The 110,550-nt window shown below is 53.8% G+C and carries 120 protein-coding genes, 1 tRNA gene and 6 pseudogenes (2 of these 127 running past the window's edge); 83 read left to right on the forward strand and 44 right to left on the reverse strand.

The window, feature by feature from the left end; genetic code table 11:
* The 9 genes from thrS to ACM1ZW_RS19485 all read left to right on the forward strand — a co-directional run.
* Positions 1 to 962 carry the 3' portion of a threonine--tRNA ligase gene (gene thrS, locus ACM1ZW_RS19445; protein WP_008023971.1) on the forward strand. 961 nt of this gene lie to the left of the window's left edge, so 962 of the gene's 1,923 nt are visible here — the last part of the coding sequence; its start codon lies beyond the left edge, outside the window; it ends in the stop codon at positions 960 to 962.
* Positions 962 to 1,513 carry a translation initiation factor IF-3 gene (gene infC, locus ACM1ZW_RS19450; protein WP_172435341.1) on the forward strand — a complete coding sequence of 184 codons (552 nt, stop codon included), beginning with the start codon at positions 962 to 964 and terminating at the stop codon, positions 1,511 to 1,513. Before thrS ends, infC begins: the two co-directional genes overlap by 1 nt.
* A 60-nt stretch (positions 1,514 to 1,573) precedes the next feature.
* Positions 1,574 to 1,768 carry a 50S ribosomal protein L35 gene (gene rpmI, locus ACM1ZW_RS19455; protein WP_002553160.1) on the forward strand — a complete coding sequence of 65 codons (195 nt, stop codon included), beginning with the start codon at positions 1,574 to 1,576 and terminating at the stop codon, positions 1,766 to 1,768.
* Positions 1,769 to 1,796: 28 nt separating this feature from the next.
* Positions 1,797 to 2,153: a 50S ribosomal protein L20 gene (rplT, locus tag ACM1ZW_RS19460; RefSeq protein WP_007905879.1), complete on the forward strand. Its 357-nt coding sequence runs from the start codon at positions 1,797 to 1,799 to the stop codon at positions 2,151 to 2,153.
* A gap of 109 nt (positions 2,154 to 2,262) precedes the next feature.
* The gene (gene pheS, locus ACM1ZW_RS19465; RefSeq protein WP_017337673.1) at positions 2,263 to 3,279 is read left to right on the forward strand and encodes a phenylalanine--tRNA ligase subunit alpha; all 1,017 of its coding nucleotides are present in this window, start codon (positions 2,263 to 2,265) and stop codon (positions 3,277 to 3,279) included.
* 26 nt (positions 3,280 to 3,305) lie between these two features.
* A complete protein-coding gene (pheT, locus tag ACM1ZW_RS19470) occupies positions 3,306 to 5,687 on the forward strand; it encodes a phenylalanine--tRNA ligase subunit beta (protein WP_414884592.1) in 2,382 nt (793 codons plus the stop codon).
* A gap of 3 nt (positions 5,688 to 5,690) precedes the next feature.
* Positions 5,691 to 5,993: an integration host factor subunit alpha gene (gene ihfA / locus ACM1ZW_RS19475; RefSeq protein WP_002553164.1), complete on the forward strand. Its 303-nt coding sequence runs from the start codon at positions 5,691 to 5,693 to the stop codon at positions 5,991 to 5,993.
* A complete protein-coding gene (locus tag ACM1ZW_RS19480) occupies positions 5,974 to 6,330 on the forward strand; it encodes a MerR family transcriptional regulator (protein WP_003179985.1) in 357 nt (118 codons plus the stop codon). Before ihfA ends, ACM1ZW_RS19480 begins: the two co-directional genes overlap by 20 nt.
* An 89-nt stretch (positions 6,331 to 6,419) precedes the next feature.
* Positions 6,420 to 6,496: transfer RNA gene (locus ACM1ZW_RS19485), tRNA-Pro, on the forward strand.
* 89 nt (positions 6,497 to 6,585) lie between these two features.
* On the opposite strand, the gene ACM1ZW_RS19490 is transcribed toward ACM1ZW_RS19485, so the two are convergent.
* From ACM1ZW_RS19490 to ACM1ZW_RS19500, 3 genes are read right to left on the reverse strand one after another with little or no spacing between them, the layout of a single operon-like run.
* A complete protein-coding gene (locus tag ACM1ZW_RS19490; RefSeq protein WP_416739055.1) occupies positions 6,586 to 7,698 on the reverse strand; it encodes a phage integrase Arm DNA-binding domain-containing protein in 1,113 nt (370 codons plus the stop codon).
* Positions 7,698 to 7,910: a hypothetical protein gene (locus ACM1ZW_RS19495; RefSeq protein WP_223538687.1), complete on the reverse strand. Its 213-nt coding sequence runs from the start codon at positions 7,908 to 7,910 to the stop codon at positions 7,698 to 7,700. The genes ACM1ZW_RS19490 and ACM1ZW_RS19495 overlap by 1 nt, the downstream gene beginning before the upstream one ends.
* The gene (locus tag ACM1ZW_RS19500; protein ID WP_416739056.1) at positions 7,907 to 8,296 is read right to left on the reverse strand and encodes a hypothetical protein; all 390 of its coding nucleotides are present in this window, start codon (positions 8,294 to 8,296) and stop codon (positions 7,907 to 7,909) included. Before ACM1ZW_RS19500 ends, ACM1ZW_RS19495 begins: the two co-directional genes overlap by 4 nt.
* Before the next feature lie 591 nt (positions 8,297 to 8,887).
* Between ACM1ZW_RS19500 and ACM1ZW_RS19505 the strand changes: the two genes are divergently transcribed.
* The 5 genes from ACM1ZW_RS19505 (at position 8,888) to ACM1ZW_RS19525 (ending at position 11,324) form a co-directional block, all read left to right on the forward strand.
* The gene (locus ACM1ZW_RS19505) at positions 8,888 to 9,088 is read left to right on the forward strand and encodes a hypothetical protein (protein WP_416739057.1); all 201 of its coding nucleotides are present in this window, start codon (positions 8,888 to 8,890) and stop codon (positions 9,086 to 9,088) included.
* Positions 9,089 to 9,362: 274 nt separating this feature from the next.
* Complete coding sequence (locus ACM1ZW_RS19510) at positions 9,363 to 9,617, forward strand: hypothetical protein (RefSeq protein ID WP_416739058.1); 255 nt, start codon at positions 9,363 to 9,365, stop codon at positions 9,615 to 9,617.
* A 67-nt stretch (positions 9,618 to 9,684) separates the two neighbouring features.
* On the forward strand, positions 9,685 to 10,194 hold the full coding sequence (locus tag ACM1ZW_RS19515) for a hypothetical protein (protein WP_017337682.1): 510 nt from the start codon (positions 9,685 to 9,687) through the stop codon (positions 10,192 to 10,194).
* On the forward strand, positions 10,191 to 10,952 hold the full coding sequence (locus ACM1ZW_RS19520) for a DUF1828 domain-containing protein (RefSeq protein WP_017337683.1): 762 nt from the start codon (positions 10,191 to 10,193) through the stop codon (positions 10,950 to 10,952). The genes ACM1ZW_RS19515 and ACM1ZW_RS19520 overlap by 4 nt, the downstream gene beginning before the upstream one ends.
* A gap of 129 nt (positions 10,953 to 11,081) precedes the next feature.
* A complete protein-coding gene (locus ACM1ZW_RS19525; RefSeq protein ID WP_416739059.1) occupies positions 11,082 to 11,324 on the forward strand; it encodes a hypothetical protein in 243 nt (80 codons plus the stop codon).
* Between the two features lie 34 nt (positions 11,325 to 11,358).
* Here the strand turns inward: ACM1ZW_RS19525 and ACM1ZW_RS19530 are convergent, their stop codons facing one another.
* On the reverse strand, positions 11,359 to 11,580 hold the full coding sequence (locus ACM1ZW_RS19530; protein WP_416739060.1) for a hypothetical protein: 222 nt from the start codon (positions 11,578 to 11,580) through the stop codon (positions 11,359 to 11,361).
* Between the two features lie 167 nt (positions 11,581 to 11,747).
* Between ACM1ZW_RS19530 and ACM1ZW_RS19535 the strand changes: the two genes are divergently transcribed.
* Positions 11,748 to 12,569 (forward strand): hypothetical protein, encoded by an 822-nt coding sequence (locus tag ACM1ZW_RS19535; RefSeq protein ID WP_416739061.1) that lies wholly within the window; start codon positions 11,748 to 11,750, stop codon positions 12,567 to 12,569.
* Between the two features lie 59 nt (positions 12,570 to 12,628).
* On the opposite strand, the gene ACM1ZW_RS19540 is transcribed toward ACM1ZW_RS19535, so the two are convergent.
* Complete coding sequence (locus tag ACM1ZW_RS19540) at positions 12,629 to 13,885, reverse strand: hypothetical protein (protein ID WP_416739062.1); 1,257 nt, start codon at positions 13,883 to 13,885, stop codon at positions 12,629 to 12,631.
* Between the two features lie 141 nt (positions 13,886 to 14,026).
* Complete coding sequence (locus tag ACM1ZW_RS19545; protein ID WP_416739063.1) at positions 14,027 to 14,419, reverse strand: HdeA/HdeB family chaperone; 393 nt, start codon at positions 14,417 to 14,419, stop codon at positions 14,027 to 14,029.
* A 136-nt stretch (positions 14,420 to 14,555) separates the two neighbouring features.
* Between ACM1ZW_RS19545 and ACM1ZW_RS19550 the strand changes: the two genes are divergently transcribed.
* Complete coding sequence (locus tag ACM1ZW_RS19550; protein ID WP_280163474.1) at positions 14,556 to 15,200, forward strand: hypothetical protein; 645 nt, start codon at positions 14,556 to 14,558, stop codon at positions 15,198 to 15,200.
* A 318-nt stretch (positions 15,201 to 15,518) separates the two neighbouring features.
* On the opposite strand, the gene ACM1ZW_RS19555 is transcribed toward ACM1ZW_RS19550, so the two are convergent.
* The gene (locus ACM1ZW_RS19555) at positions 15,519 to 15,971 is read right to left on the reverse strand and encodes a helix-turn-helix transcriptional regulator (RefSeq protein WP_017337689.1); all 453 of its coding nucleotides are present in this window, start codon (positions 15,969 to 15,971) and stop codon (positions 15,519 to 15,521) included.
* A 141-nt stretch (positions 15,972 to 16,112) separates the two neighbouring features.
* On the opposite strand from ACM1ZW_RS19555, the gene ACM1ZW_RS19560 reads away from it, so the two are divergent.
* The 3 genes from ACM1ZW_RS19560 to ACM1ZW_RS19570 are packed head-to-tail and all read left to right on the forward strand — an operon-like array spanning position 16,113 to position 17,453.
* Positions 16,113 to 16,277, forward strand: a complete 165-nt coding sequence (locus ACM1ZW_RS19560) for an Arc family DNA-binding protein (RefSeq protein WP_017337690.1) — start codon at positions 16,113 to 16,115, stop codon at positions 16,275 to 16,277.
* Positions 16,258 to 16,653 (forward strand): DUF3077 domain-containing protein, encoded by a 396-nt coding sequence (locus ACM1ZW_RS19565; RefSeq protein ID WP_017337691.1) that lies wholly within the window; start codon positions 16,258 to 16,260, stop codon positions 16,651 to 16,653. The genes ACM1ZW_RS19560 and ACM1ZW_RS19565 overlap by 20 nt, the downstream gene beginning before the upstream one ends.
* Positions 16,650 to 17,453: a phage antirepressor KilAC domain-containing protein gene (locus tag ACM1ZW_RS19570; RefSeq protein WP_017337692.1), complete on the forward strand. Its 804-nt coding sequence runs from the start codon at positions 16,650 to 16,652 to the stop codon at positions 17,451 to 17,453. Before ACM1ZW_RS19565 ends, ACM1ZW_RS19570 begins: the two co-directional genes overlap by 4 nt.
* Before the next feature lie 41 nt (positions 17,454 to 17,494).
* Here ACM1ZW_RS19570 and ACM1ZW_RS19575 read toward each other — a convergent pair whose 3' ends face one another.
* The gene (locus tag ACM1ZW_RS19575) at positions 17,495 to 17,920 is read right to left on the reverse strand and encodes a hypothetical protein (protein ID WP_416739064.1); all 426 of its coding nucleotides are present in this window, start codon (positions 17,918 to 17,920) and stop codon (positions 17,495 to 17,497) included.
* Between the two features lie 98 nt (positions 17,921 to 18,018).
* On the opposite strand from ACM1ZW_RS19575, the gene ACM1ZW_RS19580 reads away from it, so the two are divergent.
* The 41 genes from ACM1ZW_RS19580 to ACM1ZW_RS19780 all read left to right on the forward strand — a co-directional run bounded on the left by ACM1ZW_RS19580 (position 18,019) and on the right by ACM1ZW_RS19780 (position 46,647).
* The gene (locus ACM1ZW_RS19580) at positions 18,019 to 18,264 is read left to right on the forward strand and encodes a transcriptional regulator (protein ID WP_017337694.1); all 246 of its coding nucleotides are present in this window, start codon (positions 18,019 to 18,021) and stop codon (positions 18,262 to 18,264) included.
* A 67-nt stretch (positions 18,265 to 18,331) separates the two neighbouring features.
* Positions 18,332 to 18,754: a phage regulatory CII family protein gene (locus tag ACM1ZW_RS19585; protein WP_416739065.1), complete on the forward strand. Its 423-nt coding sequence runs from the start codon at positions 18,332 to 18,334 to the stop codon at positions 18,752 to 18,754.
* Positions 18,751 to 19,281, forward strand: coding sequence for a hypothetical protein (locus ACM1ZW_RS19590; protein WP_416739066.1), 531 nt, complete (start codon positions 18,751 to 18,753; stop codon positions 19,279 to 19,281). The genes ACM1ZW_RS19585 and ACM1ZW_RS19590 overlap by 4 nt, the downstream gene beginning before the upstream one ends.
* A complete protein-coding gene (locus tag ACM1ZW_RS19595) occupies positions 19,281 to 19,610 on the forward strand; it encodes a hypothetical protein (RefSeq protein WP_416739067.1) in 330 nt (109 codons plus the stop codon). The genes ACM1ZW_RS19590 and ACM1ZW_RS19595 overlap by 1 nt, the downstream gene beginning before the upstream one ends.
* Positions 19,607 to 19,828, forward strand: coding sequence for a hypothetical protein (locus tag ACM1ZW_RS19600; protein ID WP_017337698.1), 222 nt, complete (start codon positions 19,607 to 19,609; stop codon positions 19,826 to 19,828). Before ACM1ZW_RS19595 ends, ACM1ZW_RS19600 begins: the two co-directional genes overlap by 4 nt.
* Before the next feature lie 3 nt (positions 19,829 to 19,831).
* Entirely contained in the window at positions 19,832 to 20,638 is an 807-nt protein-coding gene (locus ACM1ZW_RS19605; protein ID WP_416739068.1) for a helix-turn-helix domain-containing protein, read from the forward strand.
* Positions 20,622 to 21,425 (forward strand): ATP-binding protein, encoded by an 804-nt coding sequence (locus ACM1ZW_RS19610; protein WP_416739069.1) that lies wholly within the window; start codon positions 20,622 to 20,624, stop codon positions 21,423 to 21,425. The genes ACM1ZW_RS19605 and ACM1ZW_RS19610 overlap by 17 nt, the downstream gene beginning before the upstream one ends.
* Positions 21,422 to 22,792 carry a replicative DNA helicase gene (locus tag ACM1ZW_RS19615; protein ID WP_416739070.1) on the forward strand — a complete coding sequence of 457 codons (1,371 nt, stop codon included), beginning with the start codon at positions 21,422 to 21,424 and terminating at the stop codon, positions 22,790 to 22,792. The genes ACM1ZW_RS19610 and ACM1ZW_RS19615 overlap by 4 nt, the downstream gene beginning before the upstream one ends.
* Positions 22,793 to 22,809: 17 nt before the next feature.
* The gene (locus ACM1ZW_RS19620; RefSeq protein ID WP_416739071.1) at positions 22,810 to 23,079 is read left to right on the forward strand and encodes a hypothetical protein; all 270 of its coding nucleotides are present in this window, start codon (positions 22,810 to 22,812) and stop codon (positions 23,077 to 23,079) included.
* Positions 23,076 to 23,465 (forward strand): antiterminator Q family protein, encoded by a 390-nt coding sequence (locus ACM1ZW_RS19625; RefSeq protein ID WP_416739072.1) that lies wholly within the window; start codon positions 23,076 to 23,078, stop codon positions 23,463 to 23,465. The genes ACM1ZW_RS19620 and ACM1ZW_RS19625 overlap by 4 nt, the downstream gene beginning before the upstream one ends.
* Before the next feature lie 147 nt (positions 23,466 to 23,612).
* The gene (locus tag ACM1ZW_RS19630; protein ID WP_416739073.1) at positions 23,613 to 23,888 is read left to right on the forward strand and encodes a hypothetical protein; all 276 of its coding nucleotides are present in this window, start codon (positions 23,613 to 23,615) and stop codon (positions 23,886 to 23,888) included.
* Between the two features lie 103 nt (positions 23,889 to 23,991).
* Positions 23,992 to 24,459 carry a gas vesicle accessory protein GvpU gene (gvpU, locus tag ACM1ZW_RS19635; protein ID WP_416739074.1) on the forward strand — a complete coding sequence of 156 codons (468 nt, stop codon included), beginning with the start codon at positions 23,992 to 23,994 and terminating at the stop codon, positions 24,457 to 24,459.
* Between the two features lie 122 nt (positions 24,460 to 24,581).
* Entirely contained in the window at positions 24,582 to 25,160 is a 579-nt protein-coding gene (locus tag ACM1ZW_RS19640) for a hypothetical protein (protein ID WP_416739075.1), read from the forward strand.
* 139 nt (positions 25,161 to 25,299) lie between these two features.
* The gene (locus tag ACM1ZW_RS19645; protein ID WP_416739076.1) at positions 25,300 to 25,632 is read left to right on the forward strand and encodes a phage holin, lambda family; all 333 of its coding nucleotides are present in this window, start codon (positions 25,300 to 25,302) and stop codon (positions 25,630 to 25,632) included.
* Between the two features lie 2 nt (positions 25,633 to 25,634).
* Complete coding sequence (locus ACM1ZW_RS19650; RefSeq protein WP_416739077.1) at positions 25,635 to 26,018, forward strand: HNH endonuclease; 384 nt, start codon at positions 25,635 to 25,637, stop codon at positions 26,016 to 26,018.
* A gap of 149 nt (positions 26,019 to 26,167) precedes the next feature.
* Positions 26,168 to 26,653, forward strand: a complete 486-nt coding sequence (locus tag ACM1ZW_RS19655) for a phage terminase small subunit P27 family (RefSeq protein ID WP_416739078.1) — start codon at positions 26,168 to 26,170, stop codon at positions 26,651 to 26,653.
* Complete coding sequence (locus tag ACM1ZW_RS19660) at positions 26,653 to 28,380, forward strand: terminase large subunit (RefSeq protein ID WP_416739079.1); 1,728 nt, start codon at positions 26,653 to 26,655, stop codon at positions 28,378 to 28,380. Before ACM1ZW_RS19655 ends, ACM1ZW_RS19660 begins: the two co-directional genes overlap by 1 nt.
* Positions 28,381 to 28,387: 7 nt before the next feature.
* A complete protein-coding gene (locus ACM1ZW_RS19665) occupies positions 28,388 to 28,552 on the forward strand; it encodes a hypothetical protein (RefSeq protein ID WP_416739080.1) in 165 nt (54 codons plus the stop codon).
* Positions 28,545 to 29,882, forward strand: a complete 1,338-nt coding sequence (locus ACM1ZW_RS19670; protein WP_416739081.1) for a phage portal protein — start codon at positions 28,545 to 28,547, stop codon at positions 29,880 to 29,882. Before ACM1ZW_RS19665 ends, ACM1ZW_RS19670 begins: the two co-directional genes overlap by 8 nt.
* Positions 29,879 to 30,580, forward strand: coding sequence for an HK97 family phage prohead protease (locus tag ACM1ZW_RS19675; protein WP_416739082.1), 702 nt, complete (start codon positions 29,879 to 29,881; stop codon positions 30,578 to 30,580). Before ACM1ZW_RS19670 ends, ACM1ZW_RS19675 begins: the two co-directional genes overlap by 4 nt.
* Positions 30,581 to 30,589: 9 nt before the next feature.
* A complete protein-coding gene (locus ACM1ZW_RS19680; protein ID WP_416739083.1) occupies positions 30,590 to 31,849 on the forward strand; it encodes a phage major capsid protein in 1,260 nt (419 codons plus the stop codon).
* A 49-nt stretch (positions 31,850 to 31,898) separates the two neighbouring features.
* Positions 31,899 to 32,150 (forward strand): hypothetical protein, encoded by a 252-nt coding sequence (locus ACM1ZW_RS19685; protein WP_416739084.1) that lies wholly within the window; start codon positions 31,899 to 31,901, stop codon positions 32,148 to 32,150.
* Between the two features lie 2 nt (positions 32,151 to 32,152).
* Complete coding sequence (locus tag ACM1ZW_RS19690) at positions 32,153 to 32,638, forward strand: head-tail connector protein (protein ID WP_416739085.1); 486 nt, start codon at positions 32,153 to 32,155, stop codon at positions 32,636 to 32,638.
* A complete protein-coding gene (locus ACM1ZW_RS19695) occupies positions 32,639 to 33,001 on the forward strand; it encodes a phage head closure protein (RefSeq protein WP_416739086.1) in 363 nt (120 codons plus the stop codon).
* Positions 32,994 to 33,515 (forward strand): hypothetical protein, encoded by a 522-nt coding sequence (locus ACM1ZW_RS19700; RefSeq protein WP_416739087.1) that lies wholly within the window; start codon positions 32,994 to 32,996, stop codon positions 33,513 to 33,515. The genes ACM1ZW_RS19695 and ACM1ZW_RS19700 overlap by 8 nt, the downstream gene beginning before the upstream one ends.
* Positions 33,516 to 33,538: 23 nt before the next feature.
* Positions 33,539 to 34,129: a hypothetical protein gene (locus ACM1ZW_RS19705; protein WP_416739088.1), complete on the forward strand. Its 591-nt coding sequence runs from the start codon at positions 33,539 to 33,541 to the stop codon at positions 34,127 to 34,129.
* Positions 34,126 to 34,338: a DUF2635 domain-containing protein gene (locus tag ACM1ZW_RS19710; protein WP_416739089.1), complete on the forward strand. Its 213-nt coding sequence runs from the start codon at positions 34,126 to 34,128 to the stop codon at positions 34,336 to 34,338. The genes ACM1ZW_RS19705 and ACM1ZW_RS19710 overlap by 4 nt, the downstream gene beginning before the upstream one ends.
* Positions 34,338 to 35,834, forward strand: a complete 1,497-nt coding sequence (locus ACM1ZW_RS19715) for a phage tail sheath subtilisin-like domain-containing protein (protein WP_416739090.1) — start codon at positions 34,338 to 34,340, stop codon at positions 35,832 to 35,834. Before ACM1ZW_RS19710 ends, ACM1ZW_RS19715 begins: the two co-directional genes overlap by 1 nt.
* 60 nt (positions 35,835 to 35,894) lie before the next feature.
* Positions 35,895 to 36,242: a phage tail tube protein gene (locus ACM1ZW_RS19720; protein ID WP_416739091.1), complete on the forward strand. Its 348-nt coding sequence runs from the start codon at positions 35,895 to 35,897 to the stop codon at positions 36,240 to 36,242.
* Entirely contained in the window at positions 36,239 to 36,535 is a 297-nt protein-coding gene (locus ACM1ZW_RS19725) for a phage tail assembly protein (RefSeq protein WP_416739092.1), read from the forward strand. Before ACM1ZW_RS19720 ends, ACM1ZW_RS19725 begins: the two co-directional genes overlap by 4 nt.
* A 130-nt stretch (positions 36,536 to 36,665) precedes the next feature.
* Positions 36,666 to 38,723: a phage tail tape measure protein gene (locus ACM1ZW_RS19730; RefSeq protein ID WP_416739093.1), complete on the forward strand. Its 2,058-nt coding sequence runs from the start codon at positions 36,666 to 36,668 to the stop codon at positions 38,721 to 38,723.
* Positions 38,724 to 39,977: a DNA circularization protein gene (locus tag ACM1ZW_RS19735; RefSeq protein ID WP_416739094.1), complete on the forward strand. Its 1,254-nt coding sequence runs from the start codon at positions 38,724 to 38,726 to the stop codon at positions 39,975 to 39,977.
* A 3-nt stretch (positions 39,978 to 39,980) separates the two neighbouring features.
* The gene (locus ACM1ZW_RS19740) at positions 39,981 to 41,096 is read left to right on the forward strand and encodes a phage baseplate assembly protein (RefSeq protein WP_416739095.1); all 1,116 of its coding nucleotides are present in this window, start codon (positions 39,981 to 39,983) and stop codon (positions 41,094 to 41,096) included.
* Positions 41,093 to 41,602 (forward strand): phage baseplate assembly protein V, encoded by a 510-nt coding sequence (locus ACM1ZW_RS19745; protein ID WP_416739096.1) that lies wholly within the window; start codon positions 41,093 to 41,095, stop codon positions 41,600 to 41,602. Before ACM1ZW_RS19740 ends, ACM1ZW_RS19745 begins: the two co-directional genes overlap by 4 nt.
* Positions 41,599 to 41,997, forward strand: a complete 399-nt coding sequence (locus ACM1ZW_RS19750) for a phage GP46 family protein (protein ID WP_416739097.1) — start codon at positions 41,599 to 41,601, stop codon at positions 41,995 to 41,997. The genes ACM1ZW_RS19745 and ACM1ZW_RS19750 overlap by 4 nt, the downstream gene beginning before the upstream one ends.
* A complete protein-coding gene (locus ACM1ZW_RS19755) occupies positions 41,987 to 43,030 on the forward strand; it encodes a baseplate J/gp47 family protein (protein ID WP_416739098.1) in 1,044 nt (347 codons plus the stop codon). Before ACM1ZW_RS19750 ends, ACM1ZW_RS19755 begins: the two co-directional genes overlap by 11 nt.
* Complete coding sequence (locus ACM1ZW_RS19760; protein WP_416739099.1) at positions 43,021 to 43,620, forward strand: YmfQ family protein; 600 nt, start codon at positions 43,021 to 43,023, stop codon at positions 43,618 to 43,620. The genes ACM1ZW_RS19755 and ACM1ZW_RS19760 overlap by 10 nt, the downstream gene beginning before the upstream one ends.
* An 11-nt stretch (positions 43,621 to 43,631) precedes the next feature.
* Positions 43,632 to 45,215 carry a hypothetical protein gene (locus tag ACM1ZW_RS19765; protein ID WP_416739100.1) on the forward strand — a complete coding sequence of 528 codons (1,584 nt, stop codon included), beginning with the start codon at positions 43,632 to 43,634 and terminating at the stop codon, positions 45,213 to 45,215.
* Positions 45,215 to 45,643, forward strand: a complete 429-nt coding sequence (locus ACM1ZW_RS19770; protein ID WP_416739101.1) for a tail fiber assembly protein — start codon at positions 45,215 to 45,217, stop codon at positions 45,641 to 45,643. Before ACM1ZW_RS19765 ends, ACM1ZW_RS19770 begins: the two co-directional genes overlap by 1 nt.
* A 60-nt stretch (positions 45,644 to 45,703) precedes the next feature.
* Positions 45,704 to 46,129, forward strand: a complete 426-nt coding sequence (locus tag ACM1ZW_RS19775) for a cell wall hydrolase (RefSeq protein ID WP_416739102.1) — start codon at positions 45,704 to 45,706, stop codon at positions 46,127 to 46,129.
* Complete coding sequence (locus tag ACM1ZW_RS19780) at positions 46,129 to 46,647, forward strand: lysis protein (RefSeq protein WP_416739103.1); 519 nt, start codon at positions 46,129 to 46,131, stop codon at positions 46,645 to 46,647. Before ACM1ZW_RS19775 ends, ACM1ZW_RS19780 begins: the two co-directional genes overlap by 1 nt.
* Positions 46,648 to 46,674: 27 nt before the next feature.
* Here ACM1ZW_RS19780 and ACM1ZW_RS19785 read toward each other — a convergent pair whose 3' ends face one another.
* The 8 genes from ACM1ZW_RS19785 to ACM1ZW_RS19820 all read right to left on the reverse strand — a co-directional run bounded on the left by ACM1ZW_RS19785 (position 46,675) and on the right by ACM1ZW_RS19820 (position 58,092).
* Entirely contained in the window at positions 46,675 to 47,226 is a 552-nt protein-coding gene (locus ACM1ZW_RS19785; protein WP_416739104.1) for a hypothetical protein, read from the reverse strand.
* A gap of 259 nt (positions 47,227 to 47,485) precedes the next feature.
* Positions 47,486 to 47,695 (reverse strand): hypothetical protein, encoded by a 210-nt coding sequence (locus ACM1ZW_RS19790; RefSeq protein ID WP_416739105.1) that lies wholly within the window; start codon positions 47,693 to 47,695, stop codon positions 47,486 to 47,488.
* Positions 47,696 to 50,288: 2,593 nt separating this feature from the next.
* Positions 50,289 to 51,014: an AAA family ATPase gene (locus tag ACM1ZW_RS19795; protein ID WP_221106667.1), complete on the reverse strand. Its 726-nt coding sequence runs from the start codon at positions 51,012 to 51,014 to the stop codon at positions 50,289 to 50,291.
* Positions 51,015 to 51,054: 40 nt separating this feature from the next.
* Positions 51,055 to 53,085 (reverse strand): Mu transposase C-terminal domain-containing protein, encoded by a 2,031-nt coding sequence (locus ACM1ZW_RS19800; protein ID WP_416739106.1) that lies wholly within the window; start codon positions 53,083 to 53,085, stop codon positions 51,055 to 51,057.
* 90 nt (positions 53,086 to 53,175) lie between these two features.
* Positions 53,176 to 53,613 carry a hypothetical protein gene (locus tag ACM1ZW_RS19805; protein WP_416739107.1) on the reverse strand — a complete coding sequence of 146 codons (438 nt, stop codon included), beginning with the start codon at positions 53,611 to 53,613 and terminating at the stop codon, positions 53,176 to 53,178.
* A 577-nt stretch (positions 53,614 to 54,190) separates the two neighbouring features.
* Positions 54,191 to 54,430 (reverse strand): hypothetical protein, encoded by a 240-nt coding sequence (locus ACM1ZW_RS19810; RefSeq protein ID WP_416739108.1) that lies wholly within the window; start codon positions 54,428 to 54,430, stop codon positions 54,191 to 54,193.
* A gap of 11 nt (positions 54,431 to 54,441) precedes the next feature.
* Entirely contained in the window at positions 54,442 to 55,572 is a 1,131-nt protein-coding gene (locus ACM1ZW_RS19815; protein ID WP_416739109.1) for a hypothetical protein, read from the reverse strand.
* A 147-nt stretch (positions 55,573 to 55,719) separates the two neighbouring features.
* Positions 55,720 to 58,092 carry a TOTE conflict system archaeo-eukaryotic primase domain-containing protein gene (locus ACM1ZW_RS19820; protein ID WP_416739110.1) on the reverse strand — a complete coding sequence of 791 codons (2,373 nt, stop codon included), beginning with the start codon at positions 58,090 to 58,092 and terminating at the stop codon, positions 55,720 to 55,722.
* Positions 58,093 to 58,465: 373 nt separating this feature from the next.
* Here ACM1ZW_RS19820 and ACM1ZW_RS19825 point away from each other — a divergent pair, with 373 nt between their 5' ends.
* The 3 genes from ACM1ZW_RS19825 (at position 58,466) to ACM1ZW_RS19835 (ending at position 59,911) form a co-directional block, all read left to right on the forward strand.
* Positions 58,466 to 58,891, forward strand: coding sequence for a hypothetical protein (locus ACM1ZW_RS19825; protein ID WP_416739111.1), 426 nt, complete (start codon positions 58,466 to 58,468; stop codon positions 58,889 to 58,891).
* An 86-nt stretch (positions 58,892 to 58,977) separates the two neighbouring features.
* Positions 58,978 to 59,547 carry a hypothetical protein gene (locus tag ACM1ZW_RS19830; protein WP_416739112.1) on the forward strand — a complete coding sequence of 190 codons (570 nt, stop codon included), beginning with the start codon at positions 58,978 to 58,980 and terminating at the stop codon, positions 59,545 to 59,547.
* Between the two features lie 67 nt (positions 59,548 to 59,614).
* The gene (locus ACM1ZW_RS19835; RefSeq protein ID WP_416739113.1) at positions 59,615 to 59,911 is read left to right on the forward strand and encodes a hypothetical protein; all 297 of its coding nucleotides are present in this window, start codon (positions 59,615 to 59,617) and stop codon (positions 59,909 to 59,911) included.
* A 789-nt stretch (positions 59,912 to 60,700) separates the two neighbouring features.
* Here the strand turns inward: ACM1ZW_RS19835 and ACM1ZW_RS19840 are convergent.
* A complete protein-coding gene (locus ACM1ZW_RS19840) occupies positions 60,701 to 61,687 on the reverse strand; it encodes an AAA family ATPase (RefSeq protein ID WP_416739114.1) in 987 nt (328 codons plus the stop codon).
* A gap of 1,222 nt (positions 61,688 to 62,909) precedes the next feature.
* Complete coding sequence (locus tag ACM1ZW_RS19845; RefSeq protein WP_416739115.1) at positions 62,910 to 63,965, reverse strand: hypothetical protein; 1,056 nt, start codon at positions 63,963 to 63,965, stop codon at positions 62,910 to 62,912.
* 917 nt (positions 63,966 to 64,882) lie between these two features.
* Between ACM1ZW_RS19845 and ACM1ZW_RS19850 the strand changes: the two genes are divergently transcribed.
* From ACM1ZW_RS19850 to ACM1ZW_RS19865, 4 genes are all read left to right on the forward strand, one after another.
* Entirely contained in the window at positions 64,883 to 65,254 is a 372-nt protein-coding gene (locus tag ACM1ZW_RS19850) for a hypothetical protein (RefSeq protein WP_416739116.1), read from the forward strand.
* A 23-nt stretch (positions 65,255 to 65,277) separates the two neighbouring features.
* Complete coding sequence (locus ACM1ZW_RS19855; RefSeq protein WP_416739117.1) at positions 65,278 to 66,726, forward strand: relaxase/mobilization nuclease domain-containing protein; 1,449 nt, start codon at positions 65,278 to 65,280, stop codon at positions 66,724 to 66,726.
* Positions 66,727 to 67,254: 528 nt separating this feature from the next.
* Positions 67,255 to 67,647 (forward strand): hypothetical protein, encoded by a 393-nt coding sequence (locus tag ACM1ZW_RS19860; RefSeq protein ID WP_416739118.1) that lies wholly within the window; start codon positions 67,255 to 67,257, stop codon positions 67,645 to 67,647.
* 101 nt (positions 67,648 to 67,748) lie between these two features.
* Positions 67,749 to 68,450: a hypothetical protein gene (locus ACM1ZW_RS19865; RefSeq protein WP_416739119.1), complete on the forward strand. Its 702-nt coding sequence runs from the start codon at positions 67,749 to 67,751 to the stop codon at positions 68,448 to 68,450.
* Between the two features lie 223 nt (positions 68,451 to 68,673).
* Here the strand turns inward: ACM1ZW_RS19865 and ACM1ZW_RS19870 are convergent, their stop codons facing one another.
* The 7 genes from ACM1ZW_RS19870 to ACM1ZW_RS19900 all read right to left on the reverse strand — a co-directional run bounded on the left by ACM1ZW_RS19870 (position 68,674) and on the right by ACM1ZW_RS19900 (position 72,949).
* On the reverse strand, positions 68,674 to 69,036 hold the full coding sequence (locus ACM1ZW_RS19870; protein ID WP_416739120.1) for a hypothetical protein: 363 nt from the start codon (positions 69,034 to 69,036) through the stop codon (positions 68,674 to 68,676).
* A 124-nt stretch (positions 69,037 to 69,160) separates the two neighbouring features.
* Positions 69,161 to 69,679, reverse strand: coding sequence for a hypothetical protein (locus ACM1ZW_RS19875; protein WP_205892822.1), 519 nt, complete (start codon positions 69,677 to 69,679; stop codon positions 69,161 to 69,163).
* Between the two features lie 561 nt (positions 69,680 to 70,240).
* Positions 70,241 to 70,735, reverse strand: a complete 495-nt coding sequence (locus tag ACM1ZW_RS19880; RefSeq protein WP_416739121.1) for a hypothetical protein — start codon at positions 70,733 to 70,735, stop codon at positions 70,241 to 70,243.
* A complete protein-coding gene (gene umuC / locus ACM1ZW_RS19885; RefSeq protein WP_416739122.1) occupies positions 70,732 to 72,003 on the reverse strand; it encodes a translesion error-prone DNA polymerase V subunit UmuC in 1,272 nt (423 codons plus the stop codon). Before umuC ends, ACM1ZW_RS19880 begins: the two co-directional genes overlap by 4 nt.
* A complete protein-coding gene (locus tag ACM1ZW_RS19890; protein ID WP_416739123.1) occupies positions 72,000 to 72,191 on the reverse strand; it encodes a hypothetical protein in 192 nt (63 codons plus the stop codon). The genes umuC and ACM1ZW_RS19890 overlap by 4 nt, the downstream gene beginning before the upstream one ends.
* The gene (locus ACM1ZW_RS19895) at positions 72,188 to 72,628 is read right to left on the reverse strand and encodes a LexA family protein (RefSeq protein ID WP_416739124.1); all 441 of its coding nucleotides are present in this window, start codon (positions 72,626 to 72,628) and stop codon (positions 72,188 to 72,190) included. Before ACM1ZW_RS19895 ends, ACM1ZW_RS19890 begins: the two co-directional genes overlap by 4 nt.
* A 96-nt stretch (positions 72,629 to 72,724) precedes the next feature.
* Positions 72,725 to 72,949: a hypothetical protein gene (locus ACM1ZW_RS19900; protein WP_416739125.1), complete on the reverse strand. Its 225-nt coding sequence runs from the start codon at positions 72,947 to 72,949 to the stop codon at positions 72,725 to 72,727.
* A gap of 711 nt (positions 72,950 to 73,660) precedes the next feature.
* Here ACM1ZW_RS19900 and ACM1ZW_RS19905 point away from each other — a divergent pair.
* Both ACM1ZW_RS19905 and ACM1ZW_RS19910 read left to right on the forward strand, forming a co-directional pair.
* Positions 73,661 to 74,074 (forward strand): hypothetical protein, encoded by a 414-nt coding sequence (locus tag ACM1ZW_RS19905; RefSeq protein ID WP_416739126.1) that lies wholly within the window; start codon positions 73,661 to 73,663, stop codon positions 74,072 to 74,074.
* 730 nt (positions 74,075 to 74,804) lie between these two features.
* Positions 74,805 to 75,416 (forward strand): antitoxin Xre/MbcA/ParS toxin-binding domain-containing protein, encoded by a 612-nt coding sequence (locus tag ACM1ZW_RS19910; protein ID WP_416739127.1) that lies wholly within the window; start codon positions 74,805 to 74,807, stop codon positions 75,414 to 75,416.
* A 382-nt stretch (positions 75,417 to 75,798) separates the two neighbouring features.
* Here ACM1ZW_RS19910 and ACM1ZW_RS19915 read toward each other — a convergent pair.
* A pseudogene (locus ACM1ZW_RS19915) lies at positions 75,799 to 76,013 on the reverse strand (citrate transporter); the annotation flags it as partial.
* Positions 76,014 to 77,310: 1,297 nt separating this feature from the next.
* On the opposite strand from ACM1ZW_RS19915, the gene ACM1ZW_RS19920 reads away from it, so the two are divergent.
* The 3 genes and pseudogenes from ACM1ZW_RS19920 to ACM1ZW_RS19930 all read left to right on the forward strand — a co-directional run.
* On the forward strand, positions 77,311 to 77,940 hold the full coding sequence (locus tag ACM1ZW_RS19920; protein WP_416739128.1) for a ferric reductase-like transmembrane domain-containing protein: 630 nt from the start codon (positions 77,311 to 77,313) through the stop codon (positions 77,938 to 77,940).
* A gap of 93 nt (positions 77,941 to 78,033) precedes the next feature.
* A pseudogene (locus ACM1ZW_RS19925) lies at positions 78,034 to 79,208 on the forward strand (Mu transposase domain-containing protein).
* Between the two features lie 34 nt (positions 79,209 to 79,242).
* Positions 79,243 to 79,901, forward strand: a pseudogene (locus ACM1ZW_RS19930) (ATP-binding protein); the annotation flags it as partial.
* A 15-nt stretch (positions 79,902 to 79,916) separates the two neighbouring features.
* Here the strand turns inward: ACM1ZW_RS19930 and ACM1ZW_RS19935 are convergent.
* A complete protein-coding gene (locus ACM1ZW_RS19935) occupies positions 79,917 to 80,180 on the reverse strand; it encodes a DUF2790 domain-containing protein (RefSeq protein ID WP_416740824.1) in 264 nt (87 codons plus the stop codon).
* Positions 80,181 to 81,062: 882 nt separating this feature from the next.
* Here ACM1ZW_RS19935 and ACM1ZW_RS19940 point away from each other — a divergent pair.
* From ACM1ZW_RS19940 to ACM1ZW_RS19965, 6 genes and pseudogenes are all read left to right on the forward strand, one after another.
* The gene (locus tag ACM1ZW_RS19940; RefSeq protein WP_416739129.1) at positions 81,063 to 82,274 is read left to right on the forward strand and encodes a multidrug effflux MFS transporter; all 1,212 of its coding nucleotides are present in this window, start codon (positions 81,063 to 81,065) and stop codon (positions 82,272 to 82,274) included.
* Positions 82,275 to 82,892: 618 nt separating this feature from the next.
* Positions 82,893 to 83,486: a hypothetical protein gene (locus ACM1ZW_RS19945; protein ID WP_416739130.1), complete on the forward strand. Its 594-nt coding sequence runs from the start codon at positions 82,893 to 82,895 to the stop codon at positions 83,484 to 83,486.
* 500 nt (positions 83,487 to 83,986) lie between these two features.
* Positions 83,987 to 84,765 (forward strand): annotated as a pseudogene (tnpC, locus tag ACM1ZW_RS19950) (IS66 family transposase).
* Positions 84,766 to 84,810: 45 nt separating this feature from the next.
* On the forward strand, positions 84,811 to 84,945 hold the full coding sequence (locus tag ACM1ZW_RS19955; RefSeq protein WP_416739131.1) for a transposase domain-containing protein: 135 nt from the start codon (positions 84,811 to 84,813) through the stop codon (positions 84,943 to 84,945).
* 208 nt (positions 84,946 to 85,153) lie between these two features.
* Positions 85,154 to 85,884, forward strand: a pseudogene (locus ACM1ZW_RS19960) (helix-turn-helix domain-containing protein).
* A gap of 957 nt (positions 85,885 to 86,841) precedes the next feature.
* Positions 86,842 to 87,303 (forward strand): cupin domain-containing protein, encoded by a 462-nt coding sequence (locus ACM1ZW_RS19965; protein ID WP_416739132.1) that lies wholly within the window; start codon positions 86,842 to 86,844, stop codon positions 87,301 to 87,303.
* A 178-nt stretch (positions 87,304 to 87,481) separates the two neighbouring features.
* On the opposite strand, the pseudogene ACM1ZW_RS19970 reads toward ACM1ZW_RS19965, so the two are convergent.
* Positions 87,482 to 88,141: pseudogene (locus tag ACM1ZW_RS19970) on the reverse strand (efflux RND transporter permease subunit); the annotation flags it as partial.
* 541 nt (positions 88,142 to 88,682) lie between these two features.
* On the reverse strand, positions 88,683 to 89,183 hold the full coding sequence (locus ACM1ZW_RS19975; RefSeq protein WP_416739133.1) for a lactoylglutathione lyase family protein: 501 nt from the start codon (positions 89,181 to 89,183) through the stop codon (positions 88,683 to 88,685).
* Between the two features lie 97 nt (positions 89,184 to 89,280).
* On the opposite strand from ACM1ZW_RS19975, the gene ACM1ZW_RS19980 reads away from it, so the two are divergent.
* Entirely contained in the window at positions 89,281 to 90,156 is an 876-nt protein-coding gene (locus ACM1ZW_RS19980) for a LysR family transcriptional regulator (protein ID WP_095194880.1), read from the forward strand.
* A gap of 14 nt (positions 90,157 to 90,170) precedes the next feature.
* On the opposite strand, the gene tnpC (ACM1ZW_RS19985) is transcribed toward ACM1ZW_RS19980, so the two are convergent.
* The 5 genes from tnpC (ACM1ZW_RS19985) to ACM1ZW_RS20005 form a co-directional block, all read right to left on the reverse strand.
* Positions 90,171 to 91,700, reverse strand: coding sequence for an IS66 family transposase (gene tnpC, locus ACM1ZW_RS19985; RefSeq protein WP_095194879.1), 1,530 nt, complete (start codon positions 91,698 to 91,700; stop codon positions 90,171 to 90,173).
* A gap of 61 nt (positions 91,701 to 91,761) precedes the next feature.
* A complete protein-coding gene (tnpB, locus tag ACM1ZW_RS19990; RefSeq protein WP_170948673.1) occupies positions 91,762 to 92,097 on the reverse strand; it encodes an IS66 family insertion sequence element accessory protein TnpB in 336 nt (111 codons plus the stop codon).
* Positions 92,094 to 92,411: an IS66-like element accessory protein TnpA gene (tnpA, locus tag ACM1ZW_RS19995; RefSeq protein ID WP_095194878.1), complete on the reverse strand. Its 318-nt coding sequence runs from the start codon at positions 92,409 to 92,411 to the stop codon at positions 92,094 to 92,096. The genes tnpB and tnpA overlap by 4 nt, the downstream gene beginning before the upstream one ends.
* 763 nt (positions 92,412 to 93,174) lie before the next feature.
* Positions 93,175 to 93,660, reverse strand: coding sequence for a DUF6130 family protein (locus ACM1ZW_RS20000; RefSeq protein ID WP_416739134.1), 486 nt, complete (start codon positions 93,658 to 93,660; stop codon positions 93,175 to 93,177).
* Positions 93,661 to 94,461: 801 nt separating this feature from the next.
* Positions 94,462 to 95,025 (reverse strand): hypothetical protein, encoded by a 564-nt coding sequence (locus tag ACM1ZW_RS20005; RefSeq protein WP_416739135.1) that lies wholly within the window; start codon positions 95,023 to 95,025, stop codon positions 94,462 to 94,464.
* A gap of 951 nt (positions 95,026 to 95,976) precedes the next feature.
* Between ACM1ZW_RS20005 and ACM1ZW_RS20010 the strand changes: the two genes are divergently transcribed.
* From ACM1ZW_RS20010 to ACM1ZW_RS20020, 3 genes are all read left to right on the forward strand, one after another.
* Positions 95,977 to 96,969: a TerC family protein gene (locus ACM1ZW_RS20010; RefSeq protein WP_416739136.1), complete on the forward strand. Its 993-nt coding sequence runs from the start codon at positions 95,977 to 95,979 to the stop codon at positions 96,967 to 96,969.
* 340 nt (positions 96,970 to 97,309) lie between these two features.
* Positions 97,310 to 97,882: a TetR/AcrR family transcriptional regulator gene (locus tag ACM1ZW_RS20015; RefSeq protein ID WP_416739137.1), complete on the forward strand. Its 573-nt coding sequence runs from the start codon at positions 97,310 to 97,312 to the stop codon at positions 97,880 to 97,882.
* Entirely contained in the window at positions 97,879 to 98,835 is a 957-nt protein-coding gene (locus tag ACM1ZW_RS20020) for a DMT family transporter (RefSeq protein ID WP_416739138.1), read from the forward strand. Before ACM1ZW_RS20015 ends, ACM1ZW_RS20020 begins: the two co-directional genes overlap by 4 nt.
* Positions 98,836 to 98,851: 16 nt before the next feature.
* Here the strand turns inward: ACM1ZW_RS20020 and ACM1ZW_RS20025 are convergent, their stop codons facing one another.
* The 10 genes from ACM1ZW_RS20025 to ACM1ZW_RS20070 all read right to left on the reverse strand — a co-directional run bounded on the left by ACM1ZW_RS20025 (position 98,852) and on the right by ACM1ZW_RS20070 (position 110,201).
* Entirely contained in the window at positions 98,852 to 99,808 is a 957-nt protein-coding gene (locus ACM1ZW_RS20025) for a diguanylate cyclase (protein WP_416739139.1), read from the reverse strand.
* Between the two features lie 11 nt (positions 99,809 to 99,819).
* Complete coding sequence (locus ACM1ZW_RS20030) at positions 99,820 to 104,370, reverse strand: CHASE domain-containing protein (protein WP_416739140.1); 4,551 nt, start codon at positions 104,368 to 104,370, stop codon at positions 99,820 to 99,822.
* Positions 104,371 to 104,438: 68 nt separating this feature from the next.
* Entirely contained in the window at positions 104,439 to 106,148 is a 1,710-nt protein-coding gene (locus ACM1ZW_RS20035; RefSeq protein ID WP_416739141.1) for an EAL domain-containing protein, read from the reverse strand.
* Between the two features lie 98 nt (positions 106,149 to 106,246).
* Positions 106,247 to 107,371: an HDOD domain-containing protein gene (locus ACM1ZW_RS20040; protein WP_416739142.1), complete on the reverse strand. Its 1,125-nt coding sequence runs from the start codon at positions 107,369 to 107,371 to the stop codon at positions 106,247 to 106,249.
* A gap of 195 nt (positions 107,372 to 107,566) precedes the next feature.
* A complete protein-coding gene (locus tag ACM1ZW_RS20045) occupies positions 107,567 to 107,707 on the reverse strand; it encodes a DUF2256 domain-containing protein (protein WP_416739143.1) in 141 nt (46 codons plus the stop codon).
* A complete protein-coding gene (locus ACM1ZW_RS20050; protein ID WP_416739144.1) occupies positions 107,704 to 107,943 on the reverse strand; it encodes a hypothetical protein in 240 nt (79 codons plus the stop codon). The genes ACM1ZW_RS20045 and ACM1ZW_RS20050 overlap by 4 nt, the downstream gene beginning before the upstream one ends.
* Positions 107,944 to 107,968: 25 nt before the next feature.
* A complete protein-coding gene (locus ACM1ZW_RS20055; RefSeq protein ID WP_416739145.1) occupies positions 107,969 to 108,274 on the reverse strand; it encodes a DUF6482 family protein in 306 nt (101 codons plus the stop codon).
* Between the two features lie 14 nt (positions 108,275 to 108,288).
* The gene (locus ACM1ZW_RS20060) at positions 108,289 to 108,999 is read right to left on the reverse strand and encodes an SDR family NAD(P)-dependent oxidoreductase (protein WP_416739146.1); all 711 of its coding nucleotides are present in this window, start codon (positions 108,997 to 108,999) and stop codon (positions 108,289 to 108,291) included.
* 35 nt (positions 109,000 to 109,034) lie between these two features.
* Positions 109,035 to 109,592, reverse strand: coding sequence for a GTP cyclohydrolase I FolE (folE, locus tag ACM1ZW_RS20065; protein WP_416739147.1), 558 nt, complete (start codon positions 109,590 to 109,592; stop codon positions 109,035 to 109,037).
* Positions 109,593 to 109,754: 162 nt separating this feature from the next.
* On the reverse strand, positions 109,755 to 110,201 hold the full coding sequence (locus ACM1ZW_RS20070) for a thiol-disulfide oxidoreductase DCC family protein (RefSeq protein WP_416739148.1): 447 nt from the start codon (positions 110,199 to 110,201) through the stop codon (positions 109,755 to 109,757).
* A 296-nt stretch (positions 110,202 to 110,497) separates the two neighbouring features.
* Here ACM1ZW_RS20070 and ACM1ZW_RS20075 point away from each other — a divergent pair, with 296 nt between their 5' ends.
* Positions 110,498 to 110,550, forward strand: partial view of a DUF3429 domain-containing protein gene (locus tag ACM1ZW_RS20075; protein WP_416739149.1) — the 5' end (the start) only. 412 nt of this gene lie beyond the right edge of the window; only the first 53 of its 465 coding nucleotides appear in the window; the start codon lies at positions 110,498 to 110,500; its stop codon lies off the right edge, out of view.

A 110,550-nucleotide genomic window follows, 5' to 3' on the forward strand; every position in this document is an offset into this window, starting at 1 on the left:
CGGAAAACCGCGACTACGCCATCAAGCCGATGAACTGCCCTTGCCACGTGCAAGTGTTCAATCAGGGCCTGAAAAGCTACCGCGAGTTGCCGATGCGCCTAGCCGAATTCGGTGCCTGCCACCGTAACGAGCCATCGGGTGCGCTGCACGGCATCATGCGTGTGCGGGCGTTCACTCAGGATGACGCGCACATCTTCTGCACCGAAGAGCAGATGCAGGCCGAATCCGCCGCGTTCATCAAGCTGACCATGGATGTCTACGCCGACTTCGGCTTCAAAGATGTCGAGATGAAGCTGTCCACTCGTCCGGAAAAACGTGTCGGTTCCGACGAGCTGTGGGATCGCGCCGAAGCTGCACTGGCTGCAGCCCTTGACAGCGCTGGCTTGCCGTACGATTTGCAGCCGGGCGAAGGTGCGTTCTACGGTCCGAAGATCGAGTTCTCGCTGAAAGATTGCCTCGGTCGTGTCTGGCAGTGTGGTACCCTGCAGCTCGATTTTAACCTGCCTGTCCGTCTGGGAGCCGAATACGTCTCCGAAGACAACAGTCGCAAGCACCCGGTCATGTTGCACCGGGCGATCCTCGGATCCTTCGAACGTTTCGTCGGCATCCTGATCGAGCACTACGAGGGTGCATTCCCTGCGTGGCTGGCTCCGACCCAGGCAGTGATCATGAACATCACTGACAAACAGGCCGATTTTGCCGCCGAGGTTGAAAAAACTCTCAACGAAAGCGGATTTCGTGCCAAGTCTGACTTGAGAAATGAAAAGATCGGCTTTAAAATCCGCGAGCATACTTTGCTCAAGGTTCCCTATCTCTTGGTTATCGGAGATCGGGAGGTCGAGATGCAGACTGTCGCTGTGCGTACTCGTGAAGGTGCTGACCTGGGCTCGATGCCCGTCGCCCAGTTCGCTGAGTTTCTCGCGCAAGCGGTTTCCCGGCGTGGTCGCCCAGATTCGGAGTAATTATTATTAAGCGTGAAATGAGACAAGATAAACGAGCTGCACCGAAAGCCCCGATCAACGAGAATATCTCGGCACGCGAGGTTCGGTTAATTGGGGCTGAAGGTGAACAGCTTGGGATTGTGTCAATTGAAGACGCGCTTCTTAAGGCTGAAGAGGCCAAACTGGATTTGGTGGAAATTTCCGCCGATGCAGTACCCCCTGTTTGCAAACTGATGGACTACGGCAAATCGATCTTCGAGAAGAAGAAGCAGATTGCCGCGGCCAAGAAAAACCAGAAGCAGATTCAGGTTAAAGAAATCAAGTTTCGTCCAGGGACGGAGGAAGGGGATTACCAGGTAAAACTGCGCAACCTGGTACGTTTCCTGAGTGATGGGGACAGGGCCAAGGTATCCTTGCGATTCCGCGGCCGTGAGATGGCCCACCAGGAGCTGGGGATGGAACTCCTCAAGCGAGTTGAAGGTGACTTGCTCGAGTACGGTTCGGTCGAACAGCATCCTAAGATGGAAGGACGCCAGCTGATCATGGTCATCGCCCCGAAAAAGAAGAAGTAATCATCAGGGCACGGCAGGCCTTCTGATTATGTTTATCAACTGAATGCGGAGTATCCGAACATGCCAAAAATGAAAACGAAAAGTGGTGCTGCTAAGCGGTTTCTGAAAACTGCTAACGGTATCAAGCACAAGCACGCTTTCAAGAGCCACATCCTGACTAAAATGTCGACCAAGCGTAAGCGTCAACTGCGCGGTAGCAGCTTGCTGCATCCGTCTGACGTGGCAAAAGTCGAGCGCATGCTGCGCCTTCGTTAATTTTAGTCAAGAATAGAGGAAGTAACTCATGGCTCGTGTAAAGCGTGGCGTCATTGCCCGTAAACGTCACAAAAAAATTCTGAAACTTGCTAAAGGCTACTACGGCGCTCGCTCGCGCGTATTCCGTGTTGCCAAGCAAGCGGTAATCAAGGCAGGCCAATACGCCTACCGTGACCGTCGTCAGAAAAAACGTCAGTTCCGCGCTCTGTGGATCGCTCGTATCAACGCTGGTGCACGTATCAACGGTCTGTCCTACAGCCGTTTCATCGCCGGCCTGAAAAAAGCGTCCATCGAGATCGACCGTAAGGTTCTGGCTGATCTGGCAGTGAACGAAAAAGCGGCGTTTGCTGCGATTGTCGAGAAAGCTAAAGCCACCTTGGCTTAAGTACCCCCGACAGTCACCCGGCCTCACCTCTGTGGGGCCAGGTGTTAAACGTCATAAATAGGGGAAGAGCCTTCAAGCTCTTCCCCTATTTTGTATCTGGAGTCTGTACATGGAAAACCTGGATGCGCTCGTCTCTCAAGCACTAGAGGCTGTGCAAAGCGCTGAAGATATCAATGCCCTGGAGCAAATCCGGGTTCACTACCTTGGCAAAAAGGGTGAATTGACTCAGGTGATGAAGACCCTGGGGAATTTGCCGGCAGAAGAGCGTCCGCAAGTCGGCGCGCTGATCAACGTTGCCAAGGAGCGTGTCACAGAGGTTCTCAATGCCCGCAAGGCACTGTTTGAAGAGGCCGACCTGGCCGCCAAACTGTCTGCCGAGTCCATTGACGTGACCCTGCCTGGCCGTGGCCAGACCTCGGGTGGCCTGCATCCGGTTACTCGTACTCTGGAACGTATCGAACAGTTCTTCACCCATATTGGCTACGGCATCGCCGAAGGCCCTGAGGTCGAAGACGATTACCACAACTTCGAAGCGCTCAACATCCCAGGCCATCACCCGGCCCGGTCGATGCATGACACCTTCTATTTCAATGCCAACATGTTGCTGCGCACCCATACCTCGCCGGTACAGGTCCGCACCATGGAATCGAAACGGCCGCCGATCCGCATCGTCTGTCCAGGCCGTGTGTATCGCAGCGACTCCGATATCACTCACTCGCCGATGTTTCACCAGGTCGAAGGCCTGCTGGTCGATCGCGATATCAACTTCGCTGACCTGAAAGGCACCATCGAAGAGTTCCTGCGTGTGTTCTTCGAAAAAGAACTGGCCGTGCGCTTCCGTCCTTCGTACTTCCCGTTCACCGAGCCATCCGCTGAAGTCGACATGGAATGCGTGATGTGCAGCGGCAAAGGCTGCCGTGTCTGCAAGCAGACTGGCTGGCTGGAAGTCATGGGCTGCGGCATGGTTCACCCGAACGTGCTGCGCATGTCCGGGATCGACCCGGAAGAGTTTTCGGGCTTTGCCTTCGGCATGGGCGTTGAACGTCTGGCCATGCTGCGTTACGGCGTGAACGACTTGCGTCTGTTCTTCGACAACGACTTGCGGTTCCTCGCGCAATTTCGCTAGTCGTAACGAATTCTTAGGAGAGCAGGATGAAATTCAGTGAACAATGGCTGCGTGGCTGGGTAAGCCCGCAGGTAAGTCGCGACGAGCTGGTTGCTCGTCTGTCGATGGCCGGTCTTGAGGTCGATAGCGTTACGCCGGCCGCCGGTGAATTCGTTGGCGTAGTGGTGGGTGAGGTGTTGAGCACCGAGCAGCACCCGGACGCTGACAAGTTGCGTGTTTGCCAGGTCAGCAATGGCTCGGAGACTTTCCAGGTGGTGTGCGGTGCGCCAAACGTGCGCCCGGGCCTGAAGATCCCGTTCGCCATGATCGGTGCCGAACTGCCGGGCGACTTCAAAATCAAGAAAGCCAAGCTGCGTGGCGTTGAGTCCAACGGCATGCTGTGCTCGCAAGCCGAGCTGCAAATCGGCGAAGGCAATGATGGCCTGATGGAATTGCCGGCCGATGCGCCGGTGGGCCAGGACATCCGTGAATACCTGAGCCTGGACGACGCCAGCATCGAGGTCGACCTGACCCCGAACCGCGGCGATTGCCTGTCCCTGGCGGGTCTGGCCCGTGAAGTTGGCGCGCTGTACGCCGCTGAAGTCACCCGCCCGGTCATCGCCACCGTTCCAGCCGTGCACGACGAAGTGCGTTCGGTTGAAGTGCTCGCGCCAGCCGCTTGCCCGCGTTACCTGGGGCGTGTGATCCGTAACGTAGACCTGTCCAAACCTACGCCTCTGTGGATGGTCGAGCGTCTGCGTCGTGGCGATGTGCGCAGCATCGACGCTGCCGTCGACATCACCAATTACGTGATGCTGGAGCTGGGTCAACCGCTGCACGCGTTCGACCTCGCCGAAATCAATGGCGGCATCCGTGTGCGCATGGCCGAAGAAGGCGAGAAGCTGGTATTGCTCGACGGTCAGGAAGTCAGCCTGCGTAGCGATACGCTGGTGATCGCCGACCACACCCGTGCATTGGCTATCGCCGGCGTCATGGGTGGCGAGCACAGCGGCGTCAACACCGCGACCACTCGCGACATCTTCCTCGAAAGCGCGTTCTTCGATCAGATCGCTGTCGCTGGCAAGGCCCGTTCCTATGGCCTGCACACCGACGCTTCGCACCGCTACGAGCGTGGCGTGGACTGGCAACTGGCCCGTGAAGCCATGGAGCGCGCCACTGGCCTGCTGCTGGAAATCACCGGTGGCGAAGCCGGTCCGATCATCGAAACCGTCAGCGAACAGCATCTGCCGAAGATCGCACCGGTCACCCTGCGTGCCCAGCGCATCACCCAGATGCTGGGCATGGAAATGGAACCGGCCGAAGTCGAGCGTTTGCTCAACGGCTTGGGCCTCACCGTTTCGGCGGACGGGGCAGGGCAGTGGCGCGTTGAAGTGCCAAGCCATCGCTTCGATATCAGCCTCGAAGTTGACCTGATCGAAGAGCTGGCCCGTCTGTACGGCTACAACCGTCTGCCGGTTCGTTACCCGCAAGCCCGTCTGGCGCCGCAAGCCAAGGCTGAAGCGCGTAGCGACCTGCCTGAGCTGCGTCGTCTGCTGGTAGCCCGTGGTTATCAGGAAGCGATCACCTACAGCTTCATCGATCCGAAACAATTCGAGTTGTTTAATCCGGGTGTCGAGCCGCTGCTGCTGGCCAACCCGATTTCCAACGACATGGCGGCCATGCGCTCGTCCCTGTGGCCAGGTCTGGTCAAGGCGCTTCAGCACAACCTGAATCGTCAACAGGATCGCGTCCGTCTGTTCGAAAGCGGCCTGCGTTTCGTCGGTCAGCTGGAAGGTTTGAAGCAAGAGCCGATGCTGGCTGGCGTGGTGTGCGGCAGCCGTCTGCCGGAAGGCTGGGCGCAAGGTCGCGATGTCGTGGATTTCTTCGACGTCAAGGCTGACGTGGAAGCGGTACTGGGCTTCGCCGGTGCGCTGGACTCGTTCACGTTTGTGCCGGGCAAGCACCCAGCGCTGCACCCGGGTCAAACCGCGCGCATCGAACGCGAAGGTCGGCTGGTAGGTTTCGTGGGTGCGATTCACCCTGAATTGTCGAAAGCCCTCGGTCTCGATCGTCCGGTCTTCGTTTTCGAGCTGGTTCTGGCTGAAGTGGCGTTGGGCAAAATGCCTAAATTCCAGGAGTTATCGCGCTTTCCTGAAGTGCGTCGTGATCTCGCGTTGATTGCCGAAAAAGGCGTCGCGGCTAGCGCTGTACTGGACGTAATCCGTGAAAATGCAGGGGAATGGCTGACGGACCTCAGGCTATTTGACGTATATCAGGGTAAAGGCATTGATCCTGATAGAAAAAGCCTTGCAGTCGGCTTGACCTGGCAGCATCCATCGCGCACTCTTAATGACGATGAGGTGAATACCGCGACGCAAAACATCCTCACCTCGCTCGAACAAAGGTTGAACGCCACGTTAAGGAAGTGACGTATGGGGGCTCTGACGAAAGCTGAAATGGCGGAACGTCTGTATGAAGAGCTGGGCCTGAACAAACGGGAGGCCAAGGAATTGGTCGAACTGTTTTTTGAAGAAATCAGGCACGCTCTTGAAGACAACGAACAAGTCAAATTGTCCGGTTTCGGCAATTTCGACCTTCGGGACAAACGCCAGCGGCCCGGCCGCAATCCGAAAACGGGTGAAGAAATCCCAATCACGGCTCGCCGTGTGGTCACCTTTCGTCCAGGGCAGAAGTTGAAGGCCCGAGTTGAGGCTTATGCTGGAACCAAGTCATAACGACGAGCTACCCGTCATCCCAGGCAAACGCTACTTCACCATTGGTGAAGTCAGCGAGCTGTGTGCGGTAAAACCGCATGTGCTGCGCTATTGGGAGCAGGAGTTTCCTCAACTCAACCCCGTCAAACGACGCGGAAACCGCCGGTATTATCAGCGACAGGACGTGCTGATGATCCGGCAGATCCGCGCGCTTCTTTACGATCAAGGGTTCACCATCGGCGGCGCGCGCTTGCGTTTGTCCGGCGATGAAGCCAAAGACGACACCACTCAATACAAGCAGATGATTCGGCAGATGATTGCCGAACTGGAAGATGTGCTGGTGGTCCTCAAGAAATAAATTCATGCGTTTGAATACTTCCAGTTTTCAAACGCTTGCGATATATTCTTGACCGTCCTTCGAGATGAAGAACGGGTTTCACGCCTAGTCGGGGCGTAGCGCAGTCCGGTAGCGCACTAGCATGGGGTGCTAGGGGTCGAGTGTTCGAATCACTCCGTCCCGACCATATTTACTGAGTGAAATCAGACACTTAAGCCGATCAGTTAGATCGGCTTTTTTGTGCCTGCGCAAAACCCGCGCAAAACTTGCGCAAAACTACCCGGTGATTTCGCTGATATTCAGGTCCGGAATTGCCTCGGACCAGACGATTTCTTCGTGGTCCCGCTGGTAGTTTTTGGTCATGCCTTCGCTCGCATGTCCAGCGATCTTCTGCCCATCCTTTCCGGCTTTCTTGTACAGGTGCAGTGACAGCGCCCGTACTTCGTGGAAGCCCGGCATCTCCTCTTCCTTCCATCCCTTGTAGCATTCCGCCGCCTCCCGGGCGTCCTTGAACGCTCGAGTCAAATACCTTTCCTCAACCTTCGTCCAGTGGTCCTTGGTCTGCGCCTGTTTCTGTTTCAGGCGATCGGGCTTGCGGTGCACCAGGTATGGCGAGACAACATCGTCACGGCACCGACTGATGACTGCCTGGAGTTCCGGCGTCACCTGAAATCGAATCCATGCGGCGTCACTGACTTTGGCTGTTTTCTTCTGCACCACGTACAAGTACCCCTCTCGGACGCCGTCGAACCTCATGTCGAGGATGTCTGTCCGGCGCTGCGCGGTGATCAACGCCAAGTCGATCGCGTTCTGCAGCCAGGCTGGCGACTTCACCCTGATGGCCTTCAGCCCCTCGACGGTGTGACGCTTGCGCAGTTTCTTCTCGATGCGGTTGATCGTGCTCGCCGCCGGGTTGTCTGCGCAAAGTCCTTTGGAAGCGGCGTGGTTGAATATGTCTGTCAGCAGCGCACGGCACTGGTTCGCCGTGCGCGGCGTAAGTGCATCCAGCATTTCGGCGACCATGCGGATCGTAATCTGGTCGACAGCCTTGCCCTCGAATTGTTTACGGAAACGACGGAAGTGCACCGCGTACAAGCTAAGCGTGCCTTTGGCCAGCTCGCGCGGTGGCAGGACGTCTTTTTCATAAGTGTCGAGGAAGCCCGCGAACGACTCCGATGATACGGACATCACGGATCCGACCAAGTCGGCACCGCGCATGAACTCCAGATTCAATTGCTTGGCCGCGTCGATTGCCTTAATGCGATCAGCGCCGAACGGGAACCACTTGCCGTCGGTCGGACGCCGGTAGCGATATGTCGAGCGTCGCGCATCGAAGTACAGATTCTGCGGGAGGTTCTTATTCGCCTTATTCCGCGGCCGAGGGACCATCACGCAGCTCCTTTCAATACCATCGCCACCAAGTCGTTTCCGTCCGATCGGTTGAATGCCGTCCAGTCAACGTACCAGAGTTTTCCGATCTGCTCGCCGGGCACCATACCGTTGCGGATGTGATTGCGTATCGCTTGGGGGCAGGGAGGGGTTCCGTTTTCGCCCCAGCGCCGACGCTGAAACTCGCTGATCTTGATCAGTTCTCGCTTCATTGGATGCCTCGGGTTGATCTCTGATGCTGATTCATTTCGCCGGTGTCGTGTTTCGCTATGGACGGTTGGCTTTGACGAGTAGGGAATGCCTCTCCCTCCCACCTTCCTGGCTTGCCGCGTATTGCTCCGTGGTGTTCGTATCGGTGGGGTTTCTTGCTGGCGAAGAGTTTCTCGCAGGCCTTAAACAGTGCCTGTTCCCCCTCAATAGCTTTCAGGTCTTGGCCTGCCATCGAACCAACCTGAATCCAGCCCGACTTGTCGCGGCCATAGTTTTCAGTCTTGAACAGCCGGTAGCGGTTCCTGTGCCCGGTGTTGGGCGACGAGCTCTCCGTGTTCAAGTAGAAGTGGACGCTTCCTTGATGGATTTGCAGGATCGTTTTAGCCATTACGCACCTCTGCGCCAGGCACTGAACGAAGGTTTAGCAGCTTGATGCCGCAGGCCCTTGCTAGCTCTTGTAGATCCCTCACTGTGGTCTGGTCGCGCTTCATCGCCATGCCTAGGTCTATAAGGCGCTGGCCAAACTCCGCGAATTCGCTAGTTGGGGTCTGTGCTTGAGTACTCACTGTGCATCCTCTCGTGTTAAGGGTTGCCAACCACTCAGTTTCTCCAGGACGAGCAAAGGCCCGCCGCATTGTTGGCATTCGCACCATTTGGTGAAGGCTTTAGGTTTGCCATGAGGCAAAGGAGAATTGATGCGAAAATAGCAAACGCTAAATAAGCAGTCAATACAAATTGCTAAATGATATTTGACTATGCGGTGACAGAGCGGCAGGTGCAACGCGGTACTGCTCGTAGTGGCGATTCAATGGTGATAAATTTCCGGCGTTAGCAAGCTGTACGGACGAGAGGGGGACGCCTTGTTCTGGGTTCGGACGGCGGCAACAGCTTCACCAAGGTTCAATAGCGGCATGTGTCCCGGTGGGCGATGTATTCGCGCTGAAGCTGATGAAGCAATGCCCTGAAGAAGGGTTGATCAATGCCAAAGAAACGTCAGGAAAGCAAAGCAGCGACTGCTGCTGATATTGAGCGCTCCATCCAAGCCCTGAACAAAATGGCTGAACGCCTTTGGGGAGATGGTCGAGAGATCGAGGCGAAAGCTCTCCTTGATGCCTTAGATGCGTTAAACCGGGCGCTTGATCGGATCAGGATTGGCGAAAGTCGCAGGGTTCTTCATTGAAGACCGTTATGGATCTGGAACGAGAGTTGATGGCATGGCGCACTCTCTTCAATACCAGATAACCGAATCCGTTCGAGTCGTTGAGATCGAGGTGGGAAAGCTTCTCGATCTGGCTGCAACGCTTCGAGACGATGGGAATGATGACTTGGCTTCGGCCGTATCAATCCAAGCGCACAGGCTTCTTGAGGCAGCGGTAGCGCTGAGAATCGCAATGGCAGGCTGACTGCTTACGCCGACGAGATCAGCCGGTGCGATAATTAGGAAATTCATATAAATGACAGATCTAATACAAGGACTCGATGGTCCCAGAACAGCCCAGCAGGAGTTGTTCTACGACTTGGAGGACCTGGCCTCGGTAATCCGGTGGTCGATCATTGAGCTGAGCGACCTGGCCAGTCGCACCAAGGCTCCTCTCGACTCGCTCAATCTGTCGAAGTTGTGCGCGCTGCTTACAGCGGAACAGGAAAAGGTTCGCCGCCACGCCGATGAGGTGAAGGCGGGAAGGATTGTTCGGGGAAAGGCTGAGTAGGTGGTTCGTCAGGGTTTTTATATTTTTTCAACGCGCGCTAGACGCAATAACAAATGGACTTGGAAGCATGGCTAAGCCTGGGCAAATACCGTACGCCGACGCGATTCACGCTATTGCCCTCGGCAAAGAGTGGTCCGGCGGCGGCAGCCTGAAATGGATAGTCAAAGGTCCCGAGGGCTTTCCTGACCATCATAAATGTCGTGCAAACATATCCATTAACGGGGTCATACAGGAAGGCTACTTTGTAGACATCTTCCACAAGAAAAGCATGATTGACGGCATACCTGACAAGGTTTCCATTGCGCTGATCGTCAATAGCGCGAGGATTCTTGCCCTAGATGAAAACGGCCCTTCGCAGCATGCCAATACCGTCGGCAAGGGCCACTCTTTTTATCAGCAGATTGCCGACCATCCTCATCTCCATGTCCCTACCGCCGAGTCATCTGCTGGCTACGCTGAGCCACTGAAGCGTACGTCTATCGAAGATTTATGGCAGGTGTTCCTAGACCGTGCCAATATCAACAACGCCCCACCGTTCAATTTTCCACAGAAAGACAGCCAGATGGACCTCCTATGAACTGTGCCCAGATCAGCACTCAGCTTGGCTTTCAATGCAGCTCGATCAGAGAAGGACTTACCTATGTCCAGTCTCCGCTGACGCTTGCGTTTGACGGCCTGTTGATCGGCGCCTTTGTCCAAGACATTGGGCGGGGGCTGGTGCGCATTTCTGATAACGCTGACATTCTGTTTACAGCTATGACTCATGGCATGACGCCAAACGCCAAGCGAGCAAAACGTTTTAGCGCTATCGCTCAAGAAAGCGGAATCTCGCTTTCGGATAACGGCGAGTTGTACACAACGTGTCCCGAGGGTCAGGCAGGATTTTACATCGCACGTTTTATCGAAGCCGCCTCCCGGATAGGGAATGCTTGCGATGACCAGCTAATTATTCCTGTATCTAAATTTGAGAAGACAGTCGGAAGAGCGCTGACCACAGGATTCAGCAAGAGGTTCAAGCGAAGCTTTGCGTTGGTGGGGGCGAGCGGGCACCAACTTGTATTCCCGTTCGTTATTGATCCAGGGACGCCGCAGCAGCGGATAATACAAACGATTTCGTCTGGGAAAAGCGGCAAGCCAAGTTGGGGGTCGGTGTATGGCGCCATAGGAAAAATGGGTGATCTGAAAAACTCCGGGGACAAAACCCGTCGTATTGTTGTGATGCAAGACGGAGACCCCGACACCGTTCAGCAGGCCACCATAGCTCTTGCGCAGACAGCTTCAATCATCATTTATAAGAGCGATGCAAGCCTGATTGAGGCACTAAAAGCCGCTTAATTAAAGCCCGGCTCAGCGCCGGGCTTTTTGTCTACTCAGCCCCGTCCAACCAGTGTCAGGCTGCCACCATTTACATCCCGCTCCCGGCTACTAGGATTAGGTCCTTCTCGTTGGTTTACGGATAAGCGAATGGACACCCTAAGCAAAATGGAAATCGAGGCGGCCCTCGCAAGCCGACTGCCTAACTGCGCGATTTCCTGCACGATTAACCCGGATAGCGGCCTTTCCATCGACATCATCGGTCCACATTCCCACCAATTCACGATCATCAACATCAATCGGCTTCAGTATCACGGAGAAGCGGGAATCAACAGACTCGTTCGGGAGATCCTGGAAGAGATGGTGATCACCCGGAAGTCCTCCAATTTTTGACACAGCATTGCGGTTGCCATTAAGCCACCACGCTCTACACCCCACAGATCGCGTCTTCGACGGCGCGCGCATATGTTGCCGTCGCCACCTCTATCAAGGTCTTGCGTTCTTCTGGGTCAATAATTTCTTTCTCCCGAAAATAGTCAGCAAGCCGAAGTAGTTCTTCGTATTGCTCCTGCGCATTCATCCGATCTTCGGGGTTCGTCAGTAACTCATACCAAGCGTGAAGCGCGTTCGCTTTCGCGTCATCGTACATGGCCCTTCTCCGAGGAGTTTTTCGGTAGAGACCACCATGCCTTAGAGGTTTCGTTGCTGGCGACGGGTGGCATAGGCACGGCGCCGGGCATTTTCGTTCTGGCGTTCACGGGCTGATGGTGGCTGTACGCCATGGTAGAGTTGGAGATCAATCCTGGAGGGAACCATATGCGATTAACTGTTATCGCCTCATTGGCTGCATTAGCGTTGTCTGGCTGTGTGCCGCCTCAGCGTATTGATGCGGCACGTCTTGCGCAGCGACCTGGCCCAGAAACATTTAGCTTGTTGAGCAGCAACCCTTTAAATGGCTCGGCTACAGAAGTCGAAAACGGACTTTCCCTGATCGACAAAATCACAGCAGGGGGTGGTGAAAAAAATGAATATGAGTCGAGCGGCGAATACAACCGCAGGATTTCCGAGCTAATACCTGAGGCCCTTTCTTTTCAGTTAAAACTGGACAGGTCTTTGATTAGTTATGATGCCGATACTGGTCTGCTGGCAGTCAGCGTGGCGCTTGATGATGCGGCAAACAAAGGGTATCAAGGGTCTGGCAGCTCTGCCGGGGCACAAAAAACATATCCCGCGCTTTTGATGGGTGGGAGTGTAAAAATAAACGGCCAGTATCAAGGGCAAAATGCATTCGGGGCTTCGGCAACGGTTAGCCAGGTCAGTGCAAAAAAGGTCTTTGTTGTCTTGGGAGAAGTCTCAGGCTCCATTGGAGTCGTGTCTAACATCAGCGGAAAAGCTGCGATTCCATCGGCAACCATGAAGTCTATCGCGAACGATCTTGCGCTCCGAATAGACGGGCGCTCCGCTGCGCCTTATTTCACAACATCAGCTGATTTTCAAGAAGCTACTATCTACACCAAGCAACAGACCTCTTCCCGGCTGTACTTCCTAAGACTCGACCCCGTTAGAGTTTCGCTAATCAACACCAAGACCGGGGCTGTTTATGCTGGGGATATCAAGATGACTGTTACCAGATACTAGTCAGCCATCAGCGTCTCGAAAGCCCGCCAGACGCGGGGTTTCTATCGCCTGCGCTTAGCTCAAGCTTCGGCGCTGATCTGGGTGGCAAGGGGGAGGGCGGCCGCAATCTCGTCCATCGTCGCCTTGTCTCGGTCGAAGTAGGCGGCGCCTGTACGTGTAATCGCAAGCTGATGATCCCCAATCTCGACAACGTCCACCAAAGCAAAGAGAGAGATCAGGGCTAGACCTTCGGCTCTACCGATCTCTGTCGCTGGCCACTCACTTCCCTCATCCAGCATGGCAGCAAATTCCTTGGCTTCTTCTAGCGTGTTGAATAGCTCCAGAATTTCCGTCGACCAAGTTTTACTGCGGTCGCGATACGCTACCGTCTCTGGTGACCCTGGACTCCCGAGATAATAGGCATGCCGGTTTGCGAGAGCTTGGGTGTCCGGATGGTTGGGCCCGCGCCGAATTATCCAGGCGCCGTTAGGGCCCTTCGCGCTTACATGTGGAATCAGGACGTACTGCTTGATGGTGGGTTCATCATCGAAGGCGTTGTACGGCAAGACTGGGCGCCCCAGATGCAACGCTGTCGCCCCGCAGTCCAACTTTACGCGATAGCTGTCCGACGATTCCCATATCCCGAAGCGCTCGTGTTTTTTCATCAGCCGAATGATCGCGGGTATCAGCACCTGCGATTTCTTCGCCATCATGGGGGCAATCCGAAGGAGCTTTCTATCCCGTTCGCTGATTTCTTCTGGCGGTACCGGCTCGAGGTCCGCCGGGGTGAACTCTACGAACTCCCACTCAAGTAGGCCTTCTTTTTCCTGGGCTGCTAACCACTGCAGACGCTCCGGTTCCATGTACAGCTGGTCCGGTCGTAATGGGATCGAGTCCGTCTCGCGTGCTGCGCGGCCGGCGCTGCTGACAGGCTTAATTGAATCGATCGCCGCTTCCCAATCGCAGCCTGGCTCGGTCCAGATCGGTATTGCGTCAGGGAACACCACGCCCGACGTGCTGTTCTCTGGAGTCCCAAAGTAGTAGCTGACGTACGGAAGGGTGCTAAAGAACGTCTTCGTCATAGTGCGGGGCGCAGGATGACTCCCTTCAATGAGGTTGTACTCAAGGACAAGGTCCAAATCTCCGCAAGTCATCGCACCGCGGGCGTACGATCCCACAACCCACAGCGAAGTTAACTGCACCTGGGACTTCGCTGGTTTATTGAAGAAGTCTTTGTGAGCGATGGTGCGGATCGATGCTTCGTCCAGCCTTTGGCAGATCCGCTCCAGCTTCTTGGTGAAGGACTCGCGGGGATAACGCTTTTCGAGTGCTGCCATGCTCTTGTCTCTCCACGCAAGGTGAGGAGAGCGACCGTATCATTCATGGTAGCTAAATCACCATTAGCAACAGGTACTGAGAGACGGTTTTCATGACGCATAAAAAGCCCGCTCAATTACGGGCATGTGATTCTACGAGTCCTAGTAGCTTTGATCCAAATTCATAGATGCTTGGTAAACGGTTTCCAGTGGGTGATCACGGCAATATTTATCGACGAAGGCCGTCAATGTCTCTCCATCCGGTTGCTTCTTCATGCTCGTTTCACTATCCATAAATCGTTGAGTGTTGGTTCCACTCAAGTAGCCCTGTATCCATGTTACAACCATGGCGTCAGATATCTCCTTATTGACTGAAGGGGGTCTTAGGTACTGGCCGCACGATAGGGCGCCCACACCAGCGATCGCGAATTTTGGCTCAGCCAGGGATGTATTCGAGTAAACGAACGCGAATGTGACTGCTAGTGCGATGGCTGAGTTTTTTGTTTTATGCGCATGCGCCACGGAATTTCTCCTTGTTTTAACAGCTCTATCCATCAGGTTTCAGAAAAACGTACTTAAGCCTAGCGCATCCCTGGCGGCACGCTCCGCTTCGTATGACCACGTCTCATCTATTACATTTTGCTAACTGGCGATAGACTGGATGCTATTTTTTTGCAGTCCAGGATTTCATATGAGTGACTCGTTCGATGAGACTAGAGCCCTATTTATAGAAAAAGCTAAAGAGTTTGGGGCTGAGCCAGATGAGGTAATATTTGGTGGTGATGATTTTGTGAGTATGCAAAATCATATTGTTGGGGTATTGGCGTCGATTTCAGCGGTAGGCCTCTCGAGGAAGGTTAAATCTGTAGAAAGTTTGTTTGATCTAGCTGCGGATTTGGGAGCGGTTGTTTTAGGGCCGTTATTGCAGCTTCAAAATTACTTTGATAACACTTCCAATAAATGTATGGCTGAACAGAAGGCGCTCACAGAACTTTTATTCAATATATCTCACTTGTTTTTCATCCCTAGTGGAAATTTACGAAATCGATATAGGGTCGAAAGCTCAGCGTTCAATTCTTCCTTAGGTTTTGTTAATGAGTTGAAAGAGGCTATTAGAGAACGGGCACAAACGATTGCAGATGAAAAGTGGAAATCAGATGCGAAAAAGAAGGAATACCCCCGAGTATCAGACATGGCTCTCTATGTTAAGGGACGATTAGAAAGTGAGGGCTGGTCAGACGATTTGCCCAAAACCATCGAAACAATCAAAGGCTGGCTAAGGCCAGTGGCTCCAGCTTACGCGAAGCAACCAGGCCGCTCTCCTAAATCATCCTGAGCGCTACGCTCAAGGGGTTTTACGCCCGTGTAAACCCCTGTTAACGGGGCGTTGACGATGTTTTCCTCTGCATTTCTATCGAGTCCAATGAAGGCTCACTCCGATCAGAGGCTTCCCAATTGGAAAGAAACGAAAGCGCATCGCAATGTGAAGCTGAGCACTGGCTGGGAACGAATCACGGCATTAAATCGAAGCTGCTTTGGCGGGGCAGCAGTGGATTGCCAGCAATCCTTTTATTATGTGCTCCCGCAAGCCAAGAAACAGACATTTGGGCCAAACATATTAAAAAGAACGTGCCCTATGGTGTTCGATTAAGATTTAGCGTTGGTGTTTCTGATCCTGATCGCCGTCCTCGTCAAGAGCGTCAATTCGATCCAATAAGCCTGGCGATTCTGCTTCTATCATCTTGCGCATCTCAGGATCTTTTGAGCGCTCCCTCAAACCTACCATTGTCAGCTTACGCACGAGCTCTTCAGTGGTGATTCCGAGACCAGCAGCTGCGGTGTCGAGGTATTGAGCCTCATCAGATGAAAATTCAATTTCGATTTCGTGAGTAGTTTTCCTAAGCTCAGGCATCAAATCGTACGCATCCATTTTTAAGACGCGAGCCAACTTTAGGGCACCACCGAGACGTGGCTTAGATCGGCCAGCTTCATACCGCACGATTTGCGGAAGGCTAATACCGCTCTTTTCCGAGAGATCTTTTTGGGTCAATCCTGCCTCAGATCTGGCCCACAAAAGGCGCTCCGCGAAGGGTCTGAAGTCGGTCATTAGGGATGGCTGCCTTTCGATTGTTGAGTTTCATATCACTATAACAGACAAGAAATGACGTTCGATGATCGGTATTGACAGGTGATCATAAGAGGTATCAAATGATCATAAGTGATCACAAAAAAGGTTCGGAGGTGGAAAATGAAGCAAGAGAAAAGACCGCTGCTCATCCGATTGCCAGCGCAGATAAGGGAGTGGCTGGATGCGAAATCAGAGGAGAACGGGAGGTCAGCGAACGGGGAGGTGGTTTTCCGGTTGAGGAAAATGATGGAGCAGGAGCTAGTGCATGAAAATCAACAGGCATGAAAAAGCCCCAAGCGCGCCAACGCTTGAGGCCTATGAAGCAGTGAACATTTCTGAGGACATTCACATGAAGCAGGATACGGCATCACAAGAAAAACTCAATGCTGGCGGTATCAGGATGCCGGTCACGGTGGAGTTGTCTTTCACGATTTGTAATCCCAACCAAGACCACCTGCTTGCTGTCCGTCCTGGGATCCCAGTAACCGATGCCCTTGAGGAGGCGTCCTGCATTCTTAGTGAGTTGAAATCCTCACTTGAGGCAGCGGCCATGGGGATGGACGGAATCACGCCTAATCAAGCTTGGCTCCTGTTTCGGGCTGCGAATACAGCGAAGGTTATTGTCGACTCTACGCATGCAGGCTTGGAGAGAGCGCAATGAACATTTCCTTTAGTCAGCAGGGGCAGAATGGCATCGCGGCACATTTTCAGATTCAACAAGATATGTCGCGGACCACAATGTCCTCTCGTGAGATTGCCGATTTGGTTGGCTCTCGTCATGACAAGGTCAAGCAATCCATCGAGCGCCTTGTTGAGCGTGGCGTAATCGTCCAACCCCCAATGGGGAGTGAACAGTTTCGCGATTCGATCGGCCGGCCTCGGGATGAATCCGTCTACCAGGTCTGCAAGCGCGATAGCTTCGTCGTCGTCGCCCAACTCAGCCCGGAGTTTACGGCTCGCCTGGTTGATCGCTGGCAGGAACTGGAACAGCAAGTTGCTAAGCCAGCCTTCGACTACGCTGCGGCACTGAGCGATCCCCGCACACTCCTGGCGCTGCTTACCGAAAACGTGACTAAGGTCGTCGCGTTGGAGGCGGATAACACGGAGCTGACCAAAGAGAACCATCTGCTGGAAGTGAAGGTGGAGCAGGACGCGCCGAAGGTGGCGTTCCACGACATGGTCGCGGTTTCGCACAAGACGTACAACGCAGCTCAAGCTGCGAAGATCATCGGCACTGGCCGCACAAGGCTATTGCAGTTCATGCGGCAGAAGGGATGGGTGACCAGGAACAACGAGCCGTACCAAGCGAAGATCGAGGCAGGTTTGCTCGATGTAAAACTGGGCACCTTTGAGCATCCAATCGACGGCACGATCCCGACGTGCTCGACGCTGATCACCGGCAAGGGACTGACCAAGCTGCAGGCTATGTGGCAGGACAGGGAAGAGGACTTGCTGAAGTAGTTGAGAGCCCGGCCTAGCGCCGGGCTTTTGCTATCTGGGGTTTATGGCTTTTCGGAGTTGGCTTTCTCAAGCAGTCCCGCGATGCCTTCCAGCAACACCAGGTCCGACTCTTTCAGCTTCCCCTTAGCCGCGGCTCTGGCCAGCTTATCGATGATGGCAATCGCTCTGGGCGAGGCGGCCCCTAACATCGCTTGGTATGCAGGCGACTGCTCACGTACGACTTCATGACGGGTGAACTCACCCTCAATGACGTTCGAACCGTAGCCGCCCGGGTTTACCAGTACGCCAGGCGCCAAGCCGATTTTCTGCTCAAGGTTGAGCGCAGCTTTCTCGCCGAGGCCTCGATGCCCATTGAGGATCTGGGACAAATAGGAAGCGTCCAGATCGTGCTGGTCGGCGAAATCTTTCTGGCTGAGTGGGCCGATTACGCGCCGCAGCGCTTCGACCCGAAGAGTTTTCATATCCATAGGCGAATAGTGATCCTGCGTTAGCAAACAGTAAATTATAAATTGCTATTGCTATGTAAATTAGCATTATGTAATCTGAGCTTCTTTCGGAGATCAACATGACGCTACTCGACCTCATCCGCTCCTTGGAGCCGGCCCAACTGGATGCTCTAGCGGAGCGAAGCGGAACCAGTGTCGGCAACCTCAAACAGATTGCTTACGGGTATCGCCTGGCTGGTCCTGGGCTCGCCATCAATCTTGATCGCGAGTCGGGGAGGGCGGTGACGTGTGAAGAGCTGCGTCCTGATATCGACTGGGCTTATCTGCGTAATTCATCCACCAGCTCCGAGCAATCTGCCGCCTGATCCGATGAGCAAAGTTTCGCTCATTGCTAAGACGTGCTGCCACGACAACCGCCAAGAGGTTTCCCGAATGGAACAAGTACATCGCGCAATCCATGAGGCAGTGCTTGATGCCGGGCCAAAACAACTGGCTCACCTGATGGGCATGAGCCACACCGCGCTGCTCAACCGCAGCAACCCGAATGACGACTCGCACCGGCTGAACCTGGAGCAATTCCTTCAAATTCTGGTGCACAGCAAGAACCCTGAACCATTGCAGTTATTGGCGAGTGCATTGGGGTACGAGTTGGTGCCACTGGTGAAGCCGGAGGGGAAAAGCCTGGTTCAAGCGCTGGTGCACATGGCTGCTGAAACTGGAGATGTTTCTCGTGCAGTTCATGACGCCATGGCAGATGGCCGCGTAACGCAGATCGAGAAGGCCGGCATCCAGAAAGAAATCAGCCATGTGCGGCAGAGCTTGTTGGTGCTGGAAGAGTCGGTAAAGGCGGCGTGAACACGCTGCCAGGCAAGGACTTGCATTATTTCAAACGGGTGGATGATGAAATTTGCCCGGTGCAGAAAGCAACAAACCCGGCGGGAACCGGGTTTATCAAATCGTCCTGTGCAACCAGGACAACACATCTCGTAGAGGTATTAATCATGGCACACGCAATTGGTGGTGAACAAGCTCGTCGGTTGATGTTGATCAACTATCCGCTGATTCGTACGCGCGACGACCTGAGTTTTACAGCTCGTGACGTTCAGGGGCGCATGGTCAATTGGCCCCGGACCAACCCTGGCGTCGCTGCTGACTGGAAAAAGGGCATGTCTTTCTTCGATCAAGAAGTCAGCGCATTGGCGGCGTTTGACGAAACCGAAGCGTTCCATGCGATTCAGTTCGCAATCATGGATATGGGCGGTCGCTACACGAACCTTGAAATTGGTTTTGCTGAGCGAGTTGCTGCAGCTGCAGTGTTGGGCTTGCGCGCAATGCGAGACGGTGCATCTGAATTTGTTCCTGTCGATCGGGAGGACAACTAATGGGCCGATCAATCGAACCCACAGTGATCGACGAAGCCTACATGGAACGTTTCGCTGACGACGCGCTTGCGTATAACGCTTGGGAAGGTGCCGATTTGGCGCAGGAGATCTTGTTCGACGAGGCATCGGACGCGGATAGCTTGAGCGATGCGAAATTCGAGGTAGCTCAAGCAGTCATGGCTTTGCGAGTCCTCGTCCGGCGGATGACTGGGATGGACGCCGACGAGCTCCGCAAGGCCATCTTCGAGCGGCGCCTGGAGCATGTCATGCGACTCGATGGTGATGCGCCAGTGACCGCGCAACTACCGGATGGGGAGACTCTTCAATGAGAACTCTACAGGTGCCGCATGTGGAGTCTTCCACGGCCTGCAAAATCGCCGGCCCTTGGCCGACCTATGCCAGCTTCCGAAATCTCCCTGAGCGTGAACGCTGGGTGCTTTACGGAAGTGCCAAGGCGTACCGGCAGGCTCTGGAGGATCAGGGATTCGTCATGGCCGAGTCTTACGACGCTTTCATCAAGCGTGTCACGGACGAGATGGAGCTCTGACGTATGAGCATTCAGTCAATGGTTTGGGCTCTAGAGCAGCGATTGGTAGAGGAGTCCACTGCACGCCACGTTCTCCTTTGTCTCGCCAACTATGCCGACAAGAACGGTAAAGGGGCATTCCCCTCTACGAATAGCTTAAGCGATGACACTGGCCTGGCCGTGCGGACGGTCAAGTACAAGCTTGAGGCGCTTGAGGCACTTGGTGCGATTCGCCGCGGCAATCAAGCGATCGCGGCAGCCTATATCGACAGACACGATCGTCGTCCGGTGGTCTACGACATGGCCGTGGAGCGGGGTGCACCAGATGCACCCCGTTACGAACGGGGTGCAAATGAAGACGAAACGGGGTGCAACTCACAACAGAACGACGTGCAAATGGCGACAGAACGGGGTGCACCACATGCACCCAATCCTTCATCTATCCGTCAACTACCCGTTAATAAACCAAAAGAAGGCGCAGGCAAGCCTGCTGGCGCTCATCCGAAGGGAAAGTCGAGCAAGTTCGATCCACTAGCTGCCAAACCGGAGAACGCATCGATCGAGTCCTGGGTTGGGTTCTGCGAAATGCGTAAATCCAAACGCAAGGATTTGACCGAGCGCGCCTGTCAGTTGATCTCGAAGAAGCTGGCTAACCACCCCGATCCTGATGTTGTCCTGGATAACTCCACCACAAATTCGTGGAGCGATATCTACCCGGATTCGGTACTGCCTGGAACTAGCGCAAAAACCGGGAAAACATCAGCCTTTCACGGTCTGCCTAACCATACGCACGAGATGTATCCGGAGGTGAAGAATGGCCCGAACTTCTAATTTTTGCAGACCGCCTCGTGCCCGGTTCTTTGACCTCGAATGCCCGCTGCATGGTTCGGTGAGTAGTTCCGAGATCGAGCAGTTCGGCGGTTCCGTGTTGCCACGTGGTTGCAAACATTGCCACTGGGAAGCATTGAACACCGCGCCGATCGAAAGTGACGCGCACCTCAAGGCGCGAGGCCGGAAGAAGGCTGAAGAGCTCAATAAACTGCTTGTCGGCTCCGGGATTACACCGCGGTTCAGCAACTGCACCTTCAGCAGTTACAGAACCACTGGCGGCGTAGACGGTATGGCAAAGGCGCTGAAAATCTGCTCGGAGTACGTTGCTCAGTTCGGAGAAAATTATGACGCCGGTCGTTCGTTGATTCTCTCGGGAAACGTAGGCAACGGAAAGACGCATCTGGCTTGCGCAATGGTTCAGGAGGTTATTCGGGAGCATGGGGCCCAGGCGGTTATCGTGTCCGCTGCTGAAATCATTCGGGTCTTCAAAGGGGCGATGGATCGGAGTGCTGAATACACCGACAAAGACGTACTCAATGAACTGGCGAGTTTCGACCTTCTGGTGATCGATGAGGTAGGGGCCCAGGCTGGCAGTGCTTACGAACTGGGGATTCTTCATGAGGTGATCGACCGGCGTTATCAGTTCGTTCTGCCTACTGTAGTGGTCTCCAATCTGATGGCTGCGGACTTGGGGCGTTACATCGGCGATCGAGCGTTGGATCGTTTGAGGGAGAGTGGCGGGCAGGCGGTGGGATTTAGCTGGGCCTCAGCTCGAGGTGCTGTATGAGCCGAGAACTTTTTAGCATCGAGGCAGAGCACGGGGTGTTGGGGGCGCTGTTGCAAGACGAATCGCTTTTCGATGAGTTGACCGCCCGCGTCGCTACTAGGGATTTCAGCGATCTTGAAAACGCGGCTATGTACCAGGCAATTCTCGATACTCACGCGAGTGGCCAGCCGATCGACGTTGTTACTGTCGGAGTATGTCGACCCGCTTTACCGAGCGGGTACAGCACCTTCGCCTATGCCGCAGAGATCGCCAAGAACGTACCCAGTGTCGCGAACTGGAAAGCTTACGCCAGAGTCGTGCTGGAGCGTTCGGCACTGCGCAAGGTAGTGGAGGTCGCCGAGATCATCCGTGACAGCGCGAATGAAGACCGACCAGTAGTGGAGATCATAGCGCTGGCTCAGCAAGCCACAGCAGACCTGCGCGAGCTTGGAGATGGTGAGCCAAAGTACCAGCGTCTTGACCACATGATGGGCCGAGCAGCAGAGGTCGTCGACGACAAATTGAACCACCGCCTCCCGACTTGGCCATCAACAAGCCTTTCGGCACTCGACAATTTAATGCAGGGGGTCAGACCGAAAAAGGTCACGGTGATAGCGGGTCTCCCTGGGAGTGGCAAAACAACCCTGGCGCTGCAAATCGCACAGCACAATGCTTGCGTCGCACGTAAGCCGTGGCTTGTGTTTTCAATCGAGATGCCCGGAGAGGAGCTTGGACTCCGAGCTATTGCTTCACTTGGCGGTGTCGACCTACGGCGGCTCGATAACCCAGAAAAAATGGAAGATGACGACTGGGCCAGAATGGTTGGCGCGGTAGCCAAGGCGAGGGGGGCACCGCTGTTCATTTGCGATGATCCCGTACAAACCCCTGCGAGCATTCGATCGACGGCAAGGCAATGTCAGCGAGAGCATGGATTGGCAGGAATCGTTGTCGATTACCTGGGATTGATTCAGTCGGAAAGAAAGGGGCGGAGTCGAACGGAAGAGGTTGGTGCTATCAGCAAATCCCTTCTGCGGCTTGCGAAGGAGCTTGACGTCCCTGTGCTGGAGTTGGCGCAGCTAAACCGTGACTCAACTAAGCGTGTCGGAAAGAAACCTCAGTCCAGTGATTTACGCGATTCGGGCGAGATCGAGGCTGACGCCAGCTGCATCATCATGGTTCATCGCGATATGGACACGGAGGAAGGGCAAAACGGTGTCACCGAGCTTTTGATGACCAAATGTCGTCACGCCAAAGTTGGCAGCTGCATCGTCCAACAGCAGGGTGAGTTTGGCCGGTTTGTGAACTTTGCGGGGAATCCATATCCGTCCAGCGAAGAGGTCGAGATGAAACGTCCCTTCGCTGGTAAGTACAAAGGGGGAGCCAAATGAACAACCGAGTAACTGCAATGCTGCCGCGCAAAAGCATGAGTGATCTTGAGCGTCGTTTCTTGAAGATCGCAGGTGAAGAGTTATCGAAGGTCAAAGTTGGCGGCCCCAGCGCGCTGGCGTGCTTGCTTGACATGGTCGCCTCCTGGCATGGCATGCGGGCCGAAGTCGGATTTCACGATTTCGGTCAACGTTGGCTGATTGAGGGCAACGCCAAGAACAAACCTGCAGATCGGTTGTTGCGCGACCTGTTCGGTTTGAGTGATCCAGACCCGAGGAAAGCCGCATGAAAAAGCGAACGTACATCGGTAAAGCCTTGGGGGATACCGAGTGGCTGTTGGAACAGTGGGGCTATTGGCGGATGGATGGAATGGGCGTGCCGCGGTACGTATCGCCGCTTTATGCGCTGATTCGCGACAACACCCCGTGCGAGGGAGGCGTGAAGGAATACTCGCTGACCGATGATCTCGCACTGGTGTTGGATGGGGCTGTCGCACGCTTGATCAATCGTGATGATCAGATGGGAAATTTCATCTGGCTCTATTTCGGCGCCAAGTGGCCAGCCTTACGAATTGCCAGAGAAAACGGCATTGGCGAAGCGAAGGCGAGGGAGGTAATCAAAGCGGGAGTTGCCTGGGTTGACTGTGCTTTGGAAGGAATTCGCGAGGCGGCTTAAAAAAGTCTTTCCACGCGGATAACGACCTGTTTTCATGGCACGGTGTTCAGCTGTTTCAGCGCGACACCACAGAGAAAGCCCGGCCATTGCGTCGGGCTTTTTGTTTTCTGGCTGTATGATTCTCGCTTTCACTCAAGGAAAGTAGAGATGACTGTCACATACACGCTAACCCTGATTGCAGCGTCAGCTATCAACGATGACGTAAGCCTGCTGGCCGGGCATAAGAATCTGTGGAGAGTGGATTGCCAAGGAAAGCTTGTCGCCTATTGCGTAGACAAGAGCTTTGCAGATCGCATTGCGGAAGAGGACATGTATCGTCCAACGATCGCCGGAACAGGCAATCTGTTTGCTTACCCTTCGACTGATGCTCCGGTCGCCCTGTGCATTGGTACGGTCAACCTGGCGCTGATGCAGTCCGAGTAGTCCACATACTGCTTACCAAGCCCCGCCATTGAGCCGGGCTTTTTGTTTTCTTGGTGTTGGTGTATAGATCGCTTTCTATTATTCCAGTGGCAAGGAGCTATCAGTGACAGACGCTCAAGTAAAAACGCAGCTTGAAAAGCTTCGAGAGCAGTTTGGTGACGATATCTACACCAAAACGAAGTGGGAAGGTCGTCAGAATGACTGGCTCATTCAGTGGTTTGCAAAATTTGTAAATACCACCAGTATTGGAGTTCCTTTGACTTTTACCGTCGGTGGAAATCTGATTTCGGGGCACCTGATTTCCGAAGCTGATTACTTTGAACAGTTAGCAACTGATTTTTCAGGGGCGCTTCATGAGGACAATCGGGCGTCGGCCAAGGAAATGATCAAATCTCTCCAGCCACAGCCAGCTACCGATAAAGACGACGAAATAGCATGCCAGTTTGTTCATTTGTCGAATGCCAAAGTGTTCACTGACGCGTCGAAGCCAATTGTGTCCGGCGGTACTCTATGGAGAGGAAAAATTTCCAGCATAGAGGGCTTTCACCTAGGATCACTCGCAATCTGTTAAGGCCAATTTTTAAATGAGCCCCGCCATCCTGCGGGGCTTTTTCGTTTGTGGTTTGCTTACCTGATCGCTTTTTGAGCGCTGCGTAGTTTGCTAGGCTGCGCGGCCTTGTACTTTGAGATCAAATGGACATGATTGCGCGAATTCTGCTTGTTGCACTGATTCTGATGCCTGTTGTTTCGGCTCAAGCCGCCAAAAAGGCGCCGGCCGATGATGAGGTCGAGTATCTGATCCCTGAGGACTGGGAATCGAAGAAAGACGAGCCAAAGGCACCGCCCAGCCTTGAGTTGACGCCTAAGGCCTTTCAGGTCGGAATGGCAAAGCACATCAAGGAAATCCCTCAGTGCAAAGCTGCAAAGCTTGGCGCTGGAAGCCCGATCAAGGATGGCCAGGTCGTTTACCAGGAGTTGAAACTCGACGGTGCCGAGGTCGACATAATTCTGGACGTTAATCCGGCTGGCAAGATATCGAACGCAAAGTTCACCGGGCCGAACGGCGCGAAGGACAACTCGCAGCTCCAGCTTATGATGTGCTCGACGTACGCGATCATGCGAACCCTTCAGCCTGAATATGAAAAGCCGGAGCAGGCGCAGCGCAACATGTCTCACGTTTGGAAGTCAGCGGCGACAAAGCCATTCAAGATGGCCTTTTACTTCAACAGCATCAAAACGCAATACGTGCCGTTCGAGATGAATGTGTTCTAAACCCCGCAGTTCGCAACCAATTCCAAGCCCTGGCATTTGCCGGGGCTTTTTCGTTTTCGGCTCCACCACACCCATTGCTCCGAGCTGGGAGTGCTGCTGGAGCCGGATCTACTCACTCCCCGAAAGGGAGGATGCCGAGATGCCAAACATGCCTGACAAACCAGACACTTGGCTGCTCGTTCTCGCGTGGCTGAGCCAGCATGCACCTACGATCTACGCCGGTGCACTGTCATTCGTAGTGGCTGCTTTGCGGATCATCTATGGTGGCGGCACACGACGCCAGGCGTTGCTCGAAGCCTCGCTCTGTACATTGATCACCGTTGGCCTGATCCCGCTGCTTGAGTACTTCGGACTGCCTCAGAACTTTGCTACTGCTGCTGGTGTGTTCATTGGCTTTCTCGGTGTGAAGAAGATCGCTGACCTTGCCGATCGCTTCGCCGACTTCAAACTGCCGCGGCGCGGAGCGGAGTAGGTATGCCATTAAGGCCACAGAAGCCTTGCGTTGCTCTCGGCTGCCGGGCGTTGACCCGCAACCCACGCTACTGCGATGACCATGCTGACCTAGCTAAGGCCGTGGCTGCCAAGGTGGTCGAGAAACAGCGAGAGAGCAGCTGCCAGCGTGGATACGGATACAAGTGGCAGAAGGCGAGCAAGGGCTTTCTTGCCAAGAACCCACTGTGCGCTGAGCACGACCGGCGAGGTGATGTCGTGGCGGCCACTGAGGTCGACCACATCATCCCTCACAAGGGCGACATGACGCTGTTTTGGAACCGTGGCAACTGGCAGTCGTTGTGCCACAGCTGCCACAGCAGGAAGACGGCCACCGAGGACGGTGGATGGGGCAATCCGAGGCGATGACCGTGCAAAATGCACGGGATCAGGGTCAAGTGAGAGGGATTCCCGTTCATGGGGAGGGGGAGGGTCGAAAGTTCAGAGGTAATTGCTTCTAGACCGTCCGCCCAGCCTTTTTCTTACGCCCGCGAAATTAAAAATTCAGGAGTTGCGCGATGGGAGGCACCGCCACGGTCGCCGGCCGTGGTCGCAAACCCAAGCCAACGGCCAAGAAAGCACTGGCCGGAAATCCCGGCAAGCGTGCGCTGAACACAGCTGAGCCACAGTTTTCCAAGATCACTCAGATCGACCCGCCCGAATGGTTGAGTCCTCGGGCGGCAACCATGTGGAACATGATTGTCCCCGAGTTGCTGCGAGAGAACGTTGTCGCAATCACAGACCTGCACAACGTTGAGGCGTTCTGTAGCGCCTACGACAACTGGCGCATGGCGCAAGAATCTATCCAGGTACACGGCATTGTCGTTACCGGCGCCACCGGCGGACCGATGAAGAACCCAGCGCTGACCGCGGCCAACGAAACGATGCGCCAGATGGTCACCTTCGGCTCAATGCTCGGCCTCGATCCGGCCAGCCGCACCCGGCTGATAGGCGGCAACAAGGAGAAAGAGACCAACGAATTTGCCAACCTACTGAGATCCTGATGACCAAATCCCCGCACCCCAACGTCGACAAGGCGATGGCGTGGGGAAGGTCCGTCCTTCGTGGGAAGGTTCCGGCTTGCCGGTATGTCCACCAAGCAATCCAGCGTCACTTCGATGACGTGGCGGCGAGCCGCAAGCGCGGCTATCGCTACAAGTTTGATCCGGCCAAAGCCGAGAAGAAACTCAAGCTGATTCAGTTGCTGCCGCACACCAAAGGCGAGTGGGCGTTCAAGCGTCAGCTGATCACCCTGGAGCCGTGGCAACTATTTGGCTTGGCGGCCACGTTCGGCTGGGTCAAGAAGAAAGGCGGTCACCGCCGCTTCCGTGAAAGCTACTGGGAAGTGCCGCGCAAAAACGGCAAGTCGGTTGTGGCGGGCGGCGTGGGCATCAGCATGTTCGTTGCTGATGGCGAATTCGGCGCGGAAGTCTACGCCGGCGCCACCACTGAAAAGCAGGCTTGGGAAGTGTTCCGCCCGGCCAAACTGATGGTCAGCAAGTCGCCGATGTTGGTCCAGGCGGCAGGCATCGAAGTGAACGCTTCGAACATGAACATCCCTTCAGACTTCAGCCGCTTCGAGCCGCTGATTGGTAATCCGGGTGACGGGGCTTCGCCGAGCTGCGCAATCGTCGACGAATATCACGAGCATCCAACCTCGGCCCAGTACGACACCATGCTCACCGGTATGGGCGCCCGCCGTCAGCCGCTGATGTTCATCATCACCACAGCCGGCGCGGATATCGAGGGTCCGTGCTACGACAAGCGCCGCCAAGTGGTAGAGATGTTGGCGGGCACCGTCCCGGACGAAGAACTGTTTGGTTGGATCTGGACGCTCGATGAGGGTGATGACTGGACCGATCCCAAGATGCTGGCGAAGGCCAACCCGAATCATGGCGTGTCTGTATTTCAAGAGTATCTGGAGAGCCAGCAGGCCCGGGCAATACGCTCTGCGCGGTTCGCGAATACCTTCAAGACGAAGCACCTCAACCTTTGGGTCAGTGCGAAATCCGGCTACTACAACATGGAAAGTTGGAAGGCCTGCGAGGACACCACGCTCACGCTCGAACAGTTCGAGGGCCAGGAGTGGATTGCAGGTTTCGACTTGGCTCGCAAGCTCGACATGAACTCAAGGGCTCGCCTGTTCTGGCGGGTCATTGATGGCCGTACGCACTACTACAGCGTGGCGCCGAGGTTCTGGGTGCCGGAAGACACCGCTTTCAATAGCGACAACAAACGCATGTGCGAACGCTTCCAGGCCTGGATCAATGCCAGATACCTAGATGTGACTGAGGGCGCAGAGATCGATTATCGGGAGATCCTCGAGGACACGAAGGAAGCCAATCACCAGGCACCGGTGCGTGAATGTCCAATCGATCCATTTGGTGCTTCAGGACTCACGCATGCGCTGGACGATGAGGGCTTTAATCCGATCACGATCACGCAGAACTACACCAATATGTCGGACCCTATGAAGGAGCTTGAAGCCGCCATCGAGGCTGGTCGATTCCACCATGACGGCAACCCGATTATGACTTGGTGCATTGCCAACGTGATCGGCAAAAACCTGCCCGGTAATGACGACATCGTGCGACCGATCAAGCAGGGCGAAGACAACAAGATCGATGGCGCAGTCGCGTTAATCATGGCGATCGGCAGAGCTCTGATACTGGCCAACGACAACAGCGGCAACATCAGCGACTTCTTTTCAAAACCTATCATTGTTGGATAACTCACCCATGGACATAGGCCTGATCCTCTTCATCGTGGTGGCCACGGCCGCGCTGTGCCTGTTTATCGCCGGAGTTTTTGTCCTGGCTGGCCTCGGATGGTCCCTTATCGCCGGCGCGGTTTCGTTCTTGGCGGCCGCTGGGTTCATTCGCAAGGGGCTGACCAGTGAATAGACCCCTCAAATCTGTATTGCGTCAGGCCCTATTCAAGTCGGCGGAACCTGGTTTGGTTAAGTCCTCATTGGCAGGCTGGGTGGGCCGCCGTATAGGCCTTGGAGATGCGGCGTTTTGGAACGGTTTCTACGGCACCGATTCCGCGTCGGGAAAGACGGTCAGCCAGCAGACAGCGCTTCAGCTTTCGACGGTGTGGGCCTGCGTGCGACTCATTGCCGAGACCTTGGCCACGCTCCCGATCGCGCTTTACGAAGACAAAAATGGCGTTCCGGAGGTGGCAACATCTCACCCGGTTCACCGGGTTATCAGCTTGCAGCCGAACGCAGACCAGACGCCTGTCGAGTTCTGGGAATGTGTTGTAGCCAGCCTACTGTTGAGCGGTAACAGCTTCAATGAGCCTCACCTGGTGGGGCGTGATTTATCGTCGCTGGAGTTCATTCTTCCGCAGTCGGTTTCGCCACCCCGGCGCACGAGCAGCGGCGCGATCGAATACCGGTTCATCGACAGCGAGGGCAAGTCTCATACGCTGCTCGACGAGCAGATGATGCACACGCGGGGGTTCGGAACGGATCCCTTGTTCGGCTTGAGCCCTGTTGCCATGGGTCGCAATGTATTCGGCGCTGCGATGGCTGCCGATGAGTCGGCCAGCAAGATGTTCGCCAATGGGATGAAGCTTGGCGGCGTTCTATCAACCGACCAGATTCTTAACAAAGCACAGCGGGAAGACATCCGCGAGGACATGGCGGCCAAGTTCGCCGGCGCCGTGAACACCGGCAAGACGATGGTCCTGGAAGCAGGGATGAAATATCAGCAGGTGTCGATGAGCCCTGAGGATGCCCAAATGCTGCAAACCCGGGCCTTCAACGTCGAAGAGATCTGTCGGTGGTTTCGTGTTCCGCCTTGGATGGTCGGCCACACGTCGAACAGCACCAGCTGGGGCACGGGCATGGAGCAGCAGATGCTCGGCTTCCTGAGTTTCACGCTGTTGCCCTGGATGAAGCGCATCGAGCAGAGCATCAATCGTCGACTGTTGCGACCCGATGAGCGCCGCCGGTTCTATGCCAAGTTCAACCCGGAAGGATTGCTTCGTGCCGATAGCGCTGCTCGCGCGGCCTTTTACAGCTCGATGACCCAGAACGGTATCTACACCCGCGACGAGTGCCGGATCAAAGAGAATCTCGCGCCCAAAGGCGGCAACGCCGCACAGCTCACAGTTCAGTCAAACATGCTGCCGATCGACAAGCTCGGCGGTGATGCCGGAGATGCGCAACAAGCGCGTTCAGCGCTGATTGATTGGCTCAACGACAAGCCCAAAGGTAATTCTGAATGAACCGAAAAGACCAATCGGTGGCGGTGAAATACCGCTCATTCGACTACGACGTAAAGGCTGTCAGCGATGACGGCCTTTTTTCTGGCTACGGTTCCGTGTTTGGCGTCATAGACAGCTACAACGAAGTCGTCGCTCCGGGGGCTTTTCTGGAGTCCATCGCTGATCTTAAGGCGAAGGCACGGGCGCTGCCGGTTCTGTGGCAGCACCGCACCGCGGAGCCCATTGGCTCATGGTCAATGGACACCCTGAAAGAGGATGCCAAGGGCCTGTTCGGTGATGGAGAGCTCTGGCTGGCTGACGCGCCGTATGCGCGTATCGCCATGCGAGGAATGAAGTCCCGATCCATTACCGGGCTTTCAATCGGCTACTACGTTCGAGAATCCAGCTTCGACGAGAAAACCCGGATCCGGACCCTGACCAAGCTCGACCTGGTCGAGATTTCCATCGTGACAGTGCCGGCCAACGACGAGGCCCGAACCGACACGATCAAGTCGAAGCTGGCCCACGGCGGCCTGCCCTCACTTCCTGAATTTGAGCTGCTCCTGCGCGAGGCAGGCTTCTCGAAAACTCAGTCCGCGGTGATTGCCAATCGCGGATTGCAGCATCTGCTCCGGAGCGAGTCCGCGGGCGACCTGGCAGCAATTGAAGTCGTCGAGGCGCTTAAGTCGCGTCCCGCGCTGTCCCTCCCTTCGTTTTGAGGATCCACCATGCATAACGCCATGAGCAACCAGGCTCGCGCCGAAGACCGTCAGATGCACCGCAAGGAGCATGCAGACGACAAGATTCAGCTGAAAGCAGTCAATGATCTGCTCGATCAGCGCGACCAGGAGATCAAGGCTTTCGCCGAGAAAGCCAACAAGGAAATCAAAGAGCACGGCACCATCCTGACCGAGACCAAAACCATTCTGGATGGTCTGGTGAAGGACGGTCTGGCCCTGCAGGATCGCTTTCAAGATATCGAGCAGAAGCTGGCACGCCGCTTCGCCGCGAACGATCCGAGCGAGCAGAAGTCCGTCGGCGAACAGCTGTCGGATTCGGACGACTACCAAGCACTGACCACGAAAGGTCGCGGTATTGCGCGCCTGAATCTGAAGGCCGTCACCAATATCACCAGCGCCACCACTGGCACTGGCGGCGTCGGCGTGGGCATTCAGCCAACCCGCGTCGCGGGAATCATCACCGATCCTGAGCGTCAGTTCACGATTCGCGACCTGATCATGCCAGGCCGAACCGCCTCCAACGCGGTTGAGTTCGTTCAAGAAACCGGCTTCCAGAACATGGCAGCACCTCAGGCAGGCGAGGGCGCGCTGAAGGCTCAGTCCGACCTGTCGTTTGGCATGGTCACCACCACTGTCAAAACCATCGCTCACTGGTTCAAAGCATCGAAGCAGGTCCTGTCGGACATCCCGTTGCTGCAGAGCTACATCAACGGCCGCGCCATCTACGGCCTGAAGTACAAAGAAGAAGAGCAGATCCTCGCTGGTGACGGCACCGGGCAAAACTTGTTGGGCCTGATCCCGCAAGCCACCACTTTCAACGAAGCGCTGCGCAAGGCCGGCGACACCAAGATCGACACCCTGCGCCGCGCGATCCTGCAAGTACGGGTCGCTGAATACCGCGCCTCGGCCATCGCGCTCAACCCGGTGGATTGGGCCGATATCGAGCTGACCAAGGACAGCACCGGCTCGTACATCTGGGTCAACGTTCAAGAAGGCGGCGTCCAGCGTCTCTGGAAGTTGCCGGTGGTGGACAGCAACGCTGTACCTGAAGGCGAGTTCCTGGTGGGTGCAATGAACATCGCTGCCCAGGTGTTCGACCGCGAAGACGCAGCTGTCGAGGTTTCGACCGAAGACGGCGATAACTTCCGCACCAACATGGTCACCATCCGTGCCGAAGAGCGCCTGGCGCTGGCGGTGTACCGTCCGGAATCCTTCGTACACGGTGAGTTCGAAGACCCAACGCCTTAATTCCTCAATCAGCCAAGGAGCGCGCCCGGGTGACCGGGCGTGTGAGCCAATGCCCGATATCAAAGTGACAACCAAAAAAGGCTTTCTGAACGTGGGTCAGTACGTGAAGAAAGGCCGCGACATTACCGTCGATGAGTTCCGCGCCAAGGAATTGCATCGAAACGGTTTAATCGAGGATTTCGAAGTGAAGCAGGCGTCCGAACCCGAAAACAAACAGGCGAAGCAGCCAGACAATAAAGCGGTGCCGGTATCGGTATCGGCCACGAAGCCAAAGGGCGAAATCAAAAACAAGGCTGAATAACCATGAGCGTCATCGATATTGGTTTGGCGATGAAGCACCTGCGAGCAGAGTCTGAAGACACCGTTGATGTTCAGTCGAAACTCGATTCGGCAGAAGATGCTGCCGAACAGTACATGCAGCGCCGGATTTTTATTGATGACGCGGCTCTTCTCACAGCACGTACAGGCGTCCCGAATCTTCGAACACAGGCCAGGATTCTGCTCGATGCGGCACTGCTGCAGGCAGCTCTGATTGAAAACATCCAGGATCGGGAAATGGCTGAGTGCGATGCACAGACGCATTACCGAGAGGCGCTGGACGAGATTTCACGGGTCGCACGTGGTCTGGTTTTGAATAAATCGATTACGGCGGCATGCTTTCTGACGCTAGGCCACCTCTGGGCGAACCGCGAAGACAGCGTGACGGGGATCAACACATCATCCGTTATCGAGTTGCCACATGGCTCTCGCTCTCTTCTTGCTCCATATCGTGTGGAGATGGGGGTTTAGATGGCATACAGAGAGCTTGGCGCGGGCGAGCTGAACAAGCACGTTACGCTTCGACGGCGGGACGACATGCCGGCTGACGACATGGGCCTGGACTCTTTGTTTTCCGAGCTCAATCCGCGATGGGCGAAGATTGAACCAGTCGGTTCGGCCGTCTACACGGACAGCGCACAGACCGATAACAAAATCACCCACCGCATTTTCCTGCGCTTCCGAACAGGTATCACGACCGCTTACGAAGTCGTCCACAAAGGCACGCTGTATCGCGTGAAGCGCGGTTTCGACATGAACGGTCGCGGGCGGTTCGTCGTGCTGGAAGTCGAGGAGCTGGGCCTGCTTCAGGCGGGTGGGGGCATCTATGTCTAACTCGGCATCGATTGACGGTTACCTGCACGTCGAGGGCTTCGACAACTTTGAGCGCGATGCCTTTGATAAACGAAAGATCCGCGCCGGGATGCGCAAGGTTGGTCTTCTCATAACCCAGCGCGCACAGATGAACCTGGTCCTTGGGAAGGGCCAGGAGGGCTACCCAGTAAACCGCACCGGCACGACGGTCGAGTCGGTCAGCTTCAAGGTATCCCGCTCTGGATTCTTGGTCCGCATCTCTCCGACCAAGACCTCGGCCATGGAAGAGTTCTACCCGGCTTACCTGCACTACGGGGTAAAGAAGGGTCGGAAGCTCGGCAAGCTGGCGCCCGGTACTGGCAAAGGTAAGTCCAACCGTCGCGTTGCCGGTTCCAGAGCGGCAGCACTCGCCGAGCGTGCGTCAGGCGAATGGCGAATCAAGCCCCGCGATAACTACATGGCCGACGCGCTGCAGGACTCGGCTACGCAAGTTCAATCAATCCTCTCTGCTGCGTTCGCCGCTGCCCTGGGTTGACCCACGCAATTACGGACACCTTTATGAAACTGAATCCGCTCGTCGCGCACCTGCGGCAGGCTTGCCCGTCCTTTGCTGGAAGGGTAACTGGCGGCATCGACTGGGATGCTGTAGTCGAGAGTGCACAGTTGCCGCTTCCCGCTGCCTACGTGATTGCAACCGCTGATGCTGCCGCCCCGAGCAGGGCACAGAACATGGTGATCCAGGACATCACAGACCAGTTCAACGTGGTGATCGTGCTCGACACCTCAGACGAGCGAGGGCAGGCGGACAACGATTTGTTGCATGACATGCGTGCCGAGCTGTGGCGCGCCCTGATTGGGTTTATCCCATCGCACGAATACACACCCATCGAATACGGCAAAGGGGCGCTGCTGCACATCAGTCGCGCCCGTGTGGTTTACCAATTCACCTTCTTCAGCGAATTCCAGATTGGCCGCAACAGCGCCGATCAGCCAGCCGAAACGTGGCAAGAGCTGGAGCTCGACGGCCTCACCGGCTTTACAGGCGTCGATTTCAAAATGGATTGCATCGACCCCGCAGATCCGAACCTGCAACGACCCGGCCCGGATGGGCGCATTGAAGTGCATTTCTCAGGAGACGTTACACCATGACCAAGCGCATCACTGTGGTGCCGGCCAAAGGCCGCTCTGTGCCCGATCCGGAGGCCGGCGACTTGTTGCCTGTTGAAGGCCGGGAAGTTCCCGACAACGCCTGGTGGCGCCGCCGCCAAGCTGACGGCGACGTCAAGCTCAAGCTCAAGGATGTCGAAACCTCTACCACCAAGGCCGTAACCACGGCGAAACCTGAGGTGGCCAAATAATGCCTATCGGATTCAGCACCATCCCCGCCGATATCCGCGTCCCGCTGTTTTATGCGGAGATGGACAACTCGGCCGCGAACAGCGCGTCGTCGGCCATGCGTCGGCTGATCGTCGCTCAGGTCAACGACGACGCGACCAGCGAAAGCATTGGCCAGTTGGTTCTGGTGTCGAGCCTGGCACTGGCCAAAGACATCGGTGGCCAGGGTTCGATGCTCGCCGCCATGTACGAAGCCTGGCGCAAGATCGACCCAATCGGTGAAATCTGGTGCCTGCCCCTGATCAACGATACCGGCGAGTCGGCCTCGGCTACCGTCACCATCACCGGTGCTGCCACAGAGTCTGGCTTGCTGAACCTGTACGTCGGCGGCTTCCGTGTGCAGTCTGTCGTTCCTTCGGCGGCCACGCCCACAGTTGCGGCGGCTGCGCTCGCGGTGAAGATCAACGCCACGCCCGATTTGCCGGTTACGGCGATCGCCGCGGCCGGTGTCGTGACGCTGACCTGTAAATGGACCGGCGAAAGCGGCAACGACATCAGCATCGCCATGAATCGACTGGGCAAGTCCAACGGCGAGTTGACGCCGGCCGGATTGACCGTTGTTGCCACTCCGATGACCGCTGGTGTCGGCGCGCCCGACCAGGTTGATGCGATTGCGGCATTGGGTGACGAGCCTTTTGAATTCTTGTGCCAGCCTTGGACAGACACGACTTCGCTGAATGCCTGGAAGGATGCGATGGACGACAACGTCGGTCGCTGGAGCTGGGCCAAGCAGCTGTTCGGTCACGTCTACACCGCCAAGCGCGGCACCGTCGGCACACTGGTAGCAGCTGGCCAGGGCCGAAACGATCAGCACACCACCATTCAGGGCGTTGAGCCAGGCGTGCCGCAACCGGTGTGGGTGCAGGCTGCTGCGCTGGCTGCGCGAACCGCAGTGTTCATCTCTGCTGATGCTAGTCGTCTGACCCAGAGCGGCAGTATGCCTGGACTGGATCCGGCCCCGGCGAGCGAGCGCTTCACGCTGACCGAGCGCCAGTCGCTGTTGAACTACGGCATCGCAACCGCTTACTACGAAGGTGGCTATGTGCGCATCCAGCGCTCGGTTACCACCTACCAAAAGAATGCATTTGGCCAAGCGGACGACTCGTACCTTGATAGCGAGACTATGCACCAGTCGGCATACGTCATCCGGCGGATGCAGAGCATTGTCACCAGCAAGTACGGTCGCCACAAGCTCGCAAACGACGGGACGCGCTTTGGTGCCGGGCAGGCTATCGCAACGCCGAACACCTTTCGGGGCGAATTCATCGCCGAGTACTCCAAGCTCGCGCGTGATGGTCATGTCGAGAACGAGGAACTCTTCGCCGAGCATCTGGTGGTGGAGCGTGACCCGCAGAACCCGAGCCGGATCAATGTGCTGTTCCCACCTGACTACATTAATGGCCTGCGCGTCTTCGCGATGCTCAACCAGTTCCGTCTTCAGTACGACGCCGCGGCGTAACGCTGACCCAGTTCACCCAGCCCGCCGAGTGCGGGCTTTTTCATTCCAGAGGAAAAGACCATGGGTCAAAAAGTAGCGGGTACCGCCTACGTCAAAGTGGACGGTGCACAGTTGACCATAACCGGCGGCGCCGAAGCCCCGCTGATGGACGTGAAGCGGGAGACGGTTTACCCCGGCTTCTACAAGGAAGAAGAACTGCCGCCGTACTTGAAGATGACCGCCATCCTCGAGGAGGGATTCCCTATCAAGGCCATCACCAATGGTCGCGACATGACGGTCACCTGCGAATTCAACAACGGCCGGGTGTATGTGCTTTCCGGCGCCTACCTGGTCGACGAGCCTTCCTTCAAGGGCGATGACGGTACGGTTGAACTGCAATTCGATGGCATCAAAGGGAGCTGGCAATGAGTGATTCCGTGAAGTTGCAAGTTGCGATCGAGGCACACGGCGAGCCGCTGGCTGCGCTGAATCTGCGCCGCCCGACAGTGCAGGAAGTTCGTGCGATCAAGGCGTTGCCGTACAGGATCGACAAGAACGAGGAAGTCAGCCTCGACATGGACGTTGCGGCGAAATACATCGCGGTTTGCGCCGGGATCCCTCCGTCGTCGGTCAACCAACTGGACTTGGCCGACCTCAATGCCCTGAGTTGGCAGGTGGCCAGTTTTTTCATGAGCGCGGCATCGGCACCGTCGAGCAACTGATCGAGGTCGCGTATGACCTGGCTTGGTTCTGGAAGACCGACCCAGAGCTTCTGATGGCCCGGCCGCTGGATGTGCTCCTTGAATCATTGGAGCACGCCCAACGTATCAACCAATCCCAGCAGGTGTAGTGATGGCGGACAAGTTCCAGCTCAAGGCGTTGATCACCGGCGTCGACAAGCTGTCGCCGATGCTCGCCGGTACCCGCAAGAATGTTGCGGGCTTCATCAAGCAGTTGAACAACTCCGGCCTGGGTAAGATAAGTTTTTCGGAGGCTTTGCAGGGTGGTGCACTGGCCGCCCCATTCATTGCCGGCGCCCGTGCGGCGATTGAATTCGAAACGGCGATGGCCGACGTGAAGAAGGTCGTCGATTTCGACACCCTGGCGCAGTTCAAGCAGATGGGGCAGGACGTCCTCGATCTGTCGGAAAAAATGCCGATGGCTGCCAGTGGGATCGCGGCGATCGTTGCGGCGGGTGGGCAGGCCGGTTTCGCCCGAGGCGAGTTGAAGCAGTTCGCCGAAGACGCTGTGAAGATGGGTATTGCCTTCGACCAGACCGCCGAGCAATCGGGCGACATGATGGCCAAGTGGCGAACGTCCTTCAAACTCACGCAGCCTGAAGTGGTGAAGCTGGCTGATCAGATTAACTACCTCAGCAACGTCGGCCCGTCCTCGGCCGCTCAAATCTCCGACATCGTGACTCGCATCGGTCCGCTCGGCGCTATCGCCGGTTTGGCCTCGGGCCAGATCGCGGCCATGGGCGCGACCCTCGCGGGTGTAGGCGTGCCAAGTGAGGTCGCGGCCACCGGTATGAAGAACTTCATGCTGGCGCTGACCAAAGGTAGTTCTGCTACCAAACAGCAAGTGCAGGCGTTTAAGTCACTCCGACTTGATGTGAAGCAAGTCGCCAAGAATATGCAGAAGGATGCCCAAGGCACGATTGAAGACGTGTTGGCGCGCATCGCTAAAGTGGCCCCTGATAAACAGGCAGGCTTGCTGACCGAGTTGTTTGGCACTGAATCAGTGAGCGCCATTGCGCCGCTGCTCACGAACTTGGATTTGCTGAAGAAAAGTTTCAAGGATGTGGCCGATGGTTCTGGATTCGCCGGATCCATGCAGAAGGAATACAGCGCGCGGTCGGCCACCACGGCCAACGCGATGCAGTTGCTGCAGAACAAGGTCACGCGACTGGGCGTCGAAGTCGGCAGCGCCTTGCTGCCGCCGTTCAACGATTTCCTGACCCTCATCGGTCCTTTGGTTACTCAGTTGTCCAAATTGGCGGCTGAGCATCCCGGGCTGATCAAAGGTGTCATCGCCGCCGCACTGGCGTATGGCGTCCTGCGTGTAGCTGTGGTGGCGAGTACGGCGGCAATGACGCTGTTCAATGCTGTGACCAAAAAATCCATAGTCGGGTTGGTTATTCGTGGCATTGCCTTGGCCGCGGGCTTGCTGATCGCCAACTGGGAAAAGGTTGCCCCATTTTTTGAAAAAATGTGGGCGAAAGTGCAAGGCCCCGCCATGGTGTTCTGGGGTTGGATAAAACAGGCTTTCCAGTTCACCCCGATTGGGTTGGTGATTGCCAACTGGGAACCCCTGCTCAAGTTTTTCTCGGCGCTATGGGATGCGCTAGTGGCAGTCTCGGGACCGGTGATGGAATACATGAGCCACATGTTCGACTGGACCCCCCTGGGCATCATTATTCAAAATTGGGAGCCCATCGTGGGCTGGTTCCAGAAGTTGTGGGCCCGGCTGAAGCCTATCATCGAGCCGATCATGAAGTACTTTGGCGGCGGGGAGGGCGGCGAAGGGATCATCGCAACCGCAACCAACAAGGTGAATGCCTTCACCGAAGCTCAGCAGAAGCGCAATGCCGGCGCCGGCGGCGGTACGGGAGACCTGTTATCGGCCGATGCGGCGCAGACAGCACAGGCTCGACTGGCAGCCAATAACCAAACGTTCGGCATCGACAACAGCCGGCTGCTGAGCAAACCCGGGCAATTGCCGCCTTCCGGAAGCCTACTTCAGCAGACCGCCGCCACCAATGCGCAAAAGCTGAACGGCGAACTCAACATTAACCTGAACGGCGCACCGCCCGGTACAACGGTAGAGCGGCCGAAATCCAACCAGCCAGGGCTGAACATAAAGCCCAATGTTGGCACCCGCACCGTGGGCGTCATGAGGACGCAGTAAATGGCAGAAAGAACATGGCGAGACGAGTTGCTGCCGGCGTCCTTCCGGGGGATCAGTTTCTTGATTCCCCAAGCGTCGGTGCCGGTGGGCATGAAGGGTCAGCTGCATGAATTTCCGCAGCGTGATGAGCCGTACTTCGAACAGCTCGGAAAGCAATCCCAGGTACATCGGCTGACAATCTGGATCATCGGCGACGATTGTTTCGAGCGACGGGACAAGTTTCTGGAAGCCATCCAAACCCCAGGTGCCGGTGAACTGGTTCATCCGTGGCTTGGTCGCATGCAGGCCAAGGCCGGCGAAGCGGAAATGACTCACGACTTTCAGCAGGGCGGGATGGTCAGCCTGTTGGTGACGTTTTACCCGGACACCCCGCTGAAGTTTCCAGTCGCCAGGGTCAACAGCCAGCAGCAGGTGGTAAAGGCGTCCGAAAACTTTTGGGATTCAGCGCTGGCCCGGTACAAGTCGGCCATGGCGAAAGTGGATCAAGCCAGGCTCGGTTTGGCCCGCCTGCGCAATAGTTTGTCGGCGGTCTATACGGTGATTCAGCAACAGTTCGCACCGTTCGTGGCGGTCTTCACCAACCTGACAGGGCTGGCGCAATCGATCATGAACGCTCCGGATTCACTGTCGTCGCTGTTCTCCAGTTATTTCAGTGACTTCTCGGTGCAGGACTATCTCGGTGATGAATCGAGCTACCGCAACACGGTGGCCACGGCCAGCCAGCAAACCGAAGCAGTGACCAGCGTCAACACTGTCAGTCCGTTGGGCGGAGTCGATTCAGTAGCGGCCTCACAGGCCACCGCCGATCTGGTGCAAGACGCACTGCTTCTTCAAATCGCATTGATCGTGAGCGAGATGCCGATAGCCTCGCAGCCCGTATCAACGAATACGACGCCATCGGTCGAGCAGCAGGCCAATCAGCCATTCGTGCGCGCCGAAGTCCCGGTAGCTGATGATGTGCTTGAGCTACGCGACAACCTCAACGCGGCGATGCTTGAGGCGTCATTGAAAGCGGACTCGGCTCATTACGTGGTGCTGAACACCTTGCGTCAAACGGCAGTGAAGCACTTGACCGCCGTGGCTGCCTCGGGGGTTCGGCTGGTGGACATCACTCCACCTGAAACCCTGTCGGCTTTGGTCCTGGCGTATCGAAGATTTGGTGATGCCACTCGCGAGTCAGAGGTCGTGCAGCGCAATCGCATCCGTCACCCGGGCTTTATTCCGGCGGTGCCGATCAAGATCGCCCAGAGGTAACCCATGCTTGAAGACGAAAACACCGTCACGCTGACAGCTGACGGTTCGGATTACTCTGGCTGGAAATCGGTGGAGATTACGCCAGGGCTCGAAGACCAGGCGCGGTCGTTCAATCTGAGCATCACTTGGAAGTGGCTAGGCCAGGACATTGGCCGGCCAATCCGTGAAGGTGCGAAATGTCAGATCCGCATCGGGGATGACCTGGTGCTGACCGGCTGGGTGTTCGCCTCTCCCATCGACTACGACGACAAGAAAATCACAATGTCCATCAGCGGTAGGTCGCTGACCGCCGATCTGGTGGACAGTGCAGCGATCAACGAGCCGGGGCAGTGGAACAACCAGAGCGTGCTGTCGATCGTCACCGCATTGGCAGCACCCTACAACATCAAGGTGCGCAGCGAGATCCCGGAAAGCGCCAAGCTCTCGGACCACACCATTGAACCGGGCGAGACGGTATTTGAATCCATTGACCGGCTGCTGACGCTGTTTCGCGTTTTCTCAACCGACGATGCCACCGGCATGGTGGTGCTGGCTCGGCCGGGCAGCGAGGGACGCGCCTTCGATAATTTGGAAGTTGGTAAGAACATCCTCACAGGCAGCGCCGGCCTGGACTTCTCAGCCGTCTTTTCCGAATACCGCGTATTGGGCCAGAAGAGCGGTACCGACGAAGAGTTTGGCGCCGACGCAGCAGAAGTATCGGCCACTGTCACTGACAATCGAGTGACCCGCCGTCGCGTAATGGTCATCCAGCAATCTGGGCAGCTGACTCAGGAACTGGCACAGGCCAGGGCGAATTGGGAAAGCGTTACTCGGATGGGCAAGGCGCTCACCACCACTTACACCGTACAGGGCTGGCGACAGACCAATGGCGCGCTCTGGAAACACAACATGTTGGTTCGAGTCATCGACCCAATCATCGGGTTCGACCGTTGGATGCTCATTGCCCGGGTGACCTACGTCCTCAGCGAGGTTGGCATGATCACCAGGATGGAGGTCGGCCCTCCGGACAGCTTTGAACCTGAACCGAACGACTCGCTGAAGAACCGCAAGCTGAAGAAAGGCGGCAAGGGCGACAACTTCGAATACCTCATCCCCGCAGACTACGAGCCCACCCAATGAGCCTGAAAAGCATGATGGTCCGCGGCACCGTGGTGCTGGCGGCTGCCGGGAAAATGATGCAGACCCTGCAGGTACGGTTGACTGCCGGCGAGCTAAAGGACGGCGCCGAGCACTTCGAGCCTTACGGTTACACCAGTAACCCGTTAGCGGGTGCGGAGGTGCTGACAGCCTTTCTCGGCGGTGACCGGTCCCACGCCGTCGTGCTGGTGGCATCTGATCGTCGGTACCGGATCAAAGAGTTGAAGCCTGGGGAGGTGGCGATCTACACGGATGAGGGTGACAAGGTTCACTTCAAGCGCGGACGGATCATCGACATCGAAACCGAAACGCTGAACATCAAGGCCACCAACTCCGTGAACTTCGACACTCCGACAATTACCCAGACGGGTCAGATCGTCTCCCAAGGTGATCAGGTCGCCGGCGGCGTCAGTCTGATCAATCACCCGCACAGCAATGTGGAAATGGGTGATGACCAAAGCGGTCCGCCTGTTCCGGAGGCCGGATGATTATTTCCAATACAGTCGAAGCCAGCCTGATCCGTGCCGTGATGATCAGCCTGTACACCTGGCGCCGCGCGGCGTCTGACGACCCTGTCGATGACGAAGAGTTGTACGGCTGGTGGGGCGACAGTTACCCCGCGGTTGCCGACGACCGCATCGGCTCTCGCCTGTGGTTGCTTCGCCGCGTGAAGCTGACGCCAGCCACCCAACGAGATGCTGAGTTCTACGCCGAAGAAGCGCTGCGCTGGCTGCTCGATGATGGCCATGTGATCGGTATCGAAATCAGCAGCGAGAAGGCCGACATCAGCAGGCTCAACCTGATTGTGATCCTGACGATCACTGGCGGCGCTCGGCTGGAAATCAAACCCACCACTGCATGGCAGGTGATTTATGCCGTTTGACACACCTTCATTGCCAGTGCTGATCGATCGCACTCAAAGCGACTTGGCCAGCGATGCGCTGCGCCGCTCCGATGCTCAGGTGCTTGCTCGTACCCTGTCCGGCACAGCCTATGGTCTGTACGGCTACATGGACTGGATCGTTGACCAGATCCTGCCCGACCGGGCGGATGAAGAAACTTTGGAGCGTGTGGCCGCTCTGCGGCTGAACCAGCCTCGGATCCCGGCCCAGCCCGCCGAAGGCGGCGTCAGTTTCACGGCGGCTGCTTTCGCAGTTCTTGACACCGATGTCGTCTTGCAAGCCAGTGATGGTCGGGCCTACAGAGTCACCGCAGGAATCACGACCGTTGCAGGGGTTAACACTGCGATGATCGCGGCAGTGGATGCGGGTGTCTTGGGTAATGCCGACGCAGGCTTGACCATGAGGCTTGTTCAGCCAGTCGAGGGTGTCGTGAACGCCTTCACTGTGGTGGCGCCAGGGCTTGTCGGTGGCATCGCTCAAGAAAGCGTGGAGTCACTACGCGCTCGCGTCGTCCGTTCGTACCGCGTGATTCCGCACGGAGGGTCGGCTGACGATTACGAAACCTGGGCACTTGAGGTTCCAGGAGTTACACGCGCCTGGTGTCGGCGCAATTACCTGGGGCCAGGTACCGTCGGCTTGTTCGTGATGCGTGATGGTGATGCTGAGCCGGTACCGAACCCGGCTCAATTGGCCGAGGTTAAGGCCTACATCGAGCAGCCGAATGTGCGTCCGGTCACCGCTGAACTGTATGTGCTGGCGCCCGTTGAGGTGCCGGTTCTTTACAGCATTCATGCGGTGCCAGACACCACCACTGTGCGCGCCGCCATCCAGGCGCAGTTGATCGACTTGCACGATCGTGAAGCAGGCCTGGGTGAAACCTTGCTGTTGACTCACATAGCCGAGGCGATCAGCGGATCTTCTGGTGAAACTGATCATGACCTGATTGCACCGGCGGCGGATGTCGTTCCGGCCGGCAATCAACTGCTGACGTTCGGGGGTATCACATGGATGTGATCCGAACCGCCGAAGAGTACCGCTTACAACTGCAGGGCCTGCTGCCTTCTGGGCCTGCCTGGGACCCTGATCTTGTTCCGGAGGTGTCCAGAGTGTTGGGTGGCGTCGCCGTAGAGTTCGCGCGCCTCGATGCTCGGGCTGTCGACCTTCTGAACGAGATGGACCCGGCTGGAGTGAGCGAGCTGGTACCAGACTGGGAATCAATCATGGGCCTGCCGGACGACTGCCTTGGGTCGAACCCCGCTTTTGAAGATCGCCGTCTGGCGGTTCGCCGGCGGCTGGTAGAGGTAGGCGGTCAGAGTCGGTCCTACTTTATTGAAATCGCCGTCAGCCAGGGCTACCCGAACGCCACAATCACTGAACACCGAGCGCCCCGTATGGGGCGTTCTCGTTTTGGCTTGGCTCGTTTCGGCACCTGGAACGCGCAGTTTATGTGGACGCTCAACACCGGAGGCAGGCAAAGGCAGGGGCGGCGCTTCGGTGTCAGCTACTGGGGCGAACGCTTCGGAGTGAACCCGGGCAATGCTCTCGAGTGCCTGATCCGTCGGCCAGCGCCGGCACACACCGTTGTGCAAATCAATTACGACTGAGGAGTAAGAACGTGGATTTTCCGATAAGTGTGCCCGGCATTGGGCTGGTTGATGGAAAGTTTATCGATGAGGACGCGCTGGCAGGTACGCCTGGCTCGCTGATTCCGTCGGCATGGGGCAATGCAATTACGCTCGAAGTCCTCAACGTGATCAATGCCGCCGGGTTGGCTCCCAGCGAGGCGGATTTGACCCAGCTGCTGCAGGCCATCCGGCTGATCGGTCAGACGGCGGCCGGCAACTTTGCCGCCGATACCGGTGCGGCCAATGCCTACGAGGTGGCGTACAGCCCCGCCGTGGCGGCGCTGATTGACGGCCTGGTACTGCGCTTCAAGGCCAAAGCCGGCAACTCCGGGGCGAGTACCTTTAGCCCGAATGGGTTAACCGCGCGGCCCATCGTCGGCCTGGGTTTGCTGGCCTTGCAGGGCAATGAAATTGCCGTGAATGGTTTGTGCACCGTGGTCTGGTCGGCGACCCTCAATTCGTGGGTCCTGGTGCAAAACAGCGGCGGCCCTGTGCAAGTTTCGCCCGCAACCCGGGCCGCGCACGCCGTCACCGCTGACCAACTTCAGCAGCAAGCAATGACTGCGTTTACGACTTCGGGCGCCGGTCCGGCCTTTACGCTTTCGCCTTTGCCGTTGCTCGCAGCATATGCCGCCAACCAGCGCTTTCGCGTGAAGTTCGGCGCCGCAAGCACGGGGGCGGACACGCTGAATATCTCCGGTCGGGGCGCCAAGAGCCTAAAGCAGTACGACGCAAGCGGTGCGAAAGTCGCCGCAGTGTTCGCGGCCAACCAGCTTTCTGACGTCGAGTACGATGGCGTGGACATGGTTCTGCTCAATCCACTCCCGAGTTCCACCTTGCTCCCGTACAACTATTTTTCTGGTTTTCTGCTTGCGAACAATGCTGTCGCCCCGAACACCACCGTTGACGTGGCAGCTGGCATCGCTCGCGACACTACAGACTCGGTCAGCATCAAGTTATCCAGCACAATACGGGGTGTACTCCAGGCTTCGGGGAGCTGGGCTGCTGGCGACAACCAGAACAAATTGGATACCGGTGCCAAGGCGATCAACACGTGTTATCACGTATTCGCCATCAGAAAGATCAGTGATGGCACGGGCGATATCGTTTTTAGCCTGTCTCCTACTGCGCCAACTATGCCGACAGGCTATTCCGGGTTTCGCAGGATTTCCGCCGTCCTTACGAACGCTAGCGGCAATATCATTCCGTTCACCAACGTTGGACCGTATTTCACATGGAAAGACCCGATAGTTGACGTGAACACCGCGGCTACGCAGCTTACTCCGGCGCTGTTTACCTTGAGTGTTCCAACCGGTGTAAACACCATGGCTCGTTTTGGGGTTGGTGGGTACGCGGGAGGTTCTGATATCGGGTTGACGTATACGCCAGTTAGCTCGAACAACATCCCGAATGGAGGGACTAGCAGCTATCTCGGTGGACTCTCTATTGCAACGACAGCTACGGATAACGGCGCCGGTATGAACACGGAATGTATTGCAGAAGGGGGCCAAATTCGTGGCACGAGTGTTAACAGATTGTTGATTGTCACCTTTGGTTGGATGGAGATCCGCTAATGCCATACGTACAACGAGATGACGATAATCATGTCGTCGGTCTATACGCCAGACTGCAGCCGGGCTTTGCGGAAGAGTGGATGGATGATCCGGTAGAGCTATGGGTGCCACCACCGACCGAGGCTGAAATTTTGGCTGCGCAAAGTCTGAAGCTACAGGGGTTTACCCAGCAGGCATCGGCGCAAAAGAATGCCCTTACTGAGCGAATCAGCCAAATAAATGATGCTATTGATTTTGGCGACCCTAGTCAGACCGAGCTTTCAGAGCTTCCATTGCGCCAGGCTCAACTAGCAGCATGGAGACGTTATTCGACACTGCTGGGTCGAGTAACGGAACAGGATGGGTGGTATGCGACTGTAGTGTGGCCAGAGCAGCCAGCCGAAGGCATGGACCTCGCAGTATTGGCGTCGACACCGCTATCGGCCTGACTCTAAAGATCTCGTTATACGCCCGCATCGTGCGGGTTTTTTTTCGCCTGGAGAAAAGTTATGCCCGTAATTGAGAAGGATCGCGACATCTTCGCGCGCACTCTTTGGGGCGAGGCGCGCGGCGAAAGCCTGACCGGCCAGATCGCAGTGGCCTGGATCATCCGCAACCGTGTTTTCGATGGCAAGGATAAATCCTGGTGGGGCGAAGGGTATGCCGGCGTGTGCCAGAAGCCCTACCAGTTCAGCTGCTGGAACAGGAGCGACCCCAACTTTGCCTACCTGAGTGGCGCGAAGGCGATTCCGTTCCGCGAATTGGCTCAAGCTCGGATCGCCGCTGACCAGGTGATTGACGGAAAGGTGCCAGATCCCACCGGTGGCGCCACGCACTACTACGCGACCACCATGCCTAAAGCCCCGGTCTGGGCGAAGGGCGCCAGGCAGACGTTGAAGCTTGGTCACCACGTCTTCTTCAAGGATGTGCCGTGATGACTGCGGCGCAGAAGCTGATTGCTCTGCTGGTGTTGGTCGCGGTGCTGATGACCGGCGCCGCGGCTGGCACATGGAAGGTTCAAGATTGGCGCTACGGCAGGCAGGTCGCCGAGCAGGCCCGGCTGCATCAAGGTGACATGACCGCCATCAGCAACGCCGCGGCCGCCCAGGTCCGCGCGGATCAGGACAAGCGCCTGGCACTAGAGCAGCGCCTGTCGGTCAGCGACCAAACCCACCACAAGGAACTGAGCGATGCTCAAACTTATCAGGCTCGCCTGCGCGATCGCCTTGCCACTTCTGAGCTCAGGCTGTCAGTCCTCCTCGACGCGGATTCAGCCGGCGCCTGTTCAGTGCCAGCCGGTACCGCAGCCGTCGGCGTGGTTCATGGAGGAGCGCGCGTCCGACTTGACCCAGCGCATGCTCAACGAATTATTGGAATCACCGACGCAGGCGACCAAGGACTGATCGCTTTGGCTGCTTGTCAGGCGTACGTGCGGGAAATATCTCGCCGATGAGGGAAAGGAAATGAATTGTGCCAGCGATTACACTATTCCTGTGACTTTCCACCGGCGATAACGATATGTTCCTCCTTTTGGACCTGAACTTTCACATGTTTTAAAGATTGTTTTTACAAACCATACAGTGTCAGTGTCATAGACATCCACCGCCATCACGCGAGCTGAATTCTCAGCTGCCTGCTTGTCGTCATGCCATTCAGTTTCTAACTCTTCACCGGATGTTGTTTTTTGTGGGCCGCCATAATTTATACTTACCAGCCGAACTTGAGAAATCCTAGATAGTCTTTTCCTTTGACGTTCAACCTTAGCGTCGTGTGCCTCGGTAAGTTCATGGTCTCGCTGTCGTACGGCAAGCGTGCAGGAGCTAGAACAGGTAAGTCCGGCAGACCTCAATGTTGTTTGATCACGAAATATTTTCGGCATTGAAGTTCCGCAAGCACTACATAAAACTTTTTTGCAATTTATGCAGTTATGTGTCCATTTCATGCGCTTGTTACAAAGCGAGCATTCTCGACCGAGCTTGTATCCCGCATATCCGATGACACTTGCCGCACCAGCGATGATGTATGGCAGCATGCCTACCTCCATTTATGACATTTATCGCAGAATTGTAGAGCTTTGAGTGGCCTTCCGCTATTACGAAGTGATCATTCAAGGTTGGGCGCTCATGGCTGCGGTTCATCAGTACCAACTCTATGCGCTCGGCGGTCTGGCTCATTCGCTACACTAAACAGGCTGGCCAGGTTACGAATGCCTTGCGTTCGTCGGTCCAGAATCGAGATCCGGCACTGATACCTCGGTTTGACCCTGTCCGATCAGACTGGGTCAAGCCGGATCAATTCGGTGTCATTAGCACCGCAAGCGTCAACTTAATGAACTCCTCATTACGGTCGATCGCTTCCAAAGCACCGCGCACGTTGTCCGCGACTTCGGCGCCGCCTTGCTGCTCGACCCAGTTGGACAGCTCAAGGATGGCGGCCTCAAGGGCCAATTGGTTTTCGTTGATCTTGAAGAGCAGGGAGGGGAGCAGGTCTAAATTTGGCATTGAATATCCTCAGTGGAAGAGGAAAGCGTAGCAGGCAAAAAAAAGATTGGGATTCGTTCGGCAGGACGCCGGAGAAGGGTACTACTGTAGGAATATACAACGCTAAGTTATTGATTCTTATAGGGTGATGTACAGGTTTTGAGAGTGTCAAAAACCACCATATTTTCCCCTTCACATCAATAGGTTACGACTGGCTCCCGGTCACCTTGACATGGTGGCGTCTTTTAGTCGCGATCCTTACTGCGAGGATCGGATGGGGCACTCTGATCGGACGACGTTTGAGAGTCATCTACAACCCTTCGTGCAGCGATCGCACGCTCGATTGCTCCACGTATAGGCGGTTGGCATTCCGAATATTTCATGCCGCGGCCAGAGGGATGCGTGATATAGGCAACCTCGATTCCTACAGGAAGGTTGGGAAGATGCTTTTTGAGCTCCTGTCCTAGTACCACAACCACCTCGGGCTGTACCTCTTTGAGAACTTGCAGCAGTACGCTGGCACCCGTGTCCCACATCGCTGCTGTCGGTCTCTGGCGAGCTTTGCTTCCAACGATCGCCTGGACGAAGTTACAGAACGCGACTGAATTCCAAAAAGTTCTTTTGCTGCCTCGCGAATAGCTCCCTCTCTTCGTATCAAGAGAGACGAGGCGTTGGACCACACTGAAGAATCTCCGCCTTTCTGTAATTGCATAGCGTCCGACAATGTAATTCGTGAAGTCCAGCCTTGCATCGGCTGGCTTACCGTAGTGTGACTCTCCGAGAATTAAAATCCGACAGTTGTGCGCGCTGCCGGTTCGGTAGTTGGCGCCAATCCATGGTTGAAAAACTCGTTCCATTTTCATCTCTGTATGCGCGGGTTTTAGACAATCGCCCATGTATACCATTGAAATTCGAAGCCTGTGGCCAATTCCAAATAGCAGTGCTGCATCAGTGGCGTATCGCGCGCAAAACCTCCGCTGGAGGCCGCGTGTTTCCGTTTGCATAAGCACAAAAAAACGGATGTTTTGCCACTGCCAGAAAGGGCTATTATCCTTATAGAACAAGTGCTTGGGTGGCTACAGTCCCCAGCATGGGGTGCTAGGGGTCGAGTGTTCGAATCACTCCGTCCCGACCATATAATTCAAAGGGTTGCGAGATTTTATCTCGCGACCCTTTTTTATTTTTTGTCGTTTTTACCCCTACAAAACGACTGGCTCTAGGTGGAATCTTAGGTCGTTCGTAGTGTGAGTTCACGCCGTTTTTGGCCCTTTTTCGCGCTGTCTTTGGCACCAATCCTGTTTGATATTTATCTTCTTTCTCAGCTTTTTCGCATGTCAGATAGCCTTGCCAAAAACCCTGTTTCCGGGCGATTAGGGCGTTTTTCCTCACCGGCTCCGCGGCGCTAAACCCTGGAAGCTCAGTTCCGATTCTTCGTTCTTAAAGGTCACCATCCAACATCCGCGAAACAGGCTGTACGTCACGCGGGCCGTGCCTTTGAAGACAAACGGAAGCACCTTTAGGCCGGACTTCCGATTGTGCGCTAGGGAAACGGAACAGAGCGCGGGGAGGGCGCATCTATTCGAATTGATTGCTGACGGGCTGTGGGCCTTCTGAAGACCCTTTGATCACAAGGCCCAGGGGCCGATTTGGAATCAAACCATCGCGTCCGAGAGCCTGACCTATACCTCCAAATTCGACGTTTTTGGGCCCAAACCGCAGTGCCAAACAGACCGCAAATTCACCCGACTTCTGGCTGTTTTGGTGACAAACCATTTTGCAGGTAGTTGGCACCGATTGAGTGACGCTGAACCCTCGAAAGATCCGTCGGCCGCGGCTTCTAGCGGTCAGCTCGGAATCTCTTGCAAGGTCCTGGTCGGTGCCAAATCCGCTGCTAACTCACATAGAAAGGAATCAGAAATGATTTTTTGCGGTTGAATTGGCACTAGATGGGGGACAGCGACGAAGAAGGCTATAGGGCGTGGGTATCGAGGATTCAGAACAATCGGAACTTACAACTCATGGTTTGAGCGTTTGGAGGGAAGAACGTAAACGACTGTCCCGAGATTCGGATCAAAAAGCTGCCCGCTACGCTGAATTACCGGTGGTAACGGTCCGGTATACATTCCGTATGCTAGGCGATAACGTGCTTGTCTTCCGGGGTGCGCTGGTATCGTTACGTCTAGATACCCTGCCCAATTTAGCCACTTAAGGAAGTTCTTGGCTGTTGAAATGCTGGTGTACGTTGCATGGCTGGCGTGGGCCGCAAGCTCCGTGGCGTTGATGTCTTTGAGCATACGTAACGTTCTCCACATAGCCTCTGTGCCTTGCCCAACCTTGCTCGGGCTCCCATCTATTTTGAGCCGAGGAGCCTCGACTCCAGTATCAAGCATCAATCTGTATATTTTCTGAGTACCAACCCCTTCTCCTCTTTCAAGGTAGCCTCCCTTACGAAGAGATTCGATGTAAGTCTTAACTGTTTCGTCTGAAATGCTGGTTAGGCGACTGATTGTATAAATACTTATGCCCTGCGGTTGGTTCCTCAGTGTCTCCCAGATTCTCTGTCGGTTATCTCGCCCCTCTAAGATGGTCAGATGCGCGGGCTTGCGGCCATTGCTCATTTAGCGGTTTTCCTCAACGGCGGCTCACCGGTAAACCAGCCGCGCTGTCCCCATTCCACAAGACCGACAGAAGACCAACCTTGCGTTTGGGCTTCAGAGAATACGCGATGGAGGTTGACGACCACTCGGCGTAAACAACCTCTTACGGTCAGCCTCAGGCTCTCTAAAAGGTCATCGTCAAAGCGGAGTTCGGGATAGCTCTGTTGCGTTAGAGCCCTAATGTCATCTTTAGAAGCTGGCTGGGCCGGCACCCACTCTAGAACGCGGTTATGAAGCCGCTCCAGCTTCGCTAGGCTTGCTGGGATTCGTTCTTCTCCAATGAGAATAATCGTGGCTCTGCTTGAATTGTAGATATCTGTTAGGACGTTTGCAGCAGCCTTGTCTAAGAGATATTGGGCGTCATCAATGATAAGAGGTCTACCGCTGCGGGATAATTGGTCTGAAATCTGGTCAACCATTTCTGATGTTGTACGGCTTGGCATGACGGCCATCTCCCTCAGAACTGCGGTCAAGAAAGCTTTTTTCGTCCAGGTATCTAGACATTCAATGTAATAGGCGCGATATACGTTTGCTGCGAAGGTGGCTCCCACCGTTTTCCCCAAGCCACTCGCTCCGTACATGACAACCAGCCCTGGCAAGTTTTTCGGCCTGGCTAAAGATTTTTCAATTGCACTTGCGATAAGGCCAACATTTGTCAAAGGCGCTATTTTTGTCACACTCATATTCAGTATCCTATTTGTTTATTGTTTGAGGTGATAGAACCTAGCTTTCGATATGTTCAAACATACGGCGCATAGCAGCAAACTCCATATTTGTTTGATAGCTTGAGTGCCAGAGGGCTTCATCTTTTGTTAGAGGTAAACTATTGCATATATCTGCGTTCAATTTTTGCCACAGTTGATATTTCGCTATTGGGTCGGGTGGCAGGGTAAATGGGGTCGGCTCCGAATCGATAAGTGCTTTAGCGACTCGTTTGGCCTCGGCAAGCCGGGCGGCGTCAAGTATTGGTGCGGAAGAGTGCTCGACTATACTCATGTGATTATTTTTATCACTAAGCATTCTAAGTTTTTCTAATGTTCGCCTTATTTGACCATGTTCCCGTTTTCTGTACGCTTGTTCTACCATCGATTTCGGCATGTACGGACTGGCGTTTCCATCGAGATGTGCCTCACCTATTAATTCACCGCTGAGATTTCTGACCCATACCTTCGAAGCATCACGAAGGTCATAGCTGATACGAACATCCGCACCATGGAAGTCCCGCAAGTTGTCTAGAAAATATTTGTTCCCGGCCCAACTGATTTCGCCACGACGAGTGGGGCGAATTACTTGAGGGCGCATTACATCATTCAAGACATCCGAAGGAGCAATAATTGCCTGCCAGCCCGTTGAGATTGCTCTCGCCCAAGCTTCATTTGGACTTAAGTGCCGGCGTTTTCCTGTAATGGGGTCGCGAACTTTGGTAAGTCCTCGATGAGGGGCGTTGTTATAAGTTTCGATCTCGTACTCAATGCCTGCCATAAACGTTTCGAAACTAGGAATGAGAGTGGTTCCGCCGTTTTCTCGAATCTGCTTGCGGCTGATACGAAATGCTTTGGCGCCAGCCTGTCGATCCATGTCCGCGCCAATGTAGCTAGTAAGCTTCTTCGCGGCGTTAACCCAGATTGTTTTATGGGCGCGTTCAATTAAACCACGTGCCTGGCTATTGTATGGTAAGGCATGGGTAAGAGTTCCTCCCAATCGCTCAACTATCTCTCGGACAGTATCGTTTACAAAACCGGATCCGTTGTCGACATAGAGCAATGCAAACATACCGTGCTGTACCGCATTTCTTAAAGCATCGATGACTGCGATTGAGGATTCTGACTCTCCAATAGATATTCCGACTACCTTTCGGGTTGCCACATCAATCACTGTGGTAGCTTCGGGTCTATATGGTTTTCCCGTGCGAGGATTAATTATCTCAGCGTCGAATTTATGACCGTCAGCCGTGAATACGTCACAAGGCATTAGATCTTTGGTTGTACGGCGTCTAAATGGTTGAAGAGCTTTGAGCTGTTGAGCAGTATGACGTCCTATATTACGAGCCTCTGGACTGAGCTTGTCCAGGAATCGGCGTACCTGATGAATACTCGGTTGGTCAGAGGTGTATTTTTCGCAAAATTCCATATAGCTGGCCTCAACGCTAGGCTTTGTCGGCCGCTGATAGCAACGCAAAAAATCGGTACTCCAGAGCGGCATAGTCAGATTTTTTCTGCGGCGGCCCGGTGCTAATCCAACCTCCCCATGCTCACGGTACGTGCTTATCCAACGCTTGAGCGTTCTTTCTGACAAAGTTGAAGTTGGCGTCGAACGATCATTAGCGACCACTAGGCGATCATGTAGAAAGAGATCCAGCCTGTGCTCCTTGGATAGAGCTACTATTGTTGCGATAGCTTTTTTTTGAGTCATCTCAGCGGTCATTCTTTCTATTTCTAAAACGAATGAAAGACGAGCGCCCATTGTTAAGCGTTGATCATCATTTAGCGTTGTAGCGGCGAAAGGGGGTGACTTTCCTTTTGCTGGAAAACATTGTTTGTTGTCAGAAAAGTCTGAGCGAGATTGAGACTGCGCTGTAATTATCGCTATTTGTGTCTCCGTTGGTAGTGCGTCGAGAGAATACTCAATTGCTTTACTATGTGAGCGGCGTTGGCCCGGCCAGTTTTCGCGAGCGGCTCTTGCTTTTACGCCTCGAACAGTACTGGGCATGCCTGTTTTTCCTGACAGTTCTTTTGCTGTGTACCCGCGCTTCATGGGAGCCTCTGATATTTAATCAGCGAGGAGAAAGTATTGCTTCGGGATGGCGATTATTGTCGGCCACTCTAGAGGGTGATTTTGTTTGGGCTAAGGTTCAGATATAGACTGGTGAGAACCATCTGCGTTACCCAAGAGCCGGATAAACTGTTCGTAATTTTCCTTAAGTAGTATTGTCAGATATAAATTTACTGCAAGCCTTGCATTATAATTCTCGTGGTATGACGGACAGATATCTTGTATTGAGGGGAGTCCATAATTAAGCTCGTCATCAATTTCGGCGGGGCGCAGATTAATGCTATCATTGAATTTGCTCTGGTCATAAAATCGGCCAGCATGGTACCTGCTAATCATGTGACGCATGCTTCCGATTATTGTGGCTTCAATTGAAACTTCGGTATATGGGTTTCCATTTTTGGTGTAGTGGTATGGCCCGGAAAGTTCGTATTCGACTGTCTCCAATTCGCCTACGAATGGCTCAAGCGGGCTGTAATTTGTTAGCGGAGTGGTTTTGGTTTTGATAATCATATTTGAGTCCTCTACGAGATGTATGAGGAATATAGGACTCGAATTTTGATCGTCAATATCAAATGATTAAATATTTTAATGCTGATGTGTGGTGTAAGTTGTTTTGCGGCTGTGCCGCTAGGTCGGATGAGTGGCTCGATATCGAATTGACTGTGGTAGTCAGTCCAGAAAGATGCCTTTCCTTGGCTGACACTTTTTTTCTTTTGGTTTTATGATCGGAGCCGATTCGAAACGTTTGTAATGAGGAGATTCTTATGTCTAGCTCGATTTACAGTGCGATTTCGTAGGTTCACGACTGAAGGTGCACGGCTTCCAAGGCACGATGTTGTTTGCTTGTAACTTCGGAGCTGTCCGCTACCGGCCCAGTTCAGTCGGTGCGGTCTCTCTCAAGCCTCCTAACGAAGCCGGCTTGGCGCCGGAATATATCCAGAGGAGGGCGTAGTTTGGCCGATTGTTGTTGGTCTTCTGAGATGGCCGTTGTAGAGATGGCCGTTGTAGAAAGGTAGGTAAGCGTCTATGGGATCGCGTCCAACGCGGTTTGCCTCCAGATCATTGCGTCATAATCTGCCACACCTGTTTAGCTGAGCGGTCGGAAACGCCTGGGAGGGCCAAATTGCGCCGCGATGGCCTTGCAGCGCGCGTCGATGCGTTCATCCACGGCGGCTTTTTGCTCCTCGTCCAAGGCGGCGTACCGCCGCTTCCACGCTTGCAGCGCCTCGCTTTTCTCAGCCTGATGCTGGGCCTTTAACGCCATCAACTGTCGGAACGTGCGGCCGTTCTCGCTGGCGTGTGGCCGATCTGTTGGCACGTCGGTCATGGGGCTGCTCGCTAAAAAGGGACCTTGATCTCTTCGTCCAGTATATCCACGACCTCGTGGAGCAGTGGATCCAGCCATGCTGCTTTTGCGCGACCCCACTGGATGAACGCCTGCTGATCCACTACCGACCCGCGTGCATCCAACGTTTGCTCCAGCGCATCCAGATATTCACGTATCGCCTGCGCACGTCGCCAATTGTGCGCATCCGTTTCAAGCTGGCCCAGTCGTTGCCTTTCGCTGTCCTGCAAGCGCTTGCGTTCCAAGGCCGCCTCACGCAGCTGTTGGCGTTTGGCATCGATGACGGCCTGACGCTCAGCGTTCACTAGGGACTCGACCGCCGTGGTCGCCATCTGCTCCAACAGTTTGTTGAATTGTACCTCGACGGGTAACCGATCCGAGTCCATCACCTTGCCGGCGTACCCCTCGTTGATCAGGACCTGAAGGCGGCCGGTGGGGACATAGTGCGACTTGGGCCAATAACTCCAAGCGCCCTTGGCTTGGTCCGCCAGTTGTTTCGCGGTGGGCACATAGGCGGCCTTGGTGCAGGCCTCAAAGAGTCGCAGGTGGTAAATCCGGCCGAGCATGCAGATGTTCACGTCGTGCTGGCCTTGCGTAACCGGATAACCTCGGGCCTCGAACGCTTTGAGCAGCACGTCGGCGATTTTTAAGGCGCGGGCTTGCTGCGCCGGCGATACCGAAATGCTCAGCGCTGGACGTCGTGTGCTGGGCATGTCGCGTTGATCAATCACCGGCTTTTTCAGCGATTGCTGCGCCGCGACAACCAACGGATGCCAGTGGCGGATGTGGTCAGGGACGACGATGTGATTGGCCGGGTCGCGCTCGAAGGCCAGTAGCACGGCCAGCCGCTCATCCAGCGGCAGTGGCGTCGGCGGTACAGGCGGTGCGGGAGTGCGAAACAGGTGCATCGGGTGCCCAATGTATTCACGCAGCTTCGGACGCGGTGCAACCGGCTTGCCGGCTTTGAGCCGGGTCCAATAACCTCGGGCCGGCGTGGGAATCTGAAGGCGGCGACAGAGTTTCTGAAGCCCAACGTCGGACAGGTGGTAACGCGGCGCGACCACCGTGACGGCGTCCGTCCACACCTCATCGAGCAGCTTGGCCCGGTCGTACTTTTCCAGCATCGGCGCAGTCCTCCGTCAGCAGGGCGAACCCTTGTCGCAAACCGTATCAGGGGCGCCGGATTTCTCGCCGCGCCGCCTGTTTGAGCCCGTGGCCCAGTGAACGTTGTCCCTTTGGCGCATCGTGCCAGGGGGGCCGCCCCACGATGGCTAGAGCAGTGCCATCGTGGCCGACGTATCGTTCAGCCGGTACCCCATCGCCTTGTAGCCAGCCTTGCGCTTTTCCCACATCCGCAGCAAGGCGACCTGGCCCTCGTCCACGAAGTCGATCACCTGGATGTCGGCCTTGGCGGCGTGCGCTCGATGCAGGCGCCCGGCGTATTGCTGAAGGATGCCGCGCCAGGAAATGGGCATGGCCAGCACCAGGGTGTCCAGCGGTGGGTGGTCAAAACCCTCGCCGATGAGCGTGCCGGTGGCCAGGAGCACCCGAGGGGCGGCTTCGGGCAAAGATTCCAAGGCGCTGATCAGCGACGTCCGCTGTTTCTTGGGCAGGCGGCCATGCAGGGTAAACAGATTCGCGACCTGCTCCCTGAGCGCGACGTCTAGCGTCTCCACATGCTCGGTGCGTTGGGTCAGTACCAGTACCTTTCGGCCTTGCCGGTAAGCCTGCACCACCGCAGAAACGATGGTCGCCGTGCGTTGTGCATCATCAGCCAGCCGCCTGAATACCTCCTGGATGCCCGCGCCCTCGGGGACGAGGAGTGGGCCGGACAGCAGGCGAGGGCTCACGGACAAGTCGTGAGGGGCGCTGGCCGGGCGCGCGGCGGTATGGCGGATCGGTCCGCACTGCATGAAAATGATGGGCTGTTGCCCATCGCGGCGGATCGGGGTCGCCGTCAGCCCGAGCACGTAACGCGCGGGCGAACTGCGCAACAGGGCTTCGAAAGACACCGCCGACAGGTGATGGCATTCGTCGATGATGATCTGCCCGTAATTTTTCACCAGGTCACTGATCTCGCCCTGGCGCGACAGCGATTGCATGACGGCGATATCGATCTGGCCGGTGAGCTTGGGCTTGCCGCCGCCCAAGGTGCCAACGACTTCTTTGCCGACGCCGAGGAACGCCTGCAAGCGTTCTTGCCACTGCCGGAGCAGCTCGGTCCGGTGCACCAACACCAAGGTATTCACACGCCGCCTGGCAATGAGCGCCGCGGCACTCACGGTTTTACCGAAGGCCGTTGGCGCGCAGAGGATGCCGGTGTCATGCGCTTGCATGGCGGTGACGGCCGTTTCCTGATCAGGACGCAGCGTGCCGAGAAAACTGACATCCAACGGATGGCCCGCGAAACGCTCGTCTTCCACCAATGGCGTGATCTGGTACTGCGCCAGCAGCGCCTGCACGGCGTCCCAGCAGCCACGGGGCAAGGCAATATGTTGGGGGAAATTCTGCGCGCAGCCAATGACTCTGGGTTTGTTCCACACCGACAGGCGCAGGGCCTGCGCTTTATAAAACTCGGGATTCTGAAACGCCGCGAGGCGGATCAACTGGTTGGCCAAGGGTTGGGGTAGCTGGGCCTTTTCGAAGTAAATCAAATTCGCCAGGGTGATGCTCAGGGTGGCCGGCATCGGGCCCTGGAGCTTTTGTGATCGAGGCGAGGGGGCTTTCCATGGCTGGGCACCTTCGTCTTCATCGACGTAGGCCACGCCAATGGGGTCGCGGTTACCCATGGCCTGAGTAATGACGGGGTGGATATGCTCCGGGCCCATGCGCTCAAGATTCGCCAGGAATGCCCACTGATCGGCATAGGGCTCCAGCGCATCGTCGACAAACACACTGTGATGCTGGGCCCTGGCGCGTTTTTGCAGCGGCAAGGCGATCAAGTTGCCAAAGCCGCCTTTGGGCAGGGTGTCCTGGTTGGGAAACAATCGGTCGTAGGAACTGAGCGACAATTGCCGTGTGCGCTCACAGGCATGGCTGATGATGGCCGCGCCGAGACGACGGGCATCGCTGGCCAATACCTTGTCCTCGAAGAAGATCCAGGCGTGCGCGCCGTTGCCCGAACGGGAGATTTCCAAGGCGACCGGTACGCCCAGCGTATGGCAGGACTCTGCGAACGCCCGGGCGTCATCGCGCCATTCGGCCTCGTCGAAGTCGGCGGCCAGAAAGTAGCAGGTATCGTCCTTCAGCAGGGGGTAGACACCGACGACGAGCGCGCCGGCCAGGTGACGAAAGATGACGTCGTCGGTCACGGCCAGCAGTTGGCGCTGGTGGCAGTCGGCGCATTTAATCCGGGGTTTCTCGCAGATCCCCGGACGCCACTCGTTCGCGCAGGCGGGCGCATAACCGGACTTGCCGCTGTTGCTTTCCCAGCGCAGCGGGTAGATGTCGGTACGGCCTCTGAACAAGCGACGAAAGAGGGCGACCTTGCTGCGGGTGTCCAGGGCGGACGACAGATCAACGGGCGCCAGGGGGATCCGCGCCGGTTCGACAGGCGGCTGCCAATCGATGCCGTGCGCGTCGAGCAAGGCAATCAACCGCGCGTTCTCCGCCTGGAGTGTCGCCAGCCGCTGGGTGTCGGTCACCGCATCGAGCCTCGGTGTTGGGGAATGACCTGTGGGGTTAGCCACGCCGTTAGGCTATCAGTCGGCGGGGGGCGGGATCAAACCGCAGGGCCGGGTGCGGGCCGGTGGCCGCGCCACGCCGCGAGTCGTCCGGCGGTTTAACCGAAACCGTGTTATGCGCAGCGCGGTTCGACTCCGCCGGCCCCGCCCAGAAGCGCACCGAGACAGCGGTCGAGCCCTCGGATCACACGCTAGGGCCCAAGCCTACCTAGCCGTCATAGGGTAAACACCGCACAGCTATAAACCAAAGTGTTGATAAACAGACGTTGACAGTCTCAATTAGCTCAAGTACCGTGCAGACCATATCAACCGTTTACCCAACAGGACATTCCCCATGGTCGACACCATCCAAGCCGCTTTAAACCAACTCACTACCGAGGGTGACCTGATCCATGGCACCGCCGCCTTGGTCGAGAGCATCAAAGCCCACACCCACCTCTCCTACAAAAAGATCGGCGACGCCGCCGGCGTGACGGAACAAGGCGTGCGCCGCTGGCGTGAAAACAACTCGGGCCAAGCCTCACGCGTTCAAGCCTTGGTAAACTTTGCCCAGACCCTCATCACTGCACCGGTGGGGACTGCCGTACGGCCCGCTGCTGGCAACGCCGCCGATGCCCTGCGCGCCGTCACCCCATTGGCGGTGCAAACCTGCATCAAAGAGGGGCTGGAGAAGCTGCTGGGCATCGGCCTCAGCGCCTGCACTATCGTAAAGCTTGAAGCATTCAATGGTAAAGTCACCATCGAGCTGGCCCTGGAATAAGCCCCGTCGCTTTCAGCCAGGTGACCCGCTCACGCTAAAGCACGGACGAACGTGCGCCCCTCTCAAAAACCTCAATGGAATGCGCCATGGCCCGCACCTTGCTGGATGTCCAACTCGCCCGTCTGCTGTATCCGCTGCTCATTGAGCTGGCCACCGCTCGGCAGATCCTGACCTATGGCCAACTGATCGAACGCGCCCAGGCTCATTACCCGGATGATCAACGGGTGGCCAACCTGATTCCGGTGCGCATGGGGCGCATTCTCTGGGTGATCTACGATTTTGTGGCAGAGCGCGACCTGCCGCGTTTGACCCTGATCATCGTCAGCGCCGGGGATCAGTACCCCGGCAGCGCCATGTGGCAGCACGATTGCCTCGCCGAACAACAACGCTGTTTTGCCTTTGACTGGTCCACGGCCGATCAGGCCTTTGACCTTTACGGCCAGCACAGTGAAAAAGCGGTCACGCCCCTTCGGCGTGTACCGCGTGAGCAAGCGAAACAGCTGATGGCCGCCCACTACCACGACCCGCTGAATGTTTACCCGAGCGGCATTCGCGCTCTGCGCGAAGCCATTATCGAAAACATCATGAACGGCCTGTCGGTGGAGGAGGCGTTTCAAATCGAAGCGCAGCTACTGGCGCCGTCGACGCAGGCGTAACCACCCTTGTTGACCGTTTAATTAGCCAACCCAACGCTTGCTCACCCCCCTCAATAGGAAACACGCGATGAACCCTCTCCAATGGAATGTCGACACCCTCGCTTCGCTGGGTCGTATTTTTTTGCGCAAGGTGATGAAAAACCTGCGATCCGTTGAAGGCGCGACCGTGCAGTTCGGTGAAATGGGGCAGGGGATCCAGCCCAACTACCAGGTGTGTTTCCCCAATGGCAACGTGAATCCCTATCGCGGCGCCAATCACAAACCCTTCATGCCCCGTGGCACCTTTAATCGGGAACACATCTCCCTGCCTTTTTCGTCAGTGGACCTTCAGCGTGCATTCGACGCCGCGGTTACCGCACGATAGAGGCAGGGCCAGCGTCAAACCGTCGCGCAACGGAGGCACCAGGATAATCGAAACCCTGTAGGTGGTTGAGCTTGAGGCGCGTCGCAGATGTGCCGCCGGGGCAGTAGCACTGCTTGCGTTAAAGAGAAGCGTACAAGCTTGCGAGAGCAGTGCTGTAGGAGCGGTAGTTGGTCGGCGGTGGTCGTGCAGAGTTTCTCTCTGTGAGAGTCGATCATCGTCAAGATTAATTTCCGAAACCTCTATTTGCGCATACAGGTCGGTTTGTTTTTTGACTGAGCGTAAACGCGCAGATTTGAGCTTCCTTGAGTGTAAGGGTTGCAGGTCTGTTCTGCCGCTTCCTTGGTCACCTCGCCGCTCATCTTCGACTTGAGCACTCTGTCTATCCAAATTTTTTCGACCCTCTCCGCCAGAGCCGGCTCTGCCGGAATGTAGCCAGTGGGGTGATTCTATGGGGTTATCCATTAGTGTTGGACTTTAGGATCTTCAATTCGGATTTGTTTAAATACTATATCGGTTCTTTGCTGATAAGTTCCCTGAACTAATGGGTTCTGTCACAGCCGTCATCTGGATCCTTTCCGGCACCTGAAGTGCGGGTTTTTTGTAAACAATAAAAAAGTTTTTTGTTTTTTGTTTTTTTGTTCCGTCCTCCATTTTTAACGGGGGAGAGTTTTAGAGAGGGGGGCGACCTTAGACAATCCTCTCTTTAGGGGAGGCGTGTCGAATGTCCATTGACAGTATTCGATCAGCCAACATCGGACGACATTCATGCTAAGGGGGGCTGTACCGCTTCTAAACAGCACAGACCTGATTCGATTTGAGATACGTGTACTCGACCGCTTTGCCTGCGCGTTGGCTAGTCAGAAGGCCTTTCTCAACGCCTTCTTTGAGCAGCCTTTCAGCAGTCTTGATCGACTGGCTCCCTTTCAACGCATCTATCAGGACGGTCTTTGTCAGCGTGCTCTCAACTCCGAAAGCAACTGACAATTTTGATTCAATAGAGACCTTTTGTGTTGGCAACACAGCCGAAAAAGACAAGTCGTCATTGCCTACCAAATGCATTCGTTCTGGCATATTGATATCGCGACCGGAAAGACTCAGTCGATAATCGTTTTTTGCTTCGTTTGGACGTACGATTGAGAGAACGCCATTTACTTCGCCGTGGATTGCGGACGCGCCACGCATTGCACCGGCACCAGTGGCACCACCTTGAAATTGAGGTTTTTTGTCGTGGTGGACCACAATGTGTGCGACTCCTGCGCACAATTTTCGAAACGCGAGCATCACCTGGGCCATTTCGCCGTTGTCATTTTCTTTGGCAATGTGGCACCTGGTGAGTACGTCCCAAACGATCAAATCCGGCTTGATTGTATTGATATAGGGGGTGACCTTTGCTAGATCATCTGAGTTAAGTACGTTTATGTTCATGAAGTCTTTACATATGAAAAGATTGGCGTTGTTGGACATTTTTTCACGATCGTTACCATGAAGCCGTAGGGCCCTGCTACCGCAACTACGTTCCGACATTTCCATGTCCATATAAAGCACTTTTTGGTGGCCGTTAGCTTTGAATCCAATACACTCTGAATTCAAGCTTGCTGCTACAGCGAGTTGTAGAGCGAGTCTTGATTTTCCTGTCTTTGGGGCGCCGGATATTACCCACTGCTCTCCACGCTCGATCAGGCCTTGAATGATCCATTCTGGTTTTTTGTCAGCGTCGTTGAGAACTTTGCGCATGTTGCATCGTGCAAGAATTTCTTCAGCGGTCATCATGGTCATGGAATGTCCTGGTAGCAGTGATGTATGGATATGCCAAACGGCAATTGTTTAAGGGCGGTTTAAATGTGGCTGGTTATGTAAGTGTGTTGCAGGAACTCGCCAGCCTGGTCTTAAATCAAAGGCAAACGAGCGCCCTGGAAGAGCCAAATTATAAGTAGTCGAGGTGGGCTGAAAAAATTCGAAAAGGGCCTGATTTCGCATTCACATAAACACGAAAATTTGGTCGATTAAGGACTGAAGATGACTATAAGTCTTTGGGTAAACTGAATTTTGAAGTGGGGCTTTGCTGGATGCCTGGAAGGCTTTTTTGTACTGGCATATGACTTACCTCATTTGCTTGAGGTTTCCCATAATAAGCCGCTCCCATAGAATCGTCAATGAACTTATTTTTTTGTCAAGTGTTGTTTTGGTATTGTTTTTTCTAAAACCCCCGGCGGGCTTGGTCGTATTTGACCCTTAGGAAGGCAAAAAATTTTAGCTGCCAAGGGGCGTTGAGGTTTGAATGATTGGAAGGGCAGGTTTTCGTTAAAAACCGGGGGTAGAGATGAAGCTGTTTAGCCGTTCGGTGAACTCTTGGATGCTGGAAGCTCATCGCCCGGTGGCATTGCACATTTTTTTTGCAGCTTTCTCATTGCACGTTCGGTGGCAGAGTCTCGTGAATACAACCAAAGACTCAATGACGCCGCACGATTTTGAGGAAGCCACGATCCGTAATGATGACTCTTGCTGCGCCACGTCCTGAAACGACTGCCGCAGTGTTGGGCTACGAAGCGTTGCTGCCGTAGAACTGCTCGCGAGAGATGCCACGGTAAAAACTATGCGCTTCTGGCGGTAGGTTTAGGTAATGGAGCGCGTACGGTGGTTCTTGATCCTTCGGGGAGGAGTGGGCTCTTCAAAGGGAAGGGCCTTCCTCGTGACGTTATCTTCGCGTAAATCTGCGATTGCACCTTTCTTACCTGGACCTGAGACGGCGATATTTTGAGCTGCTGCTGCGTTGGCATGAACGCTGTGTGGACGCTTACATCCTTTTGAGCCCAGTCTTTGCCGGCAACCTAGAGAGCCCGCGTAACTCATTCAGGATAGCTCTGAAAGGGCCTTACGAGATTAATGATTCCGTATTTTCAGCGAATACTATCAGTGCTATCGAGCTAGAGAACAAACCCAAGCGAAAGGTAAAGCTATAATCTGTAAAGCCGAAAAAGCCCCTTGTAGGTGCTTTCGATTATGCCTTCTCAGAGCTGATAGCCCGCCAGACCTTCGTCCAAACCCCCGCCTTGGCATTCTCCAATTCGCCCTTCAAGCTTTTGATCTCATTGCCCCTGCTCGTATACGCCGTCTTGTATTTCACCAGCTCGACATTCAGTTGTTCCACGGATTGCGTCAGACCATCATTTGAAGCCACCAAAGCGGCCTTGTTCTTTGCCAGCAAATCTTTCGCTTCAGCAATACTGTCTCGCTGCTTGGTAACATCAGCAGCAAGAGATTCCGTCTCACGGTACTTTCTGACGATTGCCAGCATGTCCTGTCTGGTTTTCTCTGCCAGCTCCACTCGATCCTTGTCAGCTCGCCTAACATAATCCTGATGAAATTCAATACTCACTGGGTCAGAGAGGACTCTGCAAAACAATTGGTTTGAGGCGATATCGTTAATTTTCCGGTAGCCCCGCTCGATACTTCCCTCAATGTCATTTTTATCAATATATGTCTCAATATTAATGCTTTTGGCAATCTTGATTTCGATAATGGGGATTCCGTGGTCACGGAAATCGTTGATCTTTTGCATGCTGCACGGATTGGAGTAGCAGACCTCAATCGCCAGCTTCCCGCCCCACTTTTTGTAGAAGGGGTTGTCAGAGGTGAACTCGCCATACAGGTCAGGAACGTAGACATTGCCGTTCCCGAATCGCAGCCGGGTTTCCTCTGCTACAAGGCGTGTGAATGTGAATGGGACGACCTCATCACCAATCTTGAAATTGATCGTTTGAAGCTGTGAGAGTATGGCTATGAGATAGGCGTGTGGAAGGGATTCTCCGTCGCTATCATCAGATCGAGTAGCCTGAACATCGACGCTCTTGTACCGAAAATACCCATTCTTGACGGCGACCATCTCACGGCGCTTCTCTGCGCGGGAATGGGTACTGAAGAAGGTAAGCGCGCTGAATTCGGCAGGGTTCAGGCGGCGCATCTTGAGGACTTGCCAAATGAAGAACAGCTTGTACCGACCATCCTCGCGGTTGATGAAACCGTTAGCACTCTTCGCACACGCCCAAATCTTCATGCCTCTCCCTTACCATGAAACGCTCTAGATCGGACCATACCAGTGCTCGACGAAGGTTTCAAAGCGGGCAGGCTCACAAAATTCCTCCTGCGAGAAGGCGAGCACAGAAACCTGTATTAAGGTGCCGTATCGACGACTTCATCAGCGATACCAATTCGGTGTGTGTAGTCGACGTCTTCGTCGACTAACACGATCTGGTCATTCTGGGTTTTGAAGGCATCATTTCAGCCCAGTCTCTGTAAAAGCGCATACACCGTTTATAGCTAGCGACGAGGAATGAAAGGCAAAATTGTTTACGCGGCGGTTTGGACTTAACGTAAATTAGCGACAAGCCTCTTGAGTCGCGGAAAACGTTTGCTATGAGCATTCTGGAGTGCGCGATATTGCTAAGTGGTTACGCGGCCCGGTCGCTTCATTCCAAACCTACTAAAAAATAGACGGGGCGTTATATGCTAAATACGCAAAGATTTTACGAAGAGTGCATGCAGACTAATATGTGAACTCAATATTCTTCCACGCTTATTCAGCTTTGCGGCATGCACTTGAAGTTTAACTTAATTTATTCATAAGTCTGAGAGCCTAACGGATCAATCAAGTGGGCCATTTTAGCGTCAGCTGGTTCAAATGCGCACATCCCAATAGCCAACGTTATGTTCTGCAAATATTTGCATCCCTAGGACATATTCAAAAATGGATAGCTTGCCTCTAATTAGTTGGTTGGGTCTCAAAAAAATCAGCACTAAGGTGATATAATATATTTATTTGTTAAATTGCAAGCTATGTCTCACAGCCCCGTGATACCTCGATTCTCTCGTACACGGTGCTTTCGACGGGCTTCTGCTCAAATCCTTCGGATTCTGCGCGATTCAAATCAAAAACATAAAAGCCAAAAATAAAAATAATAAATGGTGAGCGACATGTCGGAAAAAGTATTGATTAAGAACAAGGGCGGTGCGCCTCGAAAAATAATACGTCAGAGCAAGATCTTAAAAGTTTATCTGATACCTGAAGAGTTTCAGGCCATCAAAGCAATAAGTGAAGAGTTGGGCTATCCGACAATTTCTGGCCTTTTGCGGGAAAAGATTCTGGAATTTTGTAGCAAGCGCAGAATATTGACGGCAAACAATCCGCAAATCCAGGCAGCCTCAGCCTATTTGGGGGATTTAGCATTCTCATGCCACGATTTAGAACAGTACGCTATCGAGTCAGAGTTACCAGTCGATGTAGTGCATACGATTCACGGCTTGCTCGAAAAAGTCGAAATTATAGAAAGCTTCCTAACACAATAAAAATAATAAAAGGAGCAACAAACATGATTGGTGAGCAACTTGAATATCAGGAAACATCGGAGAATGGAGTCAAATATATTTTCGCCGAACCAGAGAAATATCGTGAAAAGCGCCCGTTTATTGAGTTTATAGGCGGCAACATCATCGCTGGTGACCCATTGATTCGCTCTATAAATACTGACGGAAGCGAAAGTGTCGAAGTCGACACTTCTCAAATCATCGCCGAAATGAGCGGCCACGCTAATAAATGTAAGGGCACATCTAAGCTACTGTTTGCTCATTACGTCTTATCATTAGATGTTGGTGAAACGCTTAGCAAGCAGGAATTGCTTGATTGCGCAAGACATTATATGAAAGCCCTCGGCTATGGGAAGGGCGCTAAATGGGTTGCCAGCGCCCATTACGATACTGACAATCTGCACATTCACATAATCGCCTGCCGAGCGCAATTAATTTACAGTGATGTTGCACCTAACGGAAAACCTCGTGCTCCTCAATTTTCTATTGTTAGCGATAGCAACGGCTACAAAAAAGGCTGGGAGGCATGTAGAGAACTTGAACTGAAATATAATCTGAAGGTCGTGGAAAATCCTGACCAATGCTTCGCAAAAAACGGAGATGTGTTTAGAAAGGGCAGCGATCAAGCAAAAATACTCAGAGGGATTTTCGGTGACCTGTGGAAGCAAGACAAACCAAAAACTTTTTCGGAGCTTGTACTGAAGCTAAACGAAAGGGGAGTAATTACCCAGGTGAAAACTGAGCCAAACAATCCAAATCACATTAAAGGCATCATGTTCAAATTGAGCAGACCCGATGGCAGATGGATCTCTGGCTCAAAACTGAAAGCCACCCGTCTTACGTTTGACCAACTGATTCTCAAAGAAGGTTTAAATTACAACCCAGCTCGCGACAACGCCATGCTTGGCCTGCCACCCACCGCTTACACGCTCGTACAGAACGCAAGGAGCGCCATGCCTACGTACCAAGAGGCTGGGAGCATGACTGCGTTACGGCGAGTCTACGTCAAGCTTCCACCCAACAACGCACGCATACGATCATACGTAAAGAACAGGGGGCGGTTGTTTGGCCTCTATGCAGATTCAGGCTCAAGCTACTTGGGGTTCAACGCATCGTTCCATTTGCGCCTAATAAAGAAATCCAGAAGCGAGGTTGAAATCGAAATTGAGGCCGAACGTGTCGCAAGAATAATGAAGATGATGCTCGCTATTATCAAACGAGCGATTGATGATTTCTTTGATGGCCTTGAAGTGGAGTTCGACGAAATGGCTCCATCGAATGAATTGTCTGATACAGCCTGTCGGCTAAATGTGCCCGTCGTGCTCGATCTACCCGAGGACGACATGTCCGACGTTATGGAGCTGGATGTTGAAGAAGAGGTGCAAAAGCAAATGAAATATCTAGCCACTCTATGCAAAGGTTTTGATGAGCCAGATCAGAAATTAGAAGCATAACCAAAGCCGGGGACTTCCAGGTTTTATTTACTCCTAAACAAAACAAAACCCCGGAGCCCACAACGAATTTATCAACGCTGAGGTATGTTCGAGCAAAAGTTGTACTCTAAATTCGATGAAACGTAAATCCTCGTACCCGTCTTTCCGGATCGTCAGAATCATGCTTTAAAAGGATTTTTAGGACTTCCGTTTCATTCTCCCATTATAGAGGTACTTAACGCTATACTCAACGCCTTCTCGCAAATATATCGTTAAAGTATTACCTCTCCATCCATTTTACTTTATTATAACGTTGTAATTTAAACTCCTATTAATAGTTGCCACCAATTGATGATCCAGATCCCAGAGAGTTTAGCGTCTCTCGGATGTGAAGAGCTTCTAAGCTTTGCGATGGAAGTAAAGAAGCAGCAGTTATTAATTAAATTTAATGAATACAATAGACTTAAGTATTCCGCTCCTCCTGCCCCTGATGGCATCACCTAAATTCCGAAGCCGCCGATCCCATTCTCAAGCTGGTTTGAGCTGAGAATGTTTGAAACGTATCTCGTAAACCTAGAGTACGAACCGCTCACGATTGATTACACTCGCAAGCATCGGTACACACCTGATTCAATTATCCCTGGCACCAACATCCTTGTTGAACTTAAAGGTGCATTTGAGAAAGACGAACCCGGTAAATACGAGTCTGTGACAGAGCAAGGCGGCTTCGCATTCCTTTTTGTGTTCCAGCGCCGTGGTACGAAATCGCTTGGAAGAAACCGAGGAAAGTCGGATTTCGGTTGTTACATGAAGAGTGAGTTGCGTACCATCACAAACGCGGCATGCCTTTCTACTGCACTTTCGAAGACGAGTTTGCTGGATTTCAAAAAGAGCAAAATGTTCGCAGAGATAATAAAGCGTCACAAAATAACGCAACATTGAAATTTATTAAAATATTTACTCATTTTATTAAGTGTGCGTTAGGACTCCTATTTAACATGTTATACTTAAAACATAAGAACAATAGGAAGGGGTAACAAGTTATGTATATCAGGATGTCTCAAAACTGTGACCGCGTTGTCATTCTCAAGTCAGTTTCATTAACTGTTGCTGCATTCGATGCAAACGGCGATCCACTCAAAGGCGTCCGCAAAAGCACGACAATCCAGATCGCAACATTCGACCTGTTGGAGCCTATAGCTCATCCTGAGATTCCCCTCGAACAAGCGGTCGAATTTGAATCCTGGAGATCCACCCAGATTTCTCGTATCCATAAGGCATTCATTGAGGCAGCTGCTGCCGGAAAGCTTGGGGGAACGCCGCTTTTGAAGACTCGCTCATCACAAGGAGACCAAGCGGCAAAAGTCGGTGAGTTCAGCGGCATCATCGAGCCGATCATTGAGGTCGAGGCCGGATTGATAAAGGGTGCGATAACGAGGCAGAGAAGCGAACCAGCATTCCCGAGAGGGCCAGTTGATGGTGGAGATGCACAGTCCATCATTAGCTCGATTCTGGAAATCTCTTCAAGAATTTTGAGGCATCAGCATCGTACTGGGCTAAAGGGTGACGACTTGTATTCCGTGAACGAGCTTCTGGATATCCGAGCTGCGTGGTCTGCCCTTGGAGCATGCATGGAAGACGACGTAACAGGGCAAGGTAAAATTGAGGGGCCACGTAATGGCCGGATAGCTGCGAAGGAGGGCAGAGCGATGTTCAAAGACCTAAGGAAGAGCATCACGGGTTGACCCGACCTGTTCTTAGGCTGGAAATGGGTGTAATTGGGTGTGTAATTGGGTGTTGAGGATCTTACGCACGGTTTAGACCCACTTTCCACGCTTGGAACAATCTGCGTACACACCCCAGCATGTGCTATCAAATTGTTCCTGAAAATCCACTGAGAGCAGGCTCATTTGGCATTTTCAACCATCTGAAAAACCGACGCACCGTTACGTCCCCAGGGCATAAGAATCAGCCTGTTTTGCTCTTCTTGATGCATCGCTGGCAGAGCTTCCAGACCCAGCCATCAACGACCGCCTTTTCAGCAGGGTATTCACCACAACGCTGACAAATATGGCTTGTAGCAGCCTCTATGGCGTAACCGAGGGTTTTGATGTGCGGCGGGGCAAAAAAGCAATCGACTCGCAGGAAGCCTTGCTCTGGCCTACAAACAATTTCACAGTCGTAGTCTGCGCTCGCAACCTTTATGGCGTTCGCAAAGCTTTGCCAGCCTCGATAGTTCTCACCGAGCCAGCTATCTTCGGATTCAATGTTAGGCAGCATGTGCCGAATTGACGCAAGTGGATCGACCGGCTTTTCTTCATCATCACCCACACTCAGCCCCCTTGTTTGACAACATAAAAGCTTTGGACATGGTTGGCTGCTACGTGAAATCTGGGTTTTCGCATGGCCCCTAGGTCTGTTGATTTCGCATAGAGACGTTATCGTCTAAAAAGCACTACACGCCACATTTATATAGTTTAGCAGTCTTAAACATGCTGAAAAGAGATTGATGTACGATATCTTGGAGTTCACAAGTGACGTTTGCTGACTCCCTTATTTTCTTCGCTTGGGCGATAAGTTTTTCTGTTAGAGCTGGTGCCAAGGTGAATGAGCGCAAAGCGCAGAGGTTGTTGGTGTCAGTATCAATGACGTGCATATCCACAAGCATTCTTTGATTTGCGTTTGTTAGGTCAGGAATAGAAATGAGATCTTGTGGAATTATGCTTGGCTTAAACGGACACTCAAACAGGAGGTCGCCGATTTCAAAAAGTATAAAAATTGTTTTACCTTGAGTTATGAATCCAGAGCGTATTTTCCCCTTTTTTAGTGCGGATAGCTCTGAATTCATAATCGATGGCATCATTACTTGCAAGATGTTTCCTGGCTTTACAAGAAATTGAGCCGCAGCGCCTTCATGGCAAGGGGTTTCAAGTGGGTAAGAGCTGCCAACGCCCAATGTGATGTAGCTATGCATATTTATCCTCTAATTGGTTTGTGGGGTTTAATCTAGTGGAATTTTTTTGAATATTTTATTTGTTAATAATAAAATGTGTGTTTGCTGGATCGTTATTTGTTTTCGAGTATGACAAAGCTTTATTTGTATGCAACTAGAATATTTTTGCTTTTATATATTGAAAATTCTATAACCTCCGGCTGGCGGAGGTTTTAGGAAAGTCAAGATGGATAAAAATAATTGTATTTCATAAGCGAGAAAAAGGGTGGGGGTGAAAGATGTGTAGAGCTTTCTATCACGATGTAGCGATGCCCCCCCCGTGGCGGCCATCGTGTAGTACTCGACTTGCCGGTTCCGTGGTCACTTACGTTCAGACCCCTTGTTTAACAAAAAAAAGCTTTGGATATTGTTGCCTGCTACGTGAAATCCGCTGTTTCGCATGCACTTTAGGTCTGCTGATTTCGCATAGAGACGTTTTTGACAGGGTAGATATATCGGATAGGGTTGTAGCGGTTTACCTAGCTTTCATTAGAACGATCGGCAGCAACCCTAAAACCCTTTGGCCAGATTCGACGAAGCCGGTCAAAGGTTGTCCCAGCAGACGCAGAAGCCTAGGGGTTGAACGAGTTGATCAACAGCCCCAGCGATCCGTTCTTCTGCACACCATTCGCGTGGCGAATAGCTGATCGCAACCGCCAAGATGAGCTGTTGCTCCGACAACACTGAAGGATCGAATGGCCAGAGTTCGATGCGGGTTACGTTCGAATCCCCGAAATCAGGATCACCAACGAGAAGCTCCTTACCGTCTATGAAGTCGCTCCATTTCTGGATTGGAATGGCATAAGTTTTTTGAGCCCGATCTGCAAGCATCGTCCTTTCATCAAGGAACGTATCACCTACAGCTACCAACCCGGTGCCGTGATGACCGCGCACATGAAAGTCGGCCAGCCTCGGTGATGAGACGTAGCCTTTGACAAGCTCGATGTCGATCAAGCCGGTCGATTTTGAGCGCTTGTATTGCAGCTCGTTCAGCAGTTTATTCAGAAGATCTGGCTCATTTGCCATTACTCGATTCATGCATTCACTCGCATCACATCTTCCCATCTCGTTGTGTAATTTTTGCCAAGCAACTGCTGCTTCAGGGACCAGGGCGCGGCAGCTGGCTCGCTCGCAAATCTAACAACACCCCGGCCATGAATCAGATTTATTCTGTCGAGGACGGCCATTAGCTGCTCGCTATTTTTGCGCTTCGGCGGAGCGAAGAGGTCATCAGTAAACATGCCAGGGTCGAAGAATTGGGAAAGAATGACTCCAGCCTTGGCATATTTTGGACCTTCCACAAAAATTTGCTGCAATCCGGCCAGCGCAGCTTCCAGCAAATCTCGGGTGTCGAAGCTCGGATACGCCAGAGGAATGCTGACTGACCGAGCATATGGCATCCCGTTGGTGTCGAAAGGACTCGTCCGAATGAACACCTGGACGCACGCTGCGTACTGGTTTTGCGTCCTCAGCTTCCTCGAAGCGTTGCCAACAAACGTAGAGATTGCTGAGCGAAGGCCATCTTGTGTCGTAACTCTTTGGCTAAAGCTACGCGTACACGCAATCATCTGCTTGGGCGTAACGTCTTCCTCCAGCCCGTAGCAATACTCACCAGACAACTCACGGGCCGTCTTCTCGACGTTAATATTGAAATGCCTACGTATCGTTTTTTTGTCGAACGTTGCGAGATCCCACGCCTTGTTGATGTTCATCAGCTGAAGGCGCTTATTGAGCTGTCTACCAATACCCCAAACCTCGCCTACGTCGGCAAAGCGGAGAAGCTTTTCTTGCTTGAGGGGATCAACGAGATCGACCACCGCCCCCGTTTTTGACTTCCATCTTTTGCTCGCCCAGTTGGCCATTTTGGTGAGTGATTTCGTGGTGGAAATGCCAACGCCGACAGGGATTCCGACCTCTCTATAAACAACATCGCGAAGGTGTCTGCCAAAGGCTTCAAGCTCGCGATCAGGGATGCCCGTCAGGTCGAGCCAGGACTCATCGATTGAGTAGACTTCGGTCAGCGGGGCCTCTCGGCGCAGCACATTCATCACTCGGTTGGAGAGGTCTTGATACAAAGCGTAGTTACTGGAAACGCAAATCAGACCCTTCCGTTCGATGAGGTCGCGAAGCTCGAAATGTGGCTGCCCCATCTTCACGCCAAGGGCTTTGGCTTCGTCGCTTCGAGATACGGCACAGCCGTCGTTATTTGAGAGCGCGACGACTGGTTTTCCCAGCAGTTCAGGTCGAAACAGACGCTCAGCGGACACGTAAAAACAGTGGCAATCGACCAAGCCGAATCTCTTCATATCTCATCCTTGTGTTCGAGCAGGCCAAGCTGTTGGTGACAACCCATTTCCGATTTCAGTGCGTTGAGATGCTCGACGCCCTGGTTGTTCAGCTCGATGATCTGTTCAGCAGTCAGCGTGTTCTCGATGTAAATTTTCAGCTGCTCGCTGGACCACTTCATCTGTAGAAGCTGCTGAAAAGTAATCATGCAAATGCACCCCGCAGAGGATGTAGGTTGAACGTGACCACACCCCAAACTTCGATCTCTTCGCTGTCTCCCAAGCGGATCGGCGCACACAGTGGATTTTCTGCCTGAAGGAATGGAACACCATTGGAGACACAGTACGTTTTCACTGTGAATTCAGACCCGATCCTCGCAACGATCACATCGTCCTGGGCGGGCGTCAGGGCTCGATTAATGATCAGAAAATCGCGGTCGAAAATACCTTTGCCCGTCATCGATTTTCCAGTTGCACGGCCCACGAACATTGAGGGTGCGCGCATGCCGACAAGCTCATCGAGCGACAAAGAAGGTTCTTCGTGATCGAGCCCTGGTGAGGGAAAGCCACAGGCTAGTTGACCGAGCTGCTGCATTAGCTCGGGTTCATCAGACGGAACAAGAGGGCGGACATCAATTGCTTTCATGGGATCACGCGCGAATACTGGACATCTATACAGTATAAGATGGATTACGCAATCGCCAAGAACATTGAGACGAGTAACCTGATTGGCAGCGACCGTTTACTTCGATTCTTTTCCTACCGGAGGCATGGCTTCCCATTCGCGGATGATTGAATCTGGTGGCGTATCAGCCAGCAGTTCATCCAGCGAGTATTTGTGGGGATAGATGAGAAGACGACCCTCGGCATCTACTTCGATGCTGACAGCGCATCCAGCAGGAAACGCATCGCGCAGGTGTTGCGGAATTTCAATTCGAAATTCTGAATCAACCGTGACTTTGATCATGACGGCAGCCTGCGCTAGGAAGAGTATCCAAGACTATAACCCGCTGGCCAGCTTCGGCAACGCCGGGATGGGTTGTTGCCAAAACCCCCTAGATCATCGAGGCGACTCAGCTTGTCAGCGGTGCAATGTTCTAGTACCGCGTCCTAATCGATAGGCTTGATGGTGCACCGCGCCGCGTTTGTTGGCGCTATTAGTTTGTGGGTAGTAACCCATAAAGATATCGCGCAGGCTTATGTTGTGCGCTCAGTAAGGACATAGCCTACGTAGCGTCGGCGATATTTCAGATATACGGAATTATCGGAAATATACCGCTCCAATGTTGTTGTCAATTATAGCTGCTTGAATGGAAGAAGAGTGTGCTCAAAAAAATAAAAAATTGTTGATTTCGGTCGTTTCTTGGGAATATAAATATGCATCGTTATCTGGGCATGGCGATCTGCACCGGATAGATGTGGTTGATAAAAACGCTACATCTGGATTTGTTCAAAAGAAACTGTGTTATGACTAGCGCTATCATCGGAAGGGAATGATCTGCGGGTTCTTAAAATACAAATGATCTACCGCTCGAATTTAAGCAGGCTACTTGATTCAGCTGCATGATTGACGCTAGCCAGAAGAACTCGCAAAAGACTAATTTTTATGCGCCCCATTGTTTGAAAACTTTGCATTGTCATATAAATCGCGCATTGATTATTCGTCTGGAGAAATAATATGTTTGAGACCCATGAGAAGGCCCGCCTAGCAACTCCATTCTTTGTATTCGAGGAGGGGGTGCGCCGTTGGGCCTACGTCATACTGACGTCGAACGATGAGTGGTTTTTTGTGACTTATGAAACGGTCGTCGACGGCGTTTCTTCGCAACAACAATACTTCATCCCCAATGCTCTGTTCCTAAGCGGACTGTCTGCCAAGGACAACTCGGTTAAGTTTATTCGAAGGGTTCAGCTGGTATCACCGCCTAGTCTGAACCAGAAAGGGCGTTGGATGATGGAGCCCATTCAAGCCATTCATATGGTGGGTGAGCGTTATGGTTATGAGTTGATGGATGGGCAGACGTACCCATCGGAGCTGTCAGGACAGCTCGGCAATACTATTTGGTTCAGTGACGCAACAGAAGATGAATAACTCCATTGGGAGTCGACTTGCAGCGAACTACCAGACTCTGCTTATTCGCACAACTCTTGCGAATCTGGTGGAGACCGGGCATTGAAAGCGGCCTGATTACACAGCTGTGTAACTCTTGCGAATCTGGTGGAGACCGGGCATTGAAAGCGGCCTGATTACACAGCTGTGTAACTCTTGCGAATCTGGTGGAGACCGGGCATTGAAAGCGGCCTGATTACACAGCTGTGTAACTCTTGCGAATCTGGTGGAGACCGGGCATTGAAAGCGGCCTGATTACACAGCTGTGTAACTCTTGCGAATCTGGTGGAGACCGGGCATTGAAAGCACCCTGATTACACAGCTGTGTAACTCTTGCGAATCTCGCGAAACTCCTATTCTCCGTCTTCAACATAAATTTTGGCTGTTATGTTGCCTGTGGGATAAAATTTAGAGGGGGCTTGATAGTTTGAATGTGGTGAATCGTTTACTTGCGAAAATCTTCACGCTACGGATTAACCAGTCGCCGGCAGATCTTGTATAGCTACGTAGATATCGATACGGTGTTTAATTTTTTCACAGTCTAGACCGGTTGCAACTTGGGATTAGACCACTACGATGTATATGAGTTGGCGCGGTGATGCTTAATTAGTGTGCTAAGGCCCCATCGTTCAAGAAAGAAACTTTCCACGAGAAGGTAGATATCGTGCCTCATGACCGCCACTGATTTTCCAGAAGAGGTTACTAAAAACCTATGCAAGAATCACTCGATGCACTTTTGCGCGCGCGATATCCGGACATTTTTTCAGTCAATAGCTCGGCAGGGCAGCGCATTTTCAGGTTTGAATGCGGTGATGGCTGGTTCCCGCTTATCGATGGTACGTGTGAGTTGATTCAGCACGACATTGAGACCAATGGCACTCAGCAATTTCTGGCTGTGCAAGTGAAAGAAAAATTTGGCGGGCTTCGTTTTTACTACCGACAGGGATGCGACTATGCAGCTGCTGCGGTGGACCTGGTGGAATCTCTATCACCGTACGTTTGTGAAATATGTGGCGCTCTTGGCAAGACGGTATCACTTTTTGGTTGGATGCAAACGCGTTGCCCGGCGCATGAAAGTACGACTGTCTATGAAGGGGCTCCCCTGACGTTGGAGAATAACGTGCTGCTAGTTCCTCCAATGGGGGAGTTGCTGGGCGCTGTGTTGGCGCTATTTGCACTTGATGGCCAGGCTGCGGCCCGCTGGTTGACTGAGCCAGCACCAGCGCTTGCACATACGATTCCATTGACGTTGGTAGGAACTTTGGGCGGCCAGCGCCAGATCTTGACGCTCATCGCACAACTTGAGCACGGCGTCATTCCGTGATGCAGTTATGAATGGTTCCTCTGACCTAAACCTGATCCAGCCATCTACTTTAGGTTAGGAGTAACCTTCTGGACTATTTCCGCACAGCGGCCCGATAGTGCCCCCGCCACGCGGAAATGAGCCAAGGGAATTACCCATGACTGCCAGCATCCATCAATTGATGAACGCTCAGCACCTGATGCTAGCCCAGCTGACGCAGCACAATTTCACCGCGCTGTTCAGGGATCAACGGTGCGACGCATTCGGCGGCGATGACATTATGGATAAGCATGCGGACTCCAAAGTGATCGTTAATAGCGACACAAAAAATCCCGAAAACATTTCTGTTTTCGGGATTTCTCATTGTCTTGCATCGGTAATACCTGCTGCTCTCCTCTTTCCCTTAAACACCAGCTGCCAGAGGAAACAAGCCCAGCAACAAACAGGCGAGCAAGATGAGGAAGCTCAGCGCGAACGCCCATTTCATTGTGTATTTCTGGTGGTCGCTGAACTCCACACCTGCCAAGCCACAGAGCAGGTAGGTCGAGGCCATAAGTGACTCAGAAGGTGAACAGGTTGACCTACCAGCGAGGCACGGCCAATTTCAGCGTGGGTGATAGTTCGGTAGGTGAGTTGGTCGGACGCTTACGCGCTACCTGCGAGCGAGTCGATCAGAAATCAAACTTCAGGGTGTGGGGACTGCTATATCCCCTCCACAGAGTGCGATCAACGGTGCCTCTGTAGGTCTCTATGCCGTATTATAAGAGACTCTAGAAGTCGACAATAGCCGATTACAGTGGGAGCGCTTAGTGTTGCTGTGGCGGCGTTCTAGATACTTGGAAAGGAGATTCGACCGAGTAACTATCGAAGGTGGCTAAAACTCAATCCCAAGACTCTTCATTATATCGCGCGCGCACGCGTATATAATATAATTGAGATCGCTATCCTCTTACTCGCTTCGCTCGTAAGAGAATTTACCCAGCGCTATAACCATGTATCTATGAATTGAGAGTTTACTGTAGAACCGCTAGGGGGAGTTTGAAAACAACAAATTCATAATACTGGCACAAAAAATGCTTTTCAAGATAAATTTGCATAATTCTCAGTTTGTGATATGCAAGCGCATAAATTGAGACTCATTCTCAACTAATTGTCGCCTGACCTTTTTGTGCAAAAGTCAAAAAAAGCGACCTTTCTTTTTGCCGTGATCATTTTTGCTAGGTATTCCAGTCGGTCACGCGAAGCATCCCTGGATTGATTCGCCACGAATGTGGCGGTTGGCGTCACTCGTTCCTGCGTGGGTGCGTCGTCACAGGAATTTGGACCAGTTTAGGGGGGCATCCAGCCAAAATTTCCAAGCTACGCCGAGAGTAGGAAGTTCATCTGGGAAGAGTTTAGGTCACTTGTTGACTTCGCTGAATCGGGTGGGGGGCACCCTTCAGATCTCGTTGTCTCGGAGGCGCTGGACCGCATTGACGCTGAGCACGTTCGTATCGCTTGGACTAAGGCGCTTGAAGGGCGGTCAACAGATCCCGAGGGAGCTATCACGATGGCTCGAACGCTCCTGGAATTGGTGTGCAAACACATTCTTGACGAGGCCGGAGCGAGCGACCATGAGACGACCCCCGACCTGAACAAGCTCTACAAGCAAACAGCTACGCTTCTTAATCTCACGAAGGCTCAGCATGAAGAGGTTGTGTTCAAGCAAATCCTTGGAGGGTGCACAGCAGTTATCGAGGGACGTTCGCGAGCTATGGTCCAAGGTCTGTACTGAAATGTATCTGACCCCACCCGGTATACATCGTGATTCACTGAGGTAGGTTTTGGACACATCGTCAACACACCCGCTTGAAACACTTTGCTCTTCGCCGAGTACCGAACAAACGAGGCTCGGCCCTATCTCAAGAGTGTTGCAATGAACGCCCAAATACCTCGCTACCATGGCTGGTCATTATTCGGCTTGCTCTCGTTACTTGTCCTGTTGATGACTGCGCTGATCTTGGCATTTAACCCTGATTTGATAGAAGCCACTCGTACCGCGATCCGCGCCACAGCACGCACCTCTTTTGCACTGTTCCTAGCCGCTTTCACTGCCTCCGCATTCGCGGTTTTGGTACCTTCGCCACTCTCCAAAACCCTAGTACGCGAACGACGTTTCATCGGCCTAGCCTTTGCATTTTCCCACCTCGTGCATGCGGCCTTGATTTATACCTATGGTCAATTGAATCCGGAGTTCTGGCCTGGTCGTACCACCGTTGGCAACATCCCGGGTTCAATAGGTTATTTATTCATAATATTGATGACCTTGACCTCATTCAAAACGACGACGCGTTTAATCGGCCGCAAAGCCTGGAAAGCTCTGCACGTCAGCGGGATGTGGGTGCTGGCAGCAGTCTTCACCTACTCCAATTTCAAGCGCATACCGTTGAGTGCTTGGTACGTGCTGCCGTTTGGCATCATGTTTTCTGCCATCGTCGTCCGAGTGATAGGAAAACTCGCTCAAAAGGCCAAGCGTGTTGCCACTGACCGAAAACTGACCCAGTAAAGGCTGTTCTGCCGACTGAAAACTGACCCAGGTGTTCAACTACTTCTGCTCAATTTTTGGGCAGGAGAACACAGGGTTATCAGTATGGAAATGATGGGCAAAATTCGGCTGTTGTATTTTCGCGACAAGCTGTCGCTGCATCAAATAACCAAGCGTACCCGACTGTCGAGAAACACCATCCGAAAATGTGTCAGAGCGCCCGAAGCAACTCAGCCGGCGTACCAGAGGTGCGCAGCCTTCAACAAACCTAGTCCATTTCACCAGACGTTGGAGCAGGCGCTCAGGGCCGATTAGTTTCGGGCAAAGCACAACCGCAGGAGCGCCAAAGCGCTCTTCATGCAGATCAAGGTCGAGGGTTACGAGGGTGGCTATAGCCAGCTCACCGCCTTCATTCGTTTGTGACGATGTAAGCAAGGCAAGTCTCGACGTACCTTTGTACCGTTGACGTTCGCACTCGTGAGGCCTTTGAATTCGACTGGAGCGAAGAGGTCTGCTGATTGGCGGCCTGTTTCGACGCATCCAGGTCTCCCACATGAAGCTGCGCGCCAGTCGCGCATTTTGGTTGGTTGCGTATCCCCGCCAAGGCCACGAGATGTTGTTCGATGCCCAACACCCGCTCGTTTGGCGCGTTAGGTGGAGTGCCGCGTCGCGGCATCTAAGACAACATGAAGACGGCTGGTAGAAGTCCCGGAGTTGGAACGAATGGAGATGATGCCGATTCCCACCGCCTTAGACGGCTACGTCGAACGCACCGTGCGGGTGTCTCCAGTTGCTGTTTGATCGGCGTGGCGCGAAATCGCTACTCGGTGCCTTACGAGCGGGTCGGCCAGTGGGTCAGCAGTCGTCTGTATCCTTCCCGGATTGTAGTCATCGCCGATGAAACGTTGATTGCCAGCCACAAACGCCTCTTTGATCGAGATCAGGTCAGTTTTGACCGGCAGCATTACATCCCGCTCATCGAACGCAAGTCGGGAGCGCTTTGCATTGGCGCTCCGTTTGCCGATCTGCCGAAGCCGTTGCTGCTTCTCAATCGCGGCCTTAGAAGTCACAGCAATGGTGACCGAGTCATGACGCAGGTATTGGCTGCTGTTCCCATCGCCGGGCTCGATCCCGTGTTGATGGCGGTGGAGTTGGTACTTGAATCAGGCAGCTTGAGCGCCGACCACATCCTGAAAGTCCTGGCGCGACTGACATCGACAGCAGCACTTGCGTCCGCCGAAACCAGCCTTCAACTCAAGGTGGCGCCTGTCGCCAACATGGCCCGCTAAGGCCGGCTTCGTACCACCGATGAGGAGATTCGCAATGCGTGATCTTATGGCAGAACTCAAAGAACTGCATCTGCATGGCCAGCGCCTGGGAAGAACTGGCTTCGCAAGGAGAATCCTCAACGACCTCGTCGAAATGGTTGCTTGAGCATCTTCTCCACCAAGAACATACGGATCGGGCGGTGCGCTCAGTGAACTACCAGATGAACATGGCCAAACTCCCCATGCATCGTGATTTGGCAGGTTTCGACTTCATCGTTTCCAGCGCAGACGCCCGACTGGTCACGGATCTGTCCAACTTGGAGTTCACACATACCGCGCAGAATGTGGTGTTCATGGGGGGCTGGAACAGGCAAAACACACCTGGCCACCGCCTTGGTCGTATCCGGGATCACGACGCATTACAAACGAGTGCGCTCCTATTCCACGGTGGATCAGGTCAATTTGTTGGAGCGTGAAAAATACGAAGGCAAGACGGGCCGAATCGCTCAAGGGCTGCTTCGGACAGATCTGGTGATACTCGATGAGTCGGGGTATTTGCCCTTCAGCCAGAGCGGTGGTGCTCTGCTATTTTACCTGCCGTCCAAGCTGTACGAACACGCCAGCGTGGTCATCACCACCAATCTAAGCTTTTCGGAATGGTCGAGTGTGTTTGGCGACGCCAAGATTACCACTGCGCTGCTGGATCCATTATCGACGGCACTGAACGTATTAGCCCCCTTGGTTATCGCACCCTGCGAATTTGCGGTATTCAAGAACCTTCTGATTACCGGTGGAATCAAGGTAGGTCATGCGAGCATCGACGATGCCACAGTTTCCGTCGTCGTTATCTACAATGGAGATCACTTTTTTGATGTCCAGGTGCGCAGCCTGTTCCGTTGGCTGCGACGCTTCTTGCGGATTGGCATGAGCCGCGAACGCAGCCAGGTTCAAAGCCGAGAGAGCAATGGCGGCAGTGAGTTTGTACCAATTCACGATTATTTCTCCGGGTAGCAATGGGGTCTGTGTGAGGCAAGTCGTCTTGCCCCTATGGAATCCATTAAACCGGCCTGAGGTATCTGCGATGTGTCGTAAAGTTGCTCGGATTGACGTGAAACGTATCAAATCGGGCGTTGGATACAGTGGGGTACAAATCGTTGATTTGTGATGATTGTTAGTTTCCCGCTGCTGAGTGTGTTCTATGCACAAACATAATCGCTACGCTTGAAGCCTGAGGGTAGAGCACATCAAACCTCTGTATGGCGCTCTGCGCAATGGTTTGCGGCAATCAAAAAACTTATACGACTCATATCGACTAGGAGCGCGCGGTTCGGCGCAGCCTGCGTGTTAATTGAAGCGCGCTAAAACTCACGCCCTTCTCTCGATTCCTTCGCGAGTAAATACATGCATTGGTTGTGCATAAGCGACTTAAATCGGCTTGACACGATCGGCGGTGGGATGGGTGTCGACAGAGTTGTTAACGGTAGGCTGTTTGATCTATCCCGAATCACTCGGGACACTTCGGCTGACCGGAACATGTCGTCTTTTGTCGGCAGCTCCGACAATTCAAGCGTAGCAGCGTAACTTTACTTAGCCAGCCACCATGTATTGTCACCTGATCCACCTTCATGGTTCGTGATCAAGAGCGCTTAAGCCTGTCTCTTGGGAATGCTAATCACCCGTCCTGCATGCGAAGGTGCCCTAGGAGTTCTGAGGGGATAGATGGCAAATAAAATTACACCCGTCATATTTACAGTGATAAATTATTATGATCATAATGCCGCGTGTTTCTTGCGCTTGCGACCAGGTGTGAGCCGTAACGAGAGCCTGAAACCCTTTAGATCGAGCGTGCCTCCCTCACGACACTTGGAAATAGCCATGAAACAATCCAGTCGTTCCAGCGTGTTGCTTGCCCTCTTAATCGGGCTTTGCGGCCTAGGTGAAATTTCTACCCAAATGCTGATCCCTAGCCTGCGAGACCTTGAGATGGGGCTTAACGCCGCGCCGGGTACCTCCTTGGCGGCTTTATCAGTGTTTGTCGCTGTCTTTGGTCTCGGGCAACTTTTCTTAGGCCCGCTATCCGACCGAATCGGTCGCCGCCCGTTGCTGCTCGCCGGGGTCGCCATTTATGTGTTTGCTTCTCTATGGATGGCATTTGCAGGGAATATGGCCGAGTTCATCGGTGGCCGAGCGCTCCAGGGGCTGGGTGCTTGCGCTGCTTTGGTAGTGGCGCGGAGCATCGTGCGCGATGTCTGGAAAGAGAAAGCGGGCCCAATAATGGCCATCACCGTGATTGGCATGCTCAGCGCGATCATGCTGTCACCGGTGCTTGGCGGGTTGATCGCTACCCACGCTGGAGGCTGGCGCGCGGTTGTGTTCGCCACCGTATTGTTTGGAGCACTTGCGCTCATCGCCTCGCTGTTCTTCAAGGAGACCAATCTGCAACGCGACCCACAGGCGGGTCGGTTGAAAACGCTTTTAAGCAACTACGCTGTGTTACTTAAAAGCTCATCCTTGCGCAGCTTTTCCATGGCCATTGCCTGCACCTATGGCGCGATGTTCTGCTTTATTGCCGGCTCCTCGCGGGTATTCGTTGGGCAACTCGGCTTGAGCCCGACCCAGTATGGCCTGGTTTTCGGCGGCATCGTGTCGGGGATGATCGCTGGTGCGATTTTTACCAACCGTACGATCATGAAGCTCGGTCCGGAAAAAATCGTGGGTATCGGCACCAGCCTAGTTGCGGTTGGCGCCAGCCTGGTCCTGGTACTCCATGAACTTATCGGCCCATCAGTGCTCGGCTTGATGCTGCCACAGATGGTGCTGACTCTGGGCGCGGGCATGGTCTTGCCGGGTTCGGTCGCTGGTGCGGTGATTCCAAACCCGACTCGCGCAGGGTTGGCGGCGGGTTTTATCGGTTTTGCCCAGATGGCTGGCGCGACTATTTCCGGCCTACTACTCAGTCGACTTCAGGACGACTCGGCCTTGCCAATGGTCGCTCTGAATGCGGCCTTCGCAGTGGTCAGTTTTTTAGCTTTCCGGATCATGCGCGCACGCAAGGCGCCCGCTGCGAAGGTCACACTTGCGGAGTAACACTCAGCAGTGGCGTTCAATTTCAGCTAGGTCGTTCGACCCGCACGATTAAGCCTGCTGCTTGCAATGGTGTCCAATAGTTCACAAAAAAATCCGGAGACTTAATCGGGCCCTGGATTTTTTTTTGAAGTCACAACCGTATGTGAAAGTGCGGCACGTTGCGTCTTACGTTATTCAAGGTTGGAGTAGTCTTACTGCCTGCTAGTCTTAATGACTATAGCCGGAAGCCAGCTTCGCAGTCATTGCGCTATTCACTATCTTTTTTCTACTCTGCGCACCTCTCTACATAAATCGAGCATAAGCAAAGTCTTCTACCTGCTGCCAATATCAACTTGTCTACAGTGGTTTGCTCTGCATAACGCAAATTCGTGTCATTGAATTTTTGCGAGTTTAGCTGATAATTGCCATCTGTCTTAACCTCTGATCAGAGGCAAAAGGCCACATTGGGTGAAGAGACCCAAAATCTTAATTAAAAAATTTGCGGAACTGAAATTATATATATGTATTGCATTGTATCTCAAAGAAACTATTAAACATTGAGTTACATAAACCTATTTTAGCGATACATCAAGGATACACGGCTATGGCTAAATGGTTTCGCCCAAATGAGATCTGTCTGTGGAAGTGAACGTGGTTGAGTGTATGCCGCCAGAGATCTCTGGTTTCATCCGCTTCGACCTTTGCCTTCTAGAAGGTTTTTCTCTTTCTGGCATGTCTTGCGCGGCTTGGTCCCGCAACAATATCCGGAGAAGTAATATGTCCCGCTCGTTCTCGAATAAAACAAGCCTCGGCTTGGTAGCTCTTGCCCTGACTGGCATTAGCTTGTCATCCGCCGCCTTTGCAGTGGAAGCATTGCCTCAAGGTTATCAACTAGCCGCTGCGGATAAAACCTCGGAAGGTAAATGTGGCGAGGGCAAATGCGGTTCCAGTGAAACCAACGCCAAGTCCTCGAAGGCAACCACCGCTGAAGGAAAATGCGGTGAGGGCAAATGTGGCGACGCGATTTTCAATTCGATTGATACCGATCATGATGCCCGAGTCTCGCTTGCAGAGTTCCTAGTTGTTGCACCAGGCGCTCAAGCAGTATTTGCAAAAAAAGACACTAATAAAGATGGCTATATCGACGAAATGGAATCTTATATTAGTGTTAAGGCCGCTTACAACGAAAATGGTAAAGAGTTGCCAAAAGGTCTCTTCTCGACAAAAGAGTAATATTGCTTTTTCGTGATATCGCCTCCGCCTTTTGCGGAGGCTTTTTTTTTGGTTAACTAGAAACGAATGATCAATCCTCCAAAACCTGTTGATGAATAAAGATGCTCTGCATTAATACGAGACGTTTAGAAGCCCCAAACGGGAAACAAAAAGCACGCTGTCTCCAATCTCAACGCATACCGCACTGGTTTTTTTGGTTAACGGTCCTAATCACACTTTTTGAAGCCTTGAATATGAAAATCATAAGTGTCGAAAATTACAAAGCAAGCGCACTGAATCAGTCATTGCTTGGGATATGCGGCAGCAACTCGTCAATTTCACTCGCCCGCTGCATCGGCAGACGTGTCAGGGCGTTCGACGGTGAATGCGCCGGGCGTGTAGTCGAGCGCCACATCCGTGGAAAATGGGCCTGCGAACGGTGCGAAACGCTGATTCAGGCGCCGGTACCGGCGCACGTCATCGACAAAGGCATCCCGACAGCGGGCTTGCTGGCCCACATCATGGTGGCCAAGTTCGCCGACCATCTGCCGCTGTATCTCCAAGAGAAAATCTTTGGCCGCGCCGTGCTGCCCATCGCCCGTTCGACCTTGGCGCAGTGGGTGGGCAACTGCGGCGTGCAACCTCAGCGCTGGTTAATGCGCAGCGCGAAGCCGTGCTGACGCACTGCGTCGTCCACGCTGACGAAACGCCGGTACAAATGCTGACGCCTGGCGCGAAAAAAATTCATCGTGCTTACGTCTGGGCCTATGCCACCAGTCAGTTTTCCGATCTGGCGGCGGTCGTTTACGACTTCAGCCCGAGCCGTGCTGGCGAACATGCTCGAAATTTCCTCTGCCACTGGAAGGGGAAGCTGGTCTGCGACGACTTCGCTGGCTACAACGCAGGCTTTGAACTGGGCGTTACAGAAATCGGCTGCATGGCCCATGCACGCCGAAAGTTCTTTGACTTGCACGCGACCAACAAGAGCCAGATCGCCGAAAAAGCGCTGCACTACATCGCAGCCTTGTATGAAATTGAACGAGAGGCACGCGAACTGGAGCCGGGTGTCCGGCAGCGAATAAGGGAGGAAAAAGCAGCGCCGATCATCGACGCACTGCATACCTGGATGACCGCCCAGAGGCAGCTTGTGCCTGAGGGATCGGCCATCGCTAAGGCGTTAGATTACAGCCTCAAGCGCTGAATAGCGCTGACGCGCTATCTCGAAGACGGTGCTGTGCCCATCGATAACAACTGGTGCGAGAATCAAATCCGGTCATGGGCTCTTGGGCGCTCGAATTGACTGTTCGCTGGCTCATTACGTAGCGGTAAACGTACGGCGGCGATCATGAGTCTGATCCAGTCGGCGCGGCTCAACGGGCATGAACCGTATGCCTACTTGAATGACGTTCTCACGCGCCTGCCGACGCAGCCGGCGAGTGAGGTCAATGAACTGCTCCCTCATCGGTGGGCTTCGTTTTAATCAAGCAAGTGTGGTATTCGGCCATACGCATTCGGCACTAGGATTCTGTAACGCGCATGCTCAATCGTAAAGATTTTCTAGAGAAATCGATACATCTCGCCAGATCGAGCCTTTCCACTTCGTCGATTAATCCCTCAAAAAACGGGATAAAACATTAATCCCTACGCACAACGCCTATGCTGAGACATCTGAAGTGAGGGCTTGTGCGATGTATGAAACGGCACTTTTTCAAAGCCAATATCCCAAGGCCTCGTGCCTTAGTCGCAGTGCTTCAAAATTGTGTCTGTCGATTGACCTGAATAGCCAGGATCTTGAGCGTCTAAACACTTTAATAATCGAACGGATTAGGGTTAGAAAGGGCTCAGCTTTGTACCGTATGGGCGATCCGTTGCGCTCGTTATATGCAGTCCGTGTTGGCACATTCAAGACCAGCATGATGTCAGTTGATGGGCATAATCAGATCATGGGCTTTCAAATACCGGGTGACATGCTTGACTTGGAAGCCATCAGTACCGGTTACTACGGCTGTGATGCACTGGCTCTGGAGGACAGTGAAGTCATTTTCTGCGACTGGAGAAACTCGCGCAGGATCTGCCAGCTATACAACATAACCTGAGTAAACTCCTGATTCGTGAGATCGTACGCGATCAGCATATGATGTTTCTGATAGGCAACCTTAATTCAAACGAGCGGCTGGCAGACTTTCTTCTAAACCTATCCCAACAGTTTAGCACTCTGGGTAATTCATCCACGAATTTCGTGCTGAAAATGAGCAGTGGTGATATTGGTTCCTACTTAGGACTGCGCCTGGAAACCATTTTTCGGTGCTTTGCTCATTTCCGAAATCATGCATTAGCCGAAATAGTTGGCCGTGACGTCAGAATTTTGAATATTGAGGGTCTAAGGTATTTAATCGCAGGCCATCATCGAAAAGCCTGAGTTTAGGAAGATGCGTTTACCAAGCGTTTACACTGAAACTCTTCCTAAGGGACACCAATAATGCCGCCCAGATTCGTCCTTATTTCTGCTGTTCAAGTCGAAGAGCGATCCTATCGTTCAGGTATCAAGCACTACTCTGAAACCCACCGAGGTGGTTTTGACATCTACGACAATCAGGAGAAAGTCCGGTTGGCGCATGGATTTCAAGACAGGACAGTAGCTGAGAGCGCCTGTGCAAATATGAACATTGACGCGGGTAATCCGAATTTGACGAATATTTATAAACCCTTCAAAAGCTAATCTTATGGAAGCTCTAGATCCCATCCCTATGTGAGTCAAAAGCGCTCCAGCAAGCTCGCATTCACGCTACCGCCTTTGCCCCGTTGATCAAGCAAGAGGGAGATACGGACATATGTGCTCGGTACTAAGATTCTGAATCGCAGGTTCTTCCGTCAAGGTCGCGGTAAAACGGTATCGATTTACTCACCAGATTGACGTTGATGCCGTGGCCCGCTTCGGACGTTTGCGACAGACGCACATCACTGCAAACATTTCTGGACGACTTGAGTTTTAAGGATTTTAGGTAAAAGTATCGTTGTTGCACGGCAATCCGCTTGATGGGCTAGAAAAGGTGTCTACTTAAATTGATGTTCAGCATCGTCCTGAGCGCAGGGGGGCAGGAAGGCGTATTGGCCGGACGCTTACGTCTTTTCAGCATCCAGTTTAAAGACCGGCTTTTGCAGAATTAACAGCAACGCCGTTTACACAGAATTCAGTACATCTTCTGTTAAACGCTGTATCCCAACGTATCTAGGTCGCCAACAGCTACTTACGCATACAAAAACCGCTCCAGTGGGACACCAACGCGATACATCGCCGCCGCTTAATGAGGCTGTCTTACAAAGGCACTGCTCATAAAGCCCCCGCGCCTTTATCCGCGCTCATTGGAGAATTACGATGTCCAGACATAACAAAACCAAAGTCGCCCGCCTACTTGGCTTCACCCTCGCGACGGCAGCGCTGACTGCTTTTGCCGGCCTGTCCCTCGCTCAGGATACCCAGACAGCTGCTGACGCGGGCCAAGCCAAAAGTTGGCAGGCAGGAATAAAGCGTACCGATCTTTTAAAACACGATTTGGATGTGAAAGGTCGCGAAGTTATTCAGGTGATCGTCGATTTCGATCCGGGCGTCGTTTCGCCGAGACACTCCCACCCTGGCGTTGAAGTCGCTCACGTCCTCTCGGGCACGTTCGAGTACGAACTTGAAGGCCAGCCGAACGTGGTCCTCCATGCCGGCGAATCCTTATACATCCCGGCAGGCACCGTGCACCAGGCGACGAACATCGGTAAGGACAAGGCTTCGGAACTGGCGACGTACATTGTCAAGAAGGACACTCCTTTGCTGATCCTGAAAAAATAAACCCAAAAGCGCGTGCTTCCTTTTTGAAAGCTAGCCTGCTCGTAAAAAATCGCCAGTGCAACGCGGGCATTCAGACCGCCCGCGTCATCGTTGGCCTTCATTACTAGTATGCATGCTTATAAAGGGTAAGGCGCTGGCTGAACGCCAATCATCCCTACGCCACGCCAAGGATCACGCGCATAGGCGCGGCGATGCAGCTCATCACCTCGCTGCCAGTGCCACTGCCTAGCAGGATGGGTAACAGACCGGCAATGATGACAGCCACAGTCATGGCCTTGGGTCGAACACGCTGCACAGCTCCTTCGCGAATCGCCGCCACCAGACCGCGCTCAGTACTGTTGCCGAGGTCTTCACGTTCGGCCCAAGCGTTCTTCACATAGAGCAGCATGATCACGCCAAACTCGGCAGAAACACCGGCCAATGCGATAAAGCCGACGCCAGTGGCGACCGACAGATTGAAGCCCAACAGATAGAGAAACCATGCCCCGCCAGTCACTGCGAATGGCAGCGTGGCCATGATCAGCAATGCCTCATCGAAACAGGCAAATGTCAGGTAGAGCAACACGAAGATGATTAACAGCGTGGCAGGCACCACCAGTTTGAGTCGCGCGTTGGCCCGTTCCAGAAATTCGAACTGCCCTGAGTAACTCAGACTCATGCCTGGCTGCAACTTGACCTGCTCACTGATGACCCGACGCAGATCGGCGACTACCGAGGCAATGTCCCGGCCACGCACGTCGATGTACACCCAACCAGAGGGCCGCGCGTTCTCGCTCTTGAGCATCGGTGGACCGTCCGTGACTTTGACCTTCGCCACTGTGCCGAGGGTGATCTGGTTAGTTGCTTGGGCTGCTTTGGAAATGCTTTGGCATTTCCGGCAATGTAGATCTTGTTGCCGGCCAAGTCGGTGATCGACTCGACCTTTCTATACAGATTTTTAGCTTGCGCTGCTCGGGCGGTGCCTGGAGTTTGATCTTCAAGCTGATGCCTTATCGGAGTAATGGTGGCCCTATTTGAGCCATATGACCTGAGGGCTATTGCTTTTGCTACCTCAGGTAGGAGGGCACACTTACTCCCGCTTAGCGAGCAGCCATTCTCGATTTATCTTCACATGCTGAGACTTAAGGACGCCCACCTCGGTCTCGATTAGGACCTATGCGTATCTGTTCACCGCAATATCCAGGTACGCCCCAACTGCCCATAAACTATGGCGAAGACTGGGATGGTTTTCCACACTCCGAAGCATCAATGGTATTGCAGTTGAACTGTAAGCGAGCGGTAATCACACCTCTCTGAGAGTTGACCTGTTGCGTGAGCAACACAGCGAGTGGCACTGGATATGATGCGGCCCAGGCCCTCTGGGCCTGGGCCGCTAGCCGTTACTTGTAAGCACCAGCCGAATAAATCAGCTCGTAGCTGTGGCTATAGATTTCCAAAATGTTACCAAAGGGATCTTCCATATAGACCATGCGGTACGGCTTCTCGCCAGGAAAATACTCGCGTACAGGCATGCGCTGCTTGCCGCCAGCAGCAACAACCTTGGCGGCCAGTCCCTCGACGTCTGGATCTTGGACGCAGAAGTGGAAGATACCGGTCTTCCAGTATTCGAAGTTGTTCTGCGGCTTTTCGGCATTGCGAAACTCAAAGATTTCTACACCGATCCGATCACCTGTGGACAGGTGTGCAATACGGAACGAACCCCAGCCGGCACCAAATACATCGGTACACATGATTCCGATAGCTGATTCGTCTTCAGTGATCGTGGTCGGCGGCATGATCAGATACCAGCCCATGACCTCTGTGTAGAACTTCACAGCGGCGCCTAGATCAGTGACAGATAGGCCGAGATGAGAAAAGCTGCGTGGGTAGACGAATGACATAATTTGTACCTCTTGAGCGTTGGTGATGTGGCTAGTCTAGGAAGGACTTGTCATAATGAAAACCATCGCCAAGTTATGGCCTTGATAAGATATTGTTATGCTTAATCCACAATGGCTGCGCACTTTCTCCGCCCTGATCGAACAGGGTAATTTCACACGCTGCGCCGAGTACCTCGACCTGACCCAGGCCGCTGTCAGTCAACATATACAGAAGCTTGAGGAGCGGCTCGGCCAATTGCTGATACGCCGCCCTCGACAGATCGAACTCACACCCGCAGGGCGTGCGCTCCTGGAGTATTGCGAAGAGGTTAGTGCTGCCGACCAGCGACTGCATAACCGCTTAACGGCGCATGAAGACACGCGTGGAGAGATTGGTTTGATTTGTCCTGGCAGTATCGGACTGGCCCTCTACCCCATGCTGTTGAACTTGCAGCAGGCAAATCCCGGCCTGATCATTCGACAACGTTTTGCCCCGGATACAGAGGTGCTCGAAGCAGTGCTGGATAATCGCTTCGAGTTGGGATTGGTGACTCTTAAGCCTGACGACCCGCGTCTTTGCGTGAGTCGCTTCACCGAGGAGCCACTGGAGCTAATCGCACCCGCCTCAGAGCGAATCGAAGGTTGGGACGATCTGAGACGCATAGGCTTCATCGATCATCCTGATGGCCGCGCCATGGGTAGTCGTCTGCTCAGCCGTTACTACCCTGAGGAATCAGGCATCGGCAGTCTTCCCTGTCGTGGCTTTACCAACCAGATTGGTCTGATCCTTGAGCCAGTTGCGCGAGGGTTAGGTTTTACGGTATTACCGCGCTATGCACGCTTGGCGTTTCAACGCCCAGAAAGTATCCAGGTTATCGAGGGGCCACGATTAGTCGAGGACACTCTATGGCTGATACATCGCGCCGAATGGCCACTATCTACTAGGGCAGAGTTGGTCGTTCAAAAACTGAGGACGCAGATTAAAAGTCTGTGACCGAGGAACTACTCCTAGCAAGTAGGTCTCCAGTTGTGCGGTAGAAGTTCAGACAATGAACTGACCTTCTGCGTTGGCAGTCTCGACAGTATGCCCTTGAGATAGGCATACGGATCATGCCCATTCATCCGCGCCGACTGGATCAGGCTCATGATCGCCGCCGCGCGTTTGCCGCTGCGCAGCGAGCCGGCAAACAACCAGTTCGAGCGTCCAAGAGCCCATGGCCGAATCTGGTTCTCGACTTGGTTGTTGTCGATAGGCACCGTTCCATCCTCCAGGTAGCGCGTCAGAGCTACCCAGCGTTTGAGGCTGTAATCCAGAGCTTTTGCCGTTGCTGATCCATTAGGCACAAGATCACGCTGGGCTAGCATCCAGTCATGCAGCGCGTTGAGGATCGGTGAAGCCTTTTCCTGCCGTATTCGCCAGCGCTCTTCATCGCTCATATCCCGTGCTTGCCGTTCGATTTCGTACAAGCCGCCCATCGCGTGCAATGCCTGTTCGGCCAACTGGCTTTTGTTCGCCGCGTGAAGATCGAAGAACTTGCGGCGGGCGTGGGCCATGCAGCCAATTTCGACGATGCCTTGGTCGAAGCTGGCCTTGTAGCCGGCGAAGTCATCGCAGACCAGCTTGCCATTCCACTGACCAAGAAAATTGCGTGCATTCTCGCCAGCACGACTGGGGCTGAAGTCGTACACCACGGCCTTCAGATTGGCGAAGGGCGACGTGCAGTAGGCCCAGACGTAAGCCCGATGGGTTTTCTTCTCGCCTGGTGCGAGCATTGGCACCGGGGTTTCATCGGCGTGAATTACGCGCTGGGCCAGCACGGCTTCGCGGAGGGCATCGACCAGAGGCTGGAGCTGCACGCCGGTCTGTCCGATCCACTGAGCCAGTGTCGAGCGAGCGATGGCTAGGCCGGCACGGCCGAAAATTTTCTCTTGCCGGTACAGCGGCAGGTGGTCGGCGAACTTGGCCACCATCACATGAGCTAGGAGGCCGGCAGTGGGGATACCCTTGTCGATCACCTGGGCCGGCACAGGGGCCTGGATCAGCGTTTCGCACTGGCGACAGGCCCATTTGCCACGCACGTGCTGTTCGACGGTGAATACGCCCGGCGTGTAATCCAGTTTTTCGCTGACGTCTTCGCCGATGCGTTGTAGCTGGCAGCCGCAGACGCACTTTGTGCTCTCCGGCTCGTGACGGATCAAGGTGCGTGGAAATTGCGCAGGCAGCTGTGTGCGCTTGGGCTGTTGGCGGGGTTCGGCTGGAGCAGCCTGGGGATTGACGGCTTTCAACTCCTCCTCGATAGCGGCGATGTCGGTATCGAGCAGGTCATCAAGCAGGCTGCCCTGGTCAGGGCTCAGTTGCTCACTGCGCTTGGCAAACTTATGCCGTCTGAACCATGCGATTTCGTGGGTAAGCTGCTCGATGATGGTTTGATCACGGTGGATCTTTTTGCCCATCACGTCGACCTGCGTGAGCAACTGCGCGGCGAGCGCACGCAGTTGCTCAGGTGTCAGTTGGTCGAGATTGGGCGAGAAAGTCATACCGCTGATTGTGCCAGAGCAGGCCGTCAGCGCAGATACACCAATGGGCTAATGGCCGGCTCTACAGCACTGTGATCGCGCCGGCTGCGCCGACCCGCTGCCAGGGCAGCCCCAGTAACAAAGCCTGAAGTTGCTCAGCGTCGAGTTCGACTTCCGAGCCGTGCCGGATGCCTGGCCATTGAAACTTGCCCTGGTTTAATCGCCGCGCGGCCAGCCAGATACCCACGCCGTCATGCACCAGGACTTTTATGCGGTTGGCGCGGCGATTGGCGAAGAGATAGGCGCAGTGCGGCTTCGCCGCACCGAACACGGACACCACACGCGCCAACGCGGTATCGGTACCGGCTCGCATGTCCATCGGCTCGGTGGCGAGCCAGATAGTATCGATGCGGATCACTGGGCGAGCCCACGGATAAAGCAGGCGCATCCTTCAGGATCGGAGGCCGGCCATTTAACCGTGATCGATTGCTCGCCAAGCGGTAGCTCGATAATCACCGCTGCTTCAGCCGGTCGTTTAGGCGTAACCCTCGCAGGAACGAACGCTGGCAACGCAGCTGGCAGTTGATCGCGATAAAGCGGCAGCCATTTGCGAATGACGTTGGCGTTGATGCCGTGGCGAATGGCAACCCTGGAGACGGTCGCACCGGGTTGCTGGCACTCCCGAACAACTTGGGCCTTGAACGATTTGGGGTAAGAGCTTCGTTGGCGCATGGAAATCCCGGCGATAAGGGCTATCGCGTCCGCTTAAAAATACGCGGACACCATCGCCCTTAATGCGGGAATTAGGAAGGTGACTTGGCTGGACGCTTACGTTGAACTGAGCATGCGGGTCGAACGAGTTGAAGGCTTTCACAATGGCTTTTAGCACCTCAGGGGCTTCTCGCCTGAGCGATGCTATGGCGTACTTAAGTGGCATGCACTCTTCAGGTAAGAGCATTCGCTCACCCCGCACACATGTTTTGAATGGGTCCACTGGCGGCGATGTGGAAAACCGGGGTAAAAGCCAGCTGCACGCTCCAGCAGCTGTATGGGTGTTCACCAAATCCGACTATGTAAACAGTAATGCTAAGAATCAACCAAGAGTGACCTGTGGATAGCTTTCCGCCCATGCGCTCGAAGCCGATTTGAACTGATAAATGCCTGCTTTTAGCCGTTTTCTGCCCGCCGTGAGGGGCAGAAATCGACCGATTCTGTTGAAAAAGGCGGCCATATTTTCCACGGCACAAAAGTACGCGCCTGAGATTGAAGTCCTTACTTTGAGCAGAGGGTTCCGGGCTCAGATTTCGCGTAGTTGCGCGCAAAAAGGCATTTTAAGCAGTCAGTACGAGGGCGGCCTAGAGGGACCGACTTTTCAACACAATCTACCCATAGTTGATGGTGACGAAAGGCAGATATTGGGTGAGTAGTCAGTCAGATGTGTTTCCTAAATCAGGGTCCACTCACACCAGCGCAATCAGCTATGAAGATTTAACAGTTATGGTTTTACTGTGTGATTATCGTCAAGGTGGCGAGTCTCTGCTGGTTTCTTCTCCGGAACTATAAAATTCACTGTCGTACTGGTGAGGATTTTGTGGGTCGGGTCGGCCACTTCAAGAAGAACCTTGTGAGTGCCAGGCGTCAATCCAACTAGGATAATGGGGTCTTCGCTGGTGTGAGCCCATGTACCTTTCCAGTCGTCGACCGTCACGTGGAGGTGACCGAGACGTGGCGATACATCAGCAGCCGTTTTGCCAAATACTGGCATGATTCTAGCGTGTTCCATTCGATACTGGATAATGACAACACCGCGTGCGAGCGGCTCGGCAAGCGGCGGATATGAAATGAGTTTTGGCGCAGCCTCAGATTCCAGTGGAAGTATTGCCGCTGGGGTATCGGTGTCTGCTACCGCTAATCCACATACGGCTGTGCAAAAGAAGGCACCTAAAGAGATAACCAATAGATTTCTGTGAGCCAAGGGCATGGTGTTTTTCCTCTCGCGTGACTTCATTCAAGCCTAGATCAAACGTAGTGTTTCCGAGTGTTTATTTTTAAGCGGAATCACCCACGTATTTCATTGATACCGGCTGACGGCGCCTAGCCGATTCTGTTGAAAAAGTCAGTCTTTGTTTTCATGGCCAGAAGGTACGCGTCTGAGATTGAAATCTTGAATCGTCTCAGAGATATTCGGACCCGGATTTCACGTAGTAGCGTGCTAAAAAGGTGCTTTTACCGATGATTCTTTTGGCAATTTGCGAAAACCGACTTTTTCAACAGAATCGGCCTAAGGTTGCCCTTGATTAAAGTTCGCTTTCGACTGTGCTGCCGTTCGGGAAGGACAGTTAAAGCCGATTGTCGCCTGCCGCAGGTCGAGAGCCAATAGTCGAGAAACGCTGGCCGCTTCCGCGCAGCGGCGCCGTCACCCAAAACCCGCGCGCCGAATCAACAGCCTCAGCAGCAGCTATCTGCGTAACTGAAGATACTCTCGCCATGTCGCGTGAAAACGCGGACACTGATTTAATACGCTAAGGTTTCACTGAGAATTCATGCTCGCTTATCTGGAAACTCTATATTATTCCATTACAACGCATGGGTTTAACGGCATACACTTCACGTCTATTTTCTCTATTCGCGAGTCTGTGAGATTAACGCACCAATTAACCGGGAAGTGTTAGCGTCAGCTGGTCTGCGCGAGCAAGTTCGCAAAGCCTACTTTAAATCCTGTAATCCTCCACATTTCCAAATGTATTTCAAAGCAGAATAGATAGGTAGTAAATAATTAAATCTAATTAATAGGGCTGCAAAAAGTCAAAGTGGAGATGATGGGATTGGCATTGAAGCGCCAATGCGTATTTATTGGAGTTACGCAGTGAGCTTCCGTTAGGATAGCCGTAGCACTCTCTTCGGGAAGCAATCGTTTGTTGGCTTCCGAAAGCTTACTCAAAGCGATTGCCAAAGCTTTGCGATCGATCATAGGATCCACGGTTTGCCCAAAATCAAATTTGTTTAAGTGAGCCTCCAGCTTCGCCGCCAAGAGATCTACGTCTTCTTCAGTGCTGGTAGAGTCGATTTCAGAAAGCTCACCTGCTAATTGCACCCCGGCATCAAAGACAGCATCTTCCACCCATGTTCTTACCCTGCCTGGAACGGACTTCAGCAAACTCGCTATCGATCCCGTCTCGATATTTTCCAATTGAAGTTCAAAGTCGTCTGCCGCGCCAACGCTCATTGCAATAACTTGCCCAAGTGCCTGGTAAGCTTCTATGTAACTGCTCATGGCCTGGAATATTTCAGCGGGTCTGTGGCGCTCCTTGGCAAAATCGATCTTGATTTTCAGCGTCTCGTGCATTGCGACCTACTTCCATGAATGATTAATGCCACCAGGGCTGCCTGAAAACTTTTTTCATGATCGGTAGACGCGCTAAGCGATCTGATCGATCTGATTAAGAGCCTTGCGCGACCTGAACCAGAATTCGCCGATTCTAATTCCAATGATGGCAAAATGTCGTTCAGGGGACGCCTAGGGTTTTCGTCGTGCTGAGGTCGTCTTGCCATAAAATACTGTTCATCCAAACAGTGCGGCAGATATAGGAATCTGGCAAATCTGGCCGTTGTGTGCAGCGTAGGTGACAGCCCGTGTTCGGATGGACAGCTTGATATCAATTCAGTAGCCTCAAACCACGTCCTACGAGCCTCATGCAGTTCTTGGGCGCCCACGGAGCGGGCCTATATTTCAATGGAGGTCAGAATGCCTTTTGCTGCGATACGTGGAGCCACAGCTCTTGCTGACGAAATCCAGCTTGAGGCGCATCTCGCCTCTCTTCTTAGATTGGAAAATATCGGACTGCTGTTAGGCGCCGGAGCATCGGTTTGGCTGCGGCCATCGAAGAAGTGATCGCGTGGCTTACCGAGAAAGGGGTGGGGGATGTCGCCACTAACGCGATAACTGCACTGAACACATTGGACATGAATGCCCAAGGGATTACAGAAGCCATCATGCGGCTACGGCACTTATAGAAATCCTCAGCCTGCTTTCTTTTTTGAAGGATAAAGGATCAAAAGGGCGGATCGAACGGCCACAAGAGTAGGCCAGCGTGAAACGTTGTTATGGATTTTCTACCTCGACATTCCGACCTCATCAGCGGCCTGCCACATTGAAATAACGTGTAACTCTTGCGTGATTGAGAAAACTCACGCGTTTCTCTAGATTTTTTCCTACAACGCCGGTCCCCTCTGACAGCGAATCGCTGCCATGTCGGAGTTGCAGTTTGTACAACTTCGACACTTAGAGGAGGGGCTCATGACTGCCCTTGAACCGTTCTTCCTGGCCGAGTTCCTCGGCACCGCCACTTGGTTGTGGCTAGTCTTTATCAGCATCGTGATAGGCCTGTTGGTCTTCGACCTCGGGGTTCTCCACCGTGAGCAGCGAGAAATCGGCGTTACTGAAAGTCTTCTGCTGTCTGCTGGCTATATCACGGCTGGCTTGCTGTTCGGCCTCTGGGTCTGGCAGGTCAAGGGTGTTGACGCCGGGATGGATTTCTACACCGGTTTTCTGATCGAGAAATCGTTGTCGATGGACAACGTGTTCCTGATGGCGATGATCTTCAGCTTCCTCTCTATCCCGCGTAGGTATCAGCACGAGGTGCTGTTCTGGGGCATTCTCGGTGTCATCGTGCTGCGCGCGATCATGATTGGCCTGGGGGCAGCGCTGATCGCCGAGTTCAGCTGGATTCTGTATGTGTTCGGCATCTTCCTGCTGTTAACTGGAGTGAAGATGCTGTTCAGCAAGGTCGATGCCCATCCAAACCTTAGCGAAAACCTGCTGGTGAAGTTCCTGCGCAAACACATGCGGGTGACCGAGCAACTGCATGAAGGGCGCTTCTTTGTCCGTCAGGCGGACGCCAGCGGCAAGTCCGTGGTCTGGGCGACGCCGTTGTTCTTAGCCTTGGTGCTGATCGAGTGTGCCGACCTGGTGTTCGCCGTGGACAGCGTGCCGGCGATCTTCGCCATCACCCAAGACCCCTTCATCGTCTACACCTCGAACATCTTCGCCATCCTTGGCCTGCGTGCGTTGTATTTCGCCCTGGCGGCGATGATTCACCGCTTCGCCTACCTTAAGTACGCGCTGGCGCTGGTGCTGGTGTTTATCGGGGGCAAGATTTTCCTGGTCGGCATCATCGGTAAGATTCCGGCGGTCATCTCCCTTAGCGTGACCGTGGCTTTGCTGCTGGGCGGTGTACTGCTATCGCTTTGGAAAACCCGCGACCAGGCCTCTACTGGCCCGCAGGTATAGGTACAAACAGGTGGTGGCCGCCACATGAAAGCTGTAAACCCGGCGCGAGGGCCGGGTTTGGATAATCGTTACCAGTTACGCTTGCAGCGGATATCGCCCAGGCTCTTCTCCCTTTTTGCGGGGCTTCCCGTTACCAGGGAGAGCTTGGCCTAACCAAGCGGGGGCAGGGGACGCTTAACTAGCGTAGCGAACTTCCTGATTGGTCAAATCCTAAGTCTTACTGCTGAGTTGGCATGCAGCGGTCTGTGTCGTAATGGCCATGACTCAGGTCGTATTTGGACGCACTACAATCTTACCGGTCAGTATAGTCAGCTCCGTCCCGATGCCGGAGTGCCTTAATATGGACAATACCCGCGAGCGCTTGATTGACTCAGCGCTGAAGCTGTTTCTGTCACAAGGTATATACATTACGGGTGTGATGGCCATCGCCGCGATGGCGGGTGTTACCAAGATGACGCTCTACAGCCATTTCCCCTCCAAGGATGCGCTGATAGTGGCTTGCCTTGAGGAGCGTGACCGACGCTGGCGTGAAGAGGTGGCGCGCACCTTGGCAGGGCATCCCGACCCGGTCTGTGGCATGCTCGCATTTTTCGATTTGTATCAACGCTTTCTTTTGCAAGATAGCGAGCGCGGGTGCCTGTTCGTCAACAGTGCGGCTGAATTCCCCCAGTTTAGCCACCCTGTGCATTTGGCAGTGAGCAGGCATAAGCAAGGGATACGCGAAAACCTTGCTGCCTTGGCCATGAGCGCCGGTATAAGCGACCCTGACGCAGTTGCTGAGGGGTTGTTTATCTTGCTAGAGGGCAGTTTTGTCAGCGGCGCCTTGGGCCAGGATGTAAGGGTATTTGACACTGCCCGCCACGTAGCTCATTGCTGGATCCGCAAGCAGGCCCAACAGGAGCAGAGCGTATGACGCTGGGCCTATTGGCGGCCATTGCCGCCACTTTTTCCTGGTCACTGCTCTACATCTTTCCGGGGTTGGTCGGCGACTACAGCCTTTTTGATCTGGCTGTGGTGAGCTATGCTTTTGCCGGTTTAGGTAGCCTGCTTGTGCTGTTCGTTTACCGTAGCGAAGTGCGGCAATTGCGGCTGAGCGACTGGGCCTGTGCCGCATTGCTGGGTTTCTTAGGTTACATCGGCTACTTCTTCCTGATCACCACTGCGGTCTTGGCTGCTGGGCCGGTGATTCCTCCGGTAATGATGGGGTCAGTACCGATCGTGCTCGCGATTGCCGGCAACATGCGAAGCTCCAGCGTGCCCTGGCGCGCTATTGCCGGGCCGCTGTTGGTCGCGGCTTTGGGCATAAGTCTGGTCAACCTGAGTGTGTTTGATTTTCGCAGCGCAACGGTGGTGCTCCCGACCGATTCGATACTGCTTGGGCTGCTCGCATCGTTAATCGCAATTGGATTTTGGACTGGTTTTGGATTGTTAAATGAAAGTGCTTTGGCTCAACGCCCAAGCATGTCTCCCATGTTGTGGTCAGCCATGCTGATCTTCATGTGCAGCGTGGAAATGCTGGCTTTCATCCCCGTTGGTCTGTACTTGAACCTGTCCCACTTCGCTAGCTATCCGAGCGGGTTATCAGGTACTCAGGCGCTAATAGTCTGTGGGGTGATTCAGGGGGTAGGGGCCACCCTTGCAGGTGCCTGGGCATGGTCAATTGCAACTCGACGTCTACCTCTGGCGCTCAGTGGGCAATTGATCGCCAGCGGAACCATTTATGCAACTACGATGGGCCTGCTGATCAACCAACGCTGGCCCTCTCCTATGGAAGCGCTTGGGACAGGGTTGCTACTGGTAGGAGTGGTATGGGCAATTCACGCCTTTTATCGCAGGCAAATACGTAACGAGAGTATGGCGGGATAACTAGCCTTAGCCAGAACTAACACCGTGGTACCGATAGGGGCATTTCAGGTGTGACAGATGCGCATACCCGCGCTCTGCCAGTCTTTTTTGCCCTGTAGAGTTGCTGGTCAGCAGCGTCTATCAATTCTTTGAATTCAAGATCGCCGGTTGGTGTCATTGTTGCCACGCCTAGAGAGATCGTTACCACACTATTTACATCAGACGTTGAATGTTCAATACCCAGCGCTCGAACTTTTTTTTGCATTCTTTCTGCGATCTCGACCGCTCCAAAATAATCGGTCTTGGGCAGAACGCAGGCAAACTCTTCGCCACCATACCGAGCGACCAAGTCGTACGGGCGTCTAACGGTTTCAGATAATGTTTGGGCGACGGATTTCAGGCAGACATCTCCGGCCTGATGTCCATATCGGTCGTTGTAGCGTTTAAAAAAATCGACATCCGCCAGGATCAGCGACAGCGGTTTTTGCTCTCGGAGGCACTTGCGCCAATCAGCAGAAATGTCCTCATCAAACTTTCGTCTATTGGCCACTCCCGTCAGGCCATCCACCAGCGCAAAGGAGCGTAGTAGATCGTACTGTAGCTTAAGGGTCAGATGTGTTCGAACCCGTGCCTTAACTATGACTGGATTGATGGGTTTGCTGATGAAATCCACCGCTCCAAGCTCCAACCCAAGAACTACATCTATGTCTTGCTGTTTCGCAGTGATGAATATAATGGGAATGCCTTGAGTCGCAGGGGCAGCCTTGAGTCGGCGACATACTTCATGGCCATCCACATCATCCATGACCACATCCAGCAGAATCAAATCGGGAAGTTGGGCCTGGCATATCGTAATTGCCTGTTCACCGCTGGTGGCCATAAAAACATCACAGTCTTCACGAAATAGCTCGTGCAGCACCCGAATATTACTGAGTTGGTCGTCCACTATCAGGATTTTTGGACGATTTTGGGTATGAGGTAGCCAGGTTTTCATCGTTTTTTCCATCAAGCAGATCTCAACAGGTCACGCCCAATCGGCATCGCAGCGCCAAAGTCTAGCGACTGTACCATGACAACCATTTCGTCGAATTGTGGGCGCAGGGATGGCGGAGTTTTTGACGCCAACCCATTTGCCACCTCTATGGCCTGAAGGTTACCGGTCTCCAGCAAGAGCAAAATCTCTTTAAGGGATTCTTTCCATTGTGTCGTCTCCATTGTTTCATTGGCTGCACTGATTTCAGCCGGAGAATTCTGACCGAACTCGACATTCATTTGCGCAAGGCTCTGTTCCAGAAGCCTGCCAAGTTCGTCAAACCATGCCGGGTCAGCAAAGATGTTTGCAACAGACTCTGCATCTTCGTGTTTTAGTCTGTATTCCCATTTGCCGGCCAGTAGTGACAGCGCGTTTGCTCCCATGGTGCCGCTGCTGCCTTTAATAGTATGGAGCACGAGAGCGGCACCTGACGCATCTTGCCGCAGGATCTGATCATGCAACCGGACAAGTTGTTTTTCCAACTCCGGTCCAAAATTTTTCAGCACGTTGTGGATCAGTTCGAGATTACCGCCAAAGCGGCTGATGATGGATGTACGATGCTCAATGAGTAGGTCTTCAGAGCCGGCTCGTCCTGTTCCTGAAGATGCCCGACTATCCTCGCCTCCTGTTTGATTGAGCAGCGCTGCGACGAGTTGATCGAGGTCTACAGGTTTACGAATATGCTCATTCATCCCAGCAGCGATACAGGCCTCTCGGTCGGTACTGGAGGCATTTGCGGTCATCGCCACAATCGGCAGTGTTGCAAAACGAGGATTGGAGCGAATGCGACGGGTGGCCTCCAAGCCATCAATATCTGGCATCTGTATATCCATCAATATTGCGTCGAAGGGTACATGTTCATTCATCACCTTGCTCACACCCTCCAAGCCGCCATCAGCCAGCGTCACCTGAGCGCCTTCGCTTGTCAGTAATTCATCGGCAATCTGCCGATTAAGCATATTGTCTTCCACCACCAAAAGCCGCAGCCCGAGCAGACGCTTTGCTGTTTCAACACTTGGCCGGGCAGGGGTAGCGTGCAGAACGCCTTTATTGTTGAAGGCTCGCTGAACAGCGTCGGCTAATTGCTTGGGAGTAACAGGCTTGGTGAGAAACCCGGCGAAGGGAGCGTCTCCCTCCAAATAGGCGTCTGCCAGCACTTCTCGGCCGTAACCGGTGATCATAATAATCATCGGTGGCGGCACTTCGTTACTTTGCTGATGGATCAATTGCGCAGCGCTCAGCCCATTCAAACCGGACATCCGCCAGTCCATTAGTACGACATCGTAAGCTTTACCTAGCGCCCGGGCGTTCTTGACCCATTCCACCGCTTGCGCACCTCCATTCGCATGGTCTGCCTTCCACCCCAACGCATGAACCATTCGTAACAGCAGTTCACCCGCTACAGCGTTGTCGTCGACGATCAGTAGCCTCAAGGGGGCATCAACGCCGGGACAGGCAGATCGCAGCAGTGAATTCTGGGTCACATCCAAGGTGATATCGAACCAGAATCGACTTCCAATTCCCTGCTGGCTCTCCACTTGAAGTTTGCCACCCATCAAGCTGACCAATCGCTTGCAGATCACAAGCCCCAAACCTGTGCCGCCAAAGCGCCGGGAAGTTGAAGCTTCTGCTTGAGTGAATCCCTCAAAAATACGCTGAAGTTGCTCCGGGCTGATGCCAATGCCGGTATCAGAAACGGCGATGCGTATGCTCACAGTATTTTCCGTGCGCATCCGCTGTTCAATGCTGACCACGATTTGGCCTTCCAGAGTGAACTTGAGCGCATTACCCGCCAGGTTGATCAGTACCTGTTGCAGTCGTAGGCTATCGCCGATCAGGTCATTGGGTAAATTGGAGTCCAAGTCGAACATGACCTCAACCTGTTTCTGGCCTTGGTTGCCAGCGAGCACTACGGCGAGGTCACGCATAAGCGACTCAAGTTCGAACGGATGAACATCGAGTTGTAACTTACCCGCTTCAATCTTTGAGTAATCGAGGATGTCATTTAGCAAGCCCAGCAACGATTTCGCAGCGGTTTGCGCCTTGATCACATAATCAAGCTGGCGCACGTCCAGCTCTGTGTGCTGCACCAACTGTAACATGCCCAGCACAGCGTTCATGGGTGTGCGTATTTCGTGACTCATGTTGGCAAGGAAGGCAGACTTGGCTGCACTGGCCATATCGGCCTGTTCTTTCGCATAAAGCAAATGCGACTCCAGCTCGCGCTGGGAGGTGATGTCCCGATTGATCCCTGTCACTCGCAATACAGAACCGTTTGGACTTCGTTCGATCTGCGCGCCTGCTTGGATAAAGCGAATCTGGCCATCCGGGACTACAACGCGGAAAACCGTTTCGTATGTATCTGCCCCCTCGACGGCCGCGTTCAATTTGGCGGCCGCCGCCACGACATCTTCGGGATGAACACGAGAATACCAATGCATATAATTCAGGCCGGCATCGCGCAAAGTCAGTGGCTGACCATAAAATTCGAACATGCGGTCATTCCACTGCAAGGCATTGTCCGCCAGTGTCCAAGACCAGATGCCCAGTTCCGCGACTTCAGCTGCCATCAGCAACTGATCATGCACGGCCATCAGTTCGCTGCGTTGTTTCTGGGTCGTTTCCAGGCTAGCAGCCAATACTTTTTCTGCTGCTTTACGTTCGGTGATATTTACCGCGATACCCAAGTAACCGCTCAGTTCTCCATCGTCATCACGCATTGAGGTGACCACCAGCGTGACAGGGAACCGCGAGCCATCTTTGCGTAAATATGTCCACTCCCGGGTTTCTGCACCTTCATGCTCAGGTACATGAGTAAACACATGGAAGCCGTCGATGGTTTGGGAGTACTCCTGGCTAAGTTCCAGGCCACGAGCGTCGATTTCTTCGGGTAGATGAAAGAGCGCCGGAGTGTGTTTGCCCAGTAACTCATTGGCGTCATAACCCAATAAATACTCGGCGCCGTTATTGAATAAAGTAATGACACCTTCAAGGTCTGTTGCAATGATTGAGACTTCCGTCGCCGAACGCAGTACGCTACTCAACAACACATTAAGATGTCGCAATTCGGACGTCCGCTGCGCCACCTGCTCCTCCAGGCTGGAGTTCAGTTCGAGAATCCGGGCCTCTGCTGCTTTTTTCGCCGAGATATCCCTCAGCGCTTTGGAGGCGCCAACGACGCGACCATCCTCGCCATAAATGGGGGAAATGCTGGCGGAGACATCGAACAACCGCCGGTCTTTGTCATAGCGTTGAGTGTCAAAGCTATTGATACGCTCGCCTGTCTTGATGCGATCAAGGATATGAGCTTCCTCCGTGACAAGCTCTGGCGGAACTATCAGATTGGACAGAGTTTGACCCACGGCCTCCTCGGAGCTAAAACCAAAAAGCTGCTCGGCCGCTTTGTTCCAGTTGGTGACGACGCCATCAAGCGTTTTTCCGATAATCGCCTCCGCTGAGCTTTCGACGATGGCGGCCAGCCGTGCCTGTTCAGCCATGATCTGCCGTCGTCTTTTACGACTGACACTCACGACACTTACCAGCGTCGCAAGAAGAAGCGTGAGCAAACTACCTAGAAACAGAACAACCTTTGGTGAAACCTGATGCAGTCCCTTGATGAACAGTGGGTTGGCGTCTAGTTCGATTTGCCATCGCCTCCCGTATACTTCGCGTTCCACCTGATGAGTTATCAGTGTTGCACCGTCGGACGACTCGTTGGTGCTTTCATAAAACAGCTTCTCCTGCCCCGGGACCGTTATATCTCGCAATTTCAGATGCAGCGCCCTGTTCTCTATGCGTAGACCTTGTAGTACCTGTTCGGTCTGCAACACTGCGTAACTCCAGCCAAACGCAGCAGCCTCTCGTTCGGCCGCATTCGCCGGTGTTATAGCGTTTCGAAAAATCGGCATCAATAACAAGAAAGACTGCTGCGGCTTTTCAAGGGCTTGTACCAATGTGATGGGCCCAGTTATCCGCGTCATGCCGCTTTGTATTGAGGATTGAGCAGCCTCACGTCTAGTTGTCTCAGACGCTATGTCCAAGCCAATTGCCGCCTGGTTACCTTCAGTGGGTTCGACATACTGGATGACGTAACGCTCACCTGAATGAGCGTTAAGTTGGCGAATGGAAAAGCCAGCCCCTCCATCGGTGCGAGCGGCCTTGATAAATTCGCTTTCATCACGCGCTGGTACACGTCTGATAAAGCCCAGCGCTCTTGCTCCGGGGAACTCGGAAGCGAGGTCACGCGTTTGTTGATATCGCTTGAATACTTCCCGATTGATACCATGCTCACCTGCTGTCACTACAGCAGCGCGAACGCCGAGCAAACCATATTGGTACAGGTTGAGGCGTGCTAAAACCAGCGCAGCTGCCTCTTCGGTAGCCGCTACGACCGCTTCTTTAGCCTGCTGCTGATTGACGCGATCAAGGGTTAAACTGCCCAGAACGCTTGCTCCCATGCCCAGGGCCAAGGCGATAACGACTCCCCAATTCAATGCAAACAATTTATTTTTATTCACTCGCATTGTCTCCCAGCCTAAGACCTTTAAGCCTTCAAAGTAAATTTTCGAGTTCTGTCGGGATCGCCTGCGACTTAGTTCGTGGGGTTATCATCCGCATTGAGTCCGGAGGCTAAAAATGAAGATATTTGACCAAAAGGAACGGGGTGACCATACAGATATCCCTGCATGATTTGACAGCCTTGCTCCAGAAGCGCGCTAGCCTGCTCTCGGGTTTCTACACCCTCGGCCACCAATTCGAGGCTTAGCGCCTGGCCTAACTTGATGATCGCTTGAATGATTGCCCAATCGCTTTTATCGGTGAGCATGTCTCGTACAAAGCTCTGATCTATTTTCAGGACATCGATTGGAAATCGCTTGAGATAAGCCAAGCTCGAATAACCGGTGCCAAAGTCGTCGATCGAAATGCGAACCCCAAGCGTCTTAAGGCGAAATAGGGTTTCACGGGTGGTATCAATGTCCCGCGCCAGCACCCCTTCGGTAATCTCCAGTTCCAGGTATTTACCTTGCAGTCCAGATTCCATCAGAATGATTTCCACGATGGACAGAAAAGACTCCTCGCGAAATTGAACGACAGAGATATTTACACTTATGTAAATGTCATGCCCCTGTTCCCGAAGTACCCTCGTGTCTTTGCATGCTTGGAGTAGAATGTATTTGCCAATCGGGATAATCAACCCCGTTTCTTCTGCCAGTGGAATGAAATCAACAGGGGATACCTGTGCACCGTCATGATTGCGCCAGCGGATTAGCGCCTCCATTCCAATGATCCGGTTATGCCTTACATCAACCTTGGCCTGATAAAAAACCTCGAAAACACCTTCTTCCAAAGCATTGCGCATGTGGCGTTCAAGCAAGCGCCTCGCACGCATGCTGCTCTGGATATGAGAAGAAAAAAAACAATAGCGATTACGACCTGAAAGCTTCGCCTGGTACATAGCCGCGTCGGCATGCTGGTAAAGCGATTCCATATCGTCACTGTCGTCAGGAAACACACTGATACCAATGCTCCCAGTAATGTCATATCGGTGACCCAGGATTGAAAAAGGACATGAAATTTTAGCGAGCATTCTTTCCGCGAAGTCGCCCACGGCATCGAAACCTACCACCCCTGGTAGGAGGAGGATGAACTCGTCCCCTCCTTGCCGGCTGACGGTATCCTCCAAGCGCAAGGATCGCGACAACCTCGATGCAACCTCTTGCAACACTACGTCGCCTATCGAGTGTCCCACCGAATCATTTATGATCTTGAAATTGTCCAGATCAAGCAGGAGCATCGCCACACGACCTTGTCTGCGATGGGCTTTTTGCAACGCCTGCTCGATACGGTCCTGTAAAAGCGTCCTGTTGGGGAGCCCGGTCAGCGCATCGTGGTTGGCAAGTCTCTTGGCTTCATTGCGCAAGGCGATGTGAGCTTTGATGTGGGCTCTGGCAACCGGTACGTTCAGCGGCTTGTGAATGAAGTCCACGCCGCCACACTCCATAGCCATCAGCTCATTGTCGGTATGTGTATGAGCACTGACAAAAATGACCGCCGCATGAAATAAATCCGGATCAGACTTTAGCAACCGGCAGACTTCGAAGCCGTTCATATCTGGTAGTTCGATATCTAACAAAACAACATCCGGCTTGCGTTTATAAGCAACCTCGATGGCTTCCTGACCACTTCGGGCGATATAAACCTCGGCTAAGTCGCACACTGCGGCACTCAGAGCTTTCAAGTCGGTTATTTGGTCATCGACGATCAGTAGGACCGGTTTGAGGCTATACGTCTTGATGTGCATTCCGTTGCTCCGCATAAATCCGCTGTATGTAACAACTGGCAACCCTGAGTCAGTGTCTTTCTACTCAGCGTTACTCTGCTTGGAAGTCCAGAATACGATCAGGTCAGACCGGCCAAACGCTGAAGTCTTTCAACGTCTGTTTCAGGTTCACCGTTACACATGGCAGCAGCTAAGCGCATCAGTACCTGTTCGCGGCGCACTTGCAGGGAGGGCATTACATAGATCGCACCAATCAGTTCACGTAGGACCATGGGCAGTCCCCAACTCGCCTTCAATCGAACGGCAAAAGGCGCTGAAAAATCACGGACAGCGTGCGAAAGCGTTTCTTCACTCACGCTATTGCCCTGGTTCTCCCATTTCTGAGTTTGGTAAAGCACGCAGAGTTCGCCCATGCGGTGCAACAGGGCGGCAGTTTGCAGCGGAGCAGGATCCAGGCCGCATAGTTGGGCCAAGCGTACGACCCTTTCAGCCAAACGCTCGGCATCATCAAGATGTGCCTGGATGGATGTCATAAGCATGGTGTTAGTCTGAACAGTGGTCTGTCGCAAGGCTTGGCTCATCGCCAAATTCACGCTGGTGAGCCCGCCTAAACGGGAGAGGGCCGCGCTCAGGCTCTTGCATGGCTGGCCCAGCCCTAGATAAACTGTACTGTTGGCTGCTGCGATCAGATGGGCGCACAGCGCCGGGTCGTTATGCCATTCATCGGCTAGTTCTCGTAAATCCAAAATGGCCCCGTCATAACCTAGCTGTAGCTTTTCCTTTACGGACGCGAGCAATGGCAAGTCCAACTCACCTGCGGACAAACCATTTAAATAGGTAATCAGGTCTTCTGGATTGATCGTGTTGGCTCGGGGTGGGGCATCAAACGGAAGGAGCGCATCCAGGCATTGCACGACGCGCTGAACCTGAAATGGTTTGGTGAAAAATGCGCTAATTCTCAGCGGCCTTACTGCAAGTACGCTGTCTCGGTCGGCGCGTCCGGTGATCATAATCAGTGGCATGTTTTTATCTTTGTCGCGGATTCTCTGCAACAGGCCTACGCCCGAACCATCTGGGAGATTCCAGTCAGCCATGACTAACTGATATTCACCCTGCTGCCAAGCAGCTGAAGCACTGGCCACATCAGTAAAGCAATCGACTTGTGCAAGCGAGCGAATGCTCAATACCAGCTGTTTTAAAAGATCTGATATCCAAGGATCATCTTCCAGAATCATCACACGCATTCGGTAGTCCTCACCGGATTTTAATGCTGTTGTATTTCGTCGGTAAAAATATCAGCCAAAGGCAAAAATAGTTTTTTTTGAAGCCATTTGCATCGACCAAGGCAGTGTTTTGCAGTTATAACGCACCATGCCAAACGACCTAAGTTCGAGGTTGACAAGCATGCGGCACTGAGTATCCATATCTGGCATGAACACTCAGTTTTCAACGCGCCTGCGCAGCCGGCAACGCTCTGAGCAATAGCGGACCTCAGCCCAGCAGCGCGACCATTTCTTGCGCCAAGAGAAGGGCCGCCCGCATGCCGCACACGCCTTCGCGGGCAGTTCACTCTTCTTCAAAACGATACCCCGGCGTCTAGTTTTGCGAGCAGTTTCTGGCCGCGATCCCAGAGCGCCTGCTGCTTGGGTGCATTCATGCGGTCGAGGTTTTTGTAGACCATGCCCATGCCCATGCCCATGCCCATGCGCTGATTGCTGCGCAACAGGTCGCGCTCGCTGTCCAGCCCCTTCAATGAGGCCAGGTCAAAAGACAACTGGTCGCCCAAGATCAGGCATAGTCGGTGAGTCTTATTCATTCGACGGAGTCCATCGGAAGGTTATTCACCAAGGCGCAGTCAGCGAGAAAGGAATGCGTAACGACCCAATGGGCTCGTCACGTGAACCGCACATCTCGTCATGAACGCACTGCTGCACAAGCACGCAGGGAAATGGCGGGACAAACTGCAACAAGTCACGCAGGTGATTGATAGAGCGAAGGCGCATAGGCCTCGCTTCGTCGTCCAGCAGCGTAAACTGGCCGTGATCCAGCCCGACTCGCGCCAGATAAAGACCGCCTTCCAGAGACAGCAGCTCCAGCTCTCGTACCTCGCCATTCGCGGCCCGTTCGGTCAACGCTTGCAGATTCAAGGCTCACTCCCTGCCTACCACGGTAGGCGTTCTCCGTTATAAGCAAAGAAATTGCCGCTGTCGGCGGGTGCCAAGCGGTCAATCAGTGATAACAATTCGCGGGCAGCGAGGCTTGCAGGCCTGGCGGCAGAAGCGCCTTTAAAGGGCTGGGACAGGCCCGAAATGACTGTACCTGGATGAAGACTCAGCAAGCGGGTCTGAGGGCGTGTTCGTGCCAGTTCAATCGCAGCCGTTTTAATCAACATGTTCAACGCTGCCTTGGAGGCGCGATAGGCATACCAGCCGCCCAGACGGTTATCGCCAATACTGCCGACCTTGGCGGAGAGCACCGCCATTGCGCCGCGAGCGTCAAGCAAGGGCAAGAAGTGACGCAAAATCAGTGCAGGCCCGAGTGTGTTGACTTGGAATATCGCCTGAAGCGCATCCGCTTCAATAGAGGTGTAACTTTTTTCAGGCTTGGTATCGTCGCGATGGAGCAGACCGGCAGCGTGCAAAATCAACTGATATGGGGCTTCTTCGGCTAATTCGGCGGCTGCGCTGGCGATACTGTCCGGCTTTTCCAGATCCAATCCTGGAGCACTGTTGCGCCCTAGTTCACGAACAACCGAGCATTTTGGATCTGCGTTGAGCGACTCACAAAACGCCGCGCCGAGCGCTCCACTCGCGCCTATTACTAAGGCGCGGTAGCCGTAGCCAAGTGAGTTCATCTCAAAGGAATTGTTCATTTCGCCTCTCCCACACCTTGTGCGATTTCTGGGCTTTAACTGCGTAGCCCAATCAGTTGCAGGAACCGGTGACGCGTAGCGGATGACTCGAGAAAGGCGCCCTGCATGATCGATGAGGCCATCACCGAATTTTGCATCTCCACACCCCGCATCATCATGCACATGAGCTTGGCCTCGATGGTCACAGCCACGCCGGTGGCATCGGTGATTTGTTGAATGGCGTCGGCAATTTGTTTTGTGAGGTTCTCCTGAATCAGCAGACGGCGGGCAAACATATAGACCACTCGTACGACCTTCGACAGGCTCAGTACCCTACTGGTGGGGATGTATGCGACATGAGCTTTGCCGATGGAGGGCAGCATGTGGTGCTCGCTCAATGAATACAGTTCGATATCCCGCACGATGACTATATCGTTAAGCGATTTGAACAGTGCGCCGTTGATGACTTCCTCCAAACTCAGCTTGTAGCCGTTGCACAGGCACTGCATCACTTTGGCTGCGCGCTTGGGCGTGTCCAGAAGTTCTTCACGCTCAGGGTTCTCGCCTACGGCGAAAAGAGTCTCACGGTAATGGTCGGCTATTGATGGGTTCATTTACATTCCTGGCAGCCATGATGCGCTTAATGTGGCGGCAATCCTTCGCAGTAGGAGAGTGACTGCTGCTCTCCCGAAAACAAGTTGTTCACCAGATCAGCTGTTCCCAAGGTCCTTCGTCAGGCTAATAAGAAGTCGAGGCTTTCCAGGTTTGCTTTGATTTCAAAGTGGGCGCTCGTCTGGTGCGGGTTTTGACTCCGGCCACCCGCAACGGTCATCGACACAGCGACGGCGGCCATCAGGGTGAGGAAACCACGCCAGATGTGGACGTATGCGGCAGAACAGGCGGTAACCAAGGGCAAGCAGCGGTCGGAGTGCTCGCCATGTCAACGGCTTGGCCCAAAATCCAAGGCCGGCAGCACGCCAGCTCCACAGGGTGGCGTCCAGGCCTTTAACCCAGCGGCCATCGGCGAAACAGGCATGTAGCGAAGCCTGCATTTGCTCGAATGTGAAACCAAGCACATTGGCGTCGAAGTCAGCATTGTTGATGTCAACAAACAGCAGACGGCTTTCTGCCGCGTGTCGGCGCAGGATCGTGATTTCACGCGCGCACAACGGACATTTGCGGTCAAAGTACAGGGTCAGTGGCCAATGCTCTTTACTGTACATGGCTAATGGTCTTGTATAGGTTTTGTACAAGATAGGCGCAAAAAAGCGACCTGACAATGGCCTAATGGTGGGTTACTCGATCCCAGCGATATGGGCAATGTTGTCCAATCAAAAATACGTGGACACGATCGCCTTTATCGATGGACGCTTTCGGACTATAGGCAGCAAGGGGCAATGACCTAATCCTGCAAACCGACGCATTACGCTAGCCCCAGTGTCGTATCGCCATCAATATTTGGCCCAAGCGAGGCTTTTATGCCTACAGTTTTGAGTGTCGCTCACTGCAAGGAACACCTATGAACATATTGCCTTCAGCCTCTCTGCCAAGGCATGTCAGCCTGTTGGGTTA

Source organism: Pseudomonas sp. NFX71, from assembly GCF_048079215.1.
Classification (GTDB): Bacteria; Pseudomonadota; Gammaproteobacteria; order Pseudomonadales; family Pseudomonadaceae; genus Aquipseudomonas; species Aquipseudomonas fluorescens_B.

Bases quoted from the DNA above. Each gene is read 5' to 3' on its own strand.
- rpmI (WP_002553160.1), top strand. From the start codon at position 1,574: ATGCCAAAAATGAAAACGAAAAGTGGTGCTGCTAAGCGGTTTCTGAAA.
- rplT (WP_007905879.1), top strand. From the start codon at position 1,797: ATGGCTCGTGTAAAGCGTGGCGTCATTGCCCGTAAACGTCACAAAAAA.
- pheS (WP_017337673.1), top strand. From the start codon at position 2,263: ATGGAAAACCTGGATGCGCTCGTCTCTCAAGCACTAGAGGCTGTGCAA.
- pheT (WP_414884592.1), top strand. From the start codon at position 3,306: ATGAAATTCAGTGAACAATGGCTGCGTGGCTGGGTAAGCCCGCAGGTA.
- ihfA (WP_002553164.1), top strand. From the start codon at position 5,691: ATGGGGGCTCTGACGAAAGCTGAAATGGCGGAACGTCTGTATGAAGAG.
- ACM1ZW_RS19480 (WP_003179985.1), top strand. From the start codon at position 5,974: ATGCTGGAACCAAGTCATAACGACGAGCTACCCGTCATCCCAGGCAAA.
- ACM1ZW_RS19490 (WP_416739055.1), bottom strand. From the start codon at position 7,698: ATGGTCCCTCGGCCGCGGAATAAGGCGAATAAGAACCTCCCGCAGAAT.
- ACM1ZW_RS19495 (WP_223538687.1), bottom strand. From the start codon at position 7,910: ATGAAGCGAGAACTGATCAAGATCAGCGAGTTTCAGCGTCGGCGCTGG.
- ACM1ZW_RS19500 (WP_416739056.1), bottom strand. From the start codon at position 8,296: ATGGCTAAAACGATCCTGCAAATCCATCAAGGAAGCGTCCACTTCTAC.
- ACM1ZW_RS19505 (WP_416739057.1), top strand. From the start codon at position 8,888: ATGCCAAAGAAACGTCAGGAAAGCAAAGCAGCGACTGCTGCTGATATT.
- ACM1ZW_RS19510 (WP_416739058.1), top strand. From the start codon at position 9,363: ATGACAGATCTAATACAAGGACTCGATGGTCCCAGAACAGCCCAGCAG.
- ACM1ZW_RS19515 (WP_017337682.1), top strand. From the start codon at position 9,685: ATGGCTAAGCCTGGGCAAATACCGTACGCCGACGCGATTCACGCTATT.
- ACM1ZW_RS19520 (WP_017337683.1), top strand. From the start codon at position 10,191: ATGAACTGTGCCCAGATCAGCACTCAGCTTGGCTTTCAATGCAGCTCG.
- ACM1ZW_RS19525 (WP_416739059.1), top strand. From the start codon at position 11,082: ATGGACACCCTAAGCAAAATGGAAATCGAGGCGGCCCTCGCAAGCCGA.
- ACM1ZW_RS19530 (WP_416739060.1), bottom strand. From the start codon at position 11,580: ATGTACGATGACGCGAAAGCGAACGCGCTTCACGCTTGGTATGAGTTA.
- ACM1ZW_RS19535 (WP_416739061.1), top strand. From the start codon at position 11,748: ATGCGATTAACTGTTATCGCCTCATTGGCTGCATTAGCGTTGTCTGGC.
- ACM1ZW_RS19540 (WP_416739062.1), bottom strand. From the start codon at position 13,885: ATGGCAGCACTCGAAAAGCGTTATCCCCGCGAGTCCTTCACCAAGAAG.
- ACM1ZW_RS19545 (WP_416739063.1), bottom strand. From the start codon at position 14,419: ATGGATAGAGCTGTTAAAACAAGGAGAAATTCCGTGGCGCATGCGCAT.
- ACM1ZW_RS19550 (WP_280163474.1), top strand. From the start codon at position 14,556: ATGAGTGACTCGTTCGATGAGACTAGAGCCCTATTTATAGAAAAAGCT.
- ACM1ZW_RS19555 (WP_017337689.1), bottom strand. From the start codon at position 15,971: ATGACCGACTTCAGACCCTTCGCGGAGCGCCTTTTGTGGGCCAGATCT.
- ACM1ZW_RS19560 (WP_017337690.1), top strand. From the start codon at position 16,113: ATGAAGCAAGAGAAAAGACCGCTGCTCATCCGATTGCCAGCGCAGATA.
- ACM1ZW_RS19565 (WP_017337691.1), top strand. From the start codon at position 16,258: ATGAAAATCAACAGGCATGAAAAAGCCCCAAGCGCGCCAACGCTTGAG.
- ACM1ZW_RS19570 (WP_017337692.1), top strand. From the start codon at position 16,650: ATGAACATTTCCTTTAGTCAGCAGGGGCAGAATGGCATCGCGGCACAT.
- ACM1ZW_RS19575 (WP_416739064.1), bottom strand. From the start codon at position 17,920: ATGGATATGAAAACTCTTCGGGTCGAAGCGCTGCGGCGCGTAATCGGC.
- ACM1ZW_RS19580 (WP_017337694.1), top strand. From the start codon at position 18,019: ATGACGCTACTCGACCTCATCCGCTCCTTGGAGCCGGCCCAACTGGAT.
- ACM1ZW_RS19585 (WP_416739065.1), top strand. From the start codon at position 18,332: ATGGAACAAGTACATCGCGCAATCCATGAGGCAGTGCTTGATGCCGGG.
- ACM1ZW_RS19595 (WP_416739067.1), top strand. From the start codon at position 19,281: ATGGGCCGATCAATCGAACCCACAGTGATCGACGAAGCCTACATGGAA.
- ACM1ZW_RS19600 (WP_017337698.1), top strand. From the start codon at position 19,607: ATGAGAACTCTACAGGTGCCGCATGTGGAGTCTTCCACGGCCTGCAAA.
- ACM1ZW_RS19605 (WP_416739068.1), top strand. From the start codon at position 19,832: ATGAGCATTCAGTCAATGGTTTGGGCTCTAGAGCAGCGATTGGTAGAG.
- ACM1ZW_RS19610 (WP_416739069.1), top strand. From the start codon at position 20,622: ATGGCCCGAACTTCTAATTTTTGCAGACCGCCTCGTGCCCGGTTCTTT.
- ACM1ZW_RS19615 (WP_416739070.1), top strand. From the start codon at position 21,422: ATGAGCCGAGAACTTTTTAGCATCGAGGCAGAGCACGGGGTGTTGGGG.
- ACM1ZW_RS19620 (WP_416739071.1), top strand. From the start codon at position 22,810: ATGCTGCCGCGCAAAAGCATGAGTGATCTTGAGCGTCGTTTCTTGAAG.
- ACM1ZW_RS19625 (WP_416739072.1), top strand. From the start codon at position 23,076: ATGAAAAAGCGAACGTACATCGGTAAAGCCTTGGGGGATACCGAGTGG.
- ACM1ZW_RS19630 (WP_416739073.1), top strand. From the start codon at position 23,613: ATGACTGTCACATACACGCTAACCCTGATTGCAGCGTCAGCTATCAAC.
- ACM1ZW_RS19640 (WP_416739075.1), top strand. From the start codon at position 24,582: ATGGACATGATTGCGCGAATTCTGCTTGTTGCACTGATTCTGATGCCT.
- ACM1ZW_RS19645 (WP_416739076.1), top strand. From the start codon at position 25,300: ATGCCAAACATGCCTGACAAACCAGACACTTGGCTGCTCGTTCTCGCG.
- ACM1ZW_RS19650 (WP_416739077.1), top strand. From the start codon at position 25,635: ATGCCATTAAGGCCACAGAAGCCTTGCGTTGCTCTCGGCTGCCGGGCG.
- ACM1ZW_RS19655 (WP_416739078.1), top strand. From the start codon at position 26,168: ATGGGAGGCACCGCCACGGTCGCCGGCCGTGGTCGCAAACCCAAGCCA.
- ACM1ZW_RS19660 (WP_416739079.1), top strand. From the start codon at position 26,653: ATGACCAAATCCCCGCACCCCAACGTCGACAAGGCGATGGCGTGGGGA.
- ACM1ZW_RS19665 (WP_416739080.1), top strand. From the start codon at position 28,388: ATGGACATAGGCCTGATCCTCTTCATCGTGGTGGCCACGGCCGCGCTG.
- ACM1ZW_RS19675 (WP_416739082.1), top strand. From the start codon at position 29,879: ATGAACCGAAAAGACCAATCGGTGGCGGTGAAATACCGCTCATTCGAC.
- ACM1ZW_RS19680 (WP_416739083.1), top strand. From the start codon at position 30,590: ATGCATAACGCCATGAGCAACCAGGCTCGCGCCGAAGACCGTCAGATG.
- ACM1ZW_RS19685 (WP_416739084.1), top strand. From the start codon at position 31,899: ATGCCCGATATCAAAGTGACAACCAAAAAAGGCTTTCTGAACGTGGGT.
- ACM1ZW_RS19690 (WP_416739085.1), top strand. From the start codon at position 32,153: ATGAGCGTCATCGATATTGGTTTGGCGATGAAGCACCTGCGAGCAGAG.
- ACM1ZW_RS19695 (WP_416739086.1), top strand. From the start codon at position 32,639: ATGGCATACAGAGAGCTTGGCGCGGGCGAGCTGAACAAGCACGTTACG.
- ACM1ZW_RS19700 (WP_416739087.1), top strand. From the start codon at position 32,994: ATGTCTAACTCGGCATCGATTGACGGTTACCTGCACGTCGAGGGCTTC.
- ACM1ZW_RS19705 (WP_416739088.1), top strand. From the start codon at position 33,539: ATGAAACTGAATCCGCTCGTCGCGCACCTGCGGCAGGCTTGCCCGTCC.
- ACM1ZW_RS19710 (WP_416739089.1), top strand. From the start codon at position 34,126: ATGACCAAGCGCATCACTGTGGTGCCGGCCAAAGGCCGCTCTGTGCCC.
- ACM1ZW_RS19715 (WP_416739090.1), top strand. From the start codon at position 34,338: ATGCCTATCGGATTCAGCACCATCCCCGCCGATATCCGCGTCCCGCTG.
- ACM1ZW_RS19720 (WP_416739091.1), top strand. From the start codon at position 35,895: ATGGGTCAAAAAGTAGCGGGTACCGCCTACGTCAAAGTGGACGGTGCA.
- ACM1ZW_RS19725 (WP_416739092.1), top strand. From the start codon at position 36,239: ATGAGTGATTCCGTGAAGTTGCAAGTTGCGATCGAGGCACACGGCGAG.
- ACM1ZW_RS19730 (WP_416739093.1), top strand. From the start codon at position 36,666: ATGGCGGACAAGTTCCAGCTCAAGGCGTTGATCACCGGCGTCGACAAG.
- ACM1ZW_RS19735 (WP_416739094.1), top strand. From the start codon at position 38,724: ATGGCAGAAAGAACATGGCGAGACGAGTTGCTGCCGGCGTCCTTCCGG.
- ACM1ZW_RS19740 (WP_416739095.1), top strand. From the start codon at position 39,981: ATGCTTGAAGACGAAAACACCGTCACGCTGACAGCTGACGGTTCGGAT.
- ACM1ZW_RS19745 (WP_416739096.1), top strand. From the start codon at position 41,093: ATGAGCCTGAAAAGCATGATGGTCCGCGGCACCGTGGTGCTGGCGGCT.
- ACM1ZW_RS19750 (WP_416739097.1), top strand. From the start codon at position 41,599: ATGATTATTTCCAATACAGTCGAAGCCAGCCTGATCCGTGCCGTGATG.
- ACM1ZW_RS19755 (WP_416739098.1), top strand. From the start codon at position 41,987: ATGCCGTTTGACACACCTTCATTGCCAGTGCTGATCGATCGCACTCAA.
- ACM1ZW_RS19760 (WP_416739099.1), top strand. From the start codon at position 43,021: ATGGATGTGATCCGAACCGCCGAAGAGTACCGCTTACAACTGCAGGGC.
- ACM1ZW_RS19770 (WP_416739101.1), top strand. From the start codon at position 45,215: ATGCCATACGTACAACGAGATGACGATAATCATGTCGTCGGTCTATAC.
- ACM1ZW_RS19775 (WP_416739102.1), top strand. From the start codon at position 45,704: ATGCCCGTAATTGAGAAGGATCGCGACATCTTCGCGCGCACTCTTTGG.
- ACM1ZW_RS19780 (WP_416739103.1), top strand. From the start codon at position 46,129: ATGACTGCGGCGCAGAAGCTGATTGCTCTGCTGGTGTTGGTCGCGGTG.
- ACM1ZW_RS19785 (WP_416739104.1), bottom strand. From the start codon at position 47,226: ATGCTGCCATACATCATCGCTGGTGCGGCAAGTGTCATCGGATATGCG.
- ACM1ZW_RS19790 (WP_416739105.1), bottom strand. From the start codon at position 47,695: ATGCCAAATTTAGACCTGCTCCCCTCCCTGCTCTTCAAGATCAACGAA.
- ACM1ZW_RS19795 (WP_221106667.1), bottom strand. From the start codon at position 51,014: ATGAGTGTGACAAAAATAGCGCCTTTGACAAATGTTGGCCTTATCGCA.
- ACM1ZW_RS19800 (WP_416739106.1), bottom strand. From the start codon at position 53,085: ATGAAGCGCGGGTACACAGCAAAAGAACTGTCAGGAAAAACAGGCATG.
- ACM1ZW_RS19805 (WP_416739107.1), bottom strand. From the start codon at position 53,613: ATGATTATCAAAACCAAAACCACTCCGCTAACAAATTACAGCCCGCTT.
- ACM1ZW_RS19810 (WP_416739108.1), bottom strand. From the start codon at position 54,430: ATGACCGACGTGCCAACAGATCGGCCACACGCCAGCGAGAACGGCCGC.
- ACM1ZW_RS19815 (WP_416739109.1), bottom strand. From the start codon at position 55,572: ATGCTGGAAAAGTACGACCGGGCCAAGCTGCTCGATGAGGTGTGGACG.
- ACM1ZW_RS19825 (WP_416739111.1), top strand. From the start codon at position 58,466: ATGGTCGACACCATCCAAGCCGCTTTAAACCAACTCACTACCGAGGGT.
- ACM1ZW_RS19830 (WP_416739112.1), top strand. From the start codon at position 58,978: ATGGCCCGCACCTTGCTGGATGTCCAACTCGCCCGTCTGCTGTATCCG.
- ACM1ZW_RS19835 (WP_416739113.1), top strand. From the start codon at position 59,615: ATGAACCCTCTCCAATGGAATGTCGACACCCTCGCTTCGCTGGGTCGT.
- ACM1ZW_RS19840 (WP_416739114.1), bottom strand. From the start codon at position 61,687: ATGACCATGATGACCGCTGAAGAAATTCTTGCACGATGCAACATGCGC.
- ACM1ZW_RS19845 (WP_416739115.1), bottom strand. From the start codon at position 63,965: ATGAAGATTTGGGCGTGTGCGAAGAGTGCTAACGGTTTCATCAACCGC.
- ACM1ZW_RS19850 (WP_416739116.1), top strand. From the start codon at position 64,883: ATGTCGGAAAAAGTATTGATTAAGAACAAGGGCGGTGCGCCTCGAAAA.
- ACM1ZW_RS19855 (WP_416739117.1), top strand. From the start codon at position 65,278: ATGATTGGTGAGCAACTTGAATATCAGGAAACATCGGAGAATGGAGTC.
- ACM1ZW_RS19860 (WP_416739118.1), top strand. From the start codon at position 67,255: ATGTTTGAAACGTATCTCGTAAACCTAGAGTACGAACCGCTCACGATT.
- ACM1ZW_RS19865 (WP_416739119.1), top strand. From the start codon at position 67,749: ATGTATATCAGGATGTCTCAAAACTGTGACCGCGTTGTCATTCTCAAG.
- ACM1ZW_RS19875 (WP_205892822.1), bottom strand. From the start codon at position 69,679: ATGCATAGCTACATCACATTGGGCGTTGGCAGCTCTTACCCACTTGAA.
- ACM1ZW_RS19880 (WP_416739121.1), bottom strand. From the start codon at position 70,735: ATGAATCGAGTAATGGCAAATGAGCCAGATCTTCTGAATAAACTGCTG.
- umuC (WP_416739122.1), bottom strand. From the start codon at position 72,003: ATGAAGAGATTCGGCTTGGTCGATTGCCACTGTTTTTACGTGTCCGCT.
- ACM1ZW_RS19890 (WP_416739123.1), bottom strand. From the start codon at position 72,191: ATGATTACTTTTCAGCAGCTTCTACAGATGAAGTGGTCCAGCGAGCAG.
- ACM1ZW_RS19895 (WP_416739124.1), bottom strand. From the start codon at position 72,628: ATGAAAGCAATTGATGTCCGCCCTCTTGTTCCGTCTGATGAACCCGAG.
- ACM1ZW_RS19900 (WP_416739125.1), bottom strand. From the start codon at position 72,949: ATGATCAAAGTCACGGTTGATTCAGAATTTCGAATTGAAATTCCGCAA.
- ACM1ZW_RS19905 (WP_416739126.1), top strand. From the start codon at position 73,661: ATGTTTGAGACCCATGAGAAGGCCCGCCTAGCAACTCCATTCTTTGTA.
- ACM1ZW_RS19910 (WP_416739127.1), top strand. From the start codon at position 74,805: ATGCAAGAATCACTCGATGCACTTTTGCGCGCGCGATATCCGGACATT.
- ACM1ZW_RS19920 (WP_416739128.1), top strand. From the start codon at position 77,311: ATGAACGCCCAAATACCTCGCTACCATGGCTGGTCATTATTCGGCTTG.
- ACM1ZW_RS19940 (WP_416739129.1), top strand. From the start codon at position 81,063: ATGAAACAATCCAGTCGTTCCAGCGTGTTGCTTGCCCTCTTAATCGGG.
- ACM1ZW_RS19955 (WP_416739131.1), top strand. From the start codon at position 84,811: ATGAGTCTGATCCAGTCGGCGCGGCTCAACGGGCATGAACCGTATGCC.
- ACM1ZW_RS19965 (WP_416739132.1), top strand. From the start codon at position 86,842: ATGTCCAGACATAACAAAACCAAAGTCGCCCGCCTACTTGGCTTCACC.
- ACM1ZW_RS19975 (WP_416739133.1), bottom strand. From the start codon at position 89,183: ATGTCATTCGTCTACCCACGCAGCTTTTCTCATCTCGGCCTATCTGTC.
- ACM1ZW_RS19980 (WP_095194880.1), top strand. From the start codon at position 89,281: ATGCTTAATCCACAATGGCTGCGCACTTTCTCCGCCCTGATCGAACAG.
- tnpC (WP_095194879.1), bottom strand. From the start codon at position 91,700: ATGACTTTCTCGCCCAATCTCGACCAACTGACACCTGAGCAACTGCGT.
- tnpA (WP_095194878.1), bottom strand. From the start codon at position 92,411: ATGCGCCAACGAAGCTCTTACCCCAAATCGTTCAAGGCCCAAGTTGTT.
- ACM1ZW_RS20000 (WP_416739134.1), bottom strand. From the start codon at position 93,660: ATGCCCTTGGCTCACAGAAATCTATTGGTTATCTCTTTAGGTGCCTTC.
- ACM1ZW_RS20005 (WP_416739135.1), bottom strand. From the start codon at position 95,025: ATGCACGAGACGCTGAAAATCAAGATCGATTTTGCCAAGGAGCGCCAC.
- ACM1ZW_RS20010 (WP_416739136.1), top strand. From the start codon at position 95,977: ATGACTGCCCTTGAACCGTTCTTCCTGGCCGAGTTCCTCGGCACCGCC.
- ACM1ZW_RS20015 (WP_416739137.1), top strand. From the start codon at position 97,310: ATGGACAATACCCGCGAGCGCTTGATTGACTCAGCGCTGAAGCTGTTT.
- ACM1ZW_RS20020 (WP_416739138.1), top strand. From the start codon at position 97,879: ATGACGCTGGGCCTATTGGCGGCCATTGCCGCCACTTTTTCCTGGTCA.
- ACM1ZW_RS20025 (WP_416739139.1), bottom strand. From the start codon at position 99,808: ATGAAAACCTGGCTACCTCATACCCAAAATCGTCCAAAAATCCTGATA.
- ACM1ZW_RS20030 (WP_416739140.1), bottom strand. From the start codon at position 104,370: ATGCGAGTGAATAAAAATAAATTGTTTGCATTGAATTGGGGAGTCGTT.
- ACM1ZW_RS20035 (WP_416739141.1), bottom strand. From the start codon at position 106,148: ATGCACATCAAGACGTATAGCCTCAAACCGGTCCTACTGATCGTCGAT.
- ACM1ZW_RS20040 (WP_416739142.1), bottom strand. From the start codon at position 107,371: ATGCGTGTGATGATTCTGGAAGATGATCCTTGGATATCAGATCTTTTA.
- ACM1ZW_RS20050 (WP_416739144.1), bottom strand. From the start codon at position 107,943: ATGAATAAGACTCACCGACTATGCCTGATCTTGGGCGACCAGTTGTCT.
- ACM1ZW_RS20060 (WP_416739146.1), bottom strand. From the start codon at position 108,999: ATGAACAATTCCTTTGAGATGAACTCACTTGGCTACGGCTACCGCGCC.
- folE (WP_416739147.1), bottom strand. From the start codon at position 109,592: ATGAACCCATCAATAGCCGACCATTACCGTGAGACTCTTTTCGCCGTA.
- ACM1ZW_RS20070 (WP_416739148.1), bottom strand. From the start codon at position 110,201: ATGTACAGTAAAGAGCATTGGCCACTGACCCTGTACTTTGACCGCAAA.